Origin of the sequence: Clostridium beijerinckii, from assembly GCF_018223745.1 — a bacterium.
GTDB lineage: Bacteria > Bacillota > Clostridia > Clostridiales > Clostridiaceae > Clostridium > Clostridium beijerinckii.
This window is the reverse complement of sequence record NZ_CP073653.1, coordinates 828701-944043: the sequence shown is the minus strand read 5'-3', so window position 1 is coordinate 944043 and position 115343 is coordinate 828701. Positions and strand designations below refer to the sequence as shown.

85 protein-coding genes, 2 tRNA genes, 6 rRNA genes, 1 pseudogene and 2 riboswitches (1 of these 96 cut by a window edge) are annotated in these 115343 nt (G+C 31.1%); of the genes and pseudogenes, 17 read left to right on the top strand and 77 right to left on the bottom strand.

Going from position 1 to position 115343, the window contains the following annotated elements; all coding sequences use genetic code 11:
* Positions 1–244: 244 nt before the first annotated feature.
* The 5 genes from KEC93_RS04445 to polA form a co-directional block, all read right to left on the bottom strand.
* Positions 245–1954, bottom strand: a complete 1710-nt coding sequence (locus KEC93_RS04445) for a methyl-accepting chemotaxis protein (RefSeq protein ID WP_077869417.1) — start codon at positions 1952–1954, stop codon at positions 245–247.
* A 396-nt stretch (positions 1955–2350) separates the two neighbouring features.
* A tRNA-Leu gene (locus KEC93_RS04440) sits at positions 2351–2436 on the bottom strand.
* Between the two features lie 97 nt (positions 2437–2533).
* The gene (locus tag KEC93_RS04435) at positions 2534–3169 is read right to left on the bottom strand and encodes a lytic transglycosylase domain-containing protein (RefSeq protein WP_011968147.1); all 636 of its coding nucleotides are present in this window, start codon (positions 3167–3169) and stop codon (positions 2534–2536) included.
* 14 nt (positions 3170–3183) lie between these two features.
* Positions 3184–3783 carry a dephospho-CoA kinase gene (coaE, locus tag KEC93_RS04430; RefSeq protein ID WP_023974027.1) on the bottom strand — a complete coding sequence of 200 codons (600 nt, stop codon included), beginning with the start codon at positions 3781–3783 and terminating at the stop codon, positions 3184–3186.
* 35 nt (positions 3784–3818) lie between these two features.
* Positions 3819–6422, bottom strand: coding sequence for a DNA polymerase I (polA, locus tag KEC93_RS04425; protein WP_077869416.1), 2604 nt, complete (start codon positions 6420–6422; stop codon positions 3819–3821).
* Positions 6423–6735: 313 nt separating this feature from the next.
* Here polA and KEC93_RS04420 point away from each other — a divergent pair, with 313 nt between their 5' ends.
* Positions 6736–7962 (top strand): aminopeptidase, encoded by a 1227-nt coding sequence (locus KEC93_RS04420; protein WP_077869415.1) that lies wholly within the window; start codon positions 6736–6738, stop codon positions 7960–7962.
* 53 nt (positions 7963–8015) lie between these two features.
* On the opposite strand, the gene KEC93_RS04415 is transcribed toward KEC93_RS04420, so the two are convergent.
* From KEC93_RS04415 to nadA, 8 genes are all read right to left on the bottom strand, one after another.
* Positions 8016–8471, bottom strand: a complete 456-nt coding sequence (locus KEC93_RS04415; protein ID WP_017211756.1) for a DUF3284 domain-containing protein — start codon at positions 8469–8471, stop codon at positions 8016–8018.
* Between the two features lie 31 nt (positions 8472–8502).
* Positions 8503–9522, bottom strand: coding sequence for a tryptophan--tRNA ligase (gene trpS / locus KEC93_RS04410; protein WP_023974030.1), 1020 nt, complete (start codon positions 9520–9522; stop codon positions 8503–8505).
* A 30-nt stretch (positions 9523–9552) separates the two neighbouring features.
* A complete protein-coding gene (locus KEC93_RS04405; protein WP_011968141.1) occupies positions 9553–9798 on the bottom strand; it encodes a TIGR04540 family protein in 246 nt (81 codons plus the stop codon).
* Between the two features lie 314 nt (positions 9799–10112).
* Complete coding sequence (locus KEC93_RS04400; RefSeq protein ID WP_011968140.1) at positions 10113–10547, bottom strand: universal stress protein; 435 nt, start codon at positions 10545–10547, stop codon at positions 10113–10115.
* A gap of 220 nt (positions 10548–10767) precedes the next feature.
* Positions 10768–11502 carry an ATP-binding protein gene (locus KEC93_RS04395; protein WP_023974031.1) on the bottom strand — a complete coding sequence of 245 codons (735 nt, stop codon included), beginning with the start codon at positions 11500–11502 and terminating at the stop codon, positions 10768–10770.
* 175 nt (positions 11503–11677) lie between these two features.
* Entirely contained in the window at positions 11678–12523 is an 846-nt protein-coding gene (gene nadC / locus KEC93_RS04390; RefSeq protein ID WP_077869414.1) for a carboxylating nicotinate-nucleotide diphosphorylase, read from the bottom strand.
* Positions 12498–13805: an L-aspartate oxidase gene (locus tag KEC93_RS04385; RefSeq protein WP_077869413.1), complete on the bottom strand. Its 1308-nt coding sequence runs from the start codon at positions 13803–13805 to the stop codon at positions 12498–12500. The genes nadC and KEC93_RS04385 overlap by 26 nt, the downstream gene beginning before the upstream one ends.
* 7 nt (positions 13806–13812) lie before the next feature.
* Positions 13813–14736: a quinolinate synthase NadA gene (nadA, locus tag KEC93_RS04380; RefSeq protein WP_337250455.1), complete on the bottom strand. Its 924-nt coding sequence runs from the start codon at positions 14734–14736 to the stop codon at positions 13813–13815.
* A gap of 223 nt (positions 14737–14959) precedes the next feature.
* Here nadA and KEC93_RS04375 point away from each other — a divergent pair, with 223 nt between their 5' ends.
* The 4 genes from KEC93_RS04375 to KEC93_RS04360 all read left to right on the top strand — a co-directional run bounded on the left by KEC93_RS04375 (position 14960) and on the right by KEC93_RS04360 (position 18911).
* Positions 14960–15328, top strand: a complete 369-nt coding sequence (locus KEC93_RS04375) for a GntR family transcriptional regulator (RefSeq protein WP_011968135.1) — start codon at positions 14960–14962, stop codon at positions 15326–15328.
* Positions 15329–15402: 74 nt separating this feature from the next.
* The gene (locus tag KEC93_RS04370; protein WP_171787069.1) at positions 15403–16107 is read left to right on the top strand and encodes an ABC transporter ATP-binding protein; all 705 of its coding nucleotides are present in this window, start codon (positions 15403–15405) and stop codon (positions 16105–16107) included.
* The gene (locus KEC93_RS04365) at positions 16101–16904 is read left to right on the top strand and encodes a hypothetical protein (protein WP_017211749.1); all 804 of its coding nucleotides are present in this window, start codon (positions 16101–16103) and stop codon (positions 16902–16904) included. The genes KEC93_RS04370 and KEC93_RS04365 overlap by 7 nt, the downstream gene beginning before the upstream one ends.
* Positions 16905–17160: 256 nt before the next feature.
* Positions 17161–17335: riboswitch (Lysine riboswitch) on the top strand.
* A 151-nt stretch (positions 17336–17486) separates the two neighbouring features.
* Complete coding sequence (locus KEC93_RS04360) at positions 17487–18911, top strand: amino acid permease (RefSeq protein WP_011968132.1); 1425 nt, start codon at positions 17487–17489, stop codon at positions 18909–18911.
* 140 nt (positions 18912–19051) lie between these two features.
* On the opposite strand, the gene KEC93_RS04355 is transcribed toward KEC93_RS04360, so the two are convergent.
* The 19 genes from KEC93_RS04355 to KEC93_RS04265 form a co-directional block, all read right to left on the bottom strand.
* Positions 19052–20890, bottom strand: a complete 1839-nt coding sequence (locus KEC93_RS04355; RefSeq protein ID WP_023974035.1) for an APC family permease — start codon at positions 20888–20890, stop codon at positions 19052–19054.
* 297 nt (positions 20891–21187) lie between these two features.
* Entirely contained in the window at positions 21188–22825 is a 1638-nt protein-coding gene (gene hcp, locus KEC93_RS04350; RefSeq protein WP_077869272.1) for a hydroxylamine reductase, read from the bottom strand.
* Between the two features lie 901 nt (positions 22826–23726).
* Positions 23727–24692, bottom strand: coding sequence for a sulfite reductase subunit C (asrC, locus tag KEC93_RS04345; RefSeq protein WP_017211747.1), 966 nt, complete (start codon positions 24690–24692; stop codon positions 23727–23729).
* A 12-nt stretch (positions 24693–24704) separates the two neighbouring features.
* Entirely contained in the window at positions 24705–25499 is a 795-nt protein-coding gene (asrB, locus tag KEC93_RS04340; protein ID WP_023974037.1) for an anaerobic sulfite reductase subunit AsrB, read from the bottom strand.
* Positions 25492–26502 carry an anaerobic sulfite reductase subunit AsrA gene (gene asrA, locus KEC93_RS04335; RefSeq protein ID WP_077869271.1) on the bottom strand — a complete coding sequence of 337 codons (1011 nt, stop codon included), beginning with the start codon at positions 26500–26502 and terminating at the stop codon, positions 25492–25494. Before asrA ends, asrB begins: the two co-directional genes overlap by 8 nt.
* Before the next feature lie 12 nt (positions 26503–26514).
* Positions 26515–27282, bottom strand: coding sequence for a formate/nitrite transporter family protein (locus tag KEC93_RS04330; protein WP_011968126.1), 768 nt, complete (start codon positions 27280–27282; stop codon positions 26515–26517).
* A gap of 80 nt (positions 27283–27362) precedes the next feature.
* Positions 27363–28055, bottom strand: a complete 693-nt coding sequence (locus KEC93_RS04325) for a Crp/Fnr family transcriptional regulator (protein ID WP_023974039.1) — start codon at positions 28053–28055, stop codon at positions 27363–27365.
* 146 nt (positions 28056–28201) lie between these two features.
* Positions 28202–28882: a Crp/Fnr family transcriptional regulator gene (locus tag KEC93_RS04320; protein ID WP_011968124.1), complete on the bottom strand. Its 681-nt coding sequence runs from the start codon at positions 28880–28882 to the stop codon at positions 28202–28204.
* Between the two features lie 54 nt (positions 28883–28936).
* Entirely contained in the window at positions 28937–29377 is a 441-nt protein-coding gene (locus KEC93_RS04315; RefSeq protein WP_011968123.1) for a MarR family winged helix-turn-helix transcriptional regulator, read from the bottom strand.
* A 174-nt stretch (positions 29378–29551) separates the two neighbouring features.
* A complete protein-coding gene (locus KEC93_RS04310; protein WP_023974040.1) occupies positions 29552–30418 on the bottom strand; it encodes an NAD(P)/FAD-dependent oxidoreductase in 867 nt (288 codons plus the stop codon).
* A 126-nt stretch (positions 30419–30544) separates the two neighbouring features.
* Positions 30545–31024 carry a glutathione peroxidase gene (locus KEC93_RS04305; RefSeq protein WP_023974041.1) on the bottom strand — a complete coding sequence of 160 codons (480 nt, stop codon included), beginning with the start codon at positions 31022–31024 and terminating at the stop codon, positions 30545–30547.
* Positions 31025–31156: 132 nt separating this feature from the next.
* Entirely contained in the window at positions 31157–31465 is a 309-nt protein-coding gene (trxA, locus tag KEC93_RS04300; RefSeq protein WP_023974042.1) for a thioredoxin, read from the bottom strand.
* Positions 31466–31735: 270 nt separating this feature from the next.
* The gene (locus tag KEC93_RS04295) at positions 31736–32503 is read right to left on the bottom strand and encodes a hypothetical protein (RefSeq protein ID WP_011968119.1); all 768 of its coding nucleotides are present in this window, start codon (positions 32501–32503) and stop codon (positions 31736–31738) included.
* A 108-nt stretch (positions 32504–32611) separates the two neighbouring features.
* On the bottom strand, positions 32612–33370 hold the full coding sequence (locus KEC93_RS04290) for an EFR1 family ferrodoxin (RefSeq protein ID WP_023974043.1): 759 nt from the start codon (positions 33368–33370) through the stop codon (positions 32612–32614).
* A gap of 88 nt (positions 33371–33458) precedes the next feature.
* On the bottom strand, positions 33459–35234 hold the full coding sequence (locus KEC93_RS04285) for a M3 family oligoendopeptidase (RefSeq protein ID WP_077869270.1): 1776 nt from the start codon (positions 35232–35234) through the stop codon (positions 33459–33461).
* A 179-nt stretch (positions 35235–35413) separates the two neighbouring features.
* Positions 35414–37771: an alpha-xylosidase gene (gene yicI / locus KEC93_RS04280; protein WP_077869269.1), complete on the bottom strand. Its 2358-nt coding sequence runs from the start codon at positions 37769–37771 to the stop codon at positions 35414–35416.
* Positions 37772–37900: 129 nt separating this feature from the next.
* A complete protein-coding gene (locus tag KEC93_RS04275) occupies positions 37901–38728 on the bottom strand; it encodes a carbohydrate ABC transporter permease (protein ID WP_023974046.1) in 828 nt (275 codons plus the stop codon).
* Complete coding sequence (locus KEC93_RS04270; protein WP_023974047.1) at positions 38728–39606, bottom strand: carbohydrate ABC transporter permease; 879 nt, start codon at positions 39604–39606, stop codon at positions 38728–38730. Before KEC93_RS04270 ends, KEC93_RS04275 begins: the two co-directional genes overlap by 1 nt.
* 66 nt (positions 39607–39672) lie before the next feature.
* Positions 39673–41001, bottom strand: coding sequence for an ABC transporter substrate-binding protein (locus tag KEC93_RS04265; protein WP_023974048.1), 1329 nt, complete (start codon positions 40999–41001; stop codon positions 39673–39675).
* A gap of 170 nt (positions 41002–41171) precedes the next feature.
* Here KEC93_RS04265 and KEC93_RS04260 point away from each other — a divergent pair, with 170 nt between their 5' ends.
* Together KEC93_RS04260 and KEC93_RS04255 are read left to right on the top strand one after the other, a co-directional pair.
* A complete protein-coding gene (locus KEC93_RS04260; RefSeq protein ID WP_077869268.1) occupies positions 41172–43049 on the top strand; it encodes a cache domain-containing sensor histidine kinase in 1878 nt (625 codons plus the stop codon).
* Positions 43027–43797, top strand: coding sequence for a response regulator transcription factor (locus KEC93_RS04255; RefSeq protein ID WP_011968111.1), 771 nt, complete (start codon positions 43027–43029; stop codon positions 43795–43797). The genes KEC93_RS04260 and KEC93_RS04255 overlap by 23 nt, the downstream gene beginning before the upstream one ends.
* A 208-nt stretch (positions 43798–44005) precedes the next feature.
* Here KEC93_RS04255 and KEC93_RS04250 read toward each other — a convergent pair whose 3' ends face one another.
* A complete protein-coding gene (locus tag KEC93_RS04250) occupies positions 44006–45295 on the bottom strand; it encodes an O-acetylhomoserine aminocarboxypropyltransferase/cysteine synthase family protein (RefSeq protein WP_017211732.1) in 1290 nt (429 codons plus the stop codon).
* Positions 45296–45494: 199 nt separating this feature from the next.
* Positions 45495–45608: riboswitch (SAM riboswitch) on the bottom strand.
* Between the two features lie 233 nt (positions 45609–45841).
* On the opposite strand from KEC93_RS04250, the gene KEC93_RS04245 reads away from it, so the two are divergent.
* Complete coding sequence (locus tag KEC93_RS04245; RefSeq protein ID WP_065416290.1) at positions 45842–46309, top strand: peroxiredoxin; 468 nt, start codon at positions 45842–45844, stop codon at positions 46307–46309.
* A 69-nt stretch (positions 46310–46378) separates the two neighbouring features.
* On the opposite strand, the gene rrf (KEC93_RS04240) is transcribed toward KEC93_RS04245, so the two are convergent.
* From rrf (KEC93_RS04240) to KEC93_RS04130, 23 genes and pseudogenes are all read right to left on the bottom strand, one after another.
* Positions 46379–46495, bottom strand: a 5S ribosomal RNA gene (gene rrf, locus KEC93_RS04240).
* A 274-nt stretch (positions 46496–46769) separates the two neighbouring features.
* Positions 46770–49681, bottom strand: a 23S ribosomal RNA gene (locus KEC93_RS04235).
* A 345-nt stretch (positions 49682–50026) separates the two neighbouring features.
* A 16S ribosomal RNA gene (locus KEC93_RS04230) occupies positions 50027–51537 on the bottom strand.
* The 16S, 23S and 5S rRNA genes sit together here, the layout of an rRNA operon.
* Positions 51538–52219: 682 nt before the next feature.
* Positions 52220–53470: an MFS transporter gene (locus KEC93_RS04225; RefSeq protein ID WP_039768857.1), complete on the bottom strand. Its 1251-nt coding sequence runs from the start codon at positions 53468–53470 to the stop codon at positions 52220–52222.
* Between the two features lie 351 nt (positions 53471–53821).
* Entirely contained in the window at positions 53822–54730 is a 909-nt protein-coding gene (locus KEC93_RS04220) for a GNAT family N-acetyltransferase (RefSeq protein WP_031276455.1), read from the bottom strand.
* A 553-nt stretch (positions 54731–55283) separates the two neighbouring features.
* Positions 55284–55400: ribosomal RNA gene (gene rrf / locus KEC93_RS04215) — 5S ribosomal RNA — on the bottom strand.
* Positions 55401–55471: 71 nt separating this feature from the next.
* Positions 55472–58382: ribosomal RNA gene (locus KEC93_RS04210) — 23S ribosomal RNA — on the bottom strand.
* A 122-nt stretch (positions 58383–58504) separates the two neighbouring features.
* A tRNA-Ala gene (locus tag KEC93_RS04205) sits at positions 58505–58580 on the bottom strand.
* 138 nt (positions 58581–58718) lie between these two features.
* A 16S ribosomal RNA gene (locus KEC93_RS04200) occupies positions 58719–60230 on the bottom strand.
* Between the two features lie 562 nt (positions 60231–60792).
* On the bottom strand, positions 60793–61713 hold the full coding sequence (locus KEC93_RS04195; protein WP_039772597.1) for an aldo/keto reductase: 921 nt from the start codon (positions 61711–61713) through the stop codon (positions 60793–60795).
* A gap of 85 nt (positions 61714–61798) precedes the next feature.
* A complete protein-coding gene (locus tag KEC93_RS04190) occupies positions 61799–62674 on the bottom strand; it encodes a MurR/RpiR family transcriptional regulator (protein ID WP_077869273.1) in 876 nt (291 codons plus the stop codon).
* A gap of 30 nt (positions 62675–62704) precedes the next feature.
* Positions 62705–63673 carry a Gfo/Idh/MocA family protein gene (locus tag KEC93_RS04185; RefSeq protein ID WP_077869274.1) on the bottom strand — a complete coding sequence of 323 codons (969 nt, stop codon included), beginning with the start codon at positions 63671–63673 and terminating at the stop codon, positions 62705–62707.
* A 47-nt stretch (positions 63674–63720) separates the two neighbouring features.
* A complete protein-coding gene (gene rpiA / locus KEC93_RS04180) occupies positions 63721–64401 on the bottom strand; it encodes a ribose 5-phosphate isomerase A (RefSeq protein WP_077869275.1) in 681 nt (226 codons plus the stop codon).
* Between the two features lie 186 nt (positions 64402–64587).
* On the bottom strand, positions 64588–65121 hold the full coding sequence (locus KEC93_RS04175) for an ECF transporter S component (protein WP_077869276.1): 534 nt from the start codon (positions 65119–65121) through the stop codon (positions 64588–64590).
* 29 nt (positions 65122–65150) lie between these two features.
* Positions 65151–66296, bottom strand: coding sequence for a pyridoxal-phosphate-dependent aminotransferase family protein (locus tag KEC93_RS04170; RefSeq protein WP_077869277.1), 1146 nt, complete (start codon positions 66294–66296; stop codon positions 65151–65153).
* Between the two features lie 519 nt (positions 66297–66815).
* Positions 66816–67127 carry a PTS sugar transporter subunit IIB gene (locus KEC93_RS04165; protein ID WP_017209485.1) on the bottom strand — a complete coding sequence of 104 codons (312 nt, stop codon included), beginning with the start codon at positions 67125–67127 and terminating at the stop codon, positions 66816–66818.
* A gap of 318 nt (positions 67128–67445) precedes the next feature.
* Positions 67446–68828: a L,D-transpeptidase family protein gene (locus tag KEC93_RS04160; protein ID WP_077869278.1), complete on the bottom strand. Its 1383-nt coding sequence runs from the start codon at positions 68826–68828 to the stop codon at positions 67446–67448.
* 294 nt (positions 68829–69122) lie between these two features.
* Complete coding sequence (locus tag KEC93_RS04155; RefSeq protein WP_238893048.1) at positions 69123–70364, bottom strand: L,D-transpeptidase family protein; 1242 nt, start codon at positions 70362–70364, stop codon at positions 69123–69125.
* 544 nt (positions 70365–70908) lie between these two features.
* Positions 70909–71808, bottom strand: coding sequence for a chemotaxis protein (locus tag KEC93_RS04150; RefSeq protein ID WP_077869280.1), 900 nt, complete (start codon positions 71806–71808; stop codon positions 70909–70911).
* A gap of 333 nt (positions 71809–72141) precedes the next feature.
* Positions 72142–73287, bottom strand: coding sequence for a toxic anion resistance protein (locus KEC93_RS04145; RefSeq protein ID WP_077869281.1), 1146 nt, complete (start codon positions 73285–73287; stop codon positions 72142–72144).
* Between the two features lie 27 nt (positions 73288–73314).
* Positions 73315–74514, bottom strand: a complete 1200-nt coding sequence (locus tag KEC93_RS04140; protein ID WP_077869282.1) for a 5-bromo-4-chloroindolyl phosphate hydrolysis family protein — start codon at positions 74512–74514, stop codon at positions 73315–73317.
* 400 nt (positions 74515–74914) lie between these two features.
* Entirely contained in the window at positions 74915–75751 is an 837-nt protein-coding gene (locus KEC93_RS04135; protein WP_077869283.1) for a PRD domain-containing protein, read from the bottom strand.
* Between the two features lie 25 nt (positions 75752–75776).
* Positions 75777–77915: pseudogene (locus tag KEC93_RS04130) on the bottom strand (PTS sugar transporter subunit IIABC).
* Between the two features lie 305 nt (positions 77916–78220).
* Here KEC93_RS04130 and KEC93_RS04125 point away from each other — a divergent pair.
* Entirely contained in the window at positions 78221–78685 is a 465-nt protein-coding gene (locus tag KEC93_RS04125; protein WP_065417145.1) for a GreA/GreB family elongation factor, read from the top strand.
* Positions 78686–78872: 187 nt separating this feature from the next.
* On the opposite strand, the gene KEC93_RS04120 is transcribed toward KEC93_RS04125, so the two are convergent.
* Entirely contained in the window at positions 78873–79718 is an 846-nt protein-coding gene (locus KEC93_RS04120; protein WP_238860742.1) for a MurR/RpiR family transcriptional regulator, read from the bottom strand.
* A gap of 298 nt (positions 79719–80016) precedes the next feature.
* On the opposite strand from KEC93_RS04120, the gene deoC reads away from it, so the two are divergent.
* The gene (gene deoC / locus KEC93_RS04115) at positions 80017–80721 is read left to right on the top strand and encodes a deoxyribose-phosphate aldolase (RefSeq protein ID WP_077869284.1); all 705 of its coding nucleotides are present in this window, start codon (positions 80017–80019) and stop codon (positions 80719–80721) included.
* 236 nt (positions 80722–80957) lie between these two features.
* Here deoC and KEC93_RS04110 read toward each other — a convergent pair whose 3' ends face one another.
* The 6 genes from KEC93_RS04110 to KEC93_RS04085 form a co-directional block, all read right to left on the bottom strand.
* Entirely contained in the window at positions 80958–82652 is a 1695-nt protein-coding gene (locus tag KEC93_RS04110) for a WD40/YVTN/BNR-like repeat-containing protein (RefSeq protein ID WP_077869285.1), read from the bottom strand.
* A 223-nt stretch (positions 82653–82875) separates the two neighbouring features.
* Positions 82876–85311 carry a histidine kinase N-terminal 7TM domain-containing diguanylate cyclase gene (locus KEC93_RS04105; protein ID WP_077869286.1) on the bottom strand — a complete coding sequence of 812 codons (2436 nt, stop codon included), beginning with the start codon at positions 85309–85311 and terminating at the stop codon, positions 82876–82878.
* A gap of 327 nt (positions 85312–85638) precedes the next feature.
* On the bottom strand, positions 85639–86772 hold the full coding sequence (gene fliB, locus KEC93_RS04100; protein ID WP_077869287.1) for a flagellin lysine-N-methylase: 1134 nt from the start codon (positions 86770–86772) through the stop codon (positions 85639–85641).
* Between the two features lie 290 nt (positions 86773–87062).
* The gene (locus tag KEC93_RS04095; protein WP_077869288.1) at positions 87063–88277 is read right to left on the bottom strand and encodes a dermokine domain-containing protein; all 1215 of its coding nucleotides are present in this window, start codon (positions 88275–88277) and stop codon (positions 87063–87065) included.
* Between the two features lie 364 nt (positions 88278–88641).
* Positions 88642–89151: a QueT transporter family protein gene (locus KEC93_RS04090; protein WP_077869289.1), complete on the bottom strand. Its 510-nt coding sequence runs from the start codon at positions 89149–89151 to the stop codon at positions 88642–88644.
* Positions 89152–89662: 511 nt separating this feature from the next.
* Entirely contained in the window at positions 89663–90241 is a 579-nt protein-coding gene (locus KEC93_RS04085; RefSeq protein ID WP_077856505.1) for a TetR/AcrR family transcriptional regulator, read from the bottom strand.
* A gap of 387 nt (positions 90242–90628) precedes the next feature.
* Here KEC93_RS04085 and KEC93_RS04080 point away from each other — a divergent pair, with 387 nt between their 5' ends.
* A complete protein-coding gene (locus KEC93_RS04080) occupies positions 90629–91264 on the top strand; it encodes a flavodoxin family protein (RefSeq protein WP_011968084.1) in 636 nt (211 codons plus the stop codon).
* A gap of 124 nt (positions 91265–91388) precedes the next feature.
* Positions 91389–92606, top strand: a complete 1218-nt coding sequence (locus KEC93_RS04075; RefSeq protein WP_077856507.1) for an MFS transporter — start codon at positions 91389–91391, stop codon at positions 92604–92606.
* Between the two features lie 239 nt (positions 92607–92845).
* On the opposite strand, the gene KEC93_RS04070 is transcribed toward KEC93_RS04075, so the two are convergent.
* The 3 genes from KEC93_RS04070 to KEC93_RS04060 all read right to left on the bottom strand — a co-directional run bounded on the left by KEC93_RS04070 (position 92846) and on the right by KEC93_RS04060 (position 96331).
* Positions 92846–93880 carry a U32 family peptidase gene (locus tag KEC93_RS04070; RefSeq protein WP_077869544.1) on the bottom strand — a complete coding sequence of 345 codons (1035 nt, stop codon included), beginning with the start codon at positions 93878–93880 and terminating at the stop codon, positions 92846–92848.
* 99 nt (positions 93881–93979) lie between these two features.
* Positions 93980–95320, bottom strand: a complete 1341-nt coding sequence (locus KEC93_RS04065) for a hypothetical protein (protein WP_077869545.1) — start codon at positions 95318–95320, stop codon at positions 93980–93982.
* A 450-nt stretch (positions 95321–95770) separates the two neighbouring features.
* The gene (locus KEC93_RS04060; RefSeq protein WP_077869553.1) at positions 95771–96331 is read right to left on the bottom strand and encodes a flavodoxin family protein; all 561 of its coding nucleotides are present in this window, start codon (positions 96329–96331) and stop codon (positions 95771–95773) included.
* Positions 96332–96579: 248 nt separating this feature from the next.
* Between KEC93_RS04060 and KEC93_RS04055 the strand changes: the two genes are divergently transcribed.
* Complete coding sequence (locus tag KEC93_RS04055; protein ID WP_241394813.1) at positions 96580–97371, top strand: helix-turn-helix transcriptional regulator; 792 nt, start codon at positions 96580–96582, stop codon at positions 97369–97371.
* Between the two features lie 240 nt (positions 97372–97611).
* Here KEC93_RS04055 and KEC93_RS04050 read toward each other — a convergent pair whose 3' ends face one another.
* From KEC93_RS04050 to KEC93_RS04030, 5 genes are all read right to left on the bottom strand, one after another.
* On the bottom strand, positions 97612–99252 hold the full coding sequence (locus tag KEC93_RS04050) for a glycoside hydrolase family 13 protein (RefSeq protein WP_077869546.1): 1641 nt from the start codon (positions 99250–99252) through the stop codon (positions 97612–97614).
* Between the two features lie 53 nt (positions 99253–99305).
* A complete protein-coding gene (locus tag KEC93_RS04045; RefSeq protein ID WP_011968079.1) occupies positions 99306–100130 on the bottom strand; it encodes a carbohydrate ABC transporter permease in 825 nt (274 codons plus the stop codon).
* Positions 100127–100990 carry a carbohydrate ABC transporter permease gene (locus KEC93_RS04040; RefSeq protein ID WP_011968078.1) on the bottom strand — a complete coding sequence of 288 codons (864 nt, stop codon included), beginning with the start codon at positions 100988–100990 and terminating at the stop codon, positions 100127–100129. Before KEC93_RS04040 ends, KEC93_RS04045 begins: the two co-directional genes overlap by 4 nt.
* Positions 100991–101163: 173 nt before the next feature.
* A complete protein-coding gene (locus KEC93_RS04035; protein WP_077869547.1) occupies positions 101164–102414 on the bottom strand; it encodes an ABC transporter substrate-binding protein in 1251 nt (416 codons plus the stop codon).
* A 376-nt stretch (positions 102415–102790) separates the two neighbouring features.
* Positions 102791–103816, bottom strand: coding sequence for a LacI family DNA-binding transcriptional regulator (locus KEC93_RS04030; RefSeq protein WP_011968076.1), 1026 nt, complete (start codon positions 103814–103816; stop codon positions 102791–102793).
* A gap of 452 nt (positions 103817–104268) precedes the next feature.
* On the opposite strand from KEC93_RS04030, the gene KEC93_RS04025 reads away from it, so the two are divergent.
* The gene (locus KEC93_RS04025) at positions 104269–105711 is read left to right on the top strand and encodes a DUF4317 domain-containing protein (protein ID WP_023976563.1); all 1443 of its coding nucleotides are present in this window, start codon (positions 104269–104271) and stop codon (positions 105709–105711) included.
* Between the two features lie 187 nt (positions 105712–105898).
* Here KEC93_RS04025 and KEC93_RS04020 read toward each other — a convergent pair whose 3' ends face one another.
* From KEC93_RS04020 to KEC93_RS04005, 4 genes are all read right to left on the bottom strand, one after another.
* Positions 105899–107380 carry an aldehyde dehydrogenase family protein gene (locus tag KEC93_RS04020; RefSeq protein ID WP_039772599.1) on the bottom strand — a complete coding sequence of 494 codons (1482 nt, stop codon included), beginning with the start codon at positions 107378–107380 and terminating at the stop codon, positions 105899–105901.
* 305 nt (positions 107381–107685) lie between these two features.
* Complete coding sequence (locus KEC93_RS04015) at positions 107686–108462, bottom strand: class I SAM-dependent methyltransferase (protein ID WP_077869548.1); 777 nt, start codon at positions 108460–108462, stop codon at positions 107686–107688.
* A 265-nt stretch (positions 108463–108727) separates the two neighbouring features.
* Entirely contained in the window at positions 108728–109312 is a 585-nt protein-coding gene (locus KEC93_RS04010; RefSeq protein WP_077869549.1) for a nitroreductase family protein, read from the bottom strand.
* Positions 109313–109465: 153 nt separating this feature from the next.
* The gene (locus KEC93_RS04005) at positions 109466–110917 is read right to left on the bottom strand and encodes an MFS transporter (RefSeq protein WP_077869550.1); all 1452 of its coding nucleotides are present in this window, start codon (positions 110915–110917) and stop codon (positions 109466–109468) included.
* Between the two features lie 184 nt (positions 110918–111101).
* Here KEC93_RS04005 and KEC93_RS04000 point away from each other — a divergent pair, with 184 nt between their 5' ends.
* Positions 111102–111974, top strand: coding sequence for a LysR family transcriptional regulator (locus tag KEC93_RS04000; RefSeq protein WP_077869551.1), 873 nt, complete (start codon positions 111102–111104; stop codon positions 111972–111974).
* Positions 111975–112079: 105 nt separating this feature from the next.
* Here the strand turns inward: KEC93_RS04000 and KEC93_RS03995 are convergent, their stop codons facing one another.
* Positions 112080–112850, bottom strand: coding sequence for a putative phage replisome organizer (locus KEC93_RS03995; protein WP_077869552.1), 771 nt, complete (start codon positions 112848–112850; stop codon positions 112080–112082).
* A gap of 225 nt (positions 112851–113075) precedes the next feature.
* Between KEC93_RS03995 and KEC93_RS03990 the strand changes: the two genes are divergently transcribed.
* Together KEC93_RS03990 and KEC93_RS03985 are read left to right on the top strand one after the other, a co-directional pair.
* On the top strand, positions 113076–113756 hold the full coding sequence (locus KEC93_RS03990; protein ID WP_011968065.1) for a helix-turn-helix domain-containing protein: 681 nt from the start codon (positions 113076–113078) through the stop codon (positions 113754–113756).
* Positions 113729–114643 carry an IS3 family transposase gene (locus KEC93_RS03985; protein WP_111944709.1) on the top strand — a complete coding sequence of 305 codons (915 nt, stop codon included), beginning with the start codon at positions 113729–113731 and terminating at the stop codon, positions 114641–114643. Before KEC93_RS03990 ends, KEC93_RS03985 begins: the two co-directional genes overlap by 28 nt.
* Positions 114644–114773: 130 nt before the next feature.
* Here the strand turns inward: KEC93_RS03985 and KEC93_RS03980 are convergent, their stop codons facing one another.
* Positions 114774–115343, bottom strand: the 3' portion of a protein-coding gene (locus tag KEC93_RS03980) for a GNAT family N-acetyltransferase (RefSeq protein ID WP_077868102.1). It continues 318 nt past the right edge of the window; the window shows 570 of its 888 coding nt (coding positions 319–888); its start codon lies beyond the right edge, outside the window; the stop codon is at positions 114774–114776.

The following is a 115343-nucleotide window of genomic DNA, read 5'->3' as shown; positions in this document are numbered from 1 at the left end:
TCACACAAAAATGACCAAGAGTCATTTTTTCTCCAATAATTATTTTCCGTACTTAAAACTTTATTTCTATTCTGGAGAAATTAACTATTATACATTTACCTATTCAATTAAGATGAAATGTATGATAAAAAAATAAAGAAAATGCCCTTAGCTATTATGCTAAAGGCTATAAAATTACTAATAGTTAATCAATTCTTATCTCTTCCTTCTATGTATCAGAATCTGAAATTAGCAATTACTTTTATTAAAATTTAAATGTAGATATTTTTTTAATTAATTTACTTGTACTCTCTTTAGATTCATTTATATTTAATATTATTTTATTAGTTTTCTCATTTATTTCGACTACCTTTTCTGCTATTTCAGTAGTTCCTTCCGCTCCATCTGTGGAAGCTTCTGCAACTTGATCTATTGTTTTTAAAATATCCTGTATAGATGCCAAAAGTTCCTCTGAAGTTGAGCTAAAGTCCGAAACTAAACTATTAACAAAGTCTGCATCCTTGCTATATTTATCTGCAACTTCCATCATAGATTTATAATCATTATCTACGTTATTTGAAATAAATTTCAAAAGCTTACTTGAATTGTTTGATAAATCACCTACAGATTCTGTAACTTTATCAGTAACGTTCTTTATTTCAGTAACTACATTCTTAGATTCTTCTGCAAGTTTTCTTACCTCTTCTGCAACAACTGCAAATCCTTTTCCTGCATCCCCTGCTCTAGCAGCTTCAATAGCAGCATTCAATGCCAACAAATCTGTTTGTGCGGCAATCTCGATTATAGATTCAGATAATATACTAATTCTAGCTACAATATGAGAGTTTTCAATAGCTTTTTCAAGACCTCCTTTTGTCTCTAAAAATATCGCCTTTGCTTTTTCTTGTGACTCAATCGTATTTTTCTTAACATCATCTGCACTTTTTTGTATTCCTTCAACTGATATTAATCCATCTTGAATTTTTTCCGAGATTCCCTCTACAGCTTTTTCGATTTCATGAGATGTTGCTAGCATCTCCTCTGATGATGCAGCTGTTTCTTCCATTCCAGCAGCAATACTCTCTGTACTGCTTGAAACTTCTTCTATTGTACTTGATAGATTATCTATCTTACTATTTATATCATTATTTATATTTATAACATTTTCAGTACTCTCATTGACCTCACTAATTATTAACCTTAAGTTTGATATAAATTTATTTAAACTATTTGCAAGTCCAGCAATTTCATCCTTAGATTTAACTTTAATTTCTTGAGTTAGGTCACCACCTTTTTCTGCAAGTGCATCTAACTCATCCTTTAAACTTTTTAGTGATGCTATTATTCCTTTGATAATCATAAATGAAATAACCATTGAAAAAATAATTAATACTGAAATAATTATTATAGATATATTCTTTACTTTTTGGTATATATCACTACCCTGCTTAGAAAAATTCGCTCCCATTTCTTGATTATACTTAGATAATTCAATCAATGATCCTGATGCTGAGTCGAAGTATTTCTTTCCTTCTCCATTCATGATTTCCATGGCCTCATCAGTTCTTAAATCTCTACTCAAGGCTATAACTTTCTCATGTATCTTCAAATATTGATTCCAATCATTTTTAGCTGTCTCAAATAATTGCTTATCTTTATCATCATAAAATGTTTTTTCATATAAATTCATACTGCTTTGAATTTCGTTATTTTTTGCTTCCATATCTTTTTCTTTTTGAGCCATTTCATTTTTGTCAGTTGAGATTATATGTTCATATTCCATTATTCTAAAATCAGATGTCATCGTGTTTATATTCCCTGATTGGATTAATCCTGGAATTAATTCTGTAGACATATTAGCTGAAACTGTATTAATCACATTTAAGTTATTAATTGAATACAAACTTAAAAGAATCATTGAAATAATAAGCATAGATATAAGTGATACTAATTTACCTTTAATCGATTTGAACATTAAAACCCACTCCCCTTTTAATCACATAATAAATATCCTATAAATTTATATTGTACAAATACTTATTCGATGTTTTTTTACAAAAACCTTTTTAATTTCATTAAAATTTTAATTCCCACTTCATTATAACAACTATATTTTTATTTCCTTAATTTTTATTAAAAACTTTTCAAATCTCAATTCCACCATTTGTAATTTTAGAGATTTAATTAATCATAGTAATGAGATTATAAACAATTGTAAGATTTTAAAACAAAAAATATTTTATGTATCTTAATACACGTTTTTTTCAAAAAAATAACACATATTTAGCTATTTTCATAGCTAAATATGTGTTATATATAAGCCCTTCGCTAAGTTTCTAAAATATGAAACTCTACGAAATTCATCAAATTTTGGTGCAGGTGACGGGACTTGAACCCGTATGTCCATGTGAACACTACCCCCTCAAGATAGCGTGTCTGCCATTCCACCACACCTGCAAATATAAATTACTCACTTAATGATAATCTATTCTTATTTAAAATTCAAGTAATTTTCATAAAATATTTAAGTTAATCATTAGGCAGAGACTAATAATTAACTTAAAAAATGTACATTTAGGAAGCTTTTCATTAGATCAACTACCTTATCTGCCTCAAAATAATCGTCTTTTTTATCATAAAGATATTGATATATATGATAATATGTGTTTACCTTATCAACATATTTTTTTGTTTCCCCAAAAGGTATATAATCTACACTTTTTCCATCTGAAGAGTATTTTCTATTATCAAGCCATGATTGCACATTAGTTGGTCCTGCATTGTATGCTGCAATTGTCAAATCCATATCTTTATCAAAAGTATCATTCAAACGCCTAAGGTACCAGCATCCCATTTTAATATTATATTCTTCATTATACAGGTCTTCTTTAGAGAATGTATTATATCCCATTTCTTTCGCTGCCCATTGTCCAGTATCAACCGTTATTTGCATAAGACCTACGGCATTTTTATGTGAATGCGCATCATCATCAAATTTACTTTCAGTTTTTATAACTGCTAGTACTAGCAATGGATCTAGATTATACTGCGAACTGTACATATCAACATACTGCTGGTACTTATAAGGAAAAAACTTTTCTTTTATAATATATCTCGAACCTATGCCAATTGCTGCTACAATTACTACTAAGAATACTATTGCACAAAAGGTTTTTCTTAGAAACTTCATTATATTCTCCTTACTTAGCATATTAGTTTTATAAAATCAATAAAATCATAAACTTGCTTCTGCAATTCGATTAAATCAGTATTATTGTCAATAATAATATTCGCAAACTCTTTTTTTTCTTCCATAGACATTTGAGAATTTATTCTACTAACAGTTTCAACTTTAGTTAATTTATCTCTATTCATAACTCTTTGAATTTGAACTGAATTATCCGCATATACAAGTACAATATAATCCATTTCCTCATGCATATTATTTTCAATTAAAGTAGGAGCATCTATTATTACTATTTTTTCATTCTTTTGTTCGTGCAATTTTATCTTTTCTTCAATTGATTGTTTAATATACGGCATAATTATACTTTCATATTTTATTCTTTGTTTAGGAAATCTGAATATGTGGTTTCCAAATTCTTTCCTTCTAAATTCACCTCTCCAGTCAAAGAAACCTGCTCCAAATTGTGCCCGAACCATTTCTAATATCTTTGGATTATTTTCAAGTACTTCTTTAGCTATAGAATCTGCATCTATTATTTTTAGTCCTTCTTTACTTAAAATATTTGATACAGTGCTTTTTCCGGTGCCGATTCCACCTGTTAAACCAATTTTAACCATTTTATAAAAACCACCTTTTTTAATTCCACAATACATTATTTGGCATCGTACCATGTATCTCCAAAATTAACATCTACATCAAGTGCTACTTTTAACTTAATTGCATTTTCCATTTCATAAGCAACTAAATTTTTAACTTCTTCAAATTCATCTTTTTTTACATTTAAAATAAGTTCATCGTGTACTTGAAGGATTAATTCACTTTTTAATTCTTTTTCATTTAATCTGTTATAAACATTTACCATTGCAAGCTTTATTATATCAGCTGCACTTCCTTGAATTGGTGCATTCATTGCCAATCTATCACCCAAAGCCTTAACTATTTTATTTGAAGATTTTATCTCTGGAATAAATCTTCTTCTATTTAAAATTGTCAATACATATCCCTTTTCTTTAGCTTCATCTACAACATTTTCAAGATATTCTTTTATCTTAGGATATCTTTCTAAATATATAGACATGTATTCTTCTGCTTCTTTCTTTGTGATCTTTAAATCTTCTGCAAGGCTAAACGCACTTATTCCATACACTATCCCAAAATTAACTGCTTTTGCTCTACTTCTCATAAGAGAAGTAACCTCTTCTATCGGAACTTTAAATACTTCCGAAGCAGTTTTTGTGTGAATATCACTATGATGCTCAAATGCATCTATCATATTTTCATCTCCAGCAATATGAGCCAATACCCTTAATTCTATTTGCGAATAGTCACATGAAACCAGTATATCAGTTTCTTCCATTGGTATAAATACTTTTCTTATTTCTCTACCCATTTCATATTTTATAGGAATATTTTGCAAATTAGGTTCTGTGCTTGATAGTCTTCCTGTTGTAGTTACAGTTTGATTGAAGTTTGAATGGATACGCCCATCTTCATCAACCACATTTTTTAAACCTTCTACATATGTAGAATTTATCTTTGTGATTTGCCTATAATACATTATTTTAGGTATTATATCATGCTTATTCATTAGCTTCTCTAAAACTTCTTGGTTAGTTGAATATCCAGTTTTTGTTTTCTTAATGACTGGTAAATCCAATTTTTCAAATAATATTTTTCCTAGTTGCTTAGGAGAACTAATATTAAATTCCTCATCCGCTAATTCATATATTTCTTTTTGTGTCTTATCGATTTCTTTTTTAAACTTAGTCTGTAGCTCATCTAACATACCTTGATTTATGTTAAATCCAATACTCTCCATGGATGAAAGCACATAAATTAATGGATGCTCCACTTCATAATAAAGTTGATCCATATTTTCCTTATGAAGATTTTCTTTTAATTTTTCATAAACCATAGGTAAGTAACTGCAAAGAATTGCCTTAATATTGCTGTCTTCACTGTTAGGATTATCACCAATATAATGATTAACAAGTTCTAGAATTTCATATTTACTCTTTGATGAATCAATTAAATAAGCTGCTATCGCAGTATCAAAATCAAATCCCTTTATTTCAATTTGATTTTTATTTAAAAATGTAACAAAGTTTTTTCCATCATGAATAACTTTTTTAACATTATCATCTTCCATAAGATTTTTCAAAACTTTTAAAGCTTCTTCACTATACTTAGAACTTATGTCTTTAAAATCTATAATAGTACCCTTATTTTCTTCCCCGAATATTAAATATTCAAGTTTTAATTTAGAATATTTAGATGCATCAGTTAAAGTATAATCTATATAAATTCTATTTCTCATCTCTGAAAATAATGCTTTCATATCTTCAATTGTAGTAATATTTCTCACTTCAATGTTAGATTCTTCCTGAACTGTGTCATCTTTAAATTTAGATAGTATTGACTTCATCTCAAGTTTAATGAGCATCTTCTTAATTTCTAATATATTTTCTTTATTACTAGAACTTATATCTTCTAAATTTAATTCAATTGGAACTTCTCTCATAATTGTAGCTAATTTCTTAGAAAATATTGCTTGTTCAACATTATTTTCTAAATTTTCCTTAAGTTTTTTCCCGGAAATTTTATCTATATTTTTAATAACTTCTTCAACAGATCCATATTCCTTTATAAGCTTAAAAGCAGTCTTTTCTCCCACTCCTGGAACGCCTGGTATATTATCTGACTTATCTCCCATTAATCCTTTTACATCTATAAATTGCTCTGGAGTCACTTCAAACTCATCCATAAAGCTTTCTTTATCATAAACAGCAGTTTCACTGACACCTTTCTTAGTAATTATAATTTTAGTTTTTTCTGATGCTAGTTGAAGTGCATCACGATCTCCTGTAACTACAAATACTTCTGTATTATTGTCCTCAGCAAATTTTGATACTGTTCCAATCAAATCATCTGCCTCAAAGCCTTCAACTTCAAATATCTTAATTCCCATTAACTTAAATAGTTCTTTAATAATCGGGAATTGTTCCGCAAGTTCTGGCGGCATCTTATTCCTACCTGCTTTATATTCAGAATACTCTTTATGTCTAAAAGTTGGTGCTTTCAAATCAAAAGTAGCAATTATACTATCTGGATTAATTTCATCCTTCATTTTAAGTAGCATATTTATAAAACCATAAATGGCATTAGTATTTATTCCATCACTATTTGTAAGAGGAGGCAAAGCATAAAAAGCCCTATTCATAAGTGAATTTGAGTCTAAAACCAATAATTTTTTCATTAGAAACCTCCTGAAATTTAACATAAAAATTTACTCAACTAGAAATATTATTATCTACTTCAAGTCATTATTTAAACTCATTATACTATATTGTATAACTTAAAGTATATATGTATCTTGTTGTGTAATGAATTTATCTCATATTATTTCCATAATTATTAGTAATAATTCTTATTTTGTATATTCTTTATTTTACTATAGTAGATAACTTGCAAAAATTGTTATAATGTTAATTATAGACCGTAATTCCGAATGCAAAGTATTTTAAATTAACCAGTACTATAAAAATCTATTATGTAATGAGGTGATATAATTGTTAGATAACCTTTTATCTAAATATGCTAAACTTGCTATTATCAAAGGTGTAAATATACAAAAAGATGGACTTTTAGTTATAAATAGCCCTATTGAGTGTAGTAACTTTGCAAGACTACTTGCAGATGAAGCCTATAAATATGGTGCTTCTGATGTAGTTATAAATTATAATGATGAAAAATTCAATAAGATACGATTTAATAATTCTTCAAAGGAAATTCTTTCTATTACGCCAAAATTTGAAAAAGATAAATATGACTATTACGTAGAAAACAATGCAGCATTTTTGAGTATTTCCGCGTCTGATCCAGATATTTTCAAAGATGTAGATTCGGATAAAATATCGGCATACCAAAAAGGCAGACGTACAGCCTTAGAGAAATATCATAGTGCATGTACTTCCAACAAAAATGCTTGGTGCATAGTTTCAATTCCAACTGAAAACTGGGCAAAAAAAGTCTTTAGTGAATCTAACTCATCTGAAGCAATCGAAAAATTATGGGATGCAATTTTTACTGTTATGAGACTTAAAGAATCCGATCCTATAGATGCATGGAATAAGCACACTAAACTTCTTCATGATAAGGTATTAGAATTAAATTCCTATAAATTTAAATATCTTCATTTTACAAATTCTCTTGGAACTGATTTAAAAATAGGATTAGTTCAAGATCATATTTGGTGCGGGGGTGAGGATATAACGCAAGATGGTCTGAGATTTATTGCTAATATGCCTACAGAAGAAGTTTATACTACCCCTAAATTGGATGACGTAAATGGAATTGTTTTTAGTTCAAAGCCTTTAAGCTATTGTGGAAATTTAATAAACAATTTTTCATTAACATTTAAAAATGGTAAAGTTGTAGCTTGTTCTGCTGAAACTGGATTAGATATTTTAACTGAGCTTCTTAATACAGACGAAGGTTCAAGATATCTAGGTGAGGTTGCCTTAGTTCCATATAATTCTCCAATTTCAAATTCAAATATAATTTTTTATAATACATTATATGACGAAAATGCTTCATGCCATTTAGCTCTTGGTTCTTCATATCCTTGCTGCATAAAGAACGGAGAAAAAATGACAAGAGAAGAATCAATTCTATCTGGTTCAAATGTATCGTTGATACATGTTGATTTTATGATAGGAACTAAAGATACAAATATAACTGGTATTACACCAGCTGGTGAAGAAATTAAAATTTTTAATAATGGTAATTGGGTTTAATATTTTTTAATAAAATAAAAATACAGGATTGATTTTACAACCCTGTATTTTTATTATTTATTTTTAGGCTTGCTTCGTTCTTTATTATTAGCATATGTCTTCAATTCATTATTGAGAGCATCTACAATATTATTATACTTTGCCTTAAAGGCGCGCCTAGCCATAAATCTTTGAATCCATAATGACATATATCCAAAAAACTTATCTGTTGACTGTTCTTCTTCAAATACTAATTTGGTTGTGCCATCTTTTTGCCCTTTGAAATTATATGTGGATATACATGTTGTAAAATCAGTTGAGGTAGTAATTTGATATTTTTCATTTTTTGCATATCCTGTTATTTCAACTGTACATTCTACTGGATTAGGTCTACCAGTATTTATACTCTTTTGAATCTTACATCCTGTCGCATCTTCTTCGTTAAAATCCGAAAAATCTTTCTTTGCATTTTTTATAAAAATATGGAACACATCTTCTACTGGATAATTTAATATTCCAATAGCTTTCATTTTGAATTCCCCCTCTAATGAATTTACTTTATTATTTTCCAGTAAAATATTCTATCCCTATTGCTTCTCGAACTTCTCTAAGAGTATTAGCTGCCACTTCTCTAGCCTTATTGCTACCATCCTTTAGCATTTTATATACTGCATCTATATCTTTTTCAAACTCAATTCTTCTATTTCTTATTGGTTCCAATTCAGCCTGTAAAATTTCATTTAAGTATTTTTTTACTTTTACATCACCAAGACCACCACGCTTATAATGCTCTTTCATTTCTTCAACAGCATTTTTATCAGTTGCAAATACATCTAGATAAGTAAATACAGTATTTCCTTCTATTTGCCCTGGATCTTCTACTCTTATATGATTAGGATCTGTATACATTGACATTACTTTTTTCTTAATCGTATCAGCATCATCAGATAGATATATACAATTTCCTATTGACTTACTCATTTTAGCTTTTCCATCCGTTCCAGGTAATCTTCCTGCATTAGAACTTGGAAGTACTGCTTCTGGCTCAACTAGAACTTCTCCATATATAGAGTTAAAACTTCTAACGATTTCCCTTGTTTGCTCAATCATAGGCAGTTGATCTTCTCCAACTGGTACTGTGTCTGCTTTAAATGCTGTAATATCAGCCGCTTGACTTACTGGATAAATAAGAAACCCTGCCGGAATACTATTTTCAAAATTTTTCTGTTTTATTTCTTGCTTAACTGTTGGATTTCTTTCTAACCTTGATAAAGTAACAAGATTTAAGTAATGCATTGTTAATTCATTTAGTTCTGGTATCTGTGATTGTACAAATATATTTGATTTGCTTGGATCAATTCCAACTGCTAAATAATCGAGTGCAACTTCCGTTAAACTATTTCTTATCTTTTCAGGATTTCTTGCATTGTCTGTTAAAGCCTGCTGATCTGCAATCATTATAAAACTTTCATATAAGCCTGATTCTTGAAGTACAACTCTATTTTTTAAAGAACCTATATAGTGTCCTATATGTAATTTACCTGTTGGTCTATCTCCTGTTAATATTACTTTCTTACCCATTCCAAATTCACTCCTAAACCGCAAAACTCATTAAACTTCTGACTTAGTTTTACTTTCAACTACTTTATTAATTACATCTACTCTTTTATCTCCTAAGACATTAGCTATCTTAACTGACATATTTTTTTCTTTATATATAGCTTCTCTATTAGCATCAACTATCTTCATAATTCTTTCTTCCATCTTTTCATATGAAATTAGGTCATCATAATATGTATCCACAATGTCCTTTAAACATGTTGCTAATTCTCTTGGATTTCTATAAACTGCTCTCATTTCTTACTCCTTAAATATAACAAAATAATTTTTATATAATTTATATCAATTCAAAATTCTCATCCCTTATCTGAAAATTATGAACTAACCGCATGTATTAATATAAGCTAAAATAAATTCCACCTTAAAATTATTATTTAATATAACTCTTTAACTTAATGTTCCATAAATACTTATATTATAACAAATAAGTTTCGCTTTATTATATCATTATACATAGTAAAATTCTATATTCAAAAATAAAGACTACCTTAAAATGCAATTTTTAAGATAGCCTATAAAATTCTAATTTTCAAACCTACTGATTAACTTGCTTATTTAATACTAATTGAAAAATCATTAGGCACTATCATTACAATACATTTGGCACGTTTGACAACATTAGTAGTTACTGAGCCAATCATTCGATTTAAACCTCTTTTAGTAGATTTAGTCATAACGATTACTCCTATATTTTCTTCATTTGCTTTCTTTATTATTTCATCTCCTGGATATCCAAAAGTAAAATAAGTTTCTGTCTTATAATCTTTCATTTTTTCTTTAGCTGCTTGTAATATTTCTTCACCCAATTCTTGTGCAAATTTTATCTCATCAGCAACTATCATTTCATTTATCAGTACTAATTCTTTAACATTCATTATTATAATTTCAATTGAATCTTTATCGGGAAATATTTCTTTTACAAATTCTAAAGAATGCATACTTCTTTCTGTTCCGTCTATTGGTATTAACACTTTCCTTTTATTCATATATACTCCCCCTTAAATATCTCGATATTATAGTATTCTACACATTAGCAATAATATCCTCTATTTCACCTTAATGAATATATAATTTTTTACTTATCTGTATAAATTCCCATTTCTAATTTAAGTATACCCTGAAATAATCATTTTTATAAATTTATAGGGCATATCTACATATAAAACTTTTTATATATGCAAATATACCCTTATTTTATTTATATTTTTATTCAATAATTTCTCCATTAGTCGAAATAGTTACTACTTGCCAAGGAATCATTTTATCACTTGCCTTTAATGCATTTTTCACAGCATTTTCTATTCCACCACAACATGGAACTTCCATTCTTACAACAGTAACACTTTTTATATCATTCATCTTCAAAATTGTCGTTAGTTTTTCTGAATAATCTCCCTCATCTAGTTTTGGACATCCTATTAATGTAATTTTATTTCTAATAAACTTATTATGAAAATCTCCATATGCATAGGCTGTACAATCTGCTGCTATAAGTAAATTAGCATTATTAAAATATGCTGCATTGGGAGAAACAAGTTTAATCTGCACAGGCCATTGATTCAATTGTGATACTATCTCACCCTCAGTTCTCGCATCCTTCACTTCAATCTTCTTATGGCTTAACATTCTAGATTGTGAACCTGGGCATCCAAATTGAATTGTTTGATTCTTGTTTAACTCTAATTTCTTTTGCTCAGTATTTCTTTTCTCCATGTTTATCTTTACAGCTTCTTCATCATAAGCAGCTGCTTCTCTCTCTTCGAAAGAAATAGCATTAGTTTCACATGAAGGAAGACAATCTCCAAGCCCGTCACAATAATCATCCCTTAATAATTTTGCCTTTCCATCTACTATACCTATAGCTCCTTCATGACAGGCACTTGCACAAACACCACATCCGTTACATTTCTCTTCATCTATTTTAATAACTCTTCTTATCATAAAATTCTCCTCCTACATTTCATACTCATTTAAATTCACTAATCATTAATTTTTGACCATACATTAATAATTGAAATATAGCATTTAAATAAATCAATTAACTTATAGAATTATTATAATAGAATGTTCATATAAAATCCGTTTCATTTGATACAGAAATATTAATTATCAATTTTTAATTTTCTAACAATGTTAAGTTTTTTAAACTGAAGTCCAATATTTTAGCTGAGTGTGTTAATGCTCCTACAGATATGTAATCAACACCTATTTCAGCTATTTCTTTAATATTATTTAGTTCAACATTTCCTGAGAATTCTATTAAGGCTCTTTTTCCTATTATTTCAACTGCTTCTTTAGCTATCTCTAGACTCATATTGTCAAGCATTATTATATCTGCGCCTGCTAATAGTGCTTCCTGTACCATTTCTAAATTTTCAGTTTCTACCTCTATTTTTCTAACAAATGAAGAATTTTTTCTAGTTAGCTCTATAGCCCTTTTTATTCCACCAGCCGCACTAATATGATTGTCTTTAATCATTATACCATCAGATAAATTAAATCTATGATTACATCCACCTCCAATCTTTACAGAATATTTCTCTAATATCCTTAAATTTGGTGTTGTTTTTCTTGTATCTAATAATTTTGCATTTGTGTGTTTTATTTCTTGTATAAATCTATTCGTTAATGTAGCTATTCCACTCATCCTTTGAAGTAAATTTAGAGCAATCCTTTCCCCAACTAATAAGCTTCTTGTATTACCTTTTAGAAAAGCAATTCTGTCTTTTACATGTACATTATCTCCATCACGCTTATAAAATTCGATCTCCACATTTCCTAATAAATCAAATACTCTTTTAAATACTTCAAGTCCTGCAACTATGCCTTCTTCCTTGCAAATCAATTCTACTGTAGAGATACTTTCTTCTCCTATGATTGAATTTGTGGTTATGTCATCGCTTGGACAATCTTCAATAAGTGCATCTTTTATTATTTTATCTATAACTAAATAATTTATCATCTAACTTTCCACCCTTTTCTTTTATAGTTCTAACAGTTATCTCTTTATTTTCTTCTTGTAATTCGTCCCATGATTTTTCTAATCTTTCCACAGGAAAAACTTTAATTTCCAAATAATCCACAATGTTGTTAATCGATATTGCAGCTCTTCTTGAAAATACAAGTCCTTCAAGTAATGAATTACTTGCGAGTCTGTTAGCACCATGTACTCCTGTACAGCTTGTCTCTCCAACTGCATATAGGTTTTTCATAGATGTTTTAGAATCCAAATCTACTTTTATTCCTCCCATAAAAAAATGCTGAGCTGGAGAAACCTTAATACATTCTTTTGTTATATCTGTTCCTCTTTTTAAGCATTCCTCATAAATGGTTGAAAATCTATTTATGATATAATCTTTTCCCAAAAACCTTATATCTAAATTTACATAAGGTACTTCTGTCTCTTTTATCTGATTATATACTGCTTCTGATACCACATCTCTCGGCAAAAGCTCATTTATGAATCTTTCCCCTTTTATATTTGTAAGAATTCCACCTTCCCCTCTTAGAGATTCTGATATCAAAAATTTCCTCTTATTTTCACCTTCTTCATAAAATGCTGTCGGATGAATTTGAATATAATCCATATCCTTTAATTCTATACCGTGTCTTATTGCTGATGCTATTCCATCTCCTGTCAATATTCTCTGATTAGTTGAATTATTAAATAATCCACCTATGCCTCCAGTTGCCAATACAACAGCTTTTGCATAAACATTTATTTGCTCATATTCTCTTATTAACATGGCTCCAATGCAATTATTTTCTTTTTCTATAATATCTACAAAATGAGTATTTTCATAAACACTTATATTTTCTCTCTTTTTCACTTTATCAATTAAAATTTTTGCAGTACTTTCTCCTGTATTATCCTTTGTATGGACTATCCTATTTACAGAATGAGCGCCTTCTTTTGTAAAGTTTAAACTTCCATCTTCATTTCTATCAAAAGCAATTCCCATTTCAATCAATGATTCTACGTTAACCATAGATTCATTAATTAAAGTTTCAACAGCCTCCAAATCATTTTTGTATCTTCCTGCTTTTAAAGTATCCTCTATATATAGTGGAATATCCTCAACACCTTTTGCAACAGATATTCCCCCTTGTGCCAGATAAGTGTTACTACAAGTAATCTTATCTTTGCATACAATCAAGACATTTAAATCTTTCCTTAAATTTAATCCACAATAAAGACCTGATACCCCTGAACCTATTATTAGAACATCAACAAACTTATTCATATTTTTCCTAATTACTTCTAACATCTTGCGATGCAAGTAAATGCATATTTTCTAACGATCTTAACGCCTTTTTTCTAACATTTTCTTCTATAATCATTTCATTTTTCATATTTAATAAGGCATCATACAAATTTTCAAGGGTTGTCTTTTTCATGTCTTGGCAACATATTTTATCTCCTGGTATAAAGAAATTTTTATTAGGATTCTTTTTCTTTAATTCATGTAAAATCCCTTCTTCTGTCGCTATTATAAAATCGGTTCCTTCATCTTTAGTCGCATAATCTATTATTCCACTTGTACTCCCTATATAATCTGCAATATCTCTGATTTCCTTTGTGCATTCAGGATGGACTAATACTTTTGCATTTATATGCTTTTCTTTTTCAATCAATATATCTTCTCTGCTTACCTTATTATGGCACCTACAAAATCCATCCCATAATATGAACTCTTTTTCTGGGAAAAACTCCGATATATATTCACCTAGATTCCTATCAGGTAAAAACATAATCTTTTTATTAGGTATCTTCTTTAATATTTTCAATGCACTTGAAGAAGTCACAGCTACATCACAATGAGCTTTCACATTACACGTTGAATTTATATAGCAAACTACATAAGCATCTGGATGCTTTTCCTTTAGTTCTAATAAAGCCTTGCCGCTTGCCATATCTGCCATAGAACATCCTGCACTAGGACATGGCATTAAAACAGTCTTATTCGGTGATAAAACTTTTGCACTCTCTGCCATAAATCTAACCCCGCAAAACATTATAACTTCCTCTTTGCAATCTCTAGCTATTTCACTTAAATAATAAGAATCTCCTACATAATCTGCTAAGTCTTGTATAATTCCTGGTTGGTAATAGTGTGCAAGAATAAGAGCATTCTTTTCTCTCTTTAACTTTAATATTTCTTTTGCTAAATCCATCGCCATGTTTATTTACACCTCTTTTAATTAATTTTACAGGTGTATATACACCATTGAAAATAATTATAACACCACAATTTTTAATATTCAACAGATTTCATTGCCTTATTTAACCTACAAAAAATCATTTTATTTTTCTTGACAGCTAAAAGTTATAGTTGTATTATTGTATTAACAACTTAGTACAACAATACAGTAGTACAATTTACGAAGGAGTGAGACTATGTCATGGGATTTTAATGACGATAGACCAATTTACATGCAGCTAATGGAACAAATACAACTTAGAATCGTTTCTGGCATATACAAAGCTGGTGAAAAATTGCCATCAGTTAGAGATATGGCAGGTGATGCAGCTGTTAATCCTAATACAATGCAGAAAGCATTAACAGAACTTGAGAGAACTGGTTTAGTATTTTCTCAAAGAACTAGTGGCAGATTTATTACGGAGGACGTTAATATGATTAAAAATATAAGAAATGGTTTAGCAAGAGATCAAATTGAAAAATTTCTTCACAATATGGAAAAAATAGGTTATACCAATCAAGAGACAATCCAACTTATAGAAATTATATCAAAGGAGATGAAATAATGGATAATGCTGATAATAAAATATTGTATAACTCTAGCGAAAGTGATACAATGTCTACTTTTACAAATAACAATATGGATAATGTCCCTATTTTAGAATGTAAAAATTTATTTAAAACCTATTCTAATACTGAGGCATTAAAAGGGATAAATCTAAAAATCAATCGTGGCAGAATTGTTGGACTTTTAGGTCCAAATGGAAGTGGTAAAAGCACACTAATAAAGTTGGCAAATGGTCTTTTAACTCCATCAAATGGAGAAATATTAATATCAGGAAATAAACCTGGAATTGAAACAAAGAAAATTGTTTCATATCTTCCAGAAAGGACTTATCTTAATGACTGGATGAAAGTTTCAGACATTATTAGCTTTTTTCAAGACTTCTACGATAATTTCAATCCTGAGAAAGCTTATAATATGTTATCAAAACTTAACATTAATCCCAATGATAAATTAAAAACTATGTCAAAGGGTACAAAAGAGAAAGTACAACTTATTTTAGTTATGAGTAGAGAGGCCGATTTATATTTATTAGATGAACCTATCGCAGGTGTTGATCCTGCTGCCAGAGATTATATTTTAAATACAATAATCACTAATTACAATGAAAATGCCACTATAATTATATCTACTCACCTTATTTCTGACATTGAAAGAATATTAGATGATGTAGTCTTTATATCATATGGAAATATATTCTTAACTAAAAGTGTTGATGAAATAAGAGAAAATGAAGGGAAGAGTGTTGATGCTCTATTTAGGGAGGTATTTAGATGTTAGGAAAATTAATGAAGTATGAGGTAAAAGCAACTGGCAGAACCCTTATACCGCTATATTTAGTATTATTAGCATTTGCTATCATTAATAAAATTTTTATCGGAACTGGTCTATCCCATAAACTTCAAGGATTTGGTTCAATCCCATTTATACTAAGCATCTTTGGATACGGATGTACTATGGCTGCTGTATTCATAGTCACCTTTTTCATAATTATCCAAAGATTTTATAAAAATCTGCTTGGTGATGAAGGATATTTAATGAACACCCTTCCAGTGAGCACCATCACAAACATTACAAGCAAACTTTCAATTGCTACTTTTTGGACTATAATAAGTGGAATTGTAGCCATACTTTCAATAATTATTATGGCATTTGACCCTAGGGCTTTTGGTCAATTCTTTTCTGAAACTTTTAGGGCTCTTTCAGAAGGTTATGCTAAAATAGGAATACAAATTTATGTAATTATTATAGAATTATTAATTGCTATGATATTTCAGTTTGTAAAATTTATTAGTATGATTTATGCTTCTATATCAATTGGGCATATATTTAGTAAGCATAGAATTCTTTCATCTTTCGGGGCATTCATAATATTAAATTTAATTGCAGGTGCAATATCCTCATCTATTGGGATAGCTTTTTCATCCTCTAGACTGCCTGATTTACTAAGAAATATTGAATCTCTTTGGCCTATTAATTTATTTTTAATATCTATCACAGTATTTAATATAATCTTCATAATAGTTTATTTCATAATAACAAGCTATATATTAAAAAATAAATTAAATTTAGAATAAAAAATGCTATTTTAAATATATAATCTTAGTATGGTGCCAACTTGTATAAAAAGCTAAATACAAACACTAATCCTTACCAAGATAGTATATTTATTTATAAATATTAAAAAAGCGACTATTGAAATAATTTTCGATAGTCGCTTTTAATATGCAAATTTTTTAGTCATTTTCTATGCATTTTTATAAATTGTTAAATATTTTATATTGACTTATTCCTCATTTTATTACATAATTACATATAACTTAATAGGTAAATAACTAAGATAGAGGCGCGAAATTTAAGAGTATTATTATGGAGGTAAGCTCATTGAAGTAATAAGAAAGGAACTTTCGCCGAAGTAAATAGCTGATTGCTTTAATACTATTTGCTGGGCTTGTGTAAAATATATACAAGACTGCCACAACTTATTTTGTGGAGAGCTATTTTTAATGTAAATGTCGATATTCGTCATATTTTTAAAATGTGTAACTTTCGTATTTATGTCATGAGTATGCTCTCATGGCTTTTTTTATTGTTTTAATTTTTATATTATCTTAGTTACTTGCTTATGGAAATTTAAAACCATAATGGAGGATAGAAAAATGAGTGAAGAAAATCACGAATTAAAGAGAAGTTTAAAAGCAAGACACTTAAACATGATAGCCATAGGCGGATCTATTGGTACCGGTATATTCCTTGCAATGGGTGATACTCTCCACCAAGCTGGTCCTGGTGGTGCATTAGTAGCTTATGCACTAGTAGGTATAATGGTATACTTTTTAATGACAAGCTTAGGAGAAATGGCAACTCATATGCCAATATCTGGTTCATTTAGCTCATATGCTAATAAATTTATTGATCCAGCTCTTGGATTTGCCCTTGGCTGGAACTACTGGTACAACTGGGCTATAACAATTGCAGCCGAAATGGTTGCCGGTGCTCTGTTGATGAAATACTGGTTTCCAGATGTAAATGCCCTATATTGGAGTATTTTATTTTTAGTAATTATAGTAGGCTTAAATATTTTATCATCTAGAGCATATGGAGAATCAGAATACTGGTTTGCTGGTATTAAGGTGGTTACCGTTCTTATATTCATAGTAATTGGTGTTTTAATGATTGTAGGCATAATGGGTGGAGATAAAATAGGATTTCATAACTTCACCATTGAAGATGGACCGTTCCATGGAGGAATTAAATCAATATTTTCTATTTTCTTAATTGCAGGTTTTTCATTTCAAGGTACTGAACTTATTGGAATTGCTGCAGGTGAAAGCGAAGATTCTGAGAAGAATATTCCAAAAGCTATAAAATCAATATTTTGGAGAATATTAATATTTTACCTAGGTACGATTATTGTCCTAGGAGCAATAATACCATTTACTGAAGCTGGACTTGATACAAGCCCATTTACAATGGTATTTGAAAAAGCTGGTATTGCAGGTGCTGCTTCACTGATTAATGCGATCATATTAACTTCTGTATTATCTGCTGGTAACTCTGGTATGTATGCATCAAGTAGAATGCTTTATGCAATGGCTAAAGAAGGTATGGCTCCTAAAGCTTTTGCTAAAACAAATAATAGAGGTGTACCTATAAATGCCGTACTTCTAACTACATTAATAGCTTCTGCTTGCTTTTTAACAGGTCTATATGCAGAGAGTACTGTTTATGTTTGGCTAGTTGCAGCATCTGGTCTTGCTGGATTTATAGCTTGGGTAGGTATAGCAATATGCCACTATAGATTTAGGAAAGCATATGTTTATCAAGGAAGGGATTTAAATGAGTTAAAATATAGGGCTAGTTTATATCCATTTGGTCCAATATTAGCATTATTAATGTGTATTATTATAATAATAGGTCAAGGATATTCATACATTACTCCTGAGGCGATTGATTGGAATGGATTAATTGCAGCTTATATAGGACTTCCATTATTCTTAATCTTATACGTAGGTTATAAAATAAAGAATAAGACTAAAGTTATTCCTTTAGATAAAGTTGATTTAGACTTCTCTGATAAATAGTAACAAAAAGTAAGATCATAATTTTTAAGTTTAACTTTTACTTGTACTTTCTATTTTAGCTTTAAATATTATATTTCTCTGGAAATAAGAAGAGTACCTCAAATATTTTTGAGGTACTCTCCTTTCTATATTATATGATCCTATTCATTAATTATATAAGGCACAGTTACAATAACTACATTTCTCATCTTAAGTATAGATCTTCTTAAAAGTATTGATGTTTGATTATGAAGTGTCTGATGCCACCATTTATGTATAATAAATTGAGGCATTACTATTGTTATTACTTCGTGTTTCTTTAAGTGCTTATGTTTTTCTTCTACATACGCTAAAAGTTTTTCGTTAACATTTCTGTATGGCGCATTTTCTATGACCAATTGAGCTGCTATCCCAAGCTTATTATACTTTTCTATTAGTTTCTTTGTGACTTCTTCATCTGTACTAACATGATAAACTTCTATGTTCTCCCCAAGAGTTAAAGCGCAATTTAAACTCTTAATGAAAGATTTATTAATTGTTTGAACTGGCACAATAACATGTTTTGTTATTGCTTCTCTTACAATTAAACTCTCTAAACCTGTTTCTATTTTTAAGTTCTCTCTAACTTTAGTATAGTGTCTTCTAACTCTTAACATTCCTGTTACAAGTATCGGTATGCATACAAGCACAATCCATGCTCCATGCTTAAACTTCTCTACACCTATTATTATGCATGTTGCTGCTGTAACAGCTGCCCCTAACCCATTTATAAACGCTTTATGTCTCCAATGCCCTTCCTTGCTCTTAGTCCATTTTCTAAACATTCCAAATTGTGATAATGTGAATGATATAAATACACCAACCGCATACAAAGATAACAACATATGAGTACTACCATCTGCAATATAAACTAAAAGTGAGGATACTAGAAATAACAATACTATTCCATTTGAAAAACTTAATCTAGTTCCCCTTTTCCCAAGTTGTCTTGGAACATATCCATCCTTAGCTAATATTGATAACAGTAGCGGCAAATCTGAAAATGCAGTATTAGCTGCAAGTGTAAGAATAATAGCTGTCGTAGCTTGTACTATAAAAAACATTAAACTGTTTTGTCCAAAAACTTGGATTGCTATTTGTGCTATTACTGTAATATCTTGACCCGGAACTGCTTTGTACATTGTTGAGAGGTATGATATCCCACCAAATATAATAAAAACAATACAAGCTAATGTTCCTAATACTATTTTCGCATTCTTCTGAGCTGGATTTTTAAAATTAGGTATTCCATCACTTACCGCTTCGATACCTGTCAAAGCAGTACATCCTGAAGAAAAGGCCTTTAGGAATAATAACAAAGTTAAATCTCCAGCTGCTTGTGGAACTACATATAATTGCTCTGGACTTTCTTTCAACACTAATACTTTGAATACTCCTGTTATTATCATTATTATTATTGATAATATAAATAAATATGTTGGTATTCCAAATAACTTAGATGAATCCCTTATTCCTCTAAGATTCCCTAATGTTATTAACCCTATTACAAAAATAGCTATTAACGGTTGATACGGCAACAAGGATGGAATCGCTGATGTTATTGCAGCTGCTCCTGCACAGGTACTAACTGCAACAGTTAATAAATAATCAATTATTAATGATGACGCTGCCACCAATCCTGGAAGCTTACCTATATTTTCGCTCGCAACAATATACGATCCGCCCCCATGAGGAAAATTATCGATTATTTGTCTATATGAAAACACTATTATTCCTAATAAAACTGTAATTGCTATTGCTATTTCTATCATGGATCCATATGCACGCATACCAAGAATAGGTATAAGAACTAATAGTATTTCTTCACTTGCATAAGCTACCGATGAAATAGCATCACTTGATAATATTGGCAGCCCCCAAATAACACTAAATTTTTCTTCAGCTAATTCGTTAGTTTTAAGAGCTCTTCCAATCAATAATGATTGAATTTTTTTAAACATAATTCTTCCCCCATATTGTAAAAATTACTATGCAATTTCAACTTTATACAACAGGTAATAAAAAGGATTTTCTCCTCCTTTTTTATTACCTGCTATTACAACATACAGATTATATATCTATATATTATTGATGTAAATATATTTATTTTTATAAATACGTTTTCAATACAACTTTATTTTTAAATATTTTTCGACAGTACGATTTTGTCTTTACTACTTACTGTATTCTAAATAAAAAGAAAGAAGATAACTAGTTTCATACCAGCTATCTTCTTCTATTATTTATCTTATATTAATTTATCTTAAGAACATTGCCATATCATCTTCAACATTTGTAATTCCACCTATACCAAAGTTTTCTACTAAAACATTAGCTACATTTGGTGAAAGGAATGCAGGAAGAGTTGGTCCTAAGTGAATATTCTTTACTCCTAAGTGTAATAGAGATAATAATACTATTACTGCTTTTTGTTCATACCATGCAATATTAAATGCTATTGGTAATTCATTTATATCTTCAAGACCGAATACTTCTTTAAGTTTTAATGCAATTACTGCTAATGAGTATGAATCATTACATTGTCCTGCATCTAAAACTCTTGGAATTCCACCTATGTCTCCTAAATCTAACTTGTTGTATTTATATTTTGCACAACCAGCTGTTAATATAACAGTATCTTTTGGAAGAGCTGCTGCAAAGTCTGTGTAGTATGATCTAGCTTTTTGTCTACCATCGCAACCTGCCATAACGAAGAATTTCTTAATTGCTCCAGTTTTTACTGCGTCAACCACTTTATCAGCTAAAGCTAATACTTGGTTATGAGCAAATCCACCAACAATTTCTCCTTCTTCAATTTGAGTAGGTGCTGCACATTTCTTAGCTTGTTCAATAATTACAGAGAAATCTTTCTTTCCATTTTCATCAGCTGCAATATGAGTACATCCTTCATAACCTGCTGAGCCAGTAGTATATAGTCTTCCTTTGTAACTATCTCTTGGAGGAACTATACAGTTTGTAGTCATAAGTATTGGTCCATTAAAGCTTTCAAATTCTTCTGGTTGTTTCCACCATGCATTTCCGTAGTTACCTACTAAATGTGAGTATTTCTTTAAATGTGGATAGTAGTGAGCTGGTAACATTTCAGAATGTGTATAAACATCTATTCCTGTTCCTTCTGTTTGTATTAATAATTGTTCTAAGTCTTTTAAGTCATGTCCTGAAATTAGTATTCCTGGATTTGTTCCAACTCCGATATTTACTTTTGTTATTTCTGGATTACCATAACTTTCTGTATTAGCTTTATCTAATAAAGCCATTCCATCAACACCAACTTTTCCTGTTTCTAAAGTTAATGCTATATATTCATCTATTGTTACATTGTTATCAGCAGTTAATGATAAAGCTTTTTGCATAAATGCACATATATTTTCATCTTCATATCCTAAAGCATTAGCATGTTTCATGTATGCTGATAGTCCTTTTAATCCATAAGTAATAAGCTCTCTTAAGCTTCTAATATCTTCATTTTCAGTAGCTAATACTCCAACTGTTTCTGCTTTAGCTTCAAGATCAGTTCTTGCTTCTGCATTATATAAAGCAGCTGCACTTAAGCTTTCTTTGTTAGCTAATTTTCCTAATAATTCTTCTTTTATTTTTAAAGTATCTTTTACTCTTCCATAAAATACTTCTTTATCAAAGTTAGCATTAGTTATAGTAGTGAAAAGATTCATTGTTACCGTAGTATTAATAGCTCGTGATACAACGATACCTTCTTCTCTAGCTTTTGTTGCAACTTCTGATAAACCTCTAGTCACGTATATTAATAAATCCTGCATTTTAGCAAGGTCTGGAGTCTTACCACACACACCTTTTACAGTACATCCTGTACATCCTGCTGCTTCTTGACATTGAAAACAAAACATTTTATTATCCATATTGAAATCTCCTCCACACACTTAATTTTTATCAAATAAATTTTTATAAATTTCTATATCAGTTAGGTACATTCCCTCGAATCACCTTATGAACCTATTTTACATTGAAATTATAAAATACTCTGTTTCATTTGTTACGACTCAGAAATCTTTTGGAATTATTTTTATAAATACATAAAAATAACCTAGAATCCATATATACTCTAAGTCATAACAATTTAAAGGTATTGTGACGAACTTAAAGTGAAGTGGTAACCAACCGAAATAGAATACATATATGTTTCGCAGGACTAGAAAAACTTCGCTGGGTATGTCTAAATAGGAGGTTGTATCCATTTATGCATGCTCCAAAATTCATTTTGGACAAGCAAAACGGAACAATCTCCCATTAAGACATACCATCAGCTCATTTTTCAATGCCTGCTGCACATATATGTATTCTATTTCTTTGTTTTACTATCACTTTAAGTATTTCACAGATTTATCTTCAAAAGTTATATATTTGTGTATTATAAGGGTACAAACTGTATTAGTGATTGTAAATAATCTCTATCAAAGGTATTACTAATCTGATAAATATAAAAATACTTGCATTAATATATTCTTAATTTAAACTTACTACTAAACAAAGAATGGTAATATATGTTTTTACAGAGTGTTCATAAGAAGATTTTGCTGGTCGTTATTCTAGATTATAAGTTGTTCCAAATATGCTTGTTCAAAAGCGTAGTCTTTGAAGCAAGCATTTTGGATGCAACTTATAATCTTAGAATAATCCAGTAAAATCTTCTAGGAAACAGAGTAAACACATATATTCCCATTCGATTGTCTGGCAGTAAATTAAAATTATACTATACTGCAAGTATTTTTATATTTCAGACGATTCGCAATACATTTAATTCTAGCAGAAATGTATTCCACTCCAATAAATACGTTCTTTGATGATAGTTTTTTCCGGGAATTCTACATCCTTTAATGCCCACTTTTTATATTCTTCAAATCCAACTCTATCAATTATATAACCAATATGCTCTTTTCCACCTGGAGCATCTTTGTCTATATATTCTTCAACAAATTTATAAGTATTTAATATTATTTTAATTATACTTTGCTCATCAGCCCAAATTAAGAAATCTTCTGCAAGACGAGGGTTCTTCTTACCTGATCTTCCCATAAGAACTAACTTATAATATTTTTCTTTGCTTCTTGTCCATGCTCCTGTAGGACATGCATTTGCACATTCACCACAACCAATACATTTTTCTTTATTTCTTACGATTTTATAGTTAATAGCTTCAAGTGCTCCTACTGATTTTTTCTTACAAGCTTTCACACATGCCATGCAACTTACACATCTATCAATATTATATTGTGGTTCTGTCATTCCAATTATCCCAAAGTCATGTGTTCTTGCTTTAATACAATCATTAGGACATCCTGTTAATGCGATTTTAAAATGTAAATCATTTGGGAAAATAGCTTTTTCTATTTTCTTTGCAAAATTAGTTGTATTATAATTAGCAAACGGACAAACATTGTTTCCAACACATGCTGATACATTTCTAGTTCCTGCAGCAGTATATCCTTTGCCTGGTATTTCTTGATTTATTTCTAATTTTTCAATAATTGGTTGTAACAATTCATTTACTTTATCCATATCCTCAAAGCTTATACCTGGTACTTCAAAACCTTGACGTGTTGTTATATGAACAGTTCCATCACCATACTTTTGTGATATTTCTTGTATCATTCCTAATAATTCCGCATCTAAATGCCCCCCAGGAACTCTAATTCTAGAGGCAGTTATCCCTCTTTTTTTAGTGACCCTAAAAGCATTTTTCTTGATTGCCTTTGTATTTAAATCCACAACTAACCCCTCCTAATCTATTAAGAATTTGCCTTTTGAATAATTGAAAACAGGACCATCTAAACAAATATAAGTATCATCTATTTTACAGTGTCCACACTTTCCGATTCCACAACACATTTTTCTTTCTTGTGAAATCCAAATATTATTTTCATCTATACCACGTTTTAAAAACTCTGCAACAGTAAACTTCATCATAATAGGAGGTCCTACTACAATAACTGCTGAATTATTAATATCATTTATTAGTAAATCAGGAATATATTTTGTTACCATTCCAACATTGCCATTGTATCCTTCTTCTGCATTATCAACAGTTAGAATAAGATTTATATTACTTTTCCACATTTTAATATCATCTTTGAATAAAACGTCATTAGGAGATTTAAATCCTGCAATTAGAGTAAAGCTTTCTGCTTCACCTGCATTTTTTGCAAAGTAATCTACAACTCCTCTTACTGGAGAAAGACCTGTTCCCCCTGCAACAACTATTAATTCTTTTCCTTTGTAATTTTCAATATCAAAGCCATTACCATAAGGTCCTCTTAGAAATAATTTATCGCCAACATAATTATTAAATATTTCATTAGTTACTTTTCCAACACGTCTTATAGTTAAGTCTACAGTGCCCTCTCCAATACCACTTACTGAAATAGGTGCTTCACCAAACTTTGGTAATGAAACTTCAAAGAACTGTCCTGGTTTTACATCACCATTAAACTCCATTCGAAAAGTATATTCTATTTCTGTATGTTTAATTACTTCTTTAATTTCTGATAAAAAAGGAATATATTCATTTTTACTCATTGTCTGCCACCTCTTTCATACCATCTTTTAATTTGTTCACACAGTTAGAGAATGATATATATTCTGGGCAGATATCATCACATCTTCCACATCCCACACACATATGATATCCCCATTTCTTTTTATAGTCATATACTTTGTGCAGCACTTTAAAACGCATACGTTGTCCTTTATCTAACCTAAAACTATGTCCTCCAGCCATATTTGTATATCCATCTACATGGCAAGATGCCCATACTCTTCGTCTTTCACCTGCTTTACCATTATCAGTATAGAAGACATCCTGCATTGTAAAGCAAGTACATGTAGGACAAACAAAATTACATCTTCCGCAAGCAATACAACGAGCACTGTACTCTTTCCACATATCTGATTTCATAACATCTAAAGAAAGATTATCTGTTATCGAAACCTTTACACTATTTTCCGTTACAAAGTCTGGTTTAACATCTAAAGTTTCATCAACCTTAAATAGGTTTCCTAACTCCTCATCTTTAACATCTACATATACATTATCTCCATTTACTTTTAAGTATGCATTATATTCATCATTTTTATTTGTTTCCATACTTACACAAAAACAATTTTCAAATGAGTTTTCACACCCCATTAAAATAAATTTTGCATTTTCTCTTATTCTCTTATAATAATAATCTTCTTGTCCATTTCTTAAATAAATGTCATCCATACGTTTTACCGCATGTAAGTCACAGCTTCTTAAGAAAATGATAGCACCTTTTTTAGGAGCATCTGTTTCCTTTATGGAATCTTCTGTGAAATAGAAAAGTGTTTGAGATATAGGAAGTAATACTTCCTTATATGAATATTGGGCCTTTTGATCAAAAACTATATCATCTATTGTTTTTATTTCACCATAACGTACTCTATCAGTATCAGAGAAACTACCTTCACCTTCAAATAATTTTGGTGCATATACTACATATTCTTTTGATAAATCTTCGAATACTTTATTAATATCATTTTTGCTTAATTTATATCCCATCAGCTTACTCCTTTACTTCTTTTTTGAAATTATATAATAAGGTAGTGCTAGAAATACTGCTCCACCAATCATATTTCCAAGTGTTACTACACCTATGTTATACACATAACCCATAATGCTTACACTTGCAGCTCCCGGATTAAGTAATCCTATTGTCAAAAGAGTCATATTGGCAACACTATGTTCAAAACCTGCTGTTATAAATGCAAATAAACACCAAAATATCATAATAAGCTTAGCTGATTCACTTTTTAATTTAAAACTACACCATGTAGCTAAGCAGACTAGTATATTACAAAAAATCCCACGTACTAATAGTGGTAAAAATGGTACACTCATTTTAGCTGCTGATGTTTTTGCAATAAATTCTCCAACGGGTCCAGCTGTAAGTCCTGTAGCATAAAATAAATATCCTGCAATAATAGAACCAACTAAATTTCCTATAAAACAAACTATCCATATGTTAATAGTGTCTGTCCACTTTACTTCTTTTCTTAAAGAAGCAGCTGTCATAATAAAGTTGTTTCCTGTAAAAAGTTCTGATCCTGCCATAATTACTAAACTAAGGGCAACTCCAAAGGATACTCCCATGACTATTTTTGTAGCAGGTGATCCACTACCACCTAATAATCCTCCTATCGTGAATATAAGCATAATTCCCATACCCACATAAAGACCTGCAAGCATTGAACTTATGAAATATCCTAGTTTATTTGTCTTTAATAAATTAACTTTTGCCTTGGCTGCCATAATTACACTGTTAAATTCTTCACAAAACATACTATAAATTCCCCTTTCATATATACGTTTACCTATAAATTAATTATAAGTTATTAATAAATAAAGCACCGTGATATAAATCACGGTGCTTTAAAAAATTTTGATAATTTATCTTGATCAATTACTTTAATTTTTTTATTCTCATACTTAATTAATTTATTGTCCAAAAGTATTTTTAGTGATCTGGATACAGTTTCTCTTTTTGAGCCAAGTAAATCTGCTAGATATGTTACACTTATATTCATATTAATAGTTACTCCATCCTCACACTTAACTCCATAATCTCTGCTAAGTTTCCAAAGTTTTGCCGCAAGTTTCTTTTCCATTCTTACTACACCTGTTGCATTCTTTAGCTGCCTATACAATCTTCTTACTTTCATAGCTAATGAAAACATAACATTCTTGGTAAGGATAAAATCATCCTCCATAATCTTTAAAAATGTATATTTGTCATAACTTAATATGTAAGACTCTTCAAATATCTCACAATTTATAGACGATGGTAAATCTTGTATGATAACATCATTAATCATTTTACCTCTACCCAAAATGAATATAACACGTTTATTTCCATTCTCATTTAATTTATATAGAGATATACTTCCGCTTAATACTACATATAAAGTAGATACTTCTTCTTTATCTCTAAAAAGATGATTTCCAGGCTGATACTTTTTAACTTCTCCAAAATCCTTAAGCTTAATTAAAGATGATTTAGAAACACTATTAAAAATTTCTAACTCCTCTAACTGTTCTTCAGAAATATTTTTCATAAATAACTCCTAATTACTTACTATAAACTTAATAAAATAATATTTGCGATAGTAAGCTAACCTAATTATTCTATTATAATAAAATTATTTTATATTAATGATTTCTACGTATACCTCTGCCTTATGAAATATCAATATATATCATTTTAATCAAATAATTCTGCTTCTAACTCTTCAATATTTAAAATTTTAATTATATTTCTATCAAACTCAATATAATTTAGATCTCTAAGATTCATTAATTCTCTTGATAAAGATGGTCTAGGAATACCTAGTGAAGATGCAATTTCTTCTTTATTTTCTTTCAGTTTAACTATTTCACTTTTTTGGCTCTTTGCCTGTTCTAATATGTAGTTTATAACTTTATGTTTGATGCTTTTAAACGCTATACTTTTTATCTTTGAATTTAACATAAATATCTTATTACTCAATGAAGACATAAAGTTCCCTAATACTCTTTCATCACTTGTACATAATTTTAGTATGTCTGCTCTGCTTATATAAAGTATATTACAGTCACTAAAAGCTATAACTGTAGATGGATATTTTGATTTCTTTGAGAATACTAATGCCTCACCAAATACATCTCCATTACTTAGTCTCTTTAGAATTATTTGTTTTCCGCTAAGGTATATTCTTTGAATTTCGACTATCCCCTCTAAAACAAAACCTAAACTATTGCATTCATCTTCTTCATTAGCAATAATTTCTCCCTTTTTATATGATCTTAAATTATATCCAATATTTGAAATAAGATCCCTAATTTCCTCAACACTTAAATCTTGAAAAAATTCATTTCCCTTTAATTTATTAAGTACATCTTCCATATAGAAATTCCTCCAAAAAATATCTAATCAGGGCCCAGACAAAATCAGTCAAAGTTACTCTAAAGATTTTAATAATTCATCTAAATTTCTTTTTAATTCAATAGCACTTTCAGTTGTTATGTTAGCTTTACATACTATTTGACGTGGTACTTCTAATATGTCATCCTTTAGAAGTCTTCCTTTTTCAGTTAATTCAATAATTACTACTCTATCATCATTTGTGTCTCTATATCTTGTTATTAATCCCATTCCTTCAATCTTCTTTAATAGTGGCGTCAATGTACCAGAATCTAAGTGCAATCTTCGTCCTATATCCTTAACCGTACTCTTTTCATCTTCCCATAATACCAGCATCGCGATATATTGTGTATATGTTAGATTGAATTTATCCAGAATTGGTTTATATAATTTTATTATTTCCCTTGATGCTGCATATAAAGAAAAGCAAACTTGATTGTCTAATTTGATACTTTCATATTTTTTTGATTTATTCATAATTCATTCTCCTATAACCGCCATATCATTTATATAAATTTAATTTTAACAAACCAAAGTAAGTTTAACTTTTTTGCTTTGGCATGTCAATTTTAATATAGCACTTTTCGTCCAATACATAAAGCTTACTTATGCTCAATATTATAGATAACATATCTTATTTCTATAGCTTTACTATTTTTTAGAAACAGAATCAACATAACTTACTGCCGATAAAGCGGCTATATTGCCTTCTCCAGCTGACTTTATATATTGATATGGCTTTCCAACAATATCGCCAGCTGCGAAACATCCTTTGATACTCGTTCTCATTAATCTATCTACCTCAATATGGTTATCAACTATCTTTAATCCTGGTACCAATTGCCCTGGAGAAATGCTATCTCTAAGTATAAAAATACCATCTGTTTCAATTTCTGAATTCTTTAACTTCAGCTTGCTTACTTTATCCTCTCCTATAATTCCAACTGGTGTATCATTTATAATTTCTATAGAAGGATCTACCTCAACTTTTTCCTTATACATAGGAATATAATTTACTTTAGATGCTATTGATGCAATAAAATTAGCCTCTTCTTCCTCATGCTTATTATAAGAAACTATTGTAACTACCTTTCCTCTATATAGTGGAGCATCACAAGTTGCACAATATCCTACTCCTTTTCCAAGAAGTCTTTCTTCTCCATCAAATAATTTTCCGTATTCAACACCTGTGGCTAATATTACTGATGTAGCTTCATACATTTTTTCATTTACCATTAAAGCAAAATAGTCTCCCATGGCATATACATTATTAATTCTCTCTTCAGTTATATTTATATCCATTTCTTCTAAATGTTTATTAAACTCTTCTTGCAATTCTTTACCGCTTTTTTTATAAAAGCCTAGATAATTATTTATTTCATGAGCTTTTGCAAGCTTACTAGTAAGTTCCTTATTCCCAAATATTATAAAATTCTTTTTTCTTATTCTTGCATTCAATGCAGCTGACAAACCTGCAGGTCCACTTCCTATTATTGCTATATCATATCTTTCGCTCATCTTTTTTTCCTCCATTTACGTATATTTAATTATAAACCTATTTCTATTATAAACTATCTTATTTAAACTATATAATTATAATATATCTTCTGCACCACTTAATGTCTATTTCAAAAATGCAATAATTTAAGCATTTAACAAATTTATAATATCTTCTTTAATTTTTGATGGCTTTGTTGTTGGAGAATATCGCCCTATAACTTCTCCATCTTTATTAACTAAAAACTTAGTAAAATTCCATTTTATCTCCTTATTAAAGAGTCCTCTTTTTTTATTTTTCAAGAATTCATATAGCGGATGTGCGCTAGTTCCATTTACATCAATTTTCTCAAACATAGTAAAAGTAACTCCATAATTTAATTTGCAAAACGAATTTATTTCCTCATTGCTAGATGGATCTTGTTTGGCAAACTGATTGCATGGAAAACCTAATATTTCTAATCCCTGATCTTTATATTCCTTATAAATATCTTCTAACGCTTCAAATTGTGGTGTAAATCCGCACTTACTCGCAGTATTTACTATTAAGACTACTTTCCCTTTATATTCTTCCATTTTTACTTCTTGACCATTCATTTTATTTGCAGAAAAACTATAAAAATTCATGATTATCTCTCCTTACATAATTATGCTTAAAAAGTAAACTTTATAAAATTTAATTTTACTCAACTTATTTATTGAAAATTAAAACATAGTACATTTTAATATTGCACTATGTTTTTTAATGTAGAAAATATTTTATAGATTACTTTCAATTACTTGTTGAATTTTTTCTTTTGGTAAAAATCCTATAAGTTGCTCTGCTTTTTGTCCATCTTTGAATATTATCATTGTTGGAACGCTTGAAATTTGAAACTCATTCGCTAAGTCTAAACTTTGATCTATATCAACTTTAATAAATTTAGCCTTTCCTTCCATTTCGCCTGATAATCCTTCAAGCACTGGAGATAACATTTTACAAGGTCCACACCAAGTTGCAAAGAAATCTACAACTGTAACTCCACTCTCTATTTCATTTTTAAATTCGTTAGTATCTACTATTTTCATACTTTATTCCTCCATCTTATAAATTAAACTAAAGCTTTTTTAAACATATCTCTAGCTATTTTAAACTTTTTTATATTTACTATTCATAAAAAAAATAAATTTTTATAAATTAAATTTAACTCAATCTTTTATAATCATATTGTACTTTTTATAATATCCATTGTCAATATTTTTATTATTATTTAACTATATAAAAAATCAGCTTAAAATGCAAATATTTCTTTGCATGTAAGCTGATTTATTTGAAATACAAGAATTACTCTACATATCTTACTTCACTATAACTTTAAATTCATCAAAATTTATCTTATACTCCGTTAGCATATCTATAACAGTATCCCTAAAAGAATTTTGTGGAGATTTTTTTTCAACTGGTTTAATTGATTTCATAGTCTTATTAATATTTTTATTTTTTTTATATTGTTTTGTAAGTACCTCAGCTGTTTTAACAAGTAAGTCATCCCAATCTTCAACATCTATAATATTATCATCCAACTTTATTGCTTTAGGTTCTTTTAATGAAAAATCCTTATATATTTCTATAGCTTCTTCATTAATTAAGGTATTTTTTAATTCTTGTTTTTCTTTATCTATAGATGCTTCTTTCTTAATTTCCACCAAATCTTTTCTTATCTTACAAATACTTTCTTCATCAGATTGTATATTTTTCTCATATTCATCTTGCATCCACTTAACATATTCATTTATGTTTTCAACAACGCTATATATAGCTATAGATGTATCTCTATAAGCTTTACTTAATTTAAAATCCCTATCTTTTTTAATTATTTCATTTGACTTATCTTCAATGTGGTCTATGGTATTTTCTAGTATGCTTGCCAAGTTGCTCAGACCACTTTGAATTTCAATGGACATGGATGGAAAATTTTTAATTACATACTGAATCGTATCTACATCAAAAAGAGATAAATTTTTCTTTTTAGAAATTCTTTTATCAATCTCTAAATTCTCAATTTTAGTTTCATTAGTTACTTGAACTTCTTTTTCTTGAATATCATCTTTTTTAAAAAAACCCATTACTTGACAACCCCATTCATATATTATTTATATAAATATTTTACCATATTATTACATTTATGTTATCATTTTTAGGATTTTTTTATATTATTTTTTTATCTTATATCTCTATATTAATTCCTCTCTCTTTATATATGGATTTAAATATCTGTTCTTTTTAATTGTAGACTTTCCTATATTTATTGCTTCTTTAGGGCATATATTTATACAAGCCATACAGTCTGTGCATTTTCCTAACCATTTTGGTCTATTATTTTCTATCACGATATTATCTACCGGGCAAACTTTCTTACACATATTGCAACTAATGCATTTCTCATTTACATTAAAGTTTCTATCTTTATTTCTATAAAAATCTTTCCATATCTTATATGCTAAATTTCCAATTCCAGCTTTAAAGTTAATTTCTTTAGCATCTCTTCTCTTAACTGACTCTATAAAATCCACTATCTTACTTTCATTTTCTTTTATAGTTTCCTCAGCTCTAGCTTTAGTAGGATTTCTACCTGCTCGTATATAATTAGAAATATACCTAATGGTACAATAATTACTTATTTTAACATTACTTTTTAATAATTTATTAATTTGAACAAAGCTAGTATTTGCTCCTCCTCCTCCTGAAACTCCAATTGCAAAGATATATGCATCTTTATTTATCTTTAACTTTGAGATAAATTCATTAACCACAATTGGTAGTCCTGAACAGTGGATTGGATATATAAATCCAATAATATCTTCGCAAATTTCAAGCTTGTTTTCTTTTAATGCCTTACTCATAGATACCAATTCACAATTTTTAAAACTTTCTTTTACTATTTTTGCTACATACAACGAATTACCAGTGGATGTATTATAAAATATCTTCATTTAAAATTACTCCTCTAACCCCTACTATACCTATTATTCATCAAATAAAAATATATTTATTTGATGAATAATTCCATAAAAATTTTTCTTATTTATTACTAAGATCTATAAATTCTTCTATATCCTCTTCTATAGTTTTTAAAGAATTTCTCCAGAATTCTGTATCATTTATATCTATGCCCATAACTCTTGCTACATCAGCTATTTTATTTTTTCCTGTAATTGAAAGTAATTTTTCATACTCCTTCGAAAAAGTTTTTCCTTTTTTTAAATATTCAGCATATAATCCTTTTGCAAATAATAATCCAAACGCATAAGGAAAATTATAATAATTATACTCGGCATCATAATAATGAGGTTTCCAAGTCCACATGTATGGATGTAAAAAATCAGGATCTAATCCATCTCCATATGCTTCTCTTTGAGCATCCAGCATAAGATCATTTATTTCCTCAACACTTAAAGAACTTCCTTTTCTAGCTTCGAAAAATGATTTTTCAAATAGGAATCTAGAGTATATATCAACAATAACTTGTGTGCAATCGCTAATTTCAGTTTCAAGGATTGCTAAAGCTTCATTCTTAGAAGCATCTTTTATTGCTGCCTTTTTTATTATTGTTTCACAAAATGTAGATGCGGTTTCTGCTATCGGCATTGGATAATCTGAATTTAACGTAGTCTCATTATTTAAACACTCTCCGTGAAAACCATGACCTAATTCATGAGCGAGAGTTACTACATCTCCAAAATTATCGCCATAGTTTAGGAGTATTCTACTCTCTCCATTGAAATGTAGATTCTCGCAAAAAGCTCCACCTACTTTTCCTTCCTTTGGTTTTACATCTATCCAATGATTATCAATTGCTTTCCTTGCAAAATCTCCTAAGTTGTCACTAAATGTTCTGAAGTTTTTTTCAACAAATTTAGTACCTTCTTCGTATGTAAACTTCATATCTGCTTCGCAAACAGGTGCATATAAATCATAAAATGGTAGTCCGTTTTTATGACCTAACATTTCACCTTTTCTTCTCAAGTATTTCCTAAATACCGGAAGACTTTCTTTCATAGCTAAAAACATTGCCTCTAAAGACTCTTCACTCATTCTTGAATCTATGAGTGTCTTTTCAAGTGGAGATTTATATCCCCTAAAATCACAAACTGTTAAAACTTCACCCTTTATTCCATTTAATGCCGCAGCTACACCTTCTTCTACTTTTTTATAAGATTTTATTTCTGCTTCATATGCTTTTTTTCTTACAGTTGCATCCTTATCATAGGCCATATTTAAAACCATTGTTAATGGCATATGCTTAATTTCATTATCTTCTTCAATTTCTACTAATAATGTGGAAATCAAATTATCCTTAAGTTTCGCCCAGGCATTTGAGCCTGTATTTTTCATATTAGCAATTATACTTTCTTCCTTATCGCTGAGCAAATATTGACTTTGCTCAACTATATTTTTTAACATAAATTCATGTTCCTTAAGTAACTTAGACTTACTTATTATTTCATCCAGGCCTTCTATGCTGCTAATATATCTTTCAAATTTAACTGAACTTCCAATTAAATTTGTTAATTTCTTTTCTAAAATATCTGAATACCTCAATGCATTCTTATCCTTTGTATTTACGCTTAAGCTTAGATTTATAAAAATACTAATTCTACTAGATAAGTCTGTTACTTTTGTAAATTTATTTATATAGTCCTCTAATTTTTCTACTAAGTTATCTTTATTTTTAGTAGCTTCTAATGCCCATTTATTGATTTCTTCAATAATATTTGTTAATTTATTTAAGTCTTGTTTAAATTCATCGCCATCAAATGACGGATATATTTCCTTTAGGCTCCAATTTAGTTCCATAAATATTCACTCCAAGTCTGTATTTATATTTTTTCCTAACTTTATTATATACCATTATAATATCAATTATAGGTTATAAAATATTCATTATATAATAAAAATCTAGAAGTTAACTAATAATAAATTTAGTTGACCTTCCAGATTCTTACATATATTACATGTGCTTTATATTAAAATTGTTACATGCTAAACTCTATTTTACAATTACATTTGCAATTTCCATCTGTAAATTTAATTATTGTATCCTCTCCTTGATGAATAAGTACTCCATTATCAACATTTTCTATATTAGAAAGTTTCTTGAGTACTAAAGACCATTCTCCTTCAGTACCTATAGATTCAATAATAATACTTTTTTCATTTTTTGTGACTTCCACTTCAAGAACTTTGTTGCCTTTCATGTCTACGACACTTGTAGTTGTTTTCTTATTTTCTTTTAATTCATAGGCAAAAATTGATACATTATCTCTATAATTGTAGTCCGGCTTAGAATTTTCATTTCCAACAGCAATTAAACTATTTTCTTTAACCATCATAGGTACACTTAAGTAATCATGTCTTTCTCTGATCCATCTTCCACCCTTATATTTCTTTCCACTTATGAAGTTAGTCCACATTCCTTCTGGTAAATAATAATTTGCTTCTCCCTCTTCATTAAATATGGGTGCAACTAAGATAGAATCTCCAAGCATATATTGTTTATCCAAGTAATTACAAGCTAGATCATCTTGGAATTCTAACATCATAGCTCTCATAGCTGGTATACCTCTTTTTGATGCATCATTAGCTATGTTATATAAATATGGCATTATTCTACACTTAAGTTTAGTAAAAAATCTAACCACATCACAAGCTTCTTCATCATAAAGCCATGGTACTCTATACGAACTGCTTCCATGTAACCTACTATGAGAAGATAATAATCCAAAGGCAACCCATCTCTTATATACATCAGCTGTTGCAGTACTTTCAAAACCTCCTATATCGTGGCTCCAGAATCCAAAGCCCGACATGCAAAGAGATAATCCACCTCTTAAACTTTCTGCCATTGATTCATAATTCGCTTCACAGTCTCCTCCCCAATGTACTGGGAATTTTTGTCCTCCAACAGTAGCTGATCTTGCAAATACTGCTGCCTCATCGTCTCCTAAATTTTCTTTTAAAGTCTCAAATACTACCTTATTATATATTTGGGTATAATAATTGTGCATTTTATATGGATCTGATCCATCGAAATACTCAACCTCTGTTGGTATACGTTCACCAAAATCAGTCTTAAAGCAGTCTACTCCCATATCAATTAATTCTTTAAGCTTATCTGAATACCATTTGCATGCATCTGGATTTGTAAAATCTACAATCCCCATTGCAGGCTGCCATAAATCCCATTGCCACACATCACCATTAGGTTTCTTTATGAAATATCCGTGTTCCATACCTTCATTAAATAACTTTGATTCTTGAGCAATATATGGATTTATCCAGACACATATTTTTAATCCTTTTTTCTTTAATCTTGTAAGCATTCCCTTTGGATCTGGGAATACTCTGCTATCCCATTCAAAATTACACCAATTAAAATCTTTCATCCAAAAGCAATCGAAATGAAATACTCTAAGTGGCAGATCTCTATCTGCCATGCCATCAACAAAACTATTAACCGTTTCTTCATCATAATTTGTAGTGAAAGATGTTGTTAACCATAATCCAAATGACCATGCTGGTGGAAGTGCTGGTTTACCTGTTAGTGTTGTATAATTTTCAACTACTTCTTTCATTGATTCTCCACCAATTATAAAGTAATCTAGATATTCTCCTGGAACGCTAAATTGAACTTTAGTGACTTTTTCTGAACCAACTTCAAAAGATACCCTTTCAGGATGATTTACAAATACTCCATATCCTTTATTAGTCATATAAAATGGTATGTTTTTATATGACTGCTCTGTACTTGTTCCTCCATCTTCATTCCATATATCTATGCTTTGGCCATTCTTTACTAGAGGGGTAAACCTTTCTCCAAGTCCATAAACCAATTCCCCTACGGATAATTGTAATTCTTCCTTCATGAAGACTCCTTCTTCTGGAACCTTCATAAAGACTCTTTCTTCAGCAGTATTAACATATGATAGTCCTCTTGGCATACTAGACGTTAGCTTTTTATCTCCTCTATAAAAGCTCATTTGAAATACATCTTTATCTATTACAGCTTTAAGATCTCCTGATTTAAATATTATATTTTTTTCATTTTCTTCTATTAAACTATTAACCTTCTCATCTTTATAAATTTCAAAGTTTGGAGACTTTTTTCGTTGTCCCATAAAATGATATGCTCTAACTCTTATTACATTTTCCATTGGCGAAGAGATTTTATATGTTATAACTGGCCCCTTTAATGTATCTCCTCGTTGGTTTATCTTATTACATGGTGCATAAAGAGTTACAACATCCTCTTCTATTTTAGTACTATAAACTTCTTGAGGGCTAAATATCTGATATCCTGGCTTGTCCAGCCAGCATCCATTGCTAAATTTCATATTAATACACGCTCCTACTCTGTTTCCTAAATAAGCTTTTGTCTTTAGGAACTTTATAAATTCTATTATTTTATTTATTCTTTCTATTTAAACTATGCTAAATTATCTAACTATAACATTCCTGCTCTATTAGCCTTTTACAGACCCTGCTGAAACACCACCAACAATATATTTTTGCCCTAATATAAATATAATTAATACAGGTAGCAATGTTAGTATTATATCTGCACTAACTAAATTCCATGAATTTTCAAATGCTCCAAAGAAATTATAAACCGCTAATGTCATTGGCCATTTTGCAGAATTATTTAAATAATATAAAGGCATTGTAAAGTCATTCCAAACAGCCATAAAATTCAAAACAAATAAAGTCGAAATAATCGGTTTTAATAATGGAAGTATTATTTTTATAAATAATCTAATTGGTCCACATCCATCAATAACAGCGGCTTCATCAATCTCTCTAGGTATTGTTGAAATAAACCCATATGATAAAAATAAGCTAAGAGGAATGTTTATTGCTGCATAAACAAGAATAATCCCTAATCTAGTATTTACAAGATTTAATGCCTGCAAAACTTTCATTAATGCAACATTGTTAATTGGTATCGCTATACCTGAAAGGATAAAGTAATATATAAAATTATTAATACCTTTACGATTTCTTGCAATAACAAACGCCGCTGCTGCTACTACAATTACAATTATTAAAACACTACAAGTAGCATATAAAAGGCTGTTTAAAAACGATGAGACCAATTTTCCCTGTTCGATTACTGTTTTATAGTTTGCAAATATCCATTCTTTAGGCAGAGACAGCGACATCTTATTTGATTCACCTTGACTCTTAAAAGAATTAAGAAATAAAACTACCATTGGTATTAGTACTAATAAGCTTATAAAAATTGTTACTATATTTGCGATTACGCTTCCAATTGACTTCTTTAAAGTTACCATTATGCATCTACCTCCTTATTTTCCATAGATTTTATAATGAAATATACTAATAGTAATAATGCAAAGAATAATATACTTGATAATGTAGTACCCATTGCATAATTTCCTTTAGAGAACTCCTTATAAACTGCAGTATTAATTACACCTGTTGCATTACCTGGTCCACCGTTAGTTAATGAATAAATCATATCAAATACTCTAAATCCATATGTTACATTTAATATAGTTGCATTTATAATAATTGGTTTTAATAATGGCAAGGTTATTAATCGAAACTTTTGCCAAAAATTAGCACCATCAATATTTGCTGCTTCATAATAATCAGGAGAAATAGACATCAATCCTGCAATAATTACAACCATTATGTACCCCATACCCTTCCAAGTATCTACAGACATGACAGTTGCAAAAACAATTTTTAAATCAGTCAGCCAATTCATAGCCAAGAAATCCATCCCTACAGATTTAAGAAAATTATTTACGAATCCTGTATCTGGATGTAGCATACTTTTGAAAACAAGTCCCACTACTAAGTAAGACATTACTTGAGGAGAAAATATAACCATTCTATGAAAGTTTTTTAGTTTGATAAATTTTTGTGTTAATAATAGGGCTAAAGCTAGACCAACTACCGTTTTCATGATTGTTGTAACTGTAGTAAATAATACTGTATTCCACAAATATGCACGGTATTCTGGCTTACCTTTCAATACTTCAGCATAATTTTTGAATCCTATAAAATTGATCTTATCAGTGAAATTATTCCAATCTGTGAATGAATATAATATACCTATAATTCCTGGTAAAAAACAAAGTAAGAAAAAGATTAATAGAGCCCCGCTTGTAAAGTACCACGGATATAATTTTTTTCTGTCCATTCAAATCCCTCCATTTTAATAAAATAAGGTTTCAAAAGGAGAAACCTTATTTTCATATAACCGTAATTATTTATCCCAATCAGGATCTTTTTGTAATTTAGCTTGTTCTGTTCTTCTATTCATAATTGTTTCTAATACTTGCTTTGGAGTTGATGAACCACTATACATAGCCTCTAAGTCTTTTCCAATATCCATCCATTGGCTGTCAATATATTTAACGCCAGCTTGCATAACCATTCCTTTTTGCAATGAATCAATGTATGCTTGGTCCTCTTTTGAATATTTTGATTTTACTTCAGGCCAGCATAATTCTGATAATCCTGGTTGTCCATCTAAACGTTTTTGTAAGTTCTCAGGTTTTGCTAGGAAATCAAAGAATTTCTTTGCTTCTTCTACATGCTTTCCATTTTTATTTATAAAATATGCATTACTTGCAGGATTCACACCAATTGTTTGGTTATCTCCCCAAGGCATTGCAAATATACCTAACTTATTAACGTCAAAATCAGGAAAATCCGATTTCACTTCATTTCTCCATGCTGATTCTGCTATAAACATTGCAGCTTTTCCTTTTGCCATTGCTTCTTTTGCATTTTCTACTGAATTACTTAAGTAATTATCTCCATAAAAACCTAAATCAGCACATTCTTTTAATTCATTGATTATAGTTTGTAATTCAGGTATAGAATCTAAATCAACTTCATTTTTATTAAGCTTATTGTATAAGTCTGGATGCTTTTGTTGATACATTGCTCCTGTTTCAAATAATGGAAGTACTTGATGCCATCCATTTTGAGTTCCTTCATAAATTGGAGTAACTCCTGAATCTTTTATTTTTTGACATACATTTTTGAATTCTTGATAATTAGTTGGTATTTTCAAGCCTAATTTTTCAAATATCTCTTTATTGTAAACATAGAAATACATTTTTTTACCTGGAAAAGTGATACCATAAACTTTGCTATTGTATGAGATTGAAGGAAGAACATTTGGGTCCATTCTCTTTACCCATTCTTCACTTGATACATCTAATACGTATTTTTCAGGATTAACTCTTGTTACTAGATTTAAAGGATCAGCATCCGCGCAGAAAATATCTGGTGCTTCACCAGAATCCAACTTTACTTTAAGTAAATCACGCCATTGAGCATCCGGAGAAATTTGAAAATCAATTTTAATTCCTGTTTCTTTTTCAAAATCTTTTGCCAAATCCTGTACAACTCCAGATGTTGGAAGACCTGATTGATGAGATCCAAATGTTAATGTAACTGAATCTCCACTTCCCGATGCACTTTTACTTCCATCTCCATTGCTGCTTCCACACCCTACAAAAGCACTCCCTATCAGTGCTGTCATACAAACCGCACTAACTAATTTTAATAAACGTTTACTCATTAACTATACCCCCATTAATATAAATATTTGTCCACATTTCTGATATGCTTTACATTGGCTACATGCTTATAATATCACTAAGTATATTAATTAGACATAGATAAAAAAGAACTCCGTTTTGCACTTTTTTGAACATTATTATATAATGTGTTTTGGAGAGGAGGATTATAATGAATTATAAATTACGTTATTCTCAAAAGACATACTTATTTTCTATTTATGGGTTGCTAGTAGCCTTATTATTGCTTTTATTCTTTCTTTGTTTTTATTACTTTTATAGTGATAATATTTACCAAACAGCCAAAACCAAATCTGAAACTATCAGTGCCTCTATTCATAAATCAGTATCAACCGAATTAAATAATATGTCCACAATATCCATGAATATTGTCTACTCGAATGCTATAAAAAAGAATTTTACTAGTTTTACACATAATAACACAGATACAATAAATCTCGAACATTTTACTCAATCTAGAGAAAACGTTTTAGCTATATATGATATTATTACTGCTATAATCGGTCCCTTTCAATCAGCCAGTCAAGTTAATCTTTATACACAAAATGGAATATGTATAGGATCAGGTTTCTTTCAAGGAGTAATAAATGTAGATTTGAATACGGTACCATGGTATAAGGATACATTAGATAAAAATGGTGAAAAAAATATTTTTCTTACTGATAAATTATCATACTCTCCTACTAAAATTGAAAATATGTCAAACCATCATTATCTTTCACTTTCACGTGTATTCTTTAATCGAAATAATGAACCAGAAGGTATTGTTGAAGTAGTACAAGATTGCAACACTATATTCTCTCTAATTTCAGAATTAAAGCAAAAAAATCCTTCAACATCATTCTATATATATAATGAACATAATGAGTTAGTTTACCCCTATTCATCTGCCCCAGAAGATAATATAAATTATACTAATACTATACAAGAACACAATTTAAGTCCATCAGTTGGGTATTTTATTAATATAGATAGTAAGCATGATGTCCTGATGTCGTATCAAAAAGTCGATTCATATAATTGGACAATCATTGCCGTTGAACCTAAGGAAGTTGTTTTCAGATCATTGCACTCCTTTAAAGAAGGTTTTATTATTATAGCTATAATTTCAATCATTTTTACACTATTTTTATGTTTTATAATTTCAAGTAGATTAACTCAACCTTTAAGTACTTTAACTAATTCTACAAAGATGGTCACTATAGACAGAGTATTAAATGAAAATGAAACTCTATTAGTTCCAATTAATAGTAATATACTTGAAATTTCCGAGCTCTATCAATCGTTTTGTGATATGTATGAAAAATTAAGAGATTCTTCTCATGAAATTTTATTATTAAAATCAGAAGAAACTCGTGCAAAACTACAAGCGACCCAATCTCTTATTAATCCACACTTTTTATATAATAGTTTAACAAATATAAGTATCATGGCTGAAGAAGATATGAATAGCGAAATAATTAATATATGTCATGCATTGTGTGATTATTTCCGTTATATTACAACATGCGATGAAACTGCTGTTCATTTATCTTTAGAAATATCATATACGGAAAAATATATTGAATGTATGAAAATGCGATATGGAAGTGATTTTATTTATACTTCAAATATTCATGAATCAACAAAGAACATTTTAATTCCTAAACTAATAATACAACCTATAGTAGAAAATGCTTTTAAATATGGCTTTAGCTCCTCACCACCTTGGATTTTAGATATCAAATCTTCTATAACAAATGATCAAAAGTGGCTTATATATATCGAAGATAATGGTGGTTGTTTAAGTGATCAAGATAAAGAGAAATTATTATCTAATCTCTATAATTTAAACAGAACTAAAGAACTAAAATCATTAAGGATTGGCGGAATGGGACTTAAAAATGTATATCTAAGATTACAACTTTTATATGGTACTGAAGCTATATTTTCAATTGATAATTCTCAAAAAAATAGAACAATTTTTATAATCGGTGGACCCGTACATCTAAATAAGGAGGATTTTTATGAACAATACACACACCTATAAACTTATTGTTGTTGAAGATGAACATCTTATAAGACAGAATATAATAAAAAAAATTAATTCTTTATCTATTCCTTTTGAATTAGTAGGTGAAGCTAGCAATGGAGAAATTGCCATTCCTCTCATAGAACAGCAATGTCCATCTCTAGTTATTACTGATATAAGAATGCCTCAATACGATGGATTAGAATTAATTAAATATCTCTACAAAAATCATCCTCATATAAAGACTATGGTATTAAGTGGATACAATGATTTTAAATATGCTCAGACTGCATTAAAATATGGTGTAAAAGATTTTTTATTAAAACCAGTAAAAATAGAAGAACTTAGCACTGCTTTACAAAGCATTCTTGTTATGCTTGAGTCCGAAAGTAAAGAATTCTCTTCATTTTCAATTGATCACCACAGTCTAAAGCCTGAAAGCCTAAGCCAGTTACTTGAAAATTACTTGCTTAATAACTATGCCTCTGTGACATCAATAACCGAAATTTCTGAGAAATTTGGATTTACAAGTGAATATATAAGTAAGATTTTTAAGAAATATACCGGAGTAACTCCGATAAAATATATCACTAGAATTCGCATTAATGAAGCCAAACAGCTTTTAATTAATCAGCCTGACTTGGAAATAAAAAAGGTTGGTGAATTGATTGGTTATAAAGATGCCTTCTATTTTAGCAGAGTATTTAAATCTAATGTAGGTGTGTATCCTAGCGACTATAGAATAAAACATTTAAATTATAACTAATAATTCTATATTGTTCTCATAATATTGTGTTTTACACCATATTAATTACTATCATGAATTTATCACTCCAAAGAAAAATAGAAGGCAAACTCTCATATTGACTGTTTGCCTTCTGCCTCTTAAGTAACTAACCAAAAACTTTTAATCTATCAAAACTTTTTCTTAGAACTAAGCTGAATAATTATTTTCTTTATTAACTAAATGACTCCTAACTTTCAAATGCTTGAGATAAGTCATAAATTATATCATCAATATGTTCTGTTCCTATTGAAAGACGGATTGTATTTGGTTTAATTCCTGACTCTGCTAGTTCAGTTTCATTCATTTGAGAATGTGTTGTACTCGCTGGGTGAATTACTAATGATTTAACATCAGCTACATTTGCAAGTAGTGAGAATATTTGTAGTTTATCAATAAATTCCTGTGCTTCCTTTGCTCCACCTTTAATTTCGAATGTGAATATAGAACCTGCTCCCTTAGGAAAATATTTTTTATATAAAGCATTATCAGCGCTCTCTGGTAGCGATGGATGATTAACACTTTCAACCTTTGGATGATTCTTTAAAAATTCTACAACTTTTAAAGCATTCTCAACATGACGTTCAACTCTAAGTGAAAGAGTTTCTAAACCTTGTAATAATATAAATGCATTAAATGGACTTATGCATGCACCCGTATCTCTTAATAAAATAGCACGAATTCTTGTCACATATGCGGCAGCCCCAACTGCTTCTGCGAACTTAATTCCATGATAGCTTGGATCTGCTTCTGATAATTGTGGGAACTTTCCTGAACCTATCCAGTCAAACTTTCCTGAGTCCACAATAACTCCACCTAGTGATGTACCATGTCCACCAATAAATTTAGTTGCCGAATGAACAACTATATCTGCCCCATGTTCAATCGGTCTAAATAAGTATGGTGTTCCAAATGTATTGTCCACTATTAGTGGTATTTTATGCTTATGTGCAATTTCTGCTAATGCTTTAACATCTAAAATATTTGAGTTCGGATTTCCAAGTGATTCAATTAAAATTGCTTTAGTATTATCTTGAATTGCATTTTCAAAATTTGATAGGTCAGATGGATCTACAAATGTTGTTGTAACACCGTTTGTAGGAAACGTATGTGCTAACAAATTATAAGATCCTCCATATATAGTTTTTTCTGCAACTATGTGATCACCAGCTTTAGTTATATTTTGCAATGCATATGTTATTGCTGCTGCTCCAGATGCTACCGCAAGAGCTGCTACTCCGCCTTCCAAAGCTGCAACACGTTTTTCAAAAACATCTTGTGTTGAATTTGTTAAACGACCATATATATTTCCAGCATCAGCTAATCCAAATCTTGCTGCTGCATGTGCAGAATTTTTAAATACATATGAAGTTGTTTGGTAAATTGGTACTGCTCTAGAATCTGTTGCTGAATCAGGTTGTTCTTGCCCTACATGAAGTTGAAGTGTTTCAAATTTTAATTTTCTTTCTTGATTACTCATAATTTGTTGCCCCCATTTTATATAATTTTTATTTCTAATATATTTACTATGATTTGTACGTTACCCTAATTTTCTAGATATTATATTTAGCTTTGAATTTGATTTTTATCACGACCCTAGAGAAATATACAAATAATTAGACATTTAGATAATAAAAGAGCTACTTTCTAGATAAGAAAGTAGCAAAAAAATATGTACATTCTTATCTTTCAGATAAAGTATCTGCAGGAATTAGCACCTTAAATTAAAATAGATTTTTAATTCAGGTTGCTAGGCATCATAGGGCCAGTCCCTCCGCCTTTCTTGATAAAAATTATTATATTATATTATTCTTAGTTGTTTACTATGATATAAAGTATACATTTTATTGCTATATATGTCAACAGTATTTTAAATTTTGTATGTATTTTTTATTAATTAGTTATTTTATCTAGAATTCACAGTCATATATTCTAAATAAACCCAGTCGCAATGTTTCTTTTCTACTTTACAAATATTTAATCTTGATAGATAATAATTATTATAAACGACATGGAGGTAATAAAGATGGAAAGTTTAACTTTAGAAGAAGGAATGAAAGCTCCTGATTTCACATTAGTAGGATCTGATAAAAAAGAACATAAATTAAGTGATTATTTAAATAAAAAAGTCATCTTGTACTTTTACCCTAAAGATAATACTCCTGGCTGCTCACAAGAAGCACAAGATTTTAAAAATGGTTTGGATGATTTTGAAATGAAAAATGCTGTTATTTTAGGTATAAGCAGAGATTCTCTAGCGTCTCATGATAAATTTATTGCAAAATATGAATTGCCCTTCATTCTTCTTTCAGATGAAAAAGAGGAGGTATGTAATCTCTACGGCGTATTAAAGGAAAAAAATATGTTTGGGAAGAAATCCATAGGTATTGAAAGAAGTACATTCGTAATAGATGAAAATGGGATTATATCAAAGATTTATAGGAAAGTTAAAGTTACAGGACATATAGAACAATTAAAATGTTCTATACAATAATTTAATTATTTAAAATATTGTATGATAATAAATAAAAAAAGATAGTTATTACAACTATCTTTTTTGCTTACCTCGCAACGTCCTACTCTGCCACACAGTCTCCCATGCAGTACTATCGGCGCTATAGACCTTAACTTTCCTGTTCGGAATGGGAAGGAGTGTTACCTCTATGCCATCATCACGAGATGCATAATTTACAGAAATCTTCGATTTCGTGTAAATTAGCACTCAGCGAACGAATGTGAGTCGAGTTTCCTTTGAAAAAAGACTCTTAGTTTACGCTTATACCACATTTACATTAATCTATTACTGTAATTATTCCTTTTTGAAAAAACTTTGTTCTTTCAAAATTGCACATAAGTGAGAGTCCAAATTTCATATTTGGTTTCTCGAACTTACTCAGCGAACGCTAGTGAGTCGAGCTTCCTCTCTATTTAATGTATATTACAACTTGACTATATTGGTCAAGCCCTCGACCTATTAGTATCAGTCAGCTAAATATGTTACCATACTTACACCTCTGACCTATCAACCTTGTAGTCTTCAAGGGGTCTTACTAGCTTATGCTATGGGAAATCTCATCTTGAGGTGGGCTTCACACTTAGATGCTTTCAGCGTTTATCCCTTCCCGACTTAGCTACCCAGCTATGCTTCTGGCGAAACAACTGGTACACCATAGGTCAGTCCATCCCGGTCCTCTCGTACTAAGGACAGCTCCTCTCAAATTTCCTACGCCCGCGACGGATAGGGACCGAACTGTCTCACGACGTTCTGAACCCAGCTCGCGTGCCGCTTTAATGGGCGAACAGCCCAACCCTTGGGACCTACTTCAGCCCCAGGATGCGACGAGCCGACATCGAGGTGCCAAACCTCCCCGTCGATGTGAACTCTTGGGGGAGATCAGCCTGTTATCCCCGAGGTAGCTTTTATCCGTTGAGCGATGGCCCTCCCACGAGGTACCACCGGATCACTAAGCCCGACTTTCGTCCCTGCTCCACTTGTAGGTGTCGCAGTCAGGCTCCCTTCTGCCTTTACACTCTTCGAACGATTTCCGACCGTTCTGAGGGAACCTTTGGGCGCCTCCGTTACATTTTAGGAGGCGACCGCCCCAGTCAAACTGCCCACCTAACAATGTCCTGTCACCAGTTTCATGGCATCCAGTTAGAACTTCAATACTATCAGGGTGGTATCCCAACAACGACTCCACCAAGGCTGACGCCCTAGTTTCCCAGTCTCCCACCTATCCTGTACAGACAATACCGAAATTCAATGCTAAGCTACAGTAAAGCTCTACGGGGTCTTTCCGTCCAATCGCGGGTAGCGAGCATCTTCACTCGCACTACAACTTCGCCGGATTTGCAGTTGAGACAGTGCACAAGTCATTACGCCATTCGTGCGGGTCAGAACTTACCTGACAAGGAATTTCGCTACCTTAGGACCGTTATAGTTACGGCCGCCGTTTACTGGGGCTTAAGTTCACACCTTCGCGTTACCACTAAGTATTCCCCTTAACCTTCCAGCACCGGGCAGGCGTCAGCCCCTATACATCAGCTTTCGCTTTAGCAGAGACCTGTGTTTTTGTTAAACAGTTGCTTGTGCCTATTCTCTGCGGCCTGATTTCTCAGGCACCCCTTCTCCCGAAGTTACGGGGTCAATTTGCCTAGTTCCTTAACTGCAATTCTTCCGTCGGCCTTAGGATTCTCTCCTCATCTACCTGTGTCGGTTTGCGGTACGGGCACTACTTCTCTCTCTAGATGCTTTTCTTGGAAGCATGGAATCAGATACTTCGGTTCCGTAGAACCTTCCCCATCACGCCTCAGAATTGTTGGAACGGATTTGCCAATCCCAACTCCCTAAACGCTTAGACTAGCATCCAATAGCTAGCACATCCTATCCTTCTCCGTCACACCATCGATAATAACGATTATAGTGGTATTGGAATATCAACCAATTGTCCATCGACTACGCCTTTCGGCCTCGCCTTAGGTCCCGACTAACCCTGAGAAGACAAACTTTACTCAGGAAACCTTAGATATTCGGCCTGTAGGATTCTCGCCTACATCTCGCTACTAATGCCAACATTCTCACTCGTAATCAGTCCACCGCTCCTTACGGTACGACTTCAGCCCGATTACGACGCTCCTCTACCGCTCACGCTAATGCGTGAACCCGTAGCTTCGGTGGTAAGTTTGAGCCCCGGACATTTTCGGCGCAGGATCTCTTGACTAGTGAGCTATTACGCACTCTTTTAATGAGTGGCTGCTTCTAAGCCAACATCCTAGTTGTCTTAGAAATCCCACATCCTTTTCCACTTAACTTACACTTTGGGACCTTAGCTGACGATCTGGGCTGTTTCCCTTTTGACCATGGAACTTATCTTTCATAGTCTGACTGCCGGACTGATAGTATGTGGCATTCGGAGTTTGATAAGGTTCGGTAAGCGCTATGCCCCCTAGCCTATTCAGTGCTCTACCTCCACTACTCACATTTTCCGACGCTAGCCCTAAAGCTATTTCGAGGAGAACCAGCTATATCCGAGTTCGATTGGAATTTCTCCGCTATCCACAGCTCATCCCATGCTTTTTCAACAGCAACGTGGTTCGGTCCTCCACGAGGTTTTACCCTCGCTTCAACCTATTACCATGGATAGGTCACCCGGTTTCGGGTCTACAGCATGCAACTAGTCGCCCTATTAAGACTCGGTTTCCCTTCGGCTCCGTACCTTAAGTACTTAACCTCGCTACATACCGTAACTCGTTGGCTCGTTCTACAAAAAGCACATCATCACACACATAAGGTGCTCTGATCGGTTGTAGGCACATGGTTTCAGGTTCTATTTCACTCCCCTCCCGGGGTTCTTTTCACCTTTCCCTCACGGTACTGCTTCACTATCGGTCATCAGGTAGTATTTAGCCTTGGGAGGTGGTCCTCCCTGCTTCCCACAAGGTTTCACGTGTCTCGTGGTACTCTGGTGCAGAACTGATTATCATAGTTTTCACTTACGGGACTATTACCCACTGTGGTCCAACTTTCCAGTTATGTTCAATTAACTATGATTTCTCGTTATGTTCTGTCCGCAACCCCAGAGATAAATCTCTGGTTTGGGCTCTTTCCTTTTCGCTCGCCGCTACTAAGAAAATCGATTTTTCTTTCTCTTCCTCCAGGTACTTAGATGTTTCAGTTCCCTGGGTATACCTTCATAAAGCTATGTATTCACTTTATGATACATGGGGTTTCCCATGTGAGTTTCCTCATTCGGAAATCTTCGGATCTCTGACTATGTGCGTCTACCCGAAGCTTATCGCAGCTTATCGCGTCCTTCATCGGCTCCTGATGCCAAGGCATTCACCATGCGCCCTTTGTAGCTTGACCTAATTATTAGTCATATCACAAAGAATATTTATTCTTGGCTTTGTTGTATTTTATATACATTAAATCTATGTGCAATTTTCAAAGAACATCTTGCTTGCTTATTACCGTCAATTGCTTCGTCAGCTACAAATTTTACTCATTTACGTACGTGAAGTACGCTTCATTTCATAAAATTTTCGCTTTCTCGCACTTGTCGCTACTAAGCTACGCATTTTGAAAGACTTAGTCTTTCAAAATTGAACAGAACAAATACTTAAGTAACCTTTGAGCAAGTATTTTATATTTTGATACATAATAATGTATCTGTACTAGTCAGACATCATGCTGATCTAGATTTCTCCATAGAAAGGAGGTGATCCAGCCGCAGGTTCTCCTACGGCTACCTTGTTACGACTTCACCCCAATCGCTGACCCTACCTTAGGTCGCTGCCTCGCTTGCGCGTTAGCTCACGAACTTTGGGTATTGCCAACTCTCATGGTGTGACGGGCGGTGTGTACAAGGCCCGGGAACGTATTCACCGCGACATTCTGATTCGCGATTACTAGCAACTCCAGCTTCATGTAGGCGAGTTTCAGCCTACAATCCGAACTGAGACTGGTTTTAAAGTTTGGCTCCACCTCACGGTTTAGCATCTCTCTGTACCAGCCATTGTAGCACGTGTGTAGCCCTAGACATAAGGGGCATGATGATTTGACGTCATCCCCACCTTCCTCCCGGTTAACCCGGGCAGTCTCGCTAGAGTGCTCAACTAAATGGTAGCAACTAACAATAAGGGTTGCGCTCGTTGCGGGACTTAACCCAACATCTCACGACACGAGCTGACGACAACCATGCACCACCTGTCTTCCTGCCCCGAAGGGCTTCCCCGATTAAGGGTAATTCAGGAGATGTCAAGTCTAGGTAAGGTTCTTCGCGTTGCTTCGAATTAAACCACATGCTCCGCTGCTTGTGCGGGCCCCCGTCAATTCCTTTGAGTTTTAATCTTGCGACCGTACTCCCACATGGAATACTTAATGCGTTAGCGGCGGCACAGAGGTCATGACAACCCCTACACCTAGTATTCATCGTTTACGGCGTGGACTACCATGGTATCTAATCCTGTTTGCTCCCCACGCTTTCGAGCCTCAGTGTCAGTTACAGTCCAGAAAGTCGCCTTCGCCACTGGTATTCTTCCTAATCTCTACGCATTTCACCGCTACACTAGGAATTCTACTTTCCTCTCCTGCACTCTAGATATCCAGTTTGGAATGCAGCACCCAGGTTAAGCCCGAGTATTTCACATCCCACTTAAATATCCACCTACGCTCCCTTTACGCCCAGTAAATCCGGACAACGCTTGCCACCTACGTATTACCGCGGCTGCTGGCACGTAGTTAGCCGTGGCTTCCTCCTCAGGTACCGTCATTATCGTCCCTGAAGACAGAGCTTTACAATCCGAAGACCGTCATCACTCACGCGGCGTTGCTGCATCAGGGTTTCCCCCATTGTGCAATATTCCCCACTGCTGCCTCCCGTAGGAGTCTGGGCCGTGTCTCAGTCCCAATGTGGCCGATCACCCTCTCAGGTCGGCTACGCATCGTCGCCTTGGTGAGCCGTTACCTCACCAACTAGCTAATGCGACGCGGGTCCATCTCATAGCGGATTACTCCTTTAATTGCTATGCCATGCGGCACTACAATCTTATGCGGTATTAATCTTCCTTTCGAAAGGCTATTCCCCTCTATGAGGCAGGTTACCCACGTGTTACTCACCCGTCCGCCGCTAATCCGCTCCCGAAGGAGCTTCATCGCTCGACTTGCATGTGTTAAGCACGCCGCCAGCGTTCGTCCTGAGCCAGGATCAAACTCTCAATAAAAAGTTTAATCTTAGCTTACTCAAATAAAAATTGCTGGTTTACTTAAATTTATTTATATCATTCTGTTCAATTTTCAAAGACCAATTTTTCTTTCTTACAACTACCGTTGTAATGTTTTGTTGTTATCTGTCGTTTCTGACAGCTTATTCAGTATATCACCGCTTTCGAAGCTTGTCAACAACTTTTTAAAAAACTTTTTGAACTCATTTTCAGTAGTTCTATTAGCTTCAAGTTATTAATTCTGCATCTCTTAGCGAGGATTTCATCATATCATCACCATTCGACATTGTCAACAACTTTCCTAGAAAATCTTTTTCCCTTTAAGTTGTTTTGTTTATGTCTCTTAGCGACGTGTTTTATCTTAACATCTCTGATATCTTCATATTATTTGCTTTCCTATTACTAAATGCGATTATCTTCACCTTTCTTTATAATCCGTCATTATTCTATATTTTATGCATACTGATACGCTAGCAATAGTTGTCCAAAGATTTAATATCATTTATTATATATTTAAACATTTGTATTGCACTCTCATATCTCTCTAATAAGCCCTGATAATCTGAGTTATAAAAATGCTATAACATCTTTATTTTTAATCTTTCTAATAAAGTTACTTAATTTGAGTCAAAAATACATTACACATTCAACTTTTTATCATTCTTGAATATCTCAACGATTTCTAAACAGCACTTTTAATTTTGCTTTTCGTATAATTGCCCAATTCTGATTTCACAGAAAATATTTTTAAAACAAACATTAATATTCCTGAAATTATTGAAATAAAAAATATTAAAAACCATAATGTTTTATATCCATAAACTTGAATATATGCTCCAGAAAAAAAAGTACTAAGAGCTGTACCTAGAAATCTGCCAAGATTCATTATTGCATTTAATCTGGCTCTATAATTGCTTGGACTATTATTTGCCACATAAACACCTGAGCTTATTGAACTTAAAATTTCTCCTAAAGTCCATATTATTGTGGAAATAATAAAAAAATTGAAATTATCAATATATCCTATCATTCCAAATCCTATAGCATATAATATTCCCGTAAAAGCCATATTAGTTAACTGATGATTTCTTTTAGTTATAAAACCTATAAAAATTGTAAGGACTAAAACAGTTACAGCATTTATACTCATAATGTAGCCCAAAAGTTTAGCACTTTCATTATTAAATTGAGCATTTAAAGTTATAGGCAAAGAAAACTTATGCTGAGCATAAATAAAGTTATATACCATATATAAAACTAGAAATAGACTTAATGCTGGCCTTTTCCAAAGCATTTGAAACGTATTTCCATTTTCTGCTATTTCGGCTTTACTTTCAACCTTTAATTTACTATTTACCGGATAAGTCTCTTTGATATTTTTCCATACCAAAAAGACTGCTATTAAAGAAGTTAGTGTATCCCCTAAAAATAATAATGGTAAAAGATTATTAAATAAAAAACCTGCTATTATTGGTCCAATTGCAACTCCTGCATTTATCGCTAGGTAGTTAAGAGAAAATCCAGCTTGTCTTTCTTCCTTAGAGAGTATATCTTGAATCATTGATTGAAATGCTGGACGTACAAAACCATTAAAAAATGTACTTATCAATAAACACATTATAGTAATCGAAACACTTTTAGTGAAAGCACAAGGTATTAATGTTACTGCTGCTATACTTTGTGCATATGTATATATTTTTTTTCTTCCAAACATATCTGATATTTTTCCACCTAAAATGGATGCTGGTATGCCTACAATAGATGATAATGTAACTATAACTCCAGTTGCTGCAGCTGTCATTCCAATTTTTTGAGTAAGATATAATGCGAGAAATGGTACTACAAAATCTCCAAGTCTGTTAATAAGTGTAGCAAAACATATCACATACATTTCCTTTGGTAATCCTTTATAATTATTAATGAAATCTTTCATTTGTTATGCCCCCTTTTCTTAATATATTTTACCTATAAAATCCTTAAATTCCAAAACATTCCCACTAAATAATTTTTATATAAATTACCATTTTAATGCTATAATTTTATCTATATTTCAATATTTTAGTCAAATATGATTATTATCTTTTTATTTATTGGATCCTATTTTATGACATTTGCATTAGAAGTATTAGGTTAATATTTAGAAGAATATATAAAGAAGCTAATAAACTTTATAAGGAATTAATGAATATATAAATAGTTATATGATACTGTCTACATCAGAAGCTATCACTATCGGATTTTAACCTGATAGTGACAGCTTCCTCTCCTTTAAACTAAGCAGTAGTTAAAATTTCACAAAATAGTTCATCACAGATTTTTCTTTAAATCCACACGATTTATATAAATTAAGTGCCCTACTGTTTTTATCAGCCACATCTAATTCTACTTGCTTTATATCTTTTTCACTTATTAATTTTAAAGCTGCCTTTAGTACTGCTCTTCCATAGCCTTTTCCTCTAAACTCTGGTAACACGCCAAAACCCAATATGAAAGCTGAGTAATCATTATATTCAATATGAATTTTACCTATGACTTCATTGTCTAATTCAGCTATATAGGCATTTTTTATTCTTGATTCATCTTCCTCAATTTGTTCAGTTTCTTCTTCAGCTAAAACTTTGAAACTTTCATTTTCCTCCTTATCAGAAAAATAAATCAAGTCTTGTCTTGATAATTCCTTCTTATCTGATGCCTTTGCTTTTCTTAAATTAATAGGAAATAAATTTTCTAAAAAATGCTGACTTATTAATTCCATCCCATATTCAGAAAAATCGTATTCTCCTCCTACTGCTTTTATAAATTCATTTCCAGATTTAGATTTACCATCTGTTAATAATAATATCTTCTTAAAACCATTCCTACTACATTCATCTATTGCAAGGTCAAAGAGTTTTTTAAAGATACCTTTTCTCCTCCACTCTGGATGAGTCATTCCATTAAGCTCAGCTATATTTCCTCCAAAACATGAAATTCCAAGATAAGCAACTAAAACATAATCTACATAATATAAAAATTCATTTAATCTCTTCTTTGATGTTTCTGAATTTTTATTCATTTCTAATTTAAAGTCTACTTCCAACTTTAAATTTACTTTATCCTTTGAAGTTATGATTTCTTGAAGTTCATTTATATCTTTATATTCTTTTTCACCTATATATTGCTTCATAGTTATTATATGATTTACTTCTTTCATTTTAAAATCTCCTTTTTGCTTGCTTTTGAAATTTTTAAATTTTTCATAGATTTTAATTTTAAATTCTTCATTGCACATCTCTCCTTTTTGATTGCTGATCTTATCATATACTATTGATATTACTGAATCTCTAAAAATGGACAGAAAAATCCCGCAGACACAAACCTATAGATGGCTTCTATCTGCGGGCATTATAAAAACAGGCAAACCTGTTATGATATTCGTCCTTAATAGTACACATATTTATGAAAGGTTATCTAAATTCCGCGAAAATATAACACAAATAAAAGGTACAACTACCATAAGAATGTATTTCCGCCCATATTTATTTTTAAACAGCAATCACCTTTACACTCTTTATCATATTACCATTTCTCCTTTCATAAGACTTACTATACTTTTACAATAAATCCTTCAATAAATTAACATTATCATATGCAAAAATATTTGTCAATTAATTCAAATTTATTATTCTATTCCTTCACTAAAATTAGTAATCACATTTTTTATGCAAAATAAAAAAAGATAGTTATTACAACTATCTTTTTTGCTTACCTCGCAACGTCCTACTCTGCCACACAGTCTCCCATGCAGTACCATCGGCGCTATAGACCTTAACTTTCCTGTTCGGAATGGGAAGGAGTGTTACCTCTATGCCATCATCACGAGATCTTCAATTGAAAGTTTTGTTCTTTCAAAATTGCACACAGTTTCTTTAATGTATATTACAACTTGATTATATTGGTCAAGCCCTCGACCTATTAGTATCAGTCAGCTAAATACGTTGCCGCACTTACACCTCTGACCTATCAACCTTGTAGTCTTCAAGGGGTCTTACTAGCTTATGCTATGGGAAATCTCATCTTGAGGTGGGCTTCACACTTAGATGCTTTCAGCGTTTATCCCTTCCCGACTTAGCTACCCAGCTATGCTTCTGGCGAAACAACTGGTACACCATAGGTCAGTCCATCCCGGTCCTCTCGTACTAAGGACAGCTCCTCTCAAATTTCCTACGCCCGCGACGGATAGGGACCGAACTGTCTCACGACGTTCTGAACCCAGCTCGCGTGCCGCTTTAATGGGCGAACAGCCCAACCCTTGGGACCTACTTCAGCCCCAGGATGCGACGAGCCGACATCGAGGTGCCAAACCTCCCCGTCGATGTGAACTCTTGGGGGAGATCAGCCTGTTATCCCCGAGGTAGCTTTTATCCGTTGAGCGATGGCCCTCCCACGAGGTACCACCGGATCACTAAGCCCGACTTTCGTCCCTGCTCCACTTGTAGGTGTCGCAGTCAGGCTCCCTTCTGCCTTTACACTCTTCGAACGATTTCCGACCGTTCTGAGGGAACCTTTGGGCGCCTCCGTTACATTTTAGGAGGCGACCGCCCCAGTCAAACTGCCCACCTAACAATGTCCTGTCACCAGTTTCATGGCATCCAGTTAGAACTTCAATACTATCAGGGTGGTATCCCAACAACGACTCCACCAAGGCTGACGCCCTAGTTTCCCAGTCTCCCACCTATCCTGTACAGACAATACCGAAATTCAATGCTAAGCTACAGTAAAGCTCTACGGGGTCTTTCCGTCCAATCGCGGGTAGCGAGCATCTTCACTCACACTACAACTTCGCCGGATTTGCAGTTGAGACAGTGCACAAGTCATTACGCCATTCGTGCGGGTCAGAACTTACCTGACAAGGAATTTCGCTACCTTAGGACCGTTATAGTTACGGCCGCCGTTTACTGGGGCTTAAGTTCACACCTTCGCGTTACCACTAAGTGTTCCCCTTAACCTTCCAGCACCGGGCAGGCGTCAGCCCCTATACATCAGCTTTCGCTTTAGCAGAGACCTGTGTTTTTGTTAAACAGTTGCTTGTGCCTATTCTCTGCGGCCTGATTTCTCAGGCACCCCTTCTCCCGAAGTTACGGGGTCAATTTGCCTAGTTCCTTAACTGCAATTCTTCCGTCGGCCTTAGGATTCTCTCCTCATCTACCTGTGTCGGTTTGCGGTACGGGCACTACTTCTCTCTCTAGATGCTTTTCTTGGAAGCATGGAATCAGATACTTCGGTTCCGTAGAACCTTCCCCATCACGCCTCAGAATTGTTGGAACGGATTTGCCAATCCCAACTCCCTAAACGCTTAGACTAGCATCCAATAGCTAGCACATCCTATCCTTCTCCGTCACACCATCGATAATAACGATTATAGTGGTATTGGAATATCAACCAATTGTCCATCGACTACGCCTTTCGGCCTCGCCTTAGGTCCCGACTAACCCTGAGAAGACAAACTTTACTCAGGAAACCTTAGATATTCGGCCTGTAGGATTCTCGCCTACATCTCGCTACTAATGCCAACATTCTCACTCGTAATCAGTCCACCGCTCCTTACGGTACGACTTCAGCCCGATTACGACGCTCCTCTACCGCTCACGTTATACACGTGAACCCGTAGCTTCGGTGGTAAGTTTGAGCCCCGGACATTTTCGGCGCAGGATCTCTTGACTAGTGAGCTATTACGCACTCTTTTAATGAGTGGCTGCTTCTAAGCCAACATCCTAGTTGTCTTAGAAATCCCACATCCTTTTCCACTTAACTTACACTTTGGGACCTTAGCTGACGATCTGGGCTGTTTCCCTTTTGACCATGGAACTTATCTTTCATAGTCTGACTGCCGGACTGATAGTATGTGGCATTCGGAGTTTGATAAGGTTCGGTAAGCGCTATGCCCCCTAGCCTATTCAGTGCTCTACCTCCACTACTCACATTTTCCGACGCTAGCCCTAAAGCTATTTCGAGGAGAACCAGCTATATCCGAGTTCGATTGGAATTTCTCCGCTATCCACAGCTCATCCCATGCTTTTTCAACAGCAACGTGGTTCGGTCCTCCACGAGGTTTTACCCTCGCTTCAACCTGGCCATGGATAGGTCACCCGGTTTCGGGTCTACAGCATGCAACTAGTCGCCCTATTAAGACTCGGTTTCCCTTCGGCTCCGTACCTTAAGTACTTAACCTCGCTACATACCGTAACTCGTTGGCTCGTTCTACAAAAAGCACATCATCACACACATAAGGTGCTCTGATCGGTTGTAGGCACATGGTTTCAGGTTCTATTTCACTCCCCTCCCGGGGTTCTTTTCACCTTTCCCTCACGGTACTGCTTCACTATCGGTCATCAGGTAGTATTTAGCCTTGGGAGGTGGTCCTCCCTGCTTCCCACAAGGTTTCACGTGTCTCGTGGTACTCTGGTGCAGAACTGCTCATTATAGTTTTCATTTACAGGACTATTACCTCCTACGGTCCAACTTTCCAGTTGTGTTCAATTAACTATAATTTCACGTTATGTTCTGTCCGCAACCCCAGAGATAAATCTCTGGTTTGGGCTCTTTCCTTTTCGCTCGCCGCTACTAAGAAAATCGATTTTTCTTTCTCTTCCTCCAGGTACTTAGATGTTTCAGTTCCCTGGGTATACCTTCATAAAGCTATGTATTCACTTTATGATACATGGGGTTTCCCATGTGAGTTTCCTCATTCGGAAATCTTCGGATCTCTGACTATGTGCGTCTACCCGAAGCTTATCGCAGCTTATCGCGTCCTTCATCGGCTCCTGATGCCAAGGCATTCACCATGCGCCCTTTGTAGCTTGACCTAATTATTAGTCATATCACAAAGAATATTTATTCTTGGCTTTGTTGTATTTTATATACATTAAATCTATGTGCAATTTTCAAAGAACATTTTAAGACTTAATTATATTTAATTAAATCTTCATGGTGGAGATTAAGGGATTCGAACCCTTGACCCCCTGCGTGCAAGGCAGGTGCTCTCCCAACTGAGCTAAACCCCCATATTTACGAAAGACTTAGTCTTTCAAAATTGAACAGAACAAATACTTAAGTAACCTTTGAGCAAGTATTTTATATTTTGATACATAATAATGTATCTGTACTAGTCAGACATCATGCTGATCTAGATTTCTCCATAGAAAGGAGGTGATCCAGCCGCAGGTTCTCCTACGGCTACCTTGTTACGACTTCACCCCAATCGCTGACCCTACCTTAGGTCGCTGCCCCGCTTACGCGTTAGCTCACGAACTTTGGGTATTGCCAACTCTCATGGTGTGACGGGCGGTGTGTACAAGGCCCGGGAACGTATTCACCGCGACATTCTGATTCGCGATTACTAGCAACTCCAGCTTCATGTAGGCGAGTTTCAGCCTACAATCCGAACTGAGACTGGTTTTAAAGTTTGGCTCCACCTCACGGTTTAGCATCTCTCTGTACCAGCCATTGTAGCACGTGTGTAGCCCTAGACATAAGGGGCATGATGATTTGACGTCATCCCCACCTTCCTCCCGGTTAACCCGGGCAGTCTCGCTAGAGTGCTCAACTAAATGGTAGCAACTAACAATAAGGGTTGCGCTCGTTGCGGGACTTAACCCAACATCTCACGACACGAGCTGACGACAACCATGCACCACCTGTCTTCCTGCCCCGAAGGGCTTCCCCGATTAAGGGTAATTCAGGAGATGTCAAGTCTAGGTAAGGTTCTTCGCGTTGCTTCGAATTAAACCACATGCTCCGCTGCTTGTGCGGGCCCCCGTCAATTCCTTTGAGTTTTAATCTTGCGACCGTACTCCCCATGGCGGAATACTTAATGCGTTAGCGGCGGCACAGAGGTCATGACAACCCCTACACCTAGTATTCATCGTTTACGGCGTGGACTACCAGGTATCTAATCCTGTTTGCTCCCCACGCTTTCGAGCCTCAGTGTCAGTTACAGTCCAGAAAGTCGCCTTCGCCACTGGTATTCTTCCTAATCTCTACGCATTTCACCGCTACACTAGGAATTCTACTTTCCTCTCCTGCACTCTAGATATCCAGTTTGGAATGCAGCACCCAGGTTAAGCCCGAGTATTTCACATCCCACTTAAATATCCACCTACGCTCCCTTTACGCCCAGTAAATCCGGACAACGCTTGCCACCTACGTATTACCGCGGCTGCTGGCACGTAGTTAGCCGTGGCTTCCTCCTCAGGTACCGTCATTATCGTCCCTGAAGACAGAGCTTTACAATCCGAAGACCGTCATCACTCACGCGGCGTTGCTGCATCAGGGTTTCCCCCATTGTGCAATATTCCCCACTGCTGCCTCCCGTAGGAGTCTGGGCCGTGTCTCAGTCCCAATGTGGCCGATCACCCTCTCAGGTCGGCTACGCATCGTCGCCTTGGTGAGCCGTTACCTCACCAACTAGCTAATGCGACGCGGGTCCATCTCATAGCGGATTACTCCTTTAATTGCTATGCCATGCGGCACTACAATCTTATGCGGTATTAATCTTCCTTTCGAAAGGCTATTCCCCTCTATGAGGCAGGTTACCCACGTGTTACTCACCCGTCCGCCGCTAATCCACTCCCGAAGGAGCTTCATCGCTCGACTTGCATGTGTTAAGCACGCCGCCAGCGTTCGTCCTGAGCCAGGATCAAACTCTCAATAAAAAGTTTAATCTTAGCTTACTCAAATAAAAATTGCTGGTTTACTTAAATGTATTTATCTTATTCTGTTCAATTTTCAAAGACCAATTTTCTTTCTTACAACTTTCGTTATAATTTTATATTATTTTTTGTCACCCTCAAGCGACTTTTTCATTTTATCACTTGATTTTCAACTTGTCAACAATTTTTTAAAATTTCAAATTCCTTTATTTAAAAGTTCTTTAATATTTCTTTCAAATTGTTTACCGCTCTTAGCGACGTCTTTTATCTTACCATTAATATTTATCTACATATACTCAACCATCTGCAATATGCAGCTTTTATATTCCAAATTCTCTCTTTATATATATAATACTACAATATCCTACTATAGATACACCTGGTATAGTTATCTAATGCATTATATCTAGATTCCTCATATTTCTTAATCATATTAACTTTTTACACTTTAAAAATTTGCTTAGACTCACTATCAATTTATTTGCCCAACGGCTTAATTTTTCACATAAAATATCTGGCTTAAAGTAAAACTTAGTTCCACTCCAAGCCAGATATCAATTTTACCTTATGGTAATTTGTTTCCTGCTGCTAGATATATTTCATACCATTCTTGTCTAGTCAATGTGATATTTGATGCTTTGCATATTTCTTTTATTCGTTCAGCATTCATAGATCCAACTATTGTTTGTATCTTTGCTGGATGTCTTAATATCCATGCAGTTGCAATTGCAGTATTAGTTACTGCATACTTTTCTGCTATTGAATTAATCTTCTTATTTAATTCTGGGAATTTATCATTATCTAAGAATACGCCTTCAAAGAAACCATATTGATAAGGAGACCATGCTTGAATAGTTATATCTTTAAGACGGCAATATTCTAATACTCCCCCATCTCTATCTATAGAAGCATCATTTTTGATATTCATATTTAATCCTGCATCTATCATTCCTGTATGCATTATACTAAATTGCAATTGATTTATAATTATTTTGTTATTCAAATATTTGTTAAGTAATTCTATTTGCATTGCAGTATGGTTACTTACTCCAAAATATTTTACTTTTCCGCTTTCGTGTAATTTAGAAAAAGCTTCTGCAACTTCTTCAGGTTCCATAAGCGTATCTGGACGGTGTAGCAGTAATGTATCTACATAATCTGTTTTTAATCTCTTTAAACTAGCATCTACTGAATTTAAGATATGTTCTTTTGAAAAATCATACATTATTCCTGGTACTATAGAACACTTAGTCTGAATGATCATTTTTTCTCTTATGGAAGAATCCATTTTAATTGCATCTGCAAAAACTTCTTCTGATTTTCCTCCCCCATATATATCAGCATGATCAAAGAAATTAATTCCTTCTTCTAACGACGTCTTAATAATCTTTTCCGCCTCGCTCTTTTCAACTGATGCCATTCGCATGCATCCAAGTCCAATTTCAGAAGCTTTGATTCCGCTATTCCCAATATTTATATTCTTCATCTTTATACCCTTCCTTCTTCAAATCTAATATCTATTTAAAATTTTGAATAAAATATCTACTATATCCCTCTATTGTAATTTCTCCTTATATCTTTCCTTCTGCAATAGATTGTTCGTGTTGACTAATCCAATTATATGCATCTTCTTTATCCCTTGTTAAAAGTAAGTATAAGATTTCTATAACAACCATAGCCGATACTCTAGAAAAGCTAAACTCATCTAGAAATAGTTTCTCTCTTGTTGAAGTATTTATATGATATTTGCTTTTGTTGGCAACAGGAGAATTCTCATGATTAGTTATAGAAATAGTTGTTGCCTGTCTTTCATTAGCAATTTCAAGTAAAGCTACAAGCTCTTTTGAAGCTCCTGAATTAGATATTACTATAACTACATCTTCTTTAGTTAAAGTATATGAAAATGCAAGTTGTGTTTCCCATATGGTATTAGTAACAGATGATATTCCCAACTGATTAAACTTATATGCTCCATCCATTGCTACAGGTATTGTATTACCAACCGCTGCAAATTGAACAATTCTTGCTCCTTTAATTGCTTCTAATATTCTTTTTATATTACCTTCATTCATCATTGAAATTGTTTGTTTCAATTCTTCAATTTTATTTGCTAATATATTTTGAAGTGATTGCATTATATTATTGGAATCTAATTCATTTGATATATTACTACTTTTTAAATTAACCATTTCTTTAGCTATTTTAATTTTCAAATCATAAAAACCTTTTAAATTACATTTTTTACAGAACCTAACTATTGTAGCTTCACTAACACTACTTTCTAATGCCAACTCAGAAACAGTCATTTCAATGACTCTTTCTTTATTATTAATTATATAATCAGCAATCTTTTTTTCTGCTTCATGTAAGCTTTTATAAATGCAAAGAATTTTATCTAGAACACTTTTTTCTATCTCTCTCACTTTAATAATTACTCCCTTAATCATCGTATTCAAGTAATTAATTCATAAAACTTCTTACTCAAAAGTATAGCTTAAATTCCATTGTTTCCTTACCTCATCCATTATATCCATGACATCAACAGACAATCTTAAAGTATCATTACCTGTTTTACTCATTACCATACTATTTACGCATTCAATTTCATATTCTAATGCTTTTGAACCATGGCCTTCTTCAATAATTTCTACACTTCCATCAGGATATGTAATTGTTGCTTTATCTGCTCTTGGAAAATTTTCAACAGTTATATATCCTAATTCTCCACATACAATTCCTCTCTTTGGCTGTTTTGCTCTCATAGTTAATGATATAACTGCCATTTCATCATCAGAATTTTTAAGAATTATACCTGACTGCTCATCCACTCCAGTTTCGAATTTCTTAACTGTAGTTAAAATTTCCTCTGGCTGACTAGAGAGAAAGTACCTTGTAAATGACAATGCATATGTTCCTATATCAAGAAGGGCACCTCCTGCTAAATCTGGGCTAAAAAATCTATTTGTCACATCATACTCTTTAAGGCTTCCAAAGTTAACTTGAATCATTTTAATCTTTCCAAGCTTGCCATCATCAACAATTTTACGTAACTTTTTATATAACGGCATATGATAAATAGTCATTGCTTCTGCCACTATTAATTTTTTCTCATTTGCTAATTCAACTATTTCTTTCAATTGCTTTCCATTTACAGTAATTGCTTTTTCACAAAATACGTTTTTATTATTATTAAGACTCTTAATTATATATTCATAATGATTACAGTGAGGCGTCGCTATATAAACGACATCTATATTATCATCTTTTAGCATCTCACCATAATCTCCGTAAGCTTTTTCTATGTTATATTTATTAGCAAAATCCCTTGCCTTTTCAATATTTCTTGAACCTACCGCATATATCTTCCCATTCACTTCATTTATGGCCTTTGCAAAATCTGCTGCAATTGTTCCTGGCCCTAGTACTGCCCAATTTATTTTATTCATATCCTTCACCTCATACGTTTTAATTTTAAATTTCATTCTTAATTAAATTATTTTTGTGAAATTTCTCTAATACCTTCTTCACTCGCAATAATTACTTTTGTAATTACATTAGTAAATAACGATGTTTCTATAACTCCACAAATTTTTATTAGATTATCATTTAGTTTATGAATATCTTTTACATTATTAAAGAATACATCTACTAATAGGTTGCCATTATCACTTATAGTAAATCCATCTTTTATATCGCTACTTCTAATCACCGGTTTCCCATTTAACTCTAGTACTTTTTTTTCAACATACTTCAAAGAGTCCTCTAAAACTTCAAGTACTACTGGAACATTAAATGTTAACTCTTTTTCAACTTTTGCTTCATCAACAAGGAGAATATATTCTTCTGCCATACTAGCAATTAACTTTTCCTTAGTATGAATTCCTCCACCACTTTTCAATGCATTTAATTTTTCATCAACTTGGTCACAGCCATCAAAAGCAACGTCCACTTTATCCACAGAACTTGTGTGCAAAACTTCTAAACCTTTTTCTATACAAAGCATCTTTGTTTTCACTGATGGAGTAACTATCTTTACGTTAATATTTTTATCCTGTTTTATAAATTCTATTAAATAAGCTATGCTCCTCCCTCCACCTAGACCTACTATCATCCCATCTTTTATATATTTCATGGCTTCCTTAGCACTATTTTTCTTTAAATCGTTATCACTCATTCTCAATATCCTCCTAAATACAGTATCAAGTTAATATAATCATAATATGATATATTTATTTCGTCAATATTATTATTTATGAAATAAAATTTCACCGCAGCATATCATTTATTATATGCTTTACCAAATGCAAAAAATGATGCTTTAAAATAGTGTAAATCACTTCAAAGCATCATTATTACATATTTAAATATACTTTTTATATCTTCTAAGTACTTTAGCAATAGGTAATCCCAGTAATAATCCAATAACAATTTGAGTCACATTTCCAGGTATTGATGCAACTGGTGCTGCCCAATTTCCATAAAGTATTCCTTCAGTAATGTAGTATCCGATTATCATCCAAATACCTGATAGCACAATTGCCAAAAGATTAAGTACGATACTATTACCTTCTTCATTTCTACTCCACGCTATGGCACCAACCATATATCCCATAATTCCTCTTACTATAAATGTAAATGGAGCCCAAAGCGCCCATCCTGATGATAAATCAAATATTGCCATTCCTACAGCAGCAGCTATAGCACCCTTCTCTTTTCCAAAAACAATTGCTGTAACAAATAACATTACAGTTCCTAAATGAACCAATCCGCCAGTAGCTAATATCGGCAATCTAATATTTATAAACGCTGTTGCAACAAATACTAGCGCTGTCAATAGTGCTGTTTCTACCATGTCTTTTGTTTTAAATTTGCTTTTTCTTCTGTTTATTTCCATTCCTTGCCCCACCTTGCTTAATTTAATAATTAATTATTTAAGTGTCTAATAAATGAATTTACTAATTCACCATTACTTTCAAAACCTAGATCTTTTAGTCCGTTCTCAATTATATTTAATGCATAAAGAATCTTATCAACTTTTGCATTCTCCCCCATGTGTCCTATTCTTAAAATTATATCTTCGTATGGATTTAGTGATGTTATAATTAAAGTATTGTATTTACTCAACATATGATTTTTAAGCCTCTGAGTTCCTATGTTTTCCGGTATTTTGACTGCTGTTACTGTGTTTGAATAACCATCTTCTAAAAATAATTCAAGTCCAAATTCACTAACAGCCTTCCTAGTCGCATATGCTATTTTTTCATGTCTCTTGAGCACATTTTGAATTCCTTCATCCAAAATATTATCAACCGCTTTATCTAACCCCATGATATCACTTATTGGCATTGTGTACGGAAACCACTTATTTGCGTAATAATTTTCCCAGATATTAAGATTACAGTAAAACCCTATTACTGGAGTCTTTCTATTTTTCATTGCTTCTTTAGCCTTTTCGCTGATGCTTACCATAGTTAATCCAGCTGGAGCTGAAAATGCTTTCTGAGATCCACCTAATGCTATATCAATCTTCCAATCATCAACTCTTATTTCTTCTCCACCCATTGCAGAAACAGAATCAACAACAGTTAAAATTCCATACTCATTTAATAATGGACATATCTTAGATAAATCATTTAAAACTCCTGTTGGCGTATCGCAATGAACTATTGTTGCATACTTAAAATCATGATCCACACTTAAAAATTCATTTAACTTACTTTCATCTATAGCTTTGTTATAATCGCACGAAAAATATACCCCTTCTCCTCCGTACATTTCAACAAAGTCCTTAAAACTTCTCCCATAAATTCCATTGTCTAAAACAAGTACTCTATCACCTGGTTCAGTAAGAGATGCACATGCCGCTTCTAATCCTAAAATACCTTCCCCACTTAGTATATATACCGGATTTTTTGTCTCAATTATTTTCCCTATTTTATCACAAGTATTTTTATAGAATTCCACAAATTCTGCGTCTACGTCCGGATTAGTAGTTATCCTAGCTCTTTCTAACCTTACATTCTCTCTAACATTTGTCGGACCCGGAGCATAAACAAATTTCTCATTCATAGAATACATCCCCTTCCTTTCTTCTGTATTTTAATATTAATTAAAATATCATATATAATAAAAAAAGTAAATTGTACGGATACAATATCTTTTTTATTTTAATTCTCTATTAAAATGTAACTTTCTAAATCGATCATTTTCATAAAATTAAGCCTTAAAAGGGCATAGCATCCGTAAATTCTCTAATGATAATCTACTACAAAAGAACAAAATCGCAGGCGACTGTGGAGCCGGAGATTTTTTTACGCATCTGCCTCTTCGAACGCATGTGAGAAAAATCTGCACATAAGAAATGGCAGCTATGCTGCATATAAGAACATTTTATGCAGGCGAATATATTTTCTTTTTTATTCTCTTTATAAAACATAACATTCTTAATCAGCCTTTTCATAAGTTATCCACAGATTTGAATCGAATATAAATTCCTAGAGAATAAAAAATAAGCTTTCAAAAACAACTTGAAAGCTTATTTAATAGAATTTATAAAATTTTTTATGAATTCTTAGATTTATTTTGCATTTATTTCTTCTCTGTTAATTTCAATGCAAAATCCAATACTTTTTGACCATTCATCATTCCATAATCAACCATTGGTATTACATCTACTGGAATTCCTAGTGGCTCACAAATTTTCTTTGCCTTTCCTAATGTATATCCAACTTGTGGTCCTAACAAAGCAACATTTACGCCATCTAGATTTTTATCCATTTGACTTTCTGGAAAAGCTTCAATATCTACTTCTATACCTTTAGTCTTGGCTGCATCCTTCATTTTATTAACTAAAAGACTTGTTGACATTCCTGCTGCACAAAATAATCTAATTTTTATCATAATTAATTCCTCCTAAACAATGTATTTATTCTAGTGTTATTACTTAGTTAAAGTATTTACAAATTTTCTTAATTTAATTATTTAATCAATTAAACTCTTTTTTGTTATTAAATGATCCTGGATATGTTCAAATAAAACTCTATTATAGGAAAACCATTAAATATTAATTTTTCCTTTTTATTGATCGGTATGAATTTATTATATAACAATAAATTTTCTTTGTAAATGTTTTCCGATATATCCAGCTAGGATAAGATTTTCTTCAATAGGATAGTTGTGACTCATCTTTTATATAAATTTAATCATTTAGAACCGCCACTAATAGCAAACTATCGGAGTACCTTCTTCAATATTATTAAATAGAACCTTTGCTAGGTAATATGGTGCATTAACACATCCATGAGAACCATTCGCTTTGTATATGTTTCCACCAAACTCTGATCTCCAACTTGCATCATGTATACCAACATTACCATAAAAAGGCATCCAGAAAGAAACAGGACTACTATAATTTTCACCTTTCAAGGTAGCATCCTTTTGCTTATAATTTAATCGATAAACTCCAGTTGGAGTGGGAGATCCTCTGCTTGCATTACCTGTAACAACATCACCTTCTATTACAAGTATTCCATTTTTGTAATACCATAAGTGTTGAATATTCATATTAATTTCCACGTAAGTATTGCCTATGTCATTACTATCATGAGATAAAGCGACTTGCTTATATATAGGCTCTTTTTCTATATTTTCTCCTTTCTCAATATCTTTAATCAACTCTTTTGCCTCCTGTGAAGTATCAATTACCCATCCATAATTTCCTCCACTAACTTTTGTTATTGTTCCTAAAGATGTTTTGAAATCTCTTGTTTTTCCTGATGTATTATGCGTATTGGCAATTTTCTCCATATAATCATAGACTTTTTTTTCATCAATTGAAACAAAATAGTCTTGATCTACTTTAAGCCAATTGTGTATTATTGATCCATCAATAACTTCATTATCTCCGCCGAAGGAATATGTAATTTTTGATGATGCATATTTATCGAGTATATTTTTAGCGTCTAAAACTTCCTTAGATGTTGATATATACTTAGGATTCTCATAGCAATTAATTAATTCTAAATTAATTTTCTTCTCCCCACTAACAACTGCCTTTATTAAGTGTTCATACAAAGCATCTTTATTAATCTTATTTCCATATATCTCTTTGTTAATTATATATCCATCATCTTTATATTCTAATTCAGAATTTTTAGGTGCCACTACACTGCTTCCTGTTATACAAGAAAGATTATTAAAGCTTTTCTTTAATAAATCTTCGTTATATGATACAGAATCCGTAATTGTATAATTCTTCTCTCCTAAAAAAGATAAAATCCAAGCAAATGGAATCTGCTTACTTTTCAGTTCTTTAATTTTGTCTCCTAAATCATATCTTAAGTTAATATCCGCTCCTTTTATTTCTTCCTTTGCACCATAACGTTCTTCTAATTCCACTGAATATGTGTCCATTTTAGATAATATTTCTTCTTCTGCCTCTTGCGCTGTTTTACCTGAGACGTCAACCCTGTTAATTGTTGAACCAAAATAAAAATGATTGATAAAATGTATAGAAACTATTGAATATATAGCTACCAGGGCACAAATAATCATCATTATTCTTTTTGGATATTTTATGTATTGTAATATTTGTTTTATCATACTTATCCCACCTGACATCATTCAATCTTACAATTTTCATTTTTAAATCATAAAATTATAGCTTATACAGAAAATATATTAAGTAACTTTTATTGAAGTTTTATATTTTAATAATTATGTAATTATAATTATATTTAGAACATTTTAAATTCAATTTATTAATTATAAAATGTTTATTATTATTTATAAAAAAAAGGAAAGTTCTGACCTAAAAAGATCAAAACTTTCCTTTGCATTAATTATAATTAAATAGAGCTTTTTACTCTCGTGTATTGATTAGAAATATCTCTAATATTACTCATGAACAATAACAGGGCAGCCTGGGATAATATTATCAAATATTGCCTTTGCCACATAATATGGTAAATTTACGCATCCATGTGAACCACCAGTCTTATATATTTCCCCTCCAAATTCATCTCTCCAACTAGCATCATGAAGACCAATATCATTCTTAATAAAAGGCATCCAAAAGCTAACTGGTGATGCATAATCTTCACCTATTAATACTGAATCTCTTTGTTTCGAATTTAAGTAAAACACTCCTGTTGGTGTTCCATGCCCAGTACTTTCATTACCTGTAACTAGATCACCTTCTACAACAAGATATCCATCTTTATAGAACCATAAATGTTGTTTACCTTTATCAACTTCAACAAAAGTATCACCAACATTACTAAAATAACTGGATATAGAGGTTTGAGTATATATTGGATATTTACTTATAGTTTGTCCACTCTTTATATTATCTATCAGAGCTTTTGTTTCTTCAGAAGCATTAATCATCCAACTATGGTTATTACCATTATCTCCACCACTAACCTTTATGCTTGTACCAAGTGATGATGCATAAGTATTTGCTATATTATCAACATAGTTTCTAACCATATTTTCATCAATTGTTACATTAAAATTACTATCAACGCCAATCCAATCCTTTATTATTGAACTATCTAAATATTGTGTTAATCCCCCAAAATTATAAGTAATTTTAGAAGCCAAATACCTATTAAGTGTATCCCTAGCGCTAACAACTACTGGGGAGTTTATTTTAAATCTAGGCTCTGAACTTTCGTAACAGTTAGCAGCTTCTAAATTCAATGTTGTATCCCCATTTTGAATCGCTTTTACTATGCTTTTATATAATATATCTTTGTTTATTTTGTTTCCATAAACTTCTTTTGATATTACATAATTATTATTTACTAAGACTAAAGTAGCATTTCCAGATTGAACCACTTTACTATCATCAGAACAACTTAGTTTATTTATAGAATCCTGTAACAATTTATTATCAAATGTGATACCTGAATCAGTTTTTAAACCAATGTCAGATCCATTAATTTGTTCCTGAACTCCTCCTCTTTCCTGTAATATTAATGCATATGTTTCAGGTAACTTTTGTTTTTCATTGGTAGTTTTAGCATATGCACCTATACTATTAATAAGAGAAATAAAAAATACAATGCTCAGACAATAGAAAAAGGTTATCATCTCTTTAGTAATTTTATTAGATCTATTTTGTTTTTCTTCCATAAAAACCCCCTTATATAAGATTCTATTAATATTAAATTTTTGCACATACAAGAAATTTTTATATAAATATTGTAAAGCTGCTATATACATTATTCCCCCTTTAAACGCTCTTTGTAAAATATAAAATCTCTTGAATAATATAACATGTTATTAACAATTGTACATTACATATTATACAATATTTTCCACATAATAATCAATTGTCATATAATATTTCTCTTAAGTTAATTACATACTTATGTTAAATAACAAAATCTCAGTTGCTTGTATGGTCAGAAATTTTCTTAATCAGCTGCATTTCTAAGTGTATGTAAGAAAAATTTCCAAGTAAATATATTTTCTATTTTACTCCATTTATACAACTTTCCATTATTAATCAGTCCTTTTCATATTTTATCTGCAAACTTAAATTCATATAAAATAAAAAGGTATGAATTTTTCACCCATACCTTTAACTATCCAATTAGATTAATTTTAGTAGATCTAAAATTTACTTATTCTAGTTGTGTTTGGCATAATGATAAACACTTTAAATATGCATTTTCTAAACACCTAATAGTTTGTCTATTGTATCAACAAGATCACTTACTTCTGGCTTACTTAGCTGTGCATTTGCTCCCACTGATTCTCCCTTATGTTTTAATTCTCCCGTAATTAGTGATGAGAATATTACAACAGGAAGCTTTTTCAATGTTTCATTTTCTTTTATTTTTCTTGTCAATGTGAGCCCATCCATCTGAGGCATTTCTATATCTGTAATAAGTAATTGAGCTTCTTCAATAAAGTTTTCACCTTTATTTCTTGCTAATTCTTCGAAGAAATCTAACGCTTGTTTACCGTCATCAAAAATTCTTAAATTCTTAAATCCTGCTTTTGTAAGAGTATCTTTTAATAACCTTCTAATTAAAGCAGAATCATCAGCCATAACTAATTTTATAGATGATCTATCCTTATAATCTACTTTTATAAGTCTATCTTCACTTATTCCAACACTTGGACAAATATCTGTCACTATTTTTTCAAAATCAAGCATAATTAATACTTTTCCATTTAAAAGTATATTTCCAACAGCTAATGAGTTTTCTGATAGATCATCAGGTTTTCTTATTTCATCCCATCTTATACGATGAACTCCAACTATATCATCAATATTAAATGAAACTTTTATTTTATTAAACTCACAAACTATAACCTTTGATCCAAGTTTTCCTGCCGATCTTTTTGTTAATATGTATTTTAAATCAATCAAAGTAAGTATCTCATCTCTGCATAGTATGAGGCCAGCTATCTCTGGCTTAGGATCTGGCAATTTAGTTAAGTTTGAAGGCATCTCTATTACCTCTTTAACTTTTACAACATTAATTGCATAATGATTTCCATTTGCGATAAATTCTATTATTTCTAATTCCCCAGTACCCGATTCTAGTAATATGTTATTGTTCATAATATCTCTCCCCCTTACTTAAGATCTTGTAATTGTAGCATTATTTTGCAAAATATATCCTTTCACTTTTTTATAGTTATCATAGCATTGATCCTATGTTTTATATCGTATTCATAATTATAGCTTATGTATATGTTGAATAAACATATTATTCTATTTATGCCTATACTTTTATTAAATACTTACATCTATTATCGTTGCCATATATAACTTCTTTAATTATATCATTTATACATGATAATTTGTAATTAAAAAAACTAAAATTCATACTCACCGTGAAAGATACATAAAACTGTTTTACCTTAAAATAATAAAACAGAAAACATTATTTTTTTATCTTTGTCTCATTTGCAGAAGCCTATCTTTCAATTTACCTTCAATTTCTTGTAATTCAGCTTCAGCAGCTTTACGTTTTTCTCTTCCTTCAATTTGTATTCGTAAAACTTCATCAAGAGTTGATATCAATGATTCATTTGTATTCTTTAGAGTCTCAATATCAACAATTCCACGCTCAGATTCTTTAGCTGTCTCAATTGTTGACATCTTTAGTGTTTCTGCATTCTTACGTAACAGCTCATTGGTCATGTTCGTAACTTCGTTTTGAACCTTGGCTGCATTGTTTGAATGAGCTACTCCAAGAGCTAATACAATTTGACTCTTCCATAGTGGAATAGTATTAACAAGAGTAGATTGTATTTTTTCTGACATTAATGAATCATTATTTTGAACGAGACGAATTTGAGGTGCCATTTGGAGTGAAATCATTCTAGTTAATTCTAAATCATGTATCTTTTTGTCAAAGCGATTGCAAAGAGCCACAAAATCATTTGTCGCCTGAGCATCTTCTGGAAGTCCACTTATCCTTGCTCTTTCTGCTAACTTAGGCAGCTCATCCTTTTCTAATTTTGAAAGCTTCTTTTTCCCAGCTAATATGTACATAGAAAGTTCTTTAAAATATACCTTATTTATTTCATACATTTTATCAAGCATAGCAATATCTTTCAAAAGCTGTATTTGATGATTTTCTAGAGCACTACAAATTTTATTAATATTCCCTTCAACCTTTTCATACTTTGCTTTCATTTGCGAAATCTTTTCTGCAGATTTCTTAAAAAGACCTAGAAATCCTTTTTTTTCTTCTACAGATTCAAAATTTTTAAGCTCACACACTACATTTGTTAACATTTCCCCGACTTCGCCTAAATCTTTTGTTTTAACGTTATTTAATGCTGTCTCAGAAAAATCTGCAATCTTCTTTTGAGCTCCTACTCCATATTGAAGAATTGAATTTGTATTATTTATATCTATTTTATCTACAAATTCATTAATCATCTTCTTCTCATCTTCTGTTAAATAGCTTTCATCAAAAATTTCTTTTTGCTTACTTTCTTCTACCTTTACATCAGTAACTTCCCCTTCAAAAGGTTCAAATGTTAAACTTGGCATCATATCTATATCTTCCTTAAATCCATCATTCACTTTTAATTCCTCCTCTTAGTTCAAGTCCTATTTTTTGAAATCATCTTTTTTAAGCCCTTCTTGAGTAAATAGTGTTTCAAGAACAGAAATATCTGTAGAAATATCTAATGCTATTTCTTCAAATAAATCGTCTAATAACTTTTCAAATGCATTATTTATGGTATCCAAAGTCTTTTCAATTTCATTTTTTGCATTTCTTATATTATCACCCTGAACCGGCTGCTCATTCAGTTCTTTATATGCATTAAGAAGCTTTAAAGTCATAGGCAGATAGTGTTTTGCAAATCTATCAACTTCTTGAAGCTTTTTAGGATTCTGCTCAACATACTTAAGTATTTGATTTATAATATTCTGGAGCCTATTTAATTTTTTAGAAATTTCTTCTTTATCTATAGAACTACTTATGTCTCCTATTTGTTTAATGTAATCCCTTCCCATTTCAATTGTATTCCTTAGTTCCATCTTCACTGGATCATTGAAGTCTTTTTTCAGTTCCTCTTGTTTTTTTAATTCATCTTCATTCCTTTTCTTCAAAGATTCCTGTGAAGTCAAATAATTCTCATAAACTTCATTATTTAACATGAAATAAGTCTGCTTATCATCAATATGTCCTTGTGGAAACATATTTAATTCAATCATTTTTCTTAAATCTTTAACTACAAATTTATTTTTTTTCCTAACAGCCTCAGCTAATTCACTAATGGAGCAATAGCTATTACCTCGTAGCAATTTCACATATTCTTTAAAACGCTTCGCTCTCTTTCTTAAATTTATACCCCTTAAAGTAAAAGCTCCACTCGCCGCAAGAAAAGAAAACAATATTCCTAAGCTAATCAAATTACTCATTAAAAATTCACTCTTAAAAGAAATAAGTATTGAATATGAAATTATTAATATTCCTAATATTCCGCTTAATATAGATCCAAATATTGTATACAATGTTCCTGATATACTTCCAACTGGTCTCTTAGCAATATATTTTTGTATTTTATCTTCAGATTTTGGAACAACATTCGCGATATTTTTATATCTATTTTTTAATTCATCTTTTATCTTTTTATCAAAATACTGTGATTTATCTACAAATTTATTTCTTGTCTCTCTAACAGTTTCTTGAGCTTTATCATCAATATCTTTTTTTATCTTAGCAAAATCTATGACATCGAATGCATTTTTTATTGTATCTCTAATTTGCTTTTCTAAATTAGAAAAATCTTTTTTATCCATTCCCCTGCCTCCAAATTATTTTATTAAAACTTAACTTAACATTAATTTATTTGCAACGATATATTGGCTTTATTATATCTTATTCTTGTATCCATTACAATTTGTAACATCTTTATCTCCCTTTAAAATTCTCATTCTAAGACATAAATATCCATAATTTTTTTATTTTGATTTTTATAGAAATGTAAAATCTGCTTCGTAGACTATGTATTTCTAATACCTTTAAAAATTGTTCTCAGATTTCATTATAATTTTCCCCAAAATAAAAAAATCGCAGGCGCTAGAATATAAATTCCTAAAGAATAAAATAAGCCCCGCGATAAATTATCGTGGAGCTCTAGTTTCAATAAAACGCAACCTTAAATTTTTATAATTCCATTAAAATTATATTATATATATTCTAATCCTCTAACTCATCTGAGAATACTCTTTCAATGTGCATCGCAAGGTATCCTATCTCAACTGATTTTATTTTTTTCTTCAATTCCTTACCTAGTTTCATACATATGTCTTCAGCAATTTCAAATGATTTTGGAAATCTTTCACTAATATAATCATTCATATCAAGCTTTATCGTTTCTCCTTTTAACATTCTTGCCGCCATATATTTAATGTGGTTCATAAGACGATTATAGGATAATGATTCGATATCTATTGTCTTTCCTGTACTTTCTTCAATGGATGTAATACATGATCTAACTAACATTGCTACTTGCATTGCTTGTGATACTTTTTCATTTCCTAGGCTTGAATGAATATGAAGTGCTATATAGCCAATCTCATCTTCATTTATTTCAATGCCTTCTATCTCTTTGATAATATCTTTTCCTTTACATGCAACTTCATATTCTTCTGGAAATAAAGCTTTGATGTCTTGTGTTAATGGATTACTAATTTGTTCATTATCTCTTATTCTTTTTACTGCAAATGCAATATGATCTGCAAGTGGGCATAAAATGTTCTCGTCTACTTCGTGAAATTTCTTCTCTGCTTCCAGAATAATATTATTCGCAATTTCTAAAATTTGAGGCTCTATATTATTTATTATCTCTTTAGTCAATCCTCTTTCAGTTTCTTGCTGCAAGAGATATATATGTGCATTTTCTGGAGCTTCAATACGTTCATTGACCTTTTTACCAAAACCTATACCTTTTCCGAGCAAGATATACTCTTTATAGTTATCCATATTTATAGCGAGTACACCATTATGATTTAGTGCTTTTATCACTCTAAACATTTTATGCCTCCTCATCCCTTATATATTATTCAAATGCATCAACTGCAATTAAAGCTTCTCCGGCTTTTATATCTCCAGTTTTTAATAGACGCACCTTTTGATTGCTATTCAATGCAGTGCATATGCATGGTGATGCAATAGATGGTGCATTATTTTTTATAAATTCTAAGTCAAAGCTTAATATTTTATCTCCAGCTTGTACTTTATCTCCCTCTTCCACATAAGTTTCAAAGGCTTTTTTATCAAGCTTTACTGTATCTATTCCTATATGAATAAGTAATTCAAGTCAATCAGTTGTTGTTAATCCCAATGCATGTTTTGATGGGAATACAAAACTTATTACTCCATCTGCCGGAGCTATAACATTTCCATCACTTGGGACAACCACAGCTCCATCTCCCATTATCCTGCTCGCAAATACTTCATCTGGTACTTCGGATAAATCTTTTGCTTCACCTGTTAATGGACTATTTAAAATCACTGTACTTCTAACTTTTCCTTGAACCTTTTTTTCAATACCTTTTTCAGTGTCTTTCTCTGATTCTTTTTTTATTATTGCATAACCAGTATCTTCTTTATCTGGTGCTGTAACTAAGTAATCTTCTAAATTTGATTTTATAACAGTTACTCTTGGCCCATACATTATTTGGACTCCTACGCCTTTGTGAAATATCCCCGATGCTCCAGTTTGTTTTAACAAACCTTCATTCACCAATTCAGAGTTATGTACAGTGCAACGCAGTCTAGTTACACAGCAATCAACATCAGAAATATTGTTCTTTCCTCCGAGACCTCTGCATATCATGACCGAAAGTTCGTCTGCGTTTTCATTTTGATCATTTTTCTTTGCTTCTAAATCACTTCTAGTATAAAGCTTAACTTCACCAGAATCTTCACGACCTGGAGTCTTTAAATCAAGCTTCTTAATTAAGAAGGTGAACAATAAATAGTATACTACAAAATATACGATTCCTACAATAACAATCAGTATCCAGCTTGTTTTAGCATTTCCTTGTAAAATACCAAATAAGAATAAATCAATAAATCCACCTGAGAAGGTCATACCTACGCCAACACCTAACATATGCATTAACATATAAGCAAGTCCAGCAAGCACACAGTGAATTCCATATAATACTGGTGCTACAAATAGAAATGTGAATTCAATTGGTTCTGTTATACCAGTGAGCATTGACGTTAATGCTGCTGATAGTAATAACCCACCTACTGCTTTTCTCTTTTCTGGCTTAGCACATTTATACATTGCTAGCGCTGCTCCTGGCAAACCAAATATCATAAGCGGAAATTTACCCGACATAAATCTTGTTGCAGAAACACTGAAATGCGTTATTCCTGGCGTTCCTAGTTCTGCAAAAAAAATATTTTGAGCACCTTCAATAACTTTGTCTCCTACTTGAGCTGTACCTCCAACGGCTGTTTGCCAGAATGGCAAATAAAATACGTGATGAAGCCCAAAAGGTATTAGTAGCCGTTCCATCAAACCATAAACCCACGTCCCTGCATAACTTGATGCAAGCACTATATTTCCAACTTTGTAAATGGCACCTTGAACTGGAGGCCAAATATAAAACATTAAAATTCCAACTATTAAATAGACAATTGAACTTATAATAGGAACAAATCTAGTTCCACCAAAAAACGATAATACTTGTGGTAATTCAATTTTATAATACCTATTATGCAATGCTGCTGTACCAAGCCCTACGATAATCCCACCGAAAACACCCATTTGTAATGAAATTATACCAAGTACTTCAGTTGATGCGCCACTTAAAAGAGCTTCTGTTCCACCATGAATTTTAATCATGGCACCAATTGATGCATGCATTATAAGAAATGCAATTCCTGCTGCTAACGCTGCAACTTCTCTTTCTTTCTTAGACATGCCTATTGCAACCCCTATTGCAAATATTAAAGGCAAATTTTCAAACACAATGTTTCCTGCATCATTCATTACTGAAAGAAGTTCATTGACAAATGTGCCAGGTCCAATTAAACCTGTAAGTCCATACGTATCAAGCATTGTTTTATTAGTGAATGAATCACCTATACCTAAAAATAAACCTGCTACTGGTAAAATAGCAATTGGAAGCATAAAAGATCTTCCTACACGTTGCAAAACGCCAAAAACTTTGTCTTTCATAATTCTTCTCCTTCATAGGATTATTTTTGCACATTATGAATGCCTTATTATCTCTTTTGTGTGCAAAAAAACATTAACCAACATAAACATCTTCAATAAATATTTATGTATAGTTAATGCCTACCTACCAGTCACATACTATATCACATTTTTCACTCTAGCATATCTATAACTGCATGTCAATGTTTTCATAAAATATTATCGCGGGCATTTTAATAAAAAAATAAAAGGTATTAGTGGTTTAACTTTTCTTCATATATATTATATAATATTCTCATAATATATTTTAGGAGGTCAGCTTTCTTATGAATAATATTCTAACTGAAGAAAATATTAAAAAGTTAAGAGAAGAATTAGATTATAGGATGACAGTTAAAAGAGCTGAAATAGCAAAAGAAAAATTAGTAGCTGCTGCTCACGGAGATAGATCAGAAAATGCTGAATATAAAGAGGCTTGCAGAAACTATAGAGAAAATGATAATAGAATCCAGTATCTATTAACTATGATTTCAACTGCAACGGTAATAAATGATGATAGTATAGATAAATCAGTACTAGGAATTAATAGCAAAGCTAGAATTAGGTTTGTCGAAGATGATGATGAAGTTGTTGTAACACTAGTAACAACTATGGATCTCGATCCAGAAAATATGATTATAAGTATTGAATCAGACTTAGGTAAAGCATTATCCGGGAATAAAGCTGGTGATATTGTTGAAGTCAATGCTCCAGGTGAAAAATATTCAGTTGAAATACTCGAAGTATTATAATACCTATTAGATATTAGTTTTAAATATTCATATGATGCATATTTTGAATCCCCTAGCTAAATTGGTGATTAATCAAAATCTTTGCTAAAATATAATCATATAATAGAAAATAGTGCATATAACAAAGAAGCTTTTTCTTTGTTATATGCACTATTTTTACTGATCTAGTTATGAAAATTTATATTTTCTATTTCTTTGTATAATTCTTTTCTTTAAGTAAAAGATTAATTTTTTCAAGGCGTTTAGTATATAAATCATAATCATCTAGCAAAATTCCCATATAAAGCATATCCACAATAGCTAACTGCGATATGCGAGAAACCATTGTCTCACTATAAAATGTAGTTTCTTCACCACCAGTAAAAAATGTTATGTCTGCATATTCAGAAATGGCTGGTGCTTTAAAATTTGTTAATGCAATAGTTCTTGCTCCAGACTCTTTTGCTATTTTTAAAGCATTTACAGTATCTATTGTGCTTCCTGAATGGGATACACCAATGGCAAGGTCATTACTTGTTAGATGACTTGCACAGATTTGCTGTATATTACTATCAGAGTATGCTCTGCATTCTAATCCTATACGTAAAAATTTATTTCTAATATCACTAGCAACACTTCCCGAATTCCCCACACCGTAAACATCAATGATATTTGAGCTTCTAATCATTTCTATTGCCTTTTTATATTTATCAATATCAATTATTTTTAAAGTATCTTCCAAAGCCTTTATAGTAAGTCCAATCATCTTCACTGGCACATCTTCTATTTTTTCATCTCTATCAATGTGAAGTTCTACCAGTAATTTGGAATCGTACTGCTTATCTACAGATTCCCTTCCCCACTCTTTCATTAATGCCATCTTAAATTCACTATATCCACTACACCCTATACTTTTTACAAAACGTATAATTGTTGGCTCACTCACCCCTACTTGACGAGAAAGCTCTGCTAAAGTCATTGTAGAAACAGAATGTCCGTTTAATAATACATAATCGGCTACTTTTTTTTCAGATGATCTCAGTAAATTATACATATTTTTTATTTTATATTCGTAAGACTCAGTATGGTTCAATTCATCCACATCCTTTGTTTTGCAGTTTTCCTTAAATATATATTACACTAATGTAGTAAAACTACAAATTCAATATTTCATTAATACTATTTTAAGATACTTCTTTTATATTGTAAATAGTTTTACTACATTATATCAATTGACATTGTAGTAAAGCTACATTATAATATATTCAAAAGGAGGAATACCTAAATAATATTCAATATTGTATAATTACTACATAAGAATATTAAATACTAAATAGGTATTATCGGAAATTATGATACCAACAAAAAAAGCTGCTGAAATGACTATAGAAGAATTAGGAGCTTACATTGATCAGTCAGTTCTGAAGCCTGAATTTACTTTAGATCAAATTAGAAAGTATATTCAAAAAGGTGTAGATTATAAATGCAAAACAGTTTGTGTCTATCCATCCTCAATAAATATTGCTAAAGAGTTAACAGCTGAAACTCAAACTGGGATATGTGTTGTATGTGATTTTCCTTTTGGTACATCAGCAACATCCTCAAAAATTCTACAAGCAGAAGAATGCTGTAAGCAAGGAATTGATGAACTTGATATAGTTGCAAATTGTGGCTGGACACGAAGTAATTTATGGCACTCAGTGGAGGCTGATATAAAAGCTGTCGTTGATGTGTGTCACGATTATGATATTCTTGTAAATGCAATTTTTGAAACTGATGCTCTAACTTTAGATCAGATAAAAAAATCTACGGAAGTCGCTATTTCAGCTGGTGTTGATTTTATTAAGACATCAACTAATTTCCTAACAGGATTTGCCAGCAAAGGTGCTAAACCTGAAACCATAAAAATAATAATGGATACTGCGAAGGATCGATGTAAAATTAAAGCCTCAGGTGCCATAAAGACAAGAGAGCACTTTCTAAAATTGATTGATATGGGAATTGATAGAATTGGGATAGGATATAAATCTACTCCTGTTGTCTTAGGTCTTTCATAATGAAAATAATAAATAGCTCGGTTATTATTGAAACTAAAGCTATAACTCATCATAGAAATATATAAAATAGGAATGTAATGAATAATTTATATACATATTAATCCATCACATTCCTATTTTAAAACCAAATTATCTAGATTTCTAGTTGTCATTAATTATAAGGATTTTTACCTTTATTTTTACCAAACTCACTCTTCTGCAATTTTAATTGATTTACTGGAATTAAAAACTCAAAATCACTTATTATCAACTTCTTTTACATATTGCCATGTTACCCCTTCATCTTTTGATTCATACAAAGCCTTGCATCCCCCATTATAATCTCCATCAGATCCTTGACCTATTAAAACATTGAGGATCCCGTCTTGCTCATAAGGCATATCTGGCAAATCGAAAGGATTATATTTTTCCCCATTATCCAGTGTTACTTTTCTCTCTGGAAAACTTACTTTTTTATAATATACACCGCCATCCTCGGTGCGATATAATTCTCCATTACTGCCACCACTATGAGATAAACATAAAAAACCAAGTTTATCATTCAAAAAACTTATTCCAGCTGCCACTCCTGTTTTCCCTGCAAAAGGATCTTCATTTACAATTGTCCATGTATTTCCCCCATCAATTGTGCTCTTCAAAGAGTACGATCTGCTTCCAGCTGCAGCTCCAGTCACTTCTAGCCTATAACCAACTTGATCAGACATATAAAATTCATCCTGATTATTTGATTTTTGAGAAATACTTTTATCTTTGTCTTCTTTTAAAGGTGTATGCGTCTTAATGTTATTTAAATCTTCTGTTAAAATATATCTATACGGAGTATATATTTTTTCTTTACCAGGTACGAATACTGAAACAGCATAACCTATTATCTCTGAAGAGGCCTTTGAAGCTGCTTTTGTGCTCCCTTCTGGATTAATATAAGTAATTCCATCAGTATTATATCCAAAACTTCGGTTACCGTAATAAATAATCCCATATTTATTTTCATTCCATTTGCTCACTGTATCCTTAAGTGGGATAGCCTTCATGGTACTTAGCAATGGCTCTAACAATTTATCTTCATTATAATCAGCATCTACCTGCCCATTTAAATATATTGTTATTTTATCTGATTTGTCATTATTATAACTTATCAAATAACTTTCTAACTTACCCTTATTATCTTTTCCATAAAGATATGTATCAAAAGACGTGATTGTTCCATCCGAATTAAAATTAAAATTAAAGTTACTTGAAACATACAATTTATCTGGCATATGAATTTCTTTATTAATGTCTGCGAAAATACCTTCTATTCCATTTTCATATATATTGTTATGTTCAAACTTTACTGTCTTTTTGTTTTTTAAATCACTTAAAAACCACGAAAGTTTTCCGTTATAGCTTATTGTATCATTATATATTTTTGCTCCGTAAAATAATGTTGCAGTAGCTATAACTATCATAGCTATATAAATCCATATAGTTTTATAATTTGATTTAAAAATCTTTCCCTCATTCAAGCTCTTCTTTATTACGCCTATTTCTTCATCTGTTCTATCTATCATACTTAAAACTAATATGTCTCTGTTTCTAAGTGTTATAACAACATATTTTCTATTTATTCTAAATGACTTTATATCTCGAAAATCTATCTCTAGTCCATCTTCTTGTAAAACTTTTATATTGCTTTCATTAAACTTATATTTTTCTATAATCTGTTGCGGCACACTTATAGGCTTTTTTACACTTTTTATTATTACATATGTAAGCCACACTAAAATGAATGTTATACATCCAAACAATATAATAGTATTATTATGAAATCTTCCAAACCTAGAAAGCGTATATAACTCATAAAGCGAAATACAATATATAAATACAAATATTAGGTTAGACATCATTGATAAAAATATACTTCTTCTTATAATCTGCCTGTATTTTTTCATTTTAACCTCCTTGCTTTTTTATTAGTATATATAAATTATACAGCAAATTCCCAATTATTTGTATTGTTCTACTTTTTATATCTAATTTACAACTGAAATGGTCCATATAAAATCTAATTATTATTTAGATTTATGGGCATTATCACTCACTCCCATATTAATCTACATATGAAAAATTAAAAATGACCAATGATTCATATTTAAGAATCATTGGTCATTTTTATTATACACCTATTAATAATGCTCTTTTACTTTTTACTTTTCGCTTATACTCATACATACGTCTATCAGCTCTCTTTATTAATTCATCAAATTCAATTCCTTCTCTTGGGAAGTTAGCAATACCATAGCTATAACTACAAACAATTTTGTTTCCTTCAAATACTAGTGGGCAATCTTTAAACTTTCTAATCAGTTCTTCAAGCTTATTAGTTAAACTTACTAAATCTGAATTCAAAAAGATTCCTACAAATTCATCTCCACCAAATCTTCCTATAATATCGCCCTCTCCAGCCAAAGCATTTAAGCCTTTTGAAAATTCCTTAATTAATTCGTCCCCAGCCAAGTGGCCATGGTTATCATTAACAAGCTTTAAATCATTTAAGTCAAAAACTACAAGGAAAAATTCTTCTATATTCATATCTTCATTATAAATTTCACTGTGAATTAATTGTTCAAACCACGTTCTGTTACATACATTAGTTAATTTATCATATCTAGATAAATATAAAGTTCTCTCATGAAGTTTATGATTAGTAATTGCAACCGAAACTTGATTTCTCATGTATTCCATTAATTCCAAATCGCCTTCATTAAAACAATTATTGTAGATACTATCAATATTCAAAAATCCATATAATTCACCATCTATAATAATAGGTGAACTAATAATAGATTTTATTTTCATTCCCTCTGCCGTATCTAGCATTTTTATATTTTCTATTCTATGAATATCATTGAAAATAGTTGTTGTATCTACCTTATTTCTCTCATTAGCCCATGCAAAGTGCTCTTCGTACTTTAATTCAAATGTTTTAATATCCTCTAAGTTATAGCCTTTAGCCACAGCTATTTTTAAACTTTTGTCTTTATCTAAAAGCAGCACCGATCCACAACTTCTGCTATCTATACAATTAATGACTTCGTCCAATATTAATTGCAGTAAATTATTAATATTAGATATCTCGTTAATCGAGTACCCTATTTTCAGCATAGACTCTTTTAATTTTAATAATTTACTTATCTTTTCCTTGCTCTTTTTTTGTTCAGTAGTGTCTATTATAACGCCAACTAATCCTTTAACATCATCATCTTCATTTACAACAACTGATTTATTAAAGATTACATCATGATATGTGCCATCTTTATGTGTAAGCCTTTCTTCATAGGCTTGGGATTGCTTTTGACTCATTATATTCTTATCTGAATTACTATAAATCTCCGCTAGTTCCTTTTCGAAAATATTATAAACGGTACTTCCCAAAAATTCTTCTTTACTCATTCCTAAAAATTCTGTAAATGCTGCATTACAATGATTATATAATCCAAATTCATCCTTAGAATATATAGGATTAGGAATAGCATCAATAAGTGTTTGAAGAAATTTCGCATTATCATATACTTTTTTTCTTTGCACTTCAATCTCAGTAATATCTGTTAAAATTAGTATTTTACCAACTATCTTACCATTATTCTCAGATATATTATTAATATTTATCTTATAATATTTTAGCTGTTCTTCATAACTTATACTAATCAAGCTTTCATTACTGGAACCATTCTTTATAACATTTAATAATGTTTTATATTTCCTAAATACTTCATCAATCTTATGCTCTCCTTTACCTAGGTCTCTTAACTCTAAAATAATATTTTTTGCTGAATCATTAAAATTCACTATATTATTTTCAGAATCCAATATTATAACACCTTCTAGCATACTGGAAAATACCTTGTTTAACGCTATTGGGGTAAGCTCCAAAAATTTGAATTTTAATATAGCAAAACTATAAATTATTCCCGAAAAAGAAAGCGTAAATGGAGATAAATCAAGAGTAAATGGTAACAGCTTCAATATATAAATGATATTCGCCCCCCATGGAATTACCCATGCAACTATTATAAGTAAAATTTGTTTTCTAATAATTGCAGCTGATTTTAAATATGCTGCTACCAAAAACACTAACCCTGCAATCATTAGAATGTATGTATAAGCAATATGTATCCAATACCAAGGCCCTTCTATTATCTTTGCTATTGGAAAAACTCCAGTATCATTCATATATAGTTCTTTATAGAATAGATGATGAAAATCATTCGTACAATTCAGAATAAATGTAATTGAAGGTATTATATATAGTAATGCTAAAGTATTCTTTTTAAATTTATCTTTATATCCTGTAAAGTTAAGTGCAAGCATTAACCAAAACACAGCTATAAATGGAATACCTAAGTATTCTATTTTTATCCAGAATTCTACTCCTTCGATGCTTGTACATAATATTTCAAATCCATATCCTAATGCATAAATTGATACAGGAATCAAAGACATTGAAACATATGATTTATCTCTTTTCCATGAAGAATATCCTATATACATTAATGTTAGCGCAGATAATAATAGTATCAAGCAAAAAAAAATGTTTAGCTTCAAAAACATCACCTCATACACTCCATTATACTAAATATATCTTGTAATATTCTACAATTTTATATTTAAAATAAAACATAATGCCACCTAATTCTAAAATTATGGCATATATGTCATTATAAACGTGTTACCAAATTGACACTGGATTATTACGTCTCCCAAAATAATCCATTCTCAGAATTTCATAAATTCAGTAACGACTTTGAATCTTATACTAATTTAGACTTTTGTGATTATAAGTTTAATTATAAAACACATTAAATATAAATCTAATGTGGTATATAAATAAGAATGATATCAGTATAGGAAATACTGATCTTTATATTTCTTGTAATATTAAACTAAAGTTATAAAACACAAATATCCAATCTCTAAAATATCATCTCCAAAACCATCCCTAATGAATTCTATCATAGCATCAGTATTATTACCTATTATTCTTGAAAAAGCTACAGTGTAATTCTTTATGTCTTCCTCATCTATTTTATTTTCCATGCAATATTTTAAGAATAAGGAATACCTTAACAATAAATACTCTAATATAATCATTTGGAATGAAATAATCATCTCTTCTATATCATCACTGATACAATTGCTAAAAATTTTAGATATAATGCAATTTTCAACAAAGTCGTTATATCGCTCGAACAAACTTTTATAATCATTCCATTTAGATGAAAGTTTTTTAATTTTAGCATTTTCCGCGAAATTAGCAATATCTTTTAAAAGAATATTAAAAATAGAAACTTCCTTGTAATTCTCTATGATATCTAAAAATAGATTATTGACTTCCTCAACTGAGTCATTTGTGTTTATCTTTATTCCCTTATACATGTCAATAAGCTCTTTTACATAATTACTATTCTTATACTTTTCTAATTCTTTTAATAAGGCATGTTCTCCAAGATTCTCATTTTCTAAAATAGTCGATAGCATTTGAAAGCTAATAATAAGCTTATTTTCTAGCAAGAAATTTTCTTGCTGCATTATGTTTATGATGGTTTCTCTAACTTTAATTTCTAACGCATTACTTTCTAAATTATTATGACTTTCTGAAGTCATATTTATTTTGCCAGTCTCACTACCTATAAGCTCTAATACTTCTGGACATGAACATGATAATGAAAGCTCTATTCTATCCTCAAAAATATTCTCTATTCTAGGAAACATTTGGCATGTTAAAGATAAATAATTTTCCCCATGATCTTTTACTATATTGCATAATCCATGGCTGTCTAAAAGCGGACATGCTTCATTTGTTTTCTTATTTATAAAATACTCATCTTTACCTTCATATCTTTTTATTTTTACATTATTTAAAATGTTATTAGATTTATCTTTTTTCCAATTCTTATATGTATTGTCATCTACACTAATATCCCATCCTTCACAACATGTGAATTTACACTTATCAGCTGTGCACTTAAACTTATCATAGTTTGAAATTTTTAAGGTATCTATTTTATTCATATATATCTCCAGTTTTTTATAATATTAACTTAACATTAACCATTATAGTTTAATTCCTTATCCTTAGTATACTGTTTATATAAAATATTAACATTTATTTCTCACTTTAAACTATTTCCTTTAAATATAACGCTTTTATAAATAAGATGCTCTTACTTTACCCTGAAATAAAACTCTAAAAATATAATATAAAAAATCCCCTTCACTATTATATCCTCATGTATAATAGTGAAGAGGTTAATTTTTTAATAATTATTGTTCTATTAACTGCTGACAAAGTACATTTCACACTAATTTCCTGAATTTGCAGTTGTCCCACCTGCCGATGACTTTGTATCCACATTTTTAGTAGTTCCATCTGTAGAAGTTTTCTGATCTGTATTCCCATTTGTTCCACTTGTTGATGCCTTTGCATCCGTATTTTCACTTGATGTTCCTGATGGCGACTTTAAGTTTGTGCTTCCATTTGTTCCACCAATTGTTGGTGCTTTTGTATCTGTATTATTTTGGCTATTTGCATCTGTTGATGTTTTTATATCTGAATTTCCCGATGCTCCACCTGCTTGTGTCTTTGCATCTAGTGTTCCAGTATCTCCATTTTGTGATGTTTTTGCGCCTGAATCTTTATTTGCTTCATTACCTGAAACTTTTACTGGAGAATTTTTACTTTTTCCATTTGTCGGCGTTTTTTCATTTGCATTTTTAGTCTGTTCGCCTTCTGACTGCGATTCACTCGTTGATTGCTTCTGAACTTCAGTTTTTTCATCTGAAGTTTTTGCATTAGTGGACATCTCCTGAAAATATAATGCGCCTAATCCTCCAATGCTTATAATCAAAATGAGCGATATAATGGCTATTAGCGCCTTTCTATTGTTATATGAGTTTTTATCTCTACCAAATCTCGTACTATTTTCTTTACCACCTATTTTCTTAGCAGTTTGTCCTTTATTTACTGTAGATCTGCGCCCTCTATTAGAAGTTGAAGCTTTATCATCCTTCGTTATATTACAAAGTAAATTCTTTATATTTTTAGGCATGTTAAGTAATGAGGATATTATTCCTCCTTGCTCAATTGATTGTATCTCTTTAAAATTTTCAGGTGATCTAATTGTTACAACAGGCTTTTTATATTCTCCATACTTACTTTCCACATACAATGTAGCTGAAAATTCATCATCTTTACTTAAGAAAGGTATATATACATCTAAAATGTTATCTTCTATTGAAGAATCAAATTTCAAACCTTTCGTTATTTGAGCATCTCCAATTTTCAAATCATTTTGTAACCCTTGTATATTTAAGGTTAACTTATGAATTGTTTTATTTGATATGTTTCTTACCGTAAGAACATATGCACATATTTTTTTGTTGTTTAATTCTAGTGGTACACCTTCTCCTATATTGCATAATATTTTAGGAGCCAGATTTTTATAATACTCTAACAGTAATCCAGATATAAATGATATTATTATAGTTATAATTGCAGTTTCGATAACACTTATCATAGTAATTTTCGCTTCCTTGTTTTTAAAAATTGTGTAACTAAATTATAGAGTAGAGGGATATTCATGTCAAACTTGAAAATTAATTATAATTTCTCCAATAATTCATATATAGCAGTACAGATTAATCTATAAATCCATTTAAATTACTATTCATAAATATTCTACATATGCTATATTTATGTTTATTATTGACTTTTTGTTATTATTAATAAAGTGCTTTTACTTTTATTTATCTTCTCTAATATCTATGCTATTTGTTTTAGTAGTTCGTTTTCAAAATTACTGTTTGTAAAAAAAGATATTGCAATAAAAACTCTACTGCAATATCTTTTGATATATACTATTTTGCAAAAAGTATTAATTCTTAATTCTTACAAAATAAAGGAAAACTGCTATATTTATTTTGTAAAAGCCTAACAATTGGTACACCAACTATTGTAACAACAACAAACTCGCCAATTGCAACTTCCCCAATTGATAGTACAAGTGGAAATTGATAAATATAGTTAAGCATCCATCCAATTATTACTCCATTAAAAATAGTAGGCCAAAGCGATGCTATTATTAATGATGTTTTCTTATTCTTTACAAACCTTTCTGTAATTGACACAGCATAAACACTAATAAATGTTGCTAAAGTACCAAATATTATATCTGCTAAACCATTAGGTCCAAGAATATTTGCTATAAAACATCCAAGAGTAAGACCTACAATATAAAACGGATCAAAAAATGCTAATAGTACCATTATCTCTGAGACTCTAAATTGTATAGGACCATAGCTTATTGGTGCTAGAACAAGTGTTATAACTGCGTAAAGTGCGGCTATGATAGCTGTTTTAACTAGCCTTTTCACTGTATTATTATTATTCATATAAACTCCTCCATTTTACTAATGATATTTTTAAAGGTAACCTGCTTAATCAACCTTCCCCATAATTTCCGTACTCTCAAAGAACAAAATCTCCACAAATTTTGTTTCAATATAGATTCCTAGAAAATAAAAAAATCGCAGGAAAAATCCTACGATAAATATACTCAACAAAAATAAAAGATTCCATTAACACAAATTAATTTAATCTTTATTATTATCAATTATTTAACCGTAGTTTTATTTTAAGTCAGGAGGCTTTCGAACTGACTATATGTTATTTTTTACTCTTATGATTATATCAAATAGATGAACTCACCACAAGCTATGCATTAGCTTTCCACTATATATTCTATATTAATTTATTAGATTTATTCTAAGTAAATTAATATGAACTTTCAACAAAATCTATATTTTATATTTCTATGATTTTAATAAGAAACATAATATGTCCGACTAAAGTATCAATAATTTCTGCATCATTAGAATTTTCTTAATTAAATTAACGTCAATATTAACTTTTAGTTATACCATTAAAAGCGCAAATGACCATATTCCTTATAAAATTCTCATCTACTATATCACCTGTTATTAATAATCTATAAAATAATGGACCAAAAACTAAATCCATAACTAATTCTATATCTAAATCCTCTTTTAGTTCTCCCCTCGAAATACCACGTTCTAGAATATATCTTGAATCAAGTCTACGAGGCTTAAAATATACTGTTCGGTATGTTTCAGCTAATTTTTGATCAGATTGTCCTTCTGCTATTATCTCATTAATTACCTTCCCCTCGCGACTAGTTAGAAAATTTGCTAAGTTATTTACTTGAATTATTATATCATCCATAGTTGATCCTGTATCCGGAACTGGGAGTCTCACAACAGCTGCGTCAAAAAAAGCATCCATAACAACAGCTGCCTTATTGGACCACCATTTATAAATAGTAGCTTTACTAACTCCAGCTTTCTCAGCAATCTTTTCAATTGTAACAGATCCAAAACCACTTTCAAGCAATAAATCATAGGCAGCGGAAAGAATTGCATTTTTAGTTTTCTCGCTACGAGGGCGTCCTAACTTTTTCTCCATATGTAGTTACCTCCATTGTAATTAACTTATAGCCTATACTTAGTAAACTATACGTCTATTATACTATATATATTATACTTATCAATTCTAATTTATCTCTTTTAAACATTTGACTTAATTGTTAGTGATATTATACCTCTTATGCCTTTTTAATAGACTTAAAAATAATTTTTTTATTTCTTCAAAAAACTATTTACAATACTGAACGTTTAGTATAATATATATTTATAAACTAAACGTTCAGTTTTATCAAATGCCTTATTATTTTATTAAGAATTTTTAAGATATATGGCGGGAATAATATTTATTAATATTCAATTAAAAACAAATAAGTAATAGATCTTATAAATTTCATCAAATTATATGTATTATGAGGAGGAAAAATAAATGAAAGTTGTAGCATTTAACGGAAGTCCAAATAAAGAAGGTAATACTTATCATGGAATAAAATTAGTTACTGATGAACTAGAAAAGGAAGGAATAGAAACAGAAATAATTCATGTGGGGAACAAGTCTATAAGAGGTTGCATTGCTTGCGGATATTGCACAAAAAATAAAAATGGTAAATGTGCCATTGCTACCGATCCAGTTAACGAGTGGATTGAAAAAATGAAAGATGCTGATGGCATAATCTTAGGGTCACCAGTACACTATTCAGCAATTGCCGGAACAATGAAATCATTTTTAGATAGGGCTTTTCGTGTAGCCGAAGCTACTGATAGTATGTTAAGACTTAAAGTAGGCATTGCAGTAGTCGCAGTAAGACGTGCAGGTGGAATTCCAACCTTCGATCAATTAAACAATTATATTAATCATTCTGAAATGATTATTCCTACTTCAAACTATTGGAATGTAATTAACGGAAGAGCCCCAGGTGAAGTAATGCAAGATGAAGAAGGACAACAAATTATGAGAATCCTAGGCAAGAACATGGCCTGGCTTATGAAGCTTATCGAAAATGGTCAAGGAGTTATAAAAACTCCTGAAAGAGAAGAAAAGATTTTTACTAATTTTATTCGATAAACTTTTATCGAATCTAACACTCATATAATTGTAGCATTGATATTTATAAGAAATTTTTATTACTTGTAAATTAGACCTTTGCTCAATTATATGTATTATATAATTTTAAGGAAGTGATTTATAAATGTATCAATCAACTAATGCTGTATTAAAAACAAATTCATCAATAGATAATACCAATACTAGACCTATATTAACTAAATTACTAATCTTAGTTATGTCAATAGCTTGTGGACTTACAGTCGCAAATCTATATTACATTCAACCGCTTTTAGGAGACATAGCAAAAACTTTTCATGTTGACCAATTAAGTATAGGTTTTGCAGCTATGCTCACACAAATAGGTTATGCAATCGGAATGATATTTATATTGCCTTTAGGAGATATAAAAGAAAAGAGAAACTTAATAGTAATAATGCTTTTATTCTCAGTAATTTCACTTATGAGTATGTTTTTCTCTTCAAATATATATATTCTTACGATCTCTTCTTTTGCCGTTGGGTTTACTTCTATAATCCCTCAACTTATTATTCCTTTGGCAGCACAGCTCTCAAATCCGCAACAAAGAGGACAAACTATTGGCACAATAATGAGCGGTTTATTAATTGGAATATTACTTTCTCGTACAGTTAGTGGCATATTAGGAAGCTACCTTGGCTGGAGAATAGTTTATCTTATTGCAGCAATTATGATGTTTGCTCTCATGCTTATTCTTAGAAAATTAATACCATTATGCAACCCTATTTCCGACATTAAATATTCTGAGTTATTAAAATCGATGATACACTTAATAAAAACAGAACCGATCTTAAGAGAATCCTCTCTTAATGGTGCATTAATGTTTTCAGCTTTCAGTGCCTTTTGGACATCCCTTATATTTTTACTTGAAAGTTCTCATTACAATATGGGAGCTGAAGCAGCTGGCTTACTTGGGTTAGTAGGTGTTAGCGGTGCTCTTGCTGCTCCACTGGTTGGAAAAGTAGCTGATAAAAGAGGTTCAAGATTTGCTATAGGCATATGTATAGTCGTGGTTATAGCTTCCTATTTATTATTTTTCCTATTCGGATTCAAAATTTGGGGATTAGTTTTAGGAGTAATTCTTCTAGATTTAGGAGTACAATCTTGTAATGTATCTAATCAGGCAAGAGTACATTCTTTAAATGAAGAAACACGTAATAGACTTAATACTATTTATATGGTTAGCTTTTTTCTTGGTGGGGCGTTTGGATCGTTTTTAGGTTCCTATAGCTATTCTCACTTTGGATGGTATGGGGTATGTACTTTTGGTATAATAACTCAAATCCTTGCGCTTATTATACACAAGATTAGCAAAAAAGCATAAAGTTCTATTTTGCATATTTAAATTTTATTGATTAGAATTTTCCTTTTATTCACCTGAGAAATAATCCTGCATTAATATATATGTTGCAATTCACAATGCATATTTATCAATTCATAATTACAGATAAAATTCTTGCAATACTTTTAGAATTATGAGGAAGAATTATTTATCGAATATATATATTAATATTATGTGATAACTTATAAAAGGACTTACCTTTATATGGTGAGTCCTACTTTTTAATAATAACATTGTCCGCTGCATTTGCCATCAAGTAACTTATTTTTTATATATTCTTCATAAGTTTCACTTATTTCAGTATTATCTAATATAGCTATGGCCTTTTTTAGACTTTTTATATCTTTTTCCATATTCTCAATAGAATTTCCTCTTCCTACTACCTTTAAATGAGTAATGCCAGCTTTCTTTAACTTTTTTAGAGAACATAATCCACATCCAGTTTCTCCAATGAAATATGAAACTTCCATTCCCTCTTCGCTTTCACTTCCATATTCATTTTCTGGATCAGATTGATTTTCTATATAGAGTTCTTCCTTATCCTTGTCATTTATATCCTTGTAATAAGACTCAATTCTCTTATCAACTTCGCAAAAACTACTCTCATTTTTATCTATTCTTAATAGTTCATATGGAACTTTACACAAATGTATCATTTCATCACAATGTAGGGAGCTGCAAAAAGCACCAGTATAATGGCATCTTTCATTTAAAATAAATGCTTCATATTCAAGATTTTCTACTTCGTTGCTTCTTATACATGATTTCATATCTTCGATTGTATTTTTCCTATGAAATATGTATCGTGATATATTTAGTTTATTGAAAAACCCCATAGAAAGCCGGTTTAGCTCAGCGCATTCTCCACTTAAATGTATTGAGCACTTTATATTCCTTTCCTTTAAATATAATATAAGCGCAATATCTGCTACAATAAAATCATTAAAGCCAATATTTATCAAATCTTTTATTATGTTAGCTATCATTTCATATTGTTCTTCAAGATAGTATAAATAATTAAAAGTTATATTTACTGGTACTTTATAAAAATCAACCATTTTCTTTAGTATTTTCATGTCCTCAAGTGAACTTATTTGAATGTTATAATAAAGTACTTCTCTCCTATTTAAAGGAAATAAACTTCCATATTTTTTGTTCCATTCATAAGGAACATATCCACAAAACACTTCATCTGCTCCAGCCCTTACTAATTTTATATAATCATCAATACATCCCATTCCTGCTACTATCTTCATTATGTTTTCCTCCTTCATAGATAAACCTATATGTGCGTATGTGAAATAGTTACATATCACCGTTAAACTCTACATAAGTATAAGCTCATATTTCGATATCTATAGAAAATTTAAAACAATTCTATCGATTCCGCTATTTATGTAATACTCTAATTCTTTTGGATTTTTAAGCAAAGTATCATCAAAAGTGAATAGCGAATTATATCTTCCAACCATTTTTAAGTGCTTTGGATAAGAAAATACATAATCGCTACAATACTTTGGGCAGTCAGTAACAAGTTTCTGATTTCCTCTATCCATAGTTGTACACATTGCATATAGTGGACAATATTGAGATGTATTTGTTTGATAGAAAGGAATATGCATACTATGGTGCCCATCTGCAATAGAAATTTTATAACCACAATTTTCATATTCATATCGTTCTATTTTACATTCTCTCAAAAACTTTGTAAAAATTGAACTATTAAGACTGTTTCTTGCTATAAGTTCTTTATTTTCTAAGTACCCTTTCTTGTAAATATATCTTGGATCTTTTTTTCTCTTATTTAATAAAACGCCTAGTGACAGCTCGAAAATATCTATCTTATCTTTAAGCAATTTTAGCATCCCAAAATCATTTACAACAATTTCTATCTTAGTATTATTTTCATTACACCAATTATATACTACCTCTATTATATCTTTTGTTTTTTCTATACAACACTCTCTCATATATGTAAAACATAGTGTTATCTCAATGCTCTCTTCTTTGGCTTTCTGCATCATGCCTTTTAACAATTTTATTTTTGGAAATAAGTTATGACAAAATTCATTTCCAATATAAATCCTGTTAATATCTTTCTTAAATAGCTCATCGCTCCCTATAAAATTTTCATTTAAGTAATCCATCTTAAATGTTTGGATATCATTATCCATAAACTTTTTATATAATATATCATTATCTAAAGAAATAGCTATCTCCACTGAATCAATAATATCTTCATCCCAATCCACATAATTTACGCCTAACAGCCACTCTTCTTTCTGTTCTAAATAATCCTTATAAAACTCCTCATCTAGCTTTGCCGGATAATTAACCATTTCCTTTGAAAATTCATTGCCATCACCAAAAGCTTTTAACATAATATAATTTGAATACTTTTTAAAAGCACTTCTTACATTATGTGAGTATTTTTGTGATTCAATGCTGAAAATATATATTAAACTAAAATCTTCTTTTATTTTTTCCACCATATTACAATCTTGTATTATAATTTCTTCATATCTGTTTTCATCGAACTTATGAAATGCAACTTTTATACTGCTTATCTTTTCTATTTCTTCAGCTACACGCACTGTTAATTTTTCAGGAGATATTTTTATTATACATACTTCTTTGTCATCTAATAAACATGTTATTAGTCCTGCTGGCAATAATTCAACTTCTTCTTTTTCCAAAATGATACCTCCTAAACTTTTTCATATATATCTTTAAAAACACTTCATATACCTTATTTTATCTGATCCCACTTAATTCATCAATTTAACTATATATATTTTGCAATTAAGTTTCTACATTATAAATTATACTTGACTTGTACTAGCAGCAATATCCATGAGATATTATGGTTATCAAAATGAACGTATATAAAACCAAACAATTAAGTACGGATACAATAATTTTATATACAAAAAAACTAGAATAGATATAGTCTCAAAGATTTAAAATTTTACGAATATTTGTCTAAAAAACTTTGTACTTTTTCCCAATGTTCTTCTCATGTAAAAAAATCACTCACCGCAAAATTGTAGTGAGTGATTTTTTTTAGATTATAAATCTCTAAGTACTTAACATTTTTTCTTGATTCGGTTAACTTTTGTCATCATGAAATTCATTTAATATTCATTTTAACAATTCAATAACCATTCTCCCATCTCTTTTGCCTCTGACAGAACTTCTGAACGTTCTAATAACTCGTTTATTTCACGTAAACCTCCAGTAATCAGTGTCTTGTATTCTCCAAAACCTAAAACTTTAAGGCTTTTACCAGTTAAATCAAAATAGCTCGTGTATTGTACTATATCGCCTCCCCCAAATGTAGATACAAATAAGACCTTTTTATTTGGAGAAAGATAGCTCGAATAATCTTCTTTCATATAAGCAACAAGTCTATCAACAACAGCTTTCAACTGTGCAGACATCTGATAAATATATATAGGCGTAGCAAATATAATACCATCAGCATCATCAATATCGTCATATATTAATTGCATATCATCTTTAATGGCACATGTACCTGTTTTTTTACAGGCATTACATCCCTGACAGCAACTTATTTTCATTGTATTTAGGTTATAAGTTTTTATTTCAGTTTCTTTATTATCCATTGATTTGGATACCTCATTAACTAGCGCCATTGTATTTCCAGTTTTGTGCGGACTTCCATTTAATATTATGATTTTTTTCATAGACATAAACCTCTCCAATCTTTCATTGATTCAAAATTATTTTAATTTCTTTTCACATCACAAAAATTACGGCCATTTAGGATTTTGTGTTTTATCTGCAGCTTAATACATTGCCTTGTATTAATACTAACAATTGGTTTATCATAATGATAGATATTATTTTATACTAGTAATATCACTACCACGATAAAGGAAGGCAAAGGTTTATGGATAATCCAAAACAGAGATATAAAGAACTAGGAGATTTTTTGAGAACACGACGAGCAAAGATTTTACCATCACAGGTTGGTTTGCCTGAAGGTACCAGGAGAAGAACAATTGGGCTTAGACGAGAAGAAGTTTCTTTTCTTTCAGGCGTTGGGCTAACTTGGTATACATGGCTTGAACAAGGACGTCCCATAACCATATCTTCACAAGTCATCGAAAGTTTAGCCAGAACTTTGATGCTGGATAAAAAGGAAACTATGCATCTTTACAATCTTGCGAGACTAACACCTCCAACTGAAATAGCTACCTATGATAATACTGTTAATCCAATGCTTAAGCATGTGTTAGATAACATAGAGTTTTCTCCAGCAACTATACTTGATCAACGATACAATGTTATTGCATGGAATAGAGCTTCTGAAAAACTTCTTTATGATTATAATAAACTTGATACTTCTAAACGCAACATGTTAAGAATTATGTTTACTAATGAAGAATATAAAAAAACAATTATTGATTGGGAATCAACAGCACAAAGTATGCTTGCCAGATTTAGAATAGCTTATGGCAAACTTGTTGAAGATCCCTATATCAAAGAGCTTGTAGAAGAACTTAAAAGCGAAAGCAAAGAATTCAATTCATGGTGGACAATGCATAATGTTGAAATGGAAGAGGAAATAGTAAAAAGCATTACTCATCCGATTTTAGGTGAATTGAACTTTGAGTATACCAGCTATATGGTTTTATCAGATAGAAATTTAAAAATGACAATTCTTACAGCATTGCCCGGGTCAGATACTGAAAAAAAGATAAAACAATTTCTACTGGGTTAAACCAGACGTAGTGTACTCTGAAGTTAGATTAGTAAGGAATACTAAATGCATATTTTGTACTTATACTCTTTCAAACACTTACATATTCATCTTGATATCTCAACTCAATTTTCTGTGCAAGTTTACCTTTAAACAGCATGAAAGCCCACTGAAATCAATGGGCTTTCTATTACATGAATATAATATTGTTCAAGATAAGCTAAAGAAAAATAGTACTATATCCACTATATAAAAGTATTTCTATAATATAAACTTATAAATTCTAGATTCATACGGCTTAAGTTCTATGCTATCAATCGGATCATTTTCATTAACATTATAATTTGAAATTAAAAGTTCTTTAGATTTAAATTCAAATTTTCTTTCAAGTACAAACTCTGTCTCATTTCCTGTAAAGTTGCATATAACTAGTAACATTTCATTTTCTAAGGTTCTTGTATATGCAAAAATTTCTTTGTTTTCTTCTAAGATCAATTCATATTTTCCATGAACTACTACTGGATTTGTTTTTCTTATTTTTATTAATTTCTTATAGTAATTAAATATAGAGTTTTCGTCTTTTAATTGTGATTTAACGTTTATTTCCTTATAATTAGGATTTACTTTTAGCCAAGGCTGTCCACTTGTAAACCCTGCATTTTGACTATCATCCCATTGTATTGGAGTACGGGCATTATCTCTGCCTTTTGTGTATATAGATAGCATTATCTCCTCATGAGTATAACCTTGTTTTTTTCTTTCATTATACATGTTCAAAGTTTCTATATCCTTGTAATCCTCTAATGATTCAAATCTTACATTTGTCATACCAAGCTCTTCACCTTGATATATATATGGAGTCCCCTTCATTCCATGTAATAATGTAGCAAGCATTTTCGCACTTTCTACCCTATATTCTTTGTCATTCCCCCACCTTGAAACTATTCTTGGTACGTCATGATTATTCCAGAATAAACTATTCCAGCCTGTGCCTTCTAGCTCTACTTGCCATCTAGATAATGCCTTCTTTAAATCTAATAATTCTAACGGCTTTAAATCCCATTTTTCTTTACCTGGTTGTTGATCTAATAAAATGTGCTCAAATTGAAATATCATGCTAAGTTCACTATCATCTGGATTTGAATATTTCTTAGCTATTTCTGTAGTACATCCCCAAGTCTCTCCAACTGTTAGTAAATCTTTGCCTCCGAATGTCTTCTTATTCATTTCTCTAATATATTCATGGAGTTTTGGACCATTATGCGTAACTTTTTTATCTGGAATCTTTCCTATAAGTTCAATTACATCCATTCTAAATCCGCCAATACCTTTATCAATCCAAAAGTTCATCATTTTATAAATTCTATTGCGCACCTCTTCATTTTCCCAGTTCAAATCTGGCTGTTTTTTACTAAATAAATGTAAATAATACTGCCCTGTAGTTTCATCATATTGCCATGCACTACCGCTAAATGTTGATCTTAAATCATTTGGTTCTTCTCCATTTACTGGATCTCTCCATATATAATAATCTCTATAAGGATTATCTTTTGATTTCTTAGCTTCGATGAACCATTTATGTTCGTCAGAAGTATGGTTTACAACTAAATCCATAAGAATTTTTATTCCTCTTTTATTTCCTTCCTCAATAAGATCATCCATATCTTCCATTGTTCCAAATTCATCCATTATATCTTCATAATCACTTATATCATATCCATTATCATCGTTTGGTGATTTATATACTGGAGATAACCATATTACATCTATCCCCAATTCTTTCAAGTAATCTAACTTCTCTATTATTCCTCTTAAATCTCCAATTCCATCTCCATTAGAATCATTAAAACTCCTAGGATATACCTGATAAACAACGCTTTCTTTCCACCATTTTTTATCCATGACTTATTCTCCTTTTAATATTACTTATTTTATTTCGTTTAAATGCATTTTTATTATTTAACAGCTCCAGTGACAATACCATTTCTTATCCATTTTTGCGCAAAGATGTATACAATAAACATTGGTAATAATGCTAGCAAGTATGACGCAAAAGCCAGATTATAATTTGTAGTAAATTGAGACTGGAATACGTATTGAACTAAAGGCAATGTAGCCATCTCTGGCTTACCTAAGATAATAAGTGGCAGCATGAAATCATTCCATGTCCACAAACAAGTAGTAATTGCAACCGTAGCATTAATAGGTTTTAGTAAAGGGAAAATTATTCTCCAAAATACTTGAAATGTAGAAGCACCATCTATTGTTGCTGCTTCTTCAAGTGAAACTGGAATTGATTTAATATAACCTGAATATAAAAATATATTAAAAGGTAGTCCAAATACAACGTATAAACATATTATTCCAATTATATTATCCATGTTTAATATATTTACTTGTTTTACAAGAGGCAGCATAATTATTGGAAATGGTACAAACATAGCACTTAAAAAGTAATAGTATAATGCATTAAAAAACTTTTTCTTTCTATTTCTAGCTATGGCATATGAAACCAAAGAATTTGAGAGTATTGTAAGAATTAATACCGAAATTGTTATTGTTAAACTGTTTTTTAGAGCATCAAAGAAATTTGTCATTTCAATGGCTTCAGTAAAATTTTCAAAACGCAATGCCTTTGGAAATGATAAAGCACTTGGTACCATATCTTGTGGAGATTTTACAGCTATTAATATTGTTAGATACAATGGAAATATTATAGCCACCAAAGCTCCTGCTATCATAAGCGTAGTTACTATCCAATTGGTTTTGTTTCTCCTCATAGTACTTTTTCCTCCCTCTTTTCAAGGACTCTAAGCTGAAATAATGATATTGCTACAATTACGATGAAGTAAATAACAGCATTTGCAGATTGATATGCAAAACTTCCTTGGTTAAATCCTCCGTTATAAATTACATAAGATATTGATTGAGTAACAGTTCCAGGTCCTCCTCCTGTCATAGCTACAACCTGATCAAATACCATTAAAAATCCTTTCATACATAAAACCATGTTAATTGTGAAAAATGGTGCTATTAATGGAAATGTTATGCTTTTAAATCTTTGCCATGAACCAGCACCATCAATATCACAGGCTTCGTAAACATCAGTATCAATTGTCTGAAGTCCAGATAAATATATTATTGTATTAAAGGCTATTGATTGCCATGCTGCTACAAACACTATTCCAAGCCATGCAAGCTTTTCATCACCTAATATGTTTTTACTAAGCATAGAAATGTTCATAGTCTCTCCAATGTTTGGTATAACATGAGCAAATACAAAATTGAATATAAATGCCACTATTAAAGTTCCTAATATATTAGGAATAAAATATATTGACTTTAAGGTATTTTGAAATTTGATTTTTGAGTTTAAACCTACAGCAATTAAAAGACTTAATATGTTTACTATAATTGTAGTTATAATTGCAAATTTGAAAGTAAAAATGTACGCATGCATAACATTACTATCTTGAAATACTGCAATATAGTTTTTTAATCCAACAAAACTCCAATCACCATATCCTTTTGAATTGGTAAAACTATAAAATACACCTTCTAAAAGAGATAATGTATGAAATATAAAGAATAACAAAACTGCTGGTATAGTCATAATATAAAAAGCTTTTTTCTTTTTCAAAACCTTCAGCCCCCTATTATTTTTTCATTTGACAAATAAATATTATTAACATATAACATAGGTTGTCCTAAAATTAGTCTATTTTCCTAAAAATATTATTTTTCATGTTTATTAATAAATATCAAGCTACGGCCATCTTTTAGGACATCCTTATGACTTTTATTTTCTCTTATTTATTGTTTGCTACTGGCTTTATCGTATTCAGTATCAAGTTGTTTTAAGAATTCTGCCTTATCTTTTTTACTATAGAACCCTTGAACTAAACTTGCTGCATCAAATGAGCTTGGATAGTAGTGATCAGGGAAAACACCAATTTTTCCATTTTTAAAGCTTTCTTGTACATCTGTTACACTTTGATCATCTTGTGTCACATCTTTAACTGCAGAAAATGCGAATTGATCTTTTATATATTTTTGAGCATTCTCCTTTTGAGTCATAAATTCTATGAATTTTTTTGCTTCATCAGAGTGTTTTGACTTACTTGTTATTCCAAATAACACATCTATACCAGATACTATATTATTTTTAGATGGATCATTACTTGCAGGTAATGGGAACATGCCTATATTTATATTAGGATTTGCTTTTTTTATTTCACTAATAGCCCAGTTACCTTGTAAATACATTGCTGATTTACCTTGTGCAAAGGCTGCATTACCATCATTGTATGATACTCCTAAAATATCTTCTTGCCCAAGAGTTCCTATAGTCTCCATCTTGTCCACTATTTCTCTATGTGTAGCTTCAAAAGTTGTTTTTCCTGCTTTTTTATCAGCTAAGAAATTACTAGGCTCCAAGTCACTAGCTATAACATTCCAGAAACACATTCCAGTCCATGCATCTTTAAGTGTCAAATAAAGTGGTAATTGACCTGCATCTTTAATTTTTTTCGATACAGCCATAAATTCATCCCAAGTTTTAGGAATTTGCAATCCTAGCTTTGAAAATATATCTTTATTGTATAAAACGCCATCGGCATTAGTAGCATATGGAACTCCATATATCTTTCCGTTATCATTACTTGCTATGCCATGAAGCATATCTAAATATGGTTTTTGTATGTTTTCAATAATGCCATCATTAGTAAGATCAACGAGAGCATTTGCATCTACTAGTGCACCATAGTTTACATCAGCACCTAAAGCTACTAGATCAGGCATATCATTTTTAGCAAGTCTTGTTTTTAAAACAGTACCAGCATTTGCAGGTGAATTAATTGAAATTTCAATATCAGGATTCTTTTCTTGAAATTCATTTGCTAATGATTGTAATATTGTTTTATTTTCTGCCTTAGTTGAAAATAACTCTAATTTTACTTTTCCATTTTCTGTGCTACCTCCCTTAGAACCACATCCTGCTAATAATGAAGTTCCAATTACTGCACTAATAGTAATTGACATTAGTAATTTTAATTTTTTATTCATTTCTCTTCCCCCTACTTTGTAATTTCAGTATACGATTACGTAGATTTAATATTATATTAACTATACTATTTTAGGCACATCAGCCTTAAAAAGTACATTTTAATATCTTTTTCTATTCCTTAATACTTAATCGTTTACGTAAACTATAAAAATTTACGTAATATCTTTCTCAAATCTTATATGAAATTATATTACAAAGTTTTAAACTTAGAATTGTATATAGAAACTTGTAATATAGCTTCATACTATTCTATAAATAATCATTGAAATCTTATATTCCTATAATAATTTATATATTACTATTAATTTTCTACATTTAAATCATAACTGAGTATTTAATATCTTATAGCTTTAAATGTAGATTTATTAGTGCAGTCTATATATCTTTAATCTTTTTAACTGTCTCTCTTTCTATAATTTCAAATGGCATTATTATGCTTTCAACTTTTTCGTTGTAGGATATTCTTTTTATTAACATTTCAACAGACTTTTTCCCCATATCATATAAAGGTTGTGCTACTGTTGTTAAAGGTGGATATGACATCTCAGCTATATTTGTGTTATCATAACCTACTATAGATAGATCATCTGGTACTTTTAAACCATTCTTATGTGCTACTGATAATGCTCCAACAGCACAATCATCAGATGCCGCAAAAACAGCTGTAAATTTCTCACCTGTCTCTAGAAGTTCATTCATTCCTTCAACCCCATCTATAAATCCAAACCCTTTTTCTTTAATAAGATTTTTCTTTATGGATATGTTATTATCTCTTAATGCTTGCAAAAATCCATTTAAACGTGGCACTCCTGCTATAGGGTCTTCAGTCGGTCCAGATATAATTGCTATCTCTTTATGGCCATTTTCAATTAAATATGATGTTGCTGAATAAGCAGCCTGATAATCATCAACCTTAACATAAGGCAATGAATACTTGTACGATAATCCCGAAACAAGAACTGTTGGAATATGTGAGTCTATTATTCTTTTGCATAAAGTATCATCTGGAGGTATGCTGCAAACAATTAATCCATCTACCTGTCTTTCAGATAATACCTGAAGATATTCTGACATTCGCTCCCACTTATCTCCACCATTACAGATTATAACGCTGTAATTATTGCGCTGCGCAAAATCTTCTATTCCATTTAAAATTTCTACATAATATGTAGTGCTTATCTTAGGACGTAACACTCCAATAGTTCGTGTTTCTTTAACCTTGAGATTTCTCGCAATTGCATTTCTTTGATAACCAAGTTCATCCATAGCTTCAATTACTTTTTTTCTAGTCTCTTCTGAATAACCATCTAGATTATTTATTATCCTAGAAACTGTGGCAACAGAAACATTGGATTTCTTAGCGACATCTTTAATTGTGGGTCTTTTAATATTACTATTCATAACATATTCCTCTTTTTCAGTAAACGTTTAAGTAATTAAATCTTATCATAATTGGATTTAATTGTCTATATCTTCGTATAATATTTTTTATATTTTTAATTTCTATATAAAATTAGCTGTTTTTATATTATACGTTTACTAAACAATGAACGCTTAAATCTTCTTACAAAATATGGCTTTAAACTTCACTTAATATCTTGCAGAGCTATCAATTCAACACTATACTATATTATGTGAAGTATTTTGGGCATGTGCTAAAGCGTATTCAAAATAGCAGTCAATAGCCAGTCTATTTTATATATAGAGTCTAGACTCTTAAAATGCAACATTTATAAGAAATTACGAGTTTCTAAAGGAAATGTTTTAGAGTCCAAGCATAAAATATTCATAGCAAATTTGGACATGTTATTTCATGTATCTAATAAAAACTCGGCGAAATGAGAGGGAGATTTATGAACAAAAAAGATATATTAGAATTAAAAAGACGTTTAAAAAAAGATGACTGTACGTTTACTAAAATGTGTGGTTGTTATGTAGATGGTCAAAAAGATATTGTATTAAAATTTAAAGAAACTTTTTTAAATCTAAGAGAGGAGGAATTCTTTAAATATTTAGAAATTGCCAAGAAAACACTATCTGGAACAGTTGGAAATAACATTCTTGAACTTAACTTTCCTCTTGATGAAGAAGGCATAGGCGGCAGACAGCTTTCCTTAATGGAGCTAAAAAAAAGTAAATTAAAAGATGATTCTATGCTCGATAGCTTTTATAAAATGATTATAAATAGTTATGAATATACTGGTAACTTTCTAATACTCGTTTTTCACGATGCCTATGATGTTATGACAAAAACTACGGATAACTCAAAATTAGATGAATCTGAAGAGGTATATGAATATATATTATGTGCAATCTGTCCAGTATCACTTTCAAAACCAGCTCTTGGATATCTTGAAGATGAAAATCGAATTGGAGCTCGTATTAGAGATTGGGTAGTTGGTCCACCAGACCTTGGATTTGTATTTCCAGCATTTATAGATCGTAGTACTGATATTCATTCTATTATGTATTACACAAAAGATGCAAAAGATCCTCATCCTGAATTTATGGAGGAAGCTTTAGGTTGTAGTTCAAAACAAACAGCTACTGAGCAAAAAGAAACATTCCAAAATATAATTCGTAAAGCTGTTGGAAGTGATGATGAAAAATCAGAGCATTTATTTATGGAAATTCAAGAAACCCTCAATACTATAGTAGATGATCATACTACTGTTAACGGCAAAAATGCTGAACCTATAGTTTTGAGTAATGATAATATTCAAGATATTTTAATCGAAAGTGGAGTTCCTGAAGAGATCACTGCAAAGATTGAAAAATCATATACAGAAGCATTTGGAGATACTCCGCCTGTAGCAGAAAATTTAATTGATAAAAAAGCACTTGCAGCAAATGAACAAAGGAAAAAGGAAGAAAAACTTGAGAAGAAAGTACGCATACTAGAAGAAAGACTTGAAAAGACAAAACTGGATGCTTTATCAGATTCAGAAAAAGAAGCTGCTTTAGAATCAGAAACTGAATCAGCTTTGAATAAGATCTTAGAGTCAGAGCCTAATTCTGCTTTAAAGACAGAATCTGATACCATCTTAGAAGTGGCTTCTGACTCTAATTTAGATGAAAATCTTGATTCAGAAACAGCATCTGATGCAAATAATACTGAAAACACTGAAATAGAAACTGAGATTAGCGATGCTCCAAATTATGATATTGTACTTAATGTAAAACCTCAAAAAGTATCTCAAATAAAATCACAAATAATAGACGGAAAGAAATGTATTATAATTCCTATAGATGATGATGAACAAGCTAAAGTAAATGGCGTTAATGCTTTGCTTTAACTTACTGCAAATAATACTTTTCTCATTTAAATAGCCATAAAGATCCTGATTAAGGGTCTTTATGGCTATTATAATCTATATATAATTCAGTAATGAGTTTATATTTAAAATTCGGGAAGTTATATACCTGATTAAACCTAAAATATAGAGGCTTGATTCTAATACATATAATATGATTCAATATTCATTACTTTATATACATTCCACCAGGAGTTTCTGATAAATTAACTATGATATTTTTCTTTTGAGTATACGCTTCTAATATAACTTTGTGAGTTTCCCTGCCTATACCAGATTCTTTGTATCCACCAAATGTTGCACCTGCTGGGAAAGTATTATAAGTGTTAACCCATATACGTCCAGTCCTTATTCCTTTAGCAACTCTTATAGCACGATTTAAGTTAGTAGTAAATACTCCACCACCTAAGCCATATTCACTATCATTTGCCATAGCAATGACTTCTTCTTCTGTCTTAAATTTAATTACAACTCCAACTGGCCCAAATATTTCTTCTCTAGCTATTCTCATATCATTAGTAACATCTGTAAGTAAAGTAGGTTTCATAAAGTATCCATTCTTAGCATCACCCTCAATGAATCTTTCCCCTCCTGTCGCTACTTTTGCTCCTTCTTTTTTACCTATTTCTATATATTTAAGAATTTTTTTAAGTTGAGATTCACTAACTTGCGCTCCCATTTGAGTATTAGGATCTAATGGGTTTCCAACTTTAACTTTTTCAAAAGCAGCAATTGCTTTTTCCATAAATTCATCATAAAAATCTTCTTGTACAAATATTCTAGAACCTGCAGAACAAACTTGTCCTTGGTTAAATAAAATTCCCAATTGAATACCTTCTAATGCAATGTTCATATTTGCATCACTAAAGAAAATATTAGCTGACTTTCCTCCAAGCTCTAAAGTTGCAGGAATAATACGTTTAGCCGCAGCAAGTCCAATTTGTCTTCCAACTTCTGTAGATCCTGTAAATGCTAATTTATCAAGTCCTTCATGATTTTGCAGATATTCACCGCTCTTTGATCCTTTTCCTGTAATAACATTAATTACACCACTAGGAACAATATTTTGTATTAGTTTCATAAGCTCTAATACGCTCAATGAAGTAGTACTTGATGGTTTAAATACTGAAACATCCCCAGCTGCTAACACTGGAGCTAACTTCCAAGCCGCCATTAAGAATGGAAAATTCCAAGGAACTATTTGCCCTACAACACCAATTGGCTCACTTAATATTAAATTTAAAGTATTTTCATCTATCATTGTTGCAGAACCCTCATCAGCACGAATAACACCTGCAAAATATCTAAAGTGATCTGCTGCTAATGGAATATCTGCTCCTGTTGTCTCTCTAATTGGTTTTCCATTATCTAAAGTTTCTACTGTAGCTAAGTATTCTGCGTTTTCTTCAATAATATCAGCAATTTTATTTAATATATTTGCTCTTTCTACAACAGTAGTTTTGCCCCATGTAGCAAAGGCTTGTCTTGCAGAATTAACAGCATCATCTACATCTTTTTCTGTAGCATCTGCAATCTCAGCTAAAAATTCCCCATTAGCTGGATTATAAGTCTTTATTGTAGCTCCATCTGAAGCATCTCTCCATTCTCCATTAATAAATAATCTATATCTATTTTCTAATTTAACATTCATAATAAACACCTTTTTTCCTCATATAATCGATCTTTTATAATTTTATTATAGCACTAAATTAATTGCATTCAATATAAAATAATTATTTAACAATAATAATTATCCATATAATTATTGCTAAATATTGAAATTACATGGTGTTCCTGTATAATATTATAAATTTTTTTTATTTAAAGACAAAAAAGTATAATATAAAACAAACACTTTGTTAAGAATTTATTTTATATTATACCTTTCATATTTGAAAAAGGTGCTATATTTATTTCTTATTAATAATTAAAATTTAGCTCTCTTACTCTCTTTTCCTACTCCTTTATTAAAATGTCTAATGTATGTGCACTTGCTCCAAGCAACTCTGGTCTTTCACATGTAGAAATATGATAGTTAATAAAAAGCTTAAATGTCTCTTCATCCATAGCATTTAAAACAGATCTCATGTAATTCGCTGGCCCATCTGCTGAAATTAATTTTATCCTTTTTAGTCTTACTTCTTCATTTAACTTATTGATATCTTCAATCCTTACATAATCATATAAATCTTTTGGCTCAGATATAACATGAAAATCATCAGTAAGCTTTCCATTTTCAATAGATGAACGAATATTATTTTCCTTAAAACCATATGTTATTACGCTATATTCATTCATGCAATAAGCTACTAAGATAACTCCTCCAATTTTTGTTACTCTCTTCGCCTCTTGTAAGGCTTTTGCTTTATCCTGAAAATTGTATAAGTGATACATCGGTCCAAATACCAATGTCATATCAAATGTATTTTCTTCAAATCTTGATAAATCTAATGCTGTCCCTTGATATGCTTTTACTGAACTTCCTTTTGATTTCAAAATACCTAGATTATGCTTTACAAGCTCAATTGCTGTAACATCATACCCATCATTTGCTAGCTCCACAGAGTATCTTCCTGTTCCAGCACCAACATCTAAAATTTTGGAACCATTATTCTTTTCTAGATACTCATGAATATATTTCATAGAAGTTAAAAACTCAACTTGTGCATATTTTCTAGTTAATCTTTTATCTTCACAAAATTTATTATAGTATTTCTCTAATTCCATTGTCATCTCTTTACGTTCCTCACCTATCATTTATTAGAAATTATTAAATATAAATATTAATTTCTTTCCTGATTTCTAACAACTATTATACTATATATTGCAACTATTAAAAATATAGATTTATTCTTTAAATATCTACAAATAAAAATGCCCCCAAGAACCTAATTCCCAGATTCTTGCGGGTTTATGATGAAATAGAAATACTCTCTTTACAGATACATATCTATTAGAAAAATAATATTTTATAAGTCAATATAAATATAATTCCCTATTATCTTATAATTGTCACTGTATTTTCCTTCAATATTTTTTTCTCTGGTTTAATACCATCTATATAGCCAATACAAATAGACCCGCAAACCTTATGTTTTTCTGAAATTCCTAAGCGTGTAAGTAACTTTCTTACATTTTCATCATTGTCAAACCATGTTAATTGATTTATCCAACATGCTCCAAGTTCCAAGTAATTTGCTGCTAAAAGCATATTTTCTATAGCACAAGCACTATCTGCCATTGCATTACTATAGTTAGACTCATTCGATACTATAATCAAGGTTGGAGCATTGTAATAAAAATTGTAGTCATCTTTCTTCGATGCAACTTTACCTGCTTTTTTACTTTTATAGGTATTTTCATCAACTTCAAGCTTTTCAAAAGCTTCTTTAATATATCCATTTAACTCTAAAAGAATTTCTTTATTTTGAACTACAGTAAATTGCCATGTTTGAGAGTTACCTCCACTTGGTGCATGTTTTGCTGAATCTAAGATTGTAAATAGTTCCTCATCTTTTATTTGTTCCTCTTTGTATCTTCTTATACTTCTTCTTGATTTTATATTTTCAATTACATTTTCCATATTAATCCTCCCTTTTAATAATTATATTCTAAGTCTAATTCAAATAAAATGCTAATCTTGGATATTAGAAAAGTGATTAAAACCTTGCAATCACTTTTCTTTGCCTATTTAATGATATCTAAAGATATAAATTAATAAATAATGCGCCATAACCTATGCCATATCAACTCTTTCTTTAATATTCTCTCCTCTTTTAGAATATAAAAGAAATAAACTTAACCCTAGTGCAACTACAAAGAAAATTGTAAAAAATCTGAAACTGGAATCTATAGACTTAACTAAATTTCCACTTATATTTACATTAGAAAAGCTTCCTAAACCTATAATTGCCTTAGAGACTACATCCGCAGGTATAATAACTTCTATTGTTAATATGGCTAATGTCTGACTTAAGGCTTTACCAACATTCATTATAGTATAATGCATCCCTGATGCTGAACCAGATTGTTCTTTAGGCACTGCTGACAATACAGTTTTCGCTAACGACGGCCAAGCTAAGCCATTTGCTATTGATAATAATATTAGTGGTGTAACTATAGCTTTAACTGATAGCTCTCCCCCAAGATTTCCAAGAAAGAATATCCCTATAATAAGAAATACAATTCCAAATGTAAGAGTCTTTAATGATCCGATATTATCTACAAGTTTACCTGCAAATGGACCTAATATAAGCTGTGGTACAGATAGTGAAATCATTAATAGCCCTGACATAGTTGGACTTAAATGTAATGCACTTTGCAAATATATACTCAACAATAAAGGTAATGAAAAATATGCAATACAATAAAATAATGTAATTATAAGTCCAATTGAATAATTTCTGTACAAGAGCAGCTTGAAATTAAATAATGGATTTTCTACGCGTAATTCTGTGATTATAAATGCAACCCATAATAAAATTGTAACTATACATAGCCCTAAAGTTTCATATGATACCCATCCTAATGATTGTCCTTCTGAAAGTACTATCATCGTTAATATTAAACCTAAGCTAAATGTTAATATCCCAATCCAGTCATTTTTTTGATTAATATTAGGTTTAGTCTCTTCCATTACTAAAAATGCTCCAATTATGCAAAGAAGTACAAAAGGCACTGTAATAAAGAATATTGATCTCCAACCAAAGCTGCTAATTAAAGCACCACCAGCTACTGGTCCAATTATTGCTCCAATAACCCATGAAGTAGCATTAATGCTCAAGGCTAGCCCAAGCTCATTACTATGAAAAGTCTTAATTATAGTTGGAGTTGCAGTTGCCATAGCCAATGCTGCTCCACCTCCTTGAATTAACCTATATAAATTTAAAGTAAATCCTGAGTCTGCAATTCCACAAAGTATTGTACCAACTGCAAAAATTATAAGTCCTAACATGAAAATACGCTTTGTTCCAACTGTATCTGCCCATTTTCCAGCAGGTAATATTAAAACTGTACTTGCTATAATATAACCTGTAATTATCCATAATCCAGATGTTACAGAGATATTTAATCCCTCCATCATCTTAGGTAATCCTATTATTACTATAGTTGAATCTAAATTTGTAATAAATGAAACTAATGTAACAACAAGTAGAATGCTCCATTTGTGTGATTTAGAATTTGTCATATAATCTCCTTATTTATAAATGGAATAAATTTTCGAGTGTAGATAAACGCTTATATGATTCATCCCATCGAAGCCATTTAATTTTGTTTTCTATACATAGTTTACAAGAGATTATATATCATGTAAAATGATTATATAAGATATCAAGATTCACTTTTAGTGATTTATATATTGGGGTGATAAAATGGAAAGTAGTGAATTAAGAATTTTCAGAGCTGTTGCTCAAGCAGGCAGCATAACAAAGGCTGCGCAGGCTCTGGGATATGTTCAATCTAATGTTACAGCTAGAATTCAACAATTAGAGTCTGATTTAAATACACAACTTTTTTATAGACAGCGAGGTATGATTTTAACTCCTACAGGTGAGAAATTACTAGCTTATGCCGAAAAAATCATTTATTTATTGGATGAAGCTGATAAAGCCTTAAATGATTGTTGCGATCCTTCAGGAAGTTTATCAATTGGTGCTGTTCACACAGTATCTGCAATACGTCTTCCTGAAATCTTATCTCAGTATCATAAAGCTTACCCTAAAGTTGATCTGTCTCTTATAACAAGTCAATCAGATGAACTTATTTATAAAATAAAACACTTCCAGTTAGATGGAGCTTTTGTCAAAGCTCAGTCCTTTAGTGATGAGAATATCGTAAGTGAACTTGTAGTCGAAGAAACCTTAGTTCTAATATCAAGTCCTAAATATGATAATATAGAAGATTTATATTCAAAACCATTTTTGATGAGTACAGCAGGATGTCCTAATAGAACACAGCTTGAAAACTGGCTCAAATCCAAAAGCATTCATAATATTCGATATATGGAATTTAATAATTTAACTTCTATTATTGAAGGCGTTATTGCTGATCTTGGTGCATCCTTTGTACCCAAGTCTACTATTGAAGATTATAAAAAGAAAGGACTTCTAAAATCATTCTCAGTACCTGATAAATACAATACTACAAAAACATTTTTTATAAGGCGGAAAGATTCTTTAATGACTAGTTCCCTTTCAAAATTTATCGAAATGATTGAGTTAAATACACCCTATAAAAGAACTTAAAATATTAGCTAAATCCCCCATGAAAAATCAGAATTTCGTGGGGAATAGTTATGAATCTCACCCTTGCACGTAAATCAAATATTAAGTCGTATTTTTCTTTTTGAGCTAAAAAGAAAACTCACTAAATACACTTTCGCCTTTACCTAAAGGCTTTCTATCTCCTTCATAAAAACCGAATTCATCATCATCTTCATCATCAGTAACCTCAATATCCGTATTTTTCTTCGGCTTCTTATTTTTATTCATCACTAAAGGTACAGGTATATTGCCTTTCGGTACACCATTAATTTTCCCCGTGCTTATTATGTTCTTATTATCGCTGATTCCTTCATTTTTAATTTCTATATTATTCTTAGTATCAATTGCATTCTCCATATTACACATATTGTTGTCTTTCTGCTGTTGCTTTTCAATAATTTCATTGCCAAGCTCTTCTTCAATATCATGTTTTTCATCATAGATATTTTCAACACTTTTAGTCTCTTCGCTTTTTAACTTACTATCCTTTTTACCCATTTTTTCTTTATCCTCAGTAATATCTTTAACCTTTTCTTTGATATTTTGATGTTTTGCAAAATTCTTTACTTTATAAACATTTTCTTCAATAACTTCAACCATTTCTAGATCTATAAATGTATCTAATGCCAATTTTACTTGACTTTCATCCCTATTAAATTCTATAGCTAAAGTCTTTAATGTATATGGAATGCTTTTTGACATATATAAGTTGCCATCTAGATTAACTCTCCCAGCTAAAATTACAATTCTAGTCCAGATATAATAAATAACATCTCTTTCTGGCATTCTATCTATTATTTTAAATTTTGTATCATCATACATATCAACTCTAAATCTTACATATCTTCTCTCTTTCATCTTAATTGCTCCTCCTAAAAATTTTTATTTTTCTATTCTTTTCAATTAAGATATATGTCTCAATTCATAAAATAACAGAATATCTATAAATTTTTTTCTAAAACTTTTTGAAAACTAAAATAACCTTAGAAATAACTAAAAAACACGAAAATCTAAATTTTGATATGCTCCCTTTATAGTAGACAGTTAAAATAATAAAACTGTTTCTATAAAGGGGGTATTTTAATGTCAAGAAAAACGAAATGTTCTCTGGAAGAGAAATTGAAAGGAATTAAAGAATACCTATCAGGAGAAAAAGCAGTTATACAGATATGCGATGAGATGGGAATTCATAGTGCCACATTTTATGACTGGTTGAAAATATATAATGATGTTGGTGAAGCAAATTTAATAGTTTCTACAAAAAACAAATATTATTGCGATTCGCTTAAACTTAATGCAGTTAAAGATTATCTAGCTGGAAAAGGCTCTTTAAGAAATATATGCTGCACATATGAAATTTCATCTCCTCGTGTTCTCAGCGATTGGATTAAGAAGTATAATGGTCATAAAACAATTAAATCTCATAATAAGCAAGGGGATAGAATTATGACTAATGGAAGAAAGACTACTTATGAAGAAAGAATTGAGATTGTTGCATTCTGCATTTCGAATAATGATGATTATCAAGCTACTGCTGATAAATTTAATGTTTCTTATCAACAAGTTTATACCTGGGTAAGAAAATACAAAGCTAATGGATATGAAGAGCTAATAGACCGTCGCGGTAAGCGTAAAGATACTGATGAGATTACTGAGTCTGATAAATTATCCGCACAATTAAAACTTATTGAAGCAGAAAATAGACGTTTAAAGATGGAGATTGATTTCTTAAAAAAATTGAAAGAAGTAGAAAGAAGGCGATAAGCACTAAAAGACTCCAAGAATATAAATATATTTCTATAAAAGAATTACATGAAAAAAATGGCTATCCAATGGCTGATCTATGCAATTTAGCTGGGATTGCACGATCATCTTACTACAAATGGATTAACCGTTCAGAGACTGAATTAGATAAGGAAAATTCAATAATACTAAAAGAGATTGTTAAACTTTATGAAGATGTAAATGGTATCTATGGATACCGTCGGATAACAATGAATATAAATAGACTCCTGGATAAACAGTATAATCATAAACGAATTTATAGATTAATGAAATCTATTAACATGAGATCAGTTATAAGAAAAAAGAGAAAGCATTATATTCAAAGTACTCCACAAATTACAGCAGAAAACAAATTAAATAGAGAATTTTATGCAAAGAAACCAAATGAAAAATGGCTAACAGCTGTTACTGAATTTAAACTACTTAATGGTAAAAAGGCTTATCTTAGCGCAATATTTGATTTAGCTGATAAGATCATTGTTTCTTATGTTGTTGGTCACTCAAATAACAATCAGCTTGTTTTTGATACATTTGATTTAGCAGTAAGTGCTAATCCGACTGCAAAGCCACTGTTTCATAGTGACAGAGGATTTCAGTATACTAATAGGACTTTCAAAGCTAAACTTGATAAAATCAAAGCAACTCAAAGCATGTCACGTGTCAGCAGATGTATCGACAACGGACCAATGGAAGGTTTTTGGGGAACTCTAAAATGTGAGATGTACTATTTGCAAAAATTTTATACATATGAAGAATTGAGACAAGCAATTGATGAATACATAGTTTTCTATAATACAAAAAGACTACAGAAAAACTTAAAAGGTCTGACTCCAATTGAATATCGAAATCAGACCTTGGTTTCATAATTTTTTGTTTTTTCATCTGTCTACTTGACAGGGGGCAGTTCAATTTTAGATTCTCGTGTTTTTTTATGATATAGTTAATAATATTACCTTTAAAATAATCTTTTGCTACTAATTAAATTGATTCTTTTCTCTATTTACATCTCTTAATAAAATTACTTTTACTTAATATTATTGGAGTTACAGGTTCACCATAAAAATCTTCTGCCTCTCCAATTACTTTGCATTCAAATTTCATTAACATATTTAGAGTTGCATCTCTTGCTTCAATGTAAATTTCGTCAGTATAAGAATTAAAAATTTCTTTTAATGAAACTATAGCAAGCTTCTGACCAAGTCCCATGCCTCTCAATCTTTTATCAACAGCAAATCTTCCCCAATGCCATTTATCTTTTTCTTTCCATGCTGATACTACTCCAATAATATCTTCTCCTACTCTTGCGCACCACCAAATTGGTTTTAAATTTTCACTCACTGGAACCAATTCTTCTGGAATGCTTTGCTCATTAGTAAATACTTCTGTTGCTAATTCAATTGCTTCTTTTATATAATTTTCAGAAATTCTTTCTATTAATATTCTAGAATCATTCTTCTTGAGATTGTTTTTTAATGCAAGAACGCGAAATAATCTAAATGCTCCCACAATATTTTCTGTATCTTCACTATCCCCTAAATTTAAAATTTCATTAATAAATTTATTTGC

Bases quoted from the DNA above. Each gene is read 5' to 3' on its own strand.
- nadA (WP_337250455.1), bottom strand. From the start codon at position 14,736: ATGGATTTAGCAAAAGAAATATTAAAGTTAAAGAGAGAAAAGAATGCT.
- KEC93_RS04315 (WP_011968123.1), bottom strand. From the start codon at position 29,377: ATGAATAAATCAAAAAAATATGAAAGTATCAAATTAGACAATCAAGTT.
- KEC93_RS04150 (WP_077869280.1), bottom strand. From the start codon at position 71,808: ATGAACAATAACATATTACTAGAATCGGGTACTGGGGAATTAGAAATA.
- KEC93_RS04125 (WP_065417145.1), top strand. From the start codon at position 78,221: ATGAATAATATTCTAACTGAAGAAAATATTAAAAAGTTAAGAGAAGAA.
- KEC93_RS04030 (WP_011968076.1), bottom strand. From the start codon at position 103,816: ATGAATAGTAATATTAAAAGACCCACAATTAAAGATGTCGCTAAGAAA.
- KEC93_RS04110 (WP_077869285.1), bottom strand. From the start codon at position 82,652: ATGAAAAAATACAGGCAGATTATAAGAAGAAGTATATTTTTATCAATG.
- KEC93_RS04265 (WP_023974048.1), bottom strand. From the start codon at position 41,001: ATGAGTAAACGTTTATTAAAATTAGTTAGTGCGGTTTGTATGACAGCA.
- KEC93_RS04260 (WP_077869268.1), top strand. From the start codon at position 41,172: ATGAATTATAAATTACGTTATTCTCAAAAGACATACTTATTTTCTATT.
- trxA (WP_023974042.1), bottom strand. From the start codon at position 31,465: ATGAAAATAGTAGATACTAACGAATTTAAAAATGAAATAGAGAGTGGA.
- KEC93_RS04295 (WP_011968119.1), bottom strand. From the start codon at position 32,503: ATGGGTTTTTTTAAAAAAGATGATATTCAAGAAAAAGAAGTTCAAGTA.
- KEC93_RS04045 (WP_011968079.1), bottom strand. From the start codon at position 100,130: ATGAGGAGAAACAAAACCAATTGGATAGTAACTACGCTTATGATAGCA.
- KEC93_RS04365 (WP_017211749.1), top strand. From the start codon at position 16,101: ATGTTAGGAAAATTAATGAAGTATGAGGTAAAAGCAACTGGCAGAACC.
- KEC93_RS04330 (WP_011968126.1), bottom strand. From the start codon at position 27,282: ATGTTTTGTGAAGAATTTAACAGTGTAATTATGGCAGCCAAGGCAAAA.
- asrB (WP_023974037.1), bottom strand. From the start codon at position 25,499: ATGAGTAAAAATGAATATATTCCTTTTTTATCAGAAATTAAAGAAGTA.
- KEC93_RS04415 (WP_017211756.1), bottom strand. From the start codon at position 8,471: ATGAAAGCTATTGGAATATTAAATTATCCAGTAGAAGATGTGTTCCAT.
- KEC93_RS04085 (WP_077856505.1), bottom strand. From the start codon at position 90,241: ATGGAGAAAAAGTTAGGACGCCCTCGTAGCGAGAAAACTAAAAATGCA.
- KEC93_RS04400 (WP_011968140.1), bottom strand. From the start codon at position 10,547: ATGAATAAAAGGAAAGTGTTAATACCAATAGACGGAACAGAAAGAAGT.
- KEC93_RS04250 (WP_017211732.1), bottom strand. From the start codon at position 45,295: ATGAGTAATCAAGAAAGAAAATTAAAATTTGAAACACTTCAACTTCAT.
- KEC93_RS04270 (WP_023974047.1), bottom strand. From the start codon at position 39,606: ATGGACAGAAAAAAATTATATCCGTGGTACTTTACAAGCGGGGCTCTA.
- KEC93_RS04035 (WP_077869547.1), bottom strand. From the start codon at position 102,414: ATGAATAAAAAATTAAAATTACTAATGTCAATTACTATTAGTGCAGTA.
- KEC93_RS04190 (WP_077869273.1), bottom strand. From the start codon at position 62,674: ATGATTAAGGGAGTAATTATTAAAGTGAGAGAGATAGAAAAAAGTGTT.
- KEC93_RS04370 (WP_171787069.1), top strand. From the start codon at position 15,403: ATGGATAATGTCCCTATTTTAGAATGTAAAAATTTATTTAAAACCTAT.
- KEC93_RS04140 (WP_077869282.1), bottom strand. From the start codon at position 74,514: ATGGATAAAAAAGATTTTTCTAATTTAGAAAAGCAAATTAGAGATACA.
- KEC93_RS04025 (WP_023976563.1), top strand. From the start codon at position 104,269: ATGAACAAAAAAGATATATTAGAATTAAAAAGACGTTTAAAAAAAGAT.
- KEC93_RS04010 (WP_077869549.1), bottom strand. From the start codon at position 109,312: ATGGAAAATGTAATTGAAAATATAAAATCAAGAAGAAGTATAAGAAGA.
- KEC93_RS04325 (WP_023974039.1), bottom strand. From the start codon at position 28,055: ATGAAAAATATTTCTGAAGAACAGTTAGAGGAGTTAGAAATTTTTAAT.
- KEC93_RS04105 (WP_077869286.1), bottom strand. From the start codon at position 85,311: ATGTTTTTGAAGCTAAACATTTTTTTTTGCTTGATACTATTATTATCT.
- coaE (WP_023974027.1), bottom strand. From the start codon at position 3,783: ATGGTTAAAATTGGTTTAACAGGTGGAATCGGCACCGGAAAAAGCACT.
- KEC93_RS04005 (WP_077869550.1), bottom strand. From the start codon at position 110,917: ATGACAAATTCTAAATCACACAAATGGAGCATTCTACTTGTTGTTACA.
- asrA (WP_077869271.1), bottom strand. From the start codon at position 26,502: ATGGGATATAAATTAAGCAAAAATGATATTAATAAAGTATTCGAAGAT.
- KEC93_RS04385 (WP_077869413.1), bottom strand. From the start codon at position 13,805: ATGAATAAGTTTGTTGATGTTCTAATAATAGGTTCAGGGGTATCAGGT.
- KEC93_RS04120 (WP_238860742.1), bottom strand. From the start codon at position 79,718: ATGTATAATTTACTGAGATCATCTGAAAAAAAAGTAGCCGATTATGTA.
- KEC93_RS04080 (WP_011968084.1), top strand. From the start codon at position 90,629: ATGAAAGTTGTAGCATTTAACGGAAGTCCAAATAAAGAAGGTAATACT.
- KEC93_RS04445 (WP_077869417.1), bottom strand. From the start codon at position 1,954: ATGTTCAAATCGATTAAAGGTAAATTAGTATCACTTATATCTATGCTT.
- rpiA (WP_077869275.1), bottom strand. From the start codon at position 64,401: ATGAGTGATAACGATTTAAAGAAAAATAGTGCTAAGGAAGCCATGAAA.
- hcp (WP_077869272.1), bottom strand. From the start codon at position 22,825: ATGGATAATAAAATGTTTTGTTTTCAATGTCAAGAAGCAGCAGGATGT.
- KEC93_RS04170 (WP_077869277.1), bottom strand. From the start codon at position 66,296: ATGAATGAGAAATTTGTTTATGCTCCGGGTCCGACAAATGTTAGAGAG.
- KEC93_RS04405 (WP_011968141.1), bottom strand. From the start codon at position 9,798: ATGAGAGCAGTTTATAGAAATCCAAGAGAATTAGCAACATGTTTAAAG.
- KEC93_RS04310 (WP_023974040.1), bottom strand. From the start codon at position 30,418: ATGAGCGAAAGATATGATATAGCAATAATAGGAAGTGGACCTGCAGGT.
- trpS (WP_023974030.1), bottom strand. From the start codon at position 9,522: ATGGGTAAGAAAGTAATATTAACAGGAGATAGACCAACAGGTAAATTA.
- KEC93_RS04155 (WP_238893048.1), bottom strand. From the start codon at position 70,364: ATGGAAGAAAAACAAAATAGATCTAATAAAATTACTAAAGAGATGATA.
- KEC93_RS04320 (WP_011968124.1), bottom strand. From the start codon at position 28,882: ATGGAAGATGTACTTAATAAATTAAAGGGAAATGAATTTTTTCAAGAT.
- KEC93_RS04355 (WP_023974035.1), bottom strand. From the start codon at position 20,890: ATGTTTAAAAAAATTCAATCATTATTGATTGGAAGAGCTCTTAAAACT.
- KEC93_RS04050 (WP_077869546.1), bottom strand. From the start codon at position 99,252: ATGGATAAAAAATGGTGGAAAGAAAGCGTTGTTTATCAGGTATATCCT.
- nadC (WP_077869414.1), bottom strand. From the start codon at position 12,523: ATGATAAATTATTTAGTTATAGATAAAATAATAAAAGATGCACTTATT.
- polA (WP_077869416.1), bottom strand. From the start codon at position 6,422: ATGAAAAAATTATTGGTTTTAGACTCAAATTCACTTATGAATAGGGCT.
- KEC93_RS04135 (WP_077869283.1), bottom strand. From the start codon at position 75,751: ATGTTTAGAGTGATAAAAGCACTAAATCATAATGGTGTACTCGCTATA.
- KEC93_RS04060 (WP_077869553.1), bottom strand. From the start codon at position 96,331: ATGAAAAAAATCATAATATTAAATGGAAGTCCGCACAAAACTGGAAAT.
- KEC93_RS04195 (WP_039772597.1), bottom strand. From the start codon at position 61,713: ATGAAGAATATAAATATTGGGAATAGCGGAATCAAAGCTTCTGAAATT.
- KEC93_RS04245 (WP_065416290.1), top strand. From the start codon at position 45,842: ATGGAAAGTTTAACTTTAGAAGAAGGAATGAAAGCTCCTGATTTCACA.
- deoC (WP_077869284.1), top strand. From the start codon at position 80,017: ATGATACCAACAAAAAAAGCTGCTGAAATGACTATAGAAGAATTAGGA.
- KEC93_RS04000 (WP_077869551.1), top strand. From the start codon at position 111,102: ATGGAAAGTAGTGAATTAAGAATTTTCAGAGCTGTTGCTCAAGCAGGC.
- KEC93_RS04020 (WP_039772599.1), bottom strand. From the start codon at position 107,380: ATGAATGTTAAATTAGAAAATAGATATAGATTATTTATTAATGGAGAA.
- KEC93_RS04395 (WP_023974031.1), bottom strand. From the start codon at position 11,502: ATGATAAGAAGAGTTATTAAAATAGATGAAGAGAAATGTAACGGATGT.
- KEC93_RS03995 (WP_077869552.1), bottom strand. From the start codon at position 112,850: ATGAAAGAGAGAAGATATGTAAGATTTAGAGTTGATATGTATGATGAT.
- KEC93_RS03990 (WP_011968065.1), top strand. From the start codon at position 113,076: ATGTCAAGAAAAACGAAATGTTCTCTGGAAGAGAAATTGAAAGGAATT.
- KEC93_RS04165 (WP_017209485.1), bottom strand. From the start codon at position 67,127: ATGATAAAAATTAGATTATTTTGTGCAGCAGGAATGTCAACAAGTCTT.
- KEC93_RS04095 (WP_077869288.1), bottom strand. From the start codon at position 88,277: ATGATAAGTGTTATCGAAACTGCAATTATAACTATAATAATATCATTT.
- KEC93_RS04375 (WP_011968135.1), top strand. From the start codon at position 14,960: ATGTCATGGGATTTTAATGACGATAGACCAATTTACATGCAGCTAATG.
- KEC93_RS04220 (WP_031276455.1), bottom strand. From the start codon at position 54,730: ATGAAAGAAGTAAATCATATAATAACTATGAAGCAATATATAGGTGAA.
- KEC93_RS04090 (WP_077869289.1), bottom strand. From the start codon at position 89,151: ATGAATAATAATAATACAGTGAAAAGGCTAGTTAAAACAGCTATCATA.
- KEC93_RS04075 (WP_077856507.1), top strand. From the start codon at position 91,389: ATGTATCAATCAACTAATGCTGTATTAAAAACAAATTCATCAATAGAT.
- KEC93_RS04290 (WP_023974043.1), bottom strand. From the start codon at position 33,370: ATGAAGATATTTTATAATACATCCACTGGTAATTCGTTGTATGTAGCA.
- yicI (WP_077869269.1), bottom strand. From the start codon at position 37,771: ATGAAATTTAGCAATGGATGCTGGCTGGACAAGCCAGGATATCAGATA.
- KEC93_RS04275 (WP_023974046.1), bottom strand. From the start codon at position 38,728: ATGGTAACTTTAAAGAAGTCAATTGGAAGCGTAATCGCAAATATAGTA.
- KEC93_RS04175 (WP_077869276.1), bottom strand. From the start codon at position 65,121: ATGGAAATAAACAGAAGAAAAAGCAAATTTAAAACAAAAGACATGGTA.
- KEC93_RS04285 (WP_077869270.1), bottom strand. From the start codon at position 35,234: ATGGAACTAAATTGGAGCCTAAAGGAAATATATCCGTCATTTGATGGC.
- KEC93_RS04305 (WP_023974041.1), bottom strand. From the start codon at position 31,024: ATGAATTTTTATAGTTTTTCTGCAAATAAAATGAATGGTCAAGAAGTA.
- KEC93_RS04185 (WP_077869274.1), bottom strand. From the start codon at position 63,673: ATGAATAAAATAAATTGGGCAGTACTAGGGCCAGGAACAATTGCAGCA.
- KEC93_RS04160 (WP_077869278.1), bottom strand. From the start codon at position 68,828: ATGATAAAACAAATATTACAATACATAAAATATCCAAAAAGAATAATG.
- KEC93_RS04070 (WP_077869544.1), bottom strand. From the start codon at position 93,880: ATGAAGATAGTAGCAGGAATGGGATGTATTGATGATTATATAAAATTA.
- KEC93_RS04255 (WP_011968111.1), top strand. From the start codon at position 43,027: ATGAACAATACACACACCTATAAACTTATTGTTGTTGAAGATGAACAT.
- fliB (WP_077869287.1), bottom strand. From the start codon at position 86,772: ATGAATAAAATAGATACCTTAAAAATTTCAAACTATGATAAGTTTAAG.
- KEC93_RS04435 (WP_011968147.1), bottom strand. From the start codon at position 3,169: ATGAAGTTTCTAAGAAAAACCTTTTGTGCAATAGTATTCTTAGTAGTA.
- KEC93_RS04015 (WP_077869548.1), bottom strand. From the start codon at position 108,462: ATGACAATGGAATTAGAGAAATACTATAATAAATTTTGTGAAGATAAA.
- KEC93_RS04360 (WP_011968132.1), top strand. From the start codon at position 17,487: ATGAGTGAAGAAAATCACGAATTAAAGAGAAGTTTAAAAGCAAGACAC.
- KEC93_RS04225 (WP_039768857.1), bottom strand. From the start codon at position 53,470: ATGAAAGATTTCATTAATAATTATAAAGGATTACCAAAGGAAATGTAT.